We start from the raw sequence: 115,343 nt of genomic DNA on the forward strand, positions 1-115,343 counted from the left end.
TACCGAACTTGGGGCAGCTCGCCCGACGCGTGCGCGAACTCACAGATGACGCGCTGGAGGCATAGTCGTGGCCACACTGCTTATGTGCCTGGCTGGTCCCATGCAATCATGGGGGACGACCAGTCGATTCGACGAGCGTGACACGCAGCTCGAACCCTCCAAGTCAGGTGTGCTCGGTCTGGTGTGCGCCGCACTTGGCCGCGATCGGGCAGAGCCGGTCGCTGATCTTGCGGCCTTGCGGATGGGAGTCCGGGTCGATCGCGAAGGTATTCCGATGCGCGACTATCAAACCGCTACGGGAGTGATCGCCTCATCCGGCAAGGCTGACGCCAGCCGAACCGTTGTCAGCCAGCGCTACTACTTGTCGGACGCCGTTTTTCTCGTCGCGCTCGAAGGTGATCGCGAGCTGTTGGCTCATATCCACGGAGCCCTGCGTACGCCGTACTGGCCTTTGTCGCTGGGCCGCAAGAGTTTTGTGCCGTCTCGTCCGGTATTCATGCCGGATGGTTTGCTCAATGGTGGTCTTTTGGATGCGCTGGGATCGACAGCGCTACTCACTGAGCATGACACGCGCCAGAAAACGCAACAGTGCCGCGTTGTCATCGAAGATACCGATGAAGGCACCGTTCGGGTCGATCAACCGATCGCGCCATTTTCCGAGCGCCAATTTGGCCCTCGTTTCGTCAAGACGTTGCAACTGATTCCAGGGGGTGGCGATGCATCTCACTCGACTCACGCTTGACCGGCGCAATGCGAGCGTCAGGCGGGATTTGACTGATGCTTATGATATGCATCGGTCGTTAGTACGAGCTTTCGTAGACGATCCTGATGCAAAACCTCCGCGCTTTTTGTGGCGACTGGAGCCCGATTCGGGCCGACGGGATCCCACGGTTGTTGTTCAGTCGCTTGCTCAGCCCGACTGGTCAGGATTCGAGACGTCCGGCTACCTGAAAGCACAGGTAGAGTCTAAAAATGTCGATATTGATCGAATTCTGACACAAGGAGGAAGATATCGATTCAGGCTGTTTGCCAATCCCACAGTAACGCAAGCGGGAAAAAGAGTCGGGCTTGCCAGTGAAGAGCAGCAGTGTCAGTGGCTTGGGCGGCAAGCCGCCCGCTCGGGCTTTAATGTGGAGACAGCGCTAGTGATGGCCACAGAAATGCTTGATGTCCGACGAGGTGATATTCGTTTGCGTCAGGCGTGGTTTGAAGGTGTGCTGACTACTCTTGATCCCGCCTCTTTCAAGAATGCCATTGAACAGGGAGTCGGGCCTGGCAAGGCTTTTGGGCTCGGCTTGCTAAGTATCTCTCCGCGATGATGGAAGCGTCATGAGCTTTATCCCCCTAAAACCCATCCCCTTGAAGGATCGCATGTCGATGATCTTCGTCGGCATGGGCCAGATCGACGTGCGCGACGGCGCGTTCGTCGTGGTCGACGAGGTCAACGGTGAGCGCATGCATATCCCGGTGGGCTCGGTGGCGTGTTTACTGCTGGAACCCGGCACGCGCGTCTCGCATGCAGCGGTCAAGCTGGCTGCCACGGTGGGCACGCTGCTGATCTGGGTGGGCGACGCGGGGGTAAGGCTCTACAGCGCCGGCCAGCCTGGTGGTGCGCGCTCGGATAAGCTGCTTTACCAGGCGCAGCTGGCGCTGGACGAAAGCCTGCGGCTCAAGGTCGTGCGCAAGATGTTCGAGCTGCGCTTTGGCGAGGAGCCACCTTCTCGGCGCAGTGTCGAACAGCTACGCGGCATCGAAGGCGCACGGGTACGCAAGACCTACCAGGTGCTGGCCAAACAGCACGGCCTGAAATGGCAGGGGCGGCGCTACGACCCGAAGCAGTGGGACTCTGCCGATGTGGCCAACCAGTGCCTCTCGGCCGCCACCGCCTGCCTCTACGGGATTACCGAAGCGGCTATTCTGGCCGCGGGCTACGCCCCGGCCATCGGCTTTTTGCATACCGGCAAGCCGTTGAGCTTCGTCTACGACATCGCCGATATCGTCAAATTCGAAACCGTGGTACCGGCCGCCTTCCGTGTCGCTGCCAAGAATCCGCCGATGCCGGAGCGCGAGGTACGCATTGCCTGCCGCGATGCCTTCAAGCAGACCCGGCTGCTCCAGCGCATCATTCCCATGATCGAAGAGGTGCTGGCAGCGGGCGAGATCGAACCGCCACCACCCCCGGCCGATGCCGTACCGCCGGCCATCCCCGAGCCGGCATCGATAGGCGATAGCGGTCATAGGAGTCATTAGTATGGCCATGCTCGTCGTCGTTACCGAAGCCGTGCCACCCCGCCTGCGTGGGCGGCTGGCCGTCTGGCTGCTGGAGATTCGCGCCGGTGTTTACGTCGGAGACGTCAGCAAGCGCATCCGCGAAATGATTTGGGAGCAGATCGAGGTGTTGGCCGAGGAGGGCGGCAACGTCGCCATGGCCTGGGCCAGCAACCACGAATCCGGCTTCGAGTTCCAGACCTTCGGCGATAACCGCCGCGTCCCCATTGACCATGACGGACTACGCTTGGTGCGGTTTTTACCGCCCATGGATAAGTAGCTGTTTTTGATGCTCTTTAATAATATAGAGCTGTTCAAAAAATGACCAAAATCGCTGGTGGATTTTCCGCTGGCGATTTTTCTTTTTTAAAACAACTGACTACAATTAGACCGTTCCCCGCAGGCGCGGGGATGAACCGCGACGTTTGAAGTATCTCTACTGAGGCATAATCCGTTCCCCGCAGGCGCGGGGATGAACCGCGTTAGGCACGAGCTCGTAATTGATCGACTCGCCCGTTCCCCGCAGGCGCGGGGATGAACCGTTCGTAAAAGTACCAGTAGCCGCCTTGATATTCCGTTCCCCGCAGGCGCGGGGATGAACCGTTATTTGGTATCGAGTCGATGATAGAGTTTGTCCGTTCCCCGCAGGCGCGGGGATGAACCGGAGCTGCTCATGACGTTCTTAACCGCATGCGTCCGTTCCCCGCAGGCGCGGGGATGAACCGTGGGCGATCTTTGGGCACAAGATGACCCACGCCCGTTCCCCGCAGGCGCGGGGATGAACCGAACGTTGGCAAGACCACCTAGTGGCTTCAGAGCCGTTCCCCGCAGGCGCGGGGATGAACCGGACGTACAGGAAAAGAGCTAACAGCTAAAAAACCGTTCCCCGCAGGCGCGGGGATGAACCGATTTACGAATCGCATTTCTAGACTTTTAAGTGCCGTTCCCCGCAGGCGCGGGGATGAACCGCTACGGCACGATTCAAATCAACACCATCAGACCCGTTCCCCGCAGGCGCGGGGATGAACCGAGGTACGGGTGGAAGCCGACCGACATAACTGCCCGTTCCCCGCAGGCGCGGGGATGAACCGGCGGCTTCATGAGCCAGGTGCCAACGGGCAGTCCGTTCCCCGCAGGCGCGGGGATGAACCGGAGAAAGCCATGAAGGCACTGGTGACATACCACCGTTCCCCGCAGGCGCGGGGATGAACCGCCAACGATGCGAGAGTCAGTGCTACCGCCCGGCCGTTCCCCGCAGGCGCGGGGATGAACCGATCAGCGAACCACAAAATCGCAATCGGACACGCCGTTCCCCGCAGGCGCGGGGATGAACCGAGCGCGATGCAGCCCTACTACATCGTGGTTAGCCCGTTCCCCGCAGGCGCGGGGATGAACCGACAACATGACGATTAACACTGTGACGGACGACCCGTTCCCCGCAGGCGCGGGGATGAACCGCCATTATTATCGACCACGTCGGCAATTACATGCCGTTCCCCGCAGGCGCGGGGATGAACCGACGGGTATCGACTATTTGAGCGAATATGAAATCCGTTCCCCGCAGGCGCGGGGATGAACCGATACCAGCGACACCGCCAGTGCTATTCCTGTTCCGTTCCCCGCAGGCGCGGGGATGAACCGTCGACGCCGAGTACGAACGCCAGCGCCGAGCCCCGTTCCCCGCAGGCGCGGGGATGAACCGCGGCGGCTGAGGATCGATTCCTGGAGCGCGGTCCGTTCCCCGCAGGCGCGGGGATGAACCGTGTATGCAGCCGTTGTAGGCACGGGGGCAGCGACCGTTCCCCGCAGGCGCGGGGATGAACCGTAACCGGCCGAGGTTCCTACCCGCTTGGCGTACCGTTCCCCGCAGGCGCGGGGATGAACCGGCATTATCCAAATAACAAGCTGAATGACTACCCCGTTCCCCGCAGGCGCGGGGATGAACCGGGACCAGTTCGACAATAGCGGCGCTCGCAGCGCCGTTCCCCGCAGGCGCGGGGATGAACCGCAGCGCGTGCGATGGGCTTTCCTGAACAAGAACCGTTCCCCGCAGGCGCGGGGATGAACCTGCTTGAGGCTACGCCGGGCCTACTTGAGCTAGCCGTTCCCCGCAGGCGCGGGGATGAACCGCAATGCTTGGCGTGTTGCTGCCGCCAAATAATCCGTTCCCCGCAGGCGCGGGGATGAACCGCCGAGAAGATCCGCGAGCGCGAGCTAGCCGCCCCGTTCCCCGCAGGCGCGGGGATGAACCGGTATCGCGGCTCAGGTTTCAGATGTAGAGCAGCCGTTCCCCGCAGGCGCGGGGATGAACCGGTCTTGGGCACTTATCTGGACAAGAACTTCAACCGTTCCCCGCAGGCGCGGGGATGAACCGTTCAAACACTTTACGATGTTCCGTGAACTTCGCCGTTCCCCGCAGGCGCGGGGATGAACCGTTATTATCCCACGCCATGATGTTTGGAGAACCCCGTTCCCCGCAGGCGCGGGGATGAACCGATCATAATTGTCTCCTTTTTTCATCAAACCGGCCGTTCCCCGCAGGCGCGGGGATGAACCGATGAATACTTGGCCAGCATTCAGCGGGTACTGCCGTTCCCCGCAGGCGCGGGGATGAACCGGCAAAAGAACGCTCCCTTGCCGCAGACGCCAACCGTTCCCCGCAGGCGCGGGGATGAACCGGCGCACGCTCGATACGCGTACAACGCCGGCTCCCGTTCCCCGCAGGCGCGGGGATGAACCGAGTATCCATAGCGCGGGTGGGTAGTGGTTGGGCCGTTCCCCGCAGGCGCGGGGATGAACCGCCATTCTTCGCTGACCGTTGGGCGCAGCGATCCCGTTCCCCGCAGGCGCGGGGATGAACCGCTCATTTACTGTAATTTGTCCGTCGATCATTTCCGTTCCCCGCAGGCGCGGGGATGAACCGACACACGCGTAGACGTTACAATGCGCTCACAACCGTTCCCCGCAGGCGCGGGGATGAACCGCGTCTAAGAGCATTAAGAGCCGATGGTTTATCCCGTTCCCCGCAGGCGCGGGGATGAACCGGGCGTATAAACGTCGGGCAGGAGGTTCCTGTTCCGTTCCCCGCAGGCGCGGGGATGAACCGGAACTCATTACGCAGTCGCCGTCGCTTTTTTCCCGTTCCCCGCAGGCGCGGGGATGAACCGCATCTGTGCAATGCTGCCGGTCATCGGGTCTACCGTTCCCCGCAGGCGCGGGGATGAACCGTGGTGACTGGAGGGAAATTTCTTCCTATGAAACCGTTCCCCGCAGGCGCGGGGATGAACCGAACATGCGGTCCAGCTTCTCGGCATGCGCCTGCCGTTCCCCGCAGGCGCGGGGATGAACCGGCATGCGCGAGCCGTCATTGAATGACCAGAATCCGTTCCCCGCAGGCGCGGGGATGAACCGGCCACTACCTCTGGTGCTGCTACGCCATCGTTCCGTTCCCCGCAGGCGCGGGGATGAACCGGGCAAGGTAGCCCGTCAGCACCGCCAGGGTACCCGTTCCCCGCAGGCGCGGGGATGAACCGTGCGAACTCCTTGATTTCTCCTTCATTATCTTCCGTTCCCCGCAGGCGCGGGGATGAACCGTATCGCTTTACTCTGGCACAAGCTGGGTGTTTCCGTTCCCCGCAGGCGCGGGGATGAACCGGCCGAGAAGACGAACCGCCGCAACCAGATTCACCGTTCCCCGCAGGCGCGGGGATGAACCGTCTTTTACCCCTGATATGCTTTCGTTGCCGGTCCGTTCCCCGCAGGCGCGGGGATGAACCGGCCATGGCCGAGTTTGTGCGCGGTGAGTTGGACCGTTCCCCGCAGGCGCGGGGATGAACCGGCCTTGCCGTTGTCGATCTCGTCGTGACAAGACCGTTCCCCGCAGGCGCGGGGATGAACCGTCGAACTGCTATTGAGGAGTTAGGCGCCGCTGCCGTTCCCCGCAGGCGCGGGGATGAACCGATCGTGCCTTGTGGTCATGAGGTCGATGACCGCCGTTCCCCACAGGCGCGGGGATGAACCGCATATATTCATTTTGCATGGTTCTTCTATACCGCCGTTCCCCACAGGCGCGGGGATGAACCGCGAGAGGTGTTCGAGCTGGTCCGGGGCCAACTCCGTTCCCCACAGGCGCGGGGATGAACCGAGCTGAAAGAAAAGCACGACGTTGAGCTGAAACCGTTCCCCACAGGCGCGGGGATGAACCGATAGAGTGGGACAATTTAAAATTGGCGAATATCCGTTCCCCACAGGCGCGGGGATGAACCGCCGCGCGGGAGTAAATTATAATGGCTGTAATGCCGTTCCCCACAGGCGCGGGGATGAACCGGTATCGCCGTCATATACGCTCGTCACTTCGTCCCGTTCCCCACAGGCGCGGGGATGAACCGGCGATCACACCGAGAACCCTGGGGCGAGGGAGCCGTTCCCCACAGGCGCGGGGATGAACCGGAAGAAATTGAGTTTGCAGTGAAAACATCATCCCGTTCCCCACAGGCGCGGGGATGAACCGGACATGCGCCTCAACGCCCAGGCGGCAGCCATCCGTTCCCCACAGGCGCGGGGATGAACCGAATACAATTTCATCGCCATCCATTGGCCTTGACCGTTCCCCGCAGGCGCGGGGATGAACCGATGCAGAGCTAGTTTCGTGTGGTCAGTGCGGACCGTTCCCCGCAGGCGCGGGGATGAACCGCCCCTATATCCCCGGGCCTAAAACTGTAAAAACCGTTCCCCGCAGGCGCGGGGATGAACCGCCATCCGAACGGTACCGGTGGCTGTAATATCGCCGTTCCCCGCAGGCGCGGGGATGAACCGCCACGGCTCGGCGCGGCTGTATGGCTCACCGTCCGTTCCCCGCAGGCGCGGGGATGAACCGAAAAATGCAAATCCATAAGAAACTTTCATTTACCCGTTCCCCGCAGGCGCGGGGATGAACCGTGCTCTTGAATCGGCTGGAACCACTGACGGCACCGTTCCCCGCAGGCGCGGGGATGAACCGGAACGACATTGCTGTTCTCAGGCCGCCTACTGCCGTTCCCCGCAGGCGCGGGGATGAACCGATTTTCACCGGCGATGCATACGTCGACACGCTCCGTTCCCCGCAGGCGCGGGGATGAACCGTTCGAGTAACGAAGACCCCTTGATCCCCGGTGCCGTTCCCCGCAGGCGCGGGGATGAACCGCAACACTACCAGTCTGCGCTTGGTCGCGAAGCCCGTTCCCCGCAGGCGCGGGGATGAACCGGGCTATTCATGGGGCACGCCCACGGATGCCCTCCGTTCCCCGCAGGCGCGGGGATGAACCGATGCTAATATTTGGCGCGAGGCCCGTTGCAAGCCGTTCCCCGCAGGCGCGGGGATGAACCGGCGCGGGCTGGGTTCATGTCCGTTCGTCCTTTCCGTTCCCCGCAGGCGCGGGGATGAACCGAACCGGCCGTCGTGCAGATGGACTCGGCATCACCGTTCCCCGCCGGAGCGGGGGCGAATCGCTCTGAAACAAACAGCCAAACCGGGATAGCCACGTGACAGGCGACCAGGCAATGCGTTATGAAGTAGCCAGCACGTTTGAGCACTTGTCGAAAAACGTTATTCAAGACTAACCACAAACAGGAGGTGGATATGACGTTACGCACACTAAGCTGGTTGACCGCCGCGACGCTGACGGTTTCCGCCGGCTTTGCCGCCGCGCAGATGAATGAGGCCTCTTCGGCGGGCCATGAATTGCCGGAAGAGGTAGCCGCGCTGGTGGGTGAGGCCTGTGGGCCGATCGACCCCGCCCGGGGAATTGCGCCGCAGCATCACGAAATCGAGGATGATCTGGTCAGTGGCGATCTGTGGCTGGTGCCGTGCAACGCCGGTGCCTACCAGACCACTTATGAGGCGATCTATCAGGCCGAGGACGCCGACCCGCGCAAGCTGCTCTTCGCCCAGTGGCGTAACGGCAGTTGGACCGGCACCGATCAACTTTTCGACCCAACGTTCGATGCCGATACCGCGGTGCTGAGTGATCAGTACAAGGACCGCGGCGCTGGCGGCTGTGGCGGTGCACGCACCTGGCAGTGGCAGGGCGCCGATTTTCACCTCACCGAATACCGCGCCGCCGAAGCCTGCGACGAACCCGTCGAGGAGTACCCGGTTATCTTTGAGGCCGAGTAACGGTTTATCCGGCGCCTGTCGCTTGGCGCAGGCGTTGAACGTCGCACCTCAATACCCGCCTCGGCCGAAGGCGGGTTTCATTCAATTTTTTAATAACTAAAGTCGAATTAACTCGAAATGTAAGCGATTGCCTACGCGCTATGTAAGCGATCGCTTAAAAACTCTTTGTATCTTGCTTTTAAGCATCGCTCCTGTAGTTTTTGCTAATCCTGAGAGCAGGAAAATATCGCGCGGTGCGCCTGCTCTCGCTGACTCTCACTATCGCGCAGGGCGTTCGCTGCGAGCGCCATCCTGACCCGGCTTTCAAGGAATAGAAGGCGCATGCCTTTATTTATCTCGATCATTTCGACCTTCCCGACGGTGATTTTCACCATTCTGCTCAGCGTGGCCGTCATCTACTGGCTGATCTCGCTGTCTGGCATGACCGGTGACGACCTGGGCGATATGGACGGCGCCGATGGCTCCGTGGACGCCGGCGGCCTGCTGGCGACCCTGGGCCTCAAGGGCGTACCACTTCCGCTGGCCTTTACCCTGGTCGTGCTGTTTGGCTGGCTGTTTAGCTATTTCGCCGAGCTCTTGGTGGGGGAGTACGTCACTGCCGGGCTTTTATACGGGCTCTTTAGCCTGGTCGTGCTGGTCCTCGGGTTCTTCGTGGGTATCTTCATTACCTCCTGGCTGATCAAGCCACTGCGCCCGCTCTTCAAGCCCGCGCTGCATCTGCCTACCGAGCAGCGCCTGGCCGGCACGCTTTGTACGATCCGCTCCGGCAGCGTCGACAGAGCCCGCGGGCGCGCCGACGCCTATATCGACGGCGACCATCTCATCCTTCAAGTACGCAGCGACAAACCGCTGGTACGGGGGGACCGTGCGATTTTGATTAACTACCTGGCCGATGAAGACGCCTACTGGGTCATCCCGGAAGACGAGTTCAACGCCGGCTCGAACGACTGACACCCTCGTTAACAGGAGAAAATGAATGGACTTTTCGTGGCTCATGCCAACGCTTTTTTTTATTGGCATCGTGGTGGTTCTTTTGTTGGCGATTTTATCGCTCATCAAGGCGTTCTATCGCAAGATCGACCAGGGCCAGGCGCTGATCGTCAACGACCTGGCGACCACGCCGAAGGTCTATTTCACGGGGGCGATGGTACTGCCGGTGATTCACCGCGCCGAAACCATGCAGATCTCGGTCATTACCCTCGAGCTCAACCGGACGGGCAAAGAGGGCTTGATTTGCCGGGATAACCTGCGCGCCGACATCAGCGTAGCCTTCTACCTGCGCGTTAACGCGACCGCCGAAGACGTGCTGCGGGTGGCCAAGTCCGTGGGCGTGAACCGCGCCTCGGACCGCGACGCCGTCAACGAGCTTTTTAACGCCAAGTTCAGCGAGGCACTGAAGACCGTCGGTAAGAAGATGGAATTCATGCAGCTGTTCGACGAGCGCCAGCAGTTCCGCGACGCCATCGTCGAAACCATCGGTCAGGATCTTAACGGCTACGTGCTCGAAGACGTGGCGATCGACTACTTGGAGCAGACGCCCAAGAGCTCGCTCGACCCGAACAACATTCTTGATTCCGAAGGTATCAAGTGCATCACTGAGATCACCGCGAAGCACAATGTCGAGACCAATCGGCTCGAGCGCGATCAGGATCTCGAGGTGCAGCGCAAGAACGTCTCGGCGCGGGAAGCGGCGCTCGAGCTAGAGCGCACCCAGGCCGACGCCGAGGCGCGCCAGCGCCGCGAGATCGAAAGCCTACGCTCGCGCGAAGAGTCCGAAGCCGAGCAGGTCAGCCAGCAGGAGCGCTCCAAGAGCGAAGCCGCTCGCATCAAGACCGATGAAGAGCTGGCGATTGCTGACGAGAACATGCAGCGCCAGATCGAGATGGCGACCAAGGCCCGCGAGCGCGCCGTCCAGATCGAAGAAGTGCGTATTCGCCAGGCCAAGGAGCTCGAGGACGTCAACCGCGAGCGTGCGGTCGAGATCGAACGGATCGGAATGGAGAAAGCGCTGGAAGAAGAGCGCAAGGACATTGCCGAGATTACCAGCCAGCGCATCGCCGTCGAGCGCAGCGTGGCCGAAGAAGAAGAGAACATCAACGATGTTCGCAACCGCTCCGAAGCCGAGCGTAAGAAAGTCACTCGCCTGACCGCCGCCCAGGCCGAGGCCGAAGAAAGCAAACTCAAGGAAGTGCGCGCCGCCGAAGCGGTCTTCGAGCGCTCCAAGCTCGAAGCCGAAGAAACCGTCATCCGCGCTCAGGCCGAGCTGGATTCCGCCGAGAAGCGTGCCGCCGCCGAGGAGAAGCAGGCGCGTGGTCATCAGGCACTGGCCGCGGCGGATGGTCTGGCCGAAGCCCAGGTGCTGGAAGCGCGGGCCCACGCCCAGCGCAGCGAGGGCTTGGCCCAGGCGGAAGTCAAAACCGCCAATGCCAAGGCCGACGAAGATGCCGGCATGGCCGAGGTGCGCGTGCTCGAACAGCGCCTGGAAGCCGAAGCCATGGGCGAAGAGAAGCTGGGCACCGCCAAGGCCCAGGCCCGCGAGGCGATGGCCAAGGCCGAGGCCAACGGCCTGGTCGAGAAGCTGCGCGCCTACGACAACATGTCCGAAGAAGCGCGCAACTTCGAAGAGTTCCGCATGAACCTGGAGGTTCACGAGAAGGAAGTGATGGCCCAGATCGAGGCGCACCGTGTCGGTATGCTGGAAAACGGCAAGGTCATGGCCGCTGCTCTGCAAAACGCCAAGTTCGAGCTGATCGGCGGCGACGGCGACATCTTCGAGAAGTTCGCCACCGGTATCGGTTACGGCAAGTCCATTCAGGGCGTGCTCGACAAATCGCCGGCGCTGCAGGCCACCCTTGCAGGCTTGGCCGATCGCGCCCTGGGCGCGAAAAAGTCGTCCGAAACGGTTTAACCGCCGCCTTGTAGCGCCTTTGAAAGACCGCAGGTGTTCGCCACGTGCGGTCTTTTTTGTTTTGTCGTGAGCCCTTGTCTCGCGAGCACTCATTCAGGATGGACACGATGTCGAAGGACACTGGATCAAGCGATACTACGTCGAAGGACGCCGTCGAGAACCTCGTCAGGGAGAGCTCGGCCTTCGAGACCATTCAGCGCCGGCTGACCACCCAGTCAAGCGAGCTGGGCGCGTCGGTGACGCGTTTGAACGACGCGCGCGCCGAGGTTTTCGGCACCAGCAACATGGCGCTGTTGGGCCGCGCCCGGGTGCGTACCGAGAACAACGCCATCGCCCGCGACATGGTGCGTATCGGCGGCCAGATTCTGTTCGGCTTCAATGTTCAGCTAGGGCTTCGCAAGGCGCTCGAGGCAAGCGACGTCTTCGCGCTTTATCATCTCAAGGATGACGACGACGGGCTCGAACTCACCGAAAGCACGTTGGCCGAAAGCTTTCTAACCGACGAGCAGTTCGTCCGTGACTTTCGCGAGCTACAGCAGTATTACAGCAACGCCACGCTTTCGCAGATGGCCACGTTAAGCGGCAAGCTGCTGGTGGCGTTTCAGATCGGCGAAAAGCTCACCGACCTGCGGGTTTTCCGTTGGGAACTCAGTGCCCAGGGCGAGGTAAGCCGCTATATCGACAACCGCGGCGAGCGCGACCTGGTCTTTCCCGAGCGCTTCGCTTTCGCCTGGCAAAGCGCCGGGCGCGACATGCAGGAGCAGGGCCGTGCGCCGCACCTGAATATTCTCGATACGGTGTTCGTCGACAACCTGGGCGGCAACATCACGTTCAAGATCGAGAACAACACCAAAAGCGGCGAAGGGATCTTCAGTGACCCGGTCGATTCGGACTCCCAGTCGCTGGACGACGCCACCTTCGAGTACGCCGACCTGGGCGCGGTGCTGCTGGTGCGCATTCTGCCCTTCAACGAAGCCGAATGGCGTTACTACCTGTTCAATCGCGGCGAGCAGCACGTCAAACGCATCGACGCCATGGCGGGCTCGGTGGTCGAGCTTCCGGAAAACCACGGCATCATCTTTCCCACCGGGTGCTACCTCAACAATGGCGAGCTGACCACGTTCGAGGTGCCCGAAGAGGATCTGCGCTTCAAGCGCGTCGTGCGCTCGCCCAACGGCGAGGACGTGCTCTACGTGTTCTACGCCGTGAGTACCGGGCAGGTCGTGCTGTACCGCTACAACCTGATTCGCAAAGAGGTCGACACGCCCATGGTCGGCCACGGCGCCGCGGTGCTCGAAAACGGGCACCTGGCGATTTTCTACGCCGAGGACGAGCCGACCCTGGTGCACCCCATCCAAGTGTGGGCGACGCCGTTCATGTCCGAAGGCTTTCACGCCCAGGAGGCGGTGCGCAACGACACGCCCATGGGGCGGATCGGCAACCCGGAGCTGGTGCGCGGCATCGCCGAGCTCAACAGCATCGTGCAACTGGCCGGCGACGGTCAGGCCAACGAGCGCCACTTCAACGCCATCATCCGCCGGGTGGACCGCACGCTGAACCAGTTCTACTGGATGGGCGAGGAGGACTTTTCCGCCATTCACGCCGTGCTCGAACAGCTCAAGCACACCGCCGAGCTGATGCTCGACGAGTACGAGAAAGTACAGGCGATCCGCGCGCAGACCGCCGAGGCCCTGAATGAGCTCGAAAAGGCCCAGTCGGCGCTTCTGCGCGAGCTCAAGCCGAGTAGCTGGAAAACGCCGGATCTGTTCGTCACCTACCTGAAAAAGCTGCGCGATCACCGCGGGCGGCTGATGGCGCTGGGCGAGCGGCGCTATCTCGACACGGCGCGGCTGGCCGAGCTCGAACAGGCGCTGGATAAAGCCGAAGCGTCGCTGACTGAGCAGACGTTTTCGTTTCTCGCAACGCCCGAGGCGCTCGAGGGGTATCGCGCCACCCTCGACGAGATCAAAACCGCGGTCAGCGAAGCGGAAAACCGCAAGGCGCTGGCGGAGTGTGTCGAGCGCTACCGTGAGCTGACCGCCGGGCTCGACATGATCCAGGGGCTGCTCTCGTCGATGCCCGGCGGCGACGCCCAGGAGCAGACGCGCATTACCGAGAATATCTCGAGCATCTACGCCAGCATCAACCAACAGCGCTCGAAGGCCGAAATCCGCCTGCGCGAGCAGGGCAGCGCCGAGGCCCAGGCCCAGTTCGCCGCCCAGATTCGCCTGTTCGAGCAGAGCCTGGCCAACGGCGTGGGCGCCCTTCGCGAGCCGGACGACTGCGACCAGCTGATGACGCGCATCCTCGACCAGCTGCAGGAGCTTGAGAGCCAGTTCGGCGAATATGACGAATTTTTGACCACGATCCTCGAGCAGCGTGAAAGCGCCCACGAGAGCATCGAAAGCCGCCGCCAGCAGCTCCAGGACGAGCGCCAGCGCCGCGTTACCACCCTGACCGACGCCAGCCGGCGCATTCTCGACAACGTCGTCCAGCGCACCGAGCGCTTCGAAACCCTCGAGGAGCTGCACAGCTTCTTCGCCGCTGACGCCATGGTGGGCAAGGTGCGCAGCATGGTGGAGGAGCTGCGCGGCTTTGGCGCCAACCTGGAGGCCGACGACATCGGCGGGCGCCTGCGCGCCTCCCAGGACGCGGCGCTGCGCAGCGTGCGCGACCGCGCCGATATCTTCGAATCCGGCGGCAACGTGATTCGCCTGGGCCCGCGCCACCGCTTCAGCGTCAACCAGCAGCATCTGGATTTGACCCTGGTGCCGCGGGACGAGCGCATCATGCTGCACCTGACCGGCACCCAGTATTACGAGCCGCTGACGGATGAGCGCCTGAGTGCGCTTAGCGGCTACTGGACCATGTCGCTGCCTTCCGAAAGCCGCCAGGTCTACCGGGCGGAGTACCTGGCCTACCGCTTCATGGAGGAACTGGCTAAGCCCGACGCCGCGCCCATTAACGTGGAAGACACCGAGGCGCTGCAGCGCGAGATCGCCACGTTTGCCTCGCCGCGTTACCGGGAAGGCTACGAGAAGGGCATCCACGACCACGACGCCGCCTTGATCGTGCGCACGCTGTGGCCTGCCCGCCAGAGCGCCGGGCTGCTCGGCTTCGGGCCGCTGCCGCGGGGGTTGGCCATGCTGTTCTGGGCGGATCGCTTGAGTGACGACGAGGCCGCGCGCAACCTGCGCGCGCGCTGCCTGTCCGCGGGGATTTTGAGCCGCATCATGCAAAGCGAAGACCTGCTGCGCGCGCTGATCGACGAGATCGCGCCAAAGCTAAGCGCCTTTGTTGAGCACCATGCGCTCCCGGGCGGGCCCGCCGAGCGCGACAGCGCCGCGGAGTTTCTGGTGCGCCAGCTTGCCGAGGAAGGCGAAGCGTTCTCGACCACGCAATACGCCGCGGCCCTCACCAAGGGCTTTATCGAGACCATGCAGCGCCAGGGGCACTACGCCCATTTTCAGGAGGCGCTGGCGGTGGTCAAAGGCCAGCCCGGCGCGCGCTGGACGATTACGTCCCACTGGCTCCAGGCCCACGCCCGCCAGGCCGGCCAGCAAGGCGTGCTGCACTATTTGCCCGAAGCCATTGCGCTGCTCAACACCGCCCAGCGGCTGACGACGAGTGCCCACAGCGTCGAGCTCGCCTTCACCGTCGAGGGGCTGATTGGCCAGCACGAACGTTTGGATCAGCAAAGCCTTGCGCTGCAGCTCGACGACTTCCAACAGCGGCTGCGTCACCACGAGCACGTGGTGATTCGCGACTGGACACAGCTTCAGGAGCGCCGCCAGATCATTCTGCGCGAGCAGCGCGAACGCTTGAGACTCGAAGAGTACCTGCCCAAGCCGCTGAACTCTTTCGTGCGCAACAAGCTGATTACAGAGAGCTACCTGCCCATCATCGGCGACAACCTCGCCAAGCAGATGGGCACCGTCGGTGAGTCGCGCAGCACCGATAACAGCGGCCTGTTAATGATGATCTCGCCGCCGGGTTACGGCAAAACGACGCTGATGGAGTATGTGGCCAACCGGCTTGGGCTAATTTTTATGAAGATCAACTGCCCAAGCCTTGGCCACGACGTGACGTCGCTGGACCCGGAGTCCGCCACCCACTCCACTGCGCGGGCCGAATTGATCAAGCTGAACCTGGCCTTCGAGATGGGCAACAACGTCATGCTCTATCTCGATGACATTCAGCACACGCACCCGGAGTTTTTGCAGAAGTTCATCTCGCTGTGCGACGGCAGCCGGCGAGTCGACGGCATCTGGAACGGGCGCACCCAAACCTACGACATGCGCGGCAAGCGTTTCTGCATCGCCATGGCGGGTAACCCCTACACCGAAAGCGGCGACGTCTTCAAGGTGCCGGACATGCTCGCCAACCGCGCCGATGTCTACAACCTGGGCGACGTATTGAGCGGCATGGAAGAGGTGTTCGCGCTCTCCTATATCGAAAACTCGATGAGCGCCAACACGGTGCTGGCGCCGCTTTCTACCCGCGGGCTAGACGACTTCTACCGCTTCGTCGACCAGGCCCAGGGGCGCGAGGTGCCCAGCACCGACTTCGAGCACGACTACAGCGGCGCAGAGCGCGAAGAGATCCTGGCCGTGCTCAAGAACATGTTCAAGGTGCGCGAGGTGGTTCTGCGGGTCAATCAGCAGTACATTGCCTCCAGCGCCCAGGCCGATGAGTACCGCACCGAGCCGCCGTTTCGCCTCCAAGGCAGCTACCGCAACATGAACCGCCTGGCGGAGAAGATATCGCCCATCCTCAGCGACGCCGAGCTCGAGGCGATCATCGACGACCACTACGTGGGCGAAGCGCAGCTTCTCACCCAGGGCGCGGAAGAGAACCTGCTCAAACTCAAGGAGCTGCGCGGCACGCTAAGCGAGGACGAAAAAGCGCGCTGGGACGAGATCAAGCGCGAGTTCAAGCGCCGCCAGCTCACCGGCGGCGACGAAGAAACCGGCGCGTTGGTGGTGCGCCAACTGAGTTTGATCGCCGAAGGGGTGGGTCAGTGGGGCAAGACGCGCCAGGACGAAGGCTGAGTCGGCCTTCGATGACCTACCGAGTGCGACAGCCAAAAACACGCTTTTTTAAGGAGTTCGACCATGAGTGGCAAGCCAGCAGCACGTGTGACCGACGACACCGCGTGCCCGATCCCCGGGCACGGAACCAACCCGCTGGTCGAGGGCTCCCCCGACGTGTTTCACGACGGATTGTCCGCGGCACGGCTCGGCGACAAGTCGGCCTGTGGAAGCCCCATCACCGGGACCGTTTCCTCCACGGTATTCATCAACGGCAAGCCCGCCGCCGTTCTCAGTAGCGTCGGCGCCCACGGCAATACCGTGATCGAAGGCTCGGGCACGGTCATTATTGGCGATGTTTGAAGTCGGGCCGCGTTGTCGCGGCTTCGCGGGTACGCCGGCCGGCTTACCCGCGCTACGGGGTCGTGCTGTCCTGACTCCCTGGAACTCGCTTCTCTTGCTATTCGACGGCGGAAAATGGGTTCTCGGCCATCAGGAACGCCCGCAGGTCCGGCTTTTGCGGGTGCTCGTGAAGCCACTGGCGAATCGCTAGCGCCTTCTCGTAATCTTCATCGCCAAACTTCTGGCGGTAGAGGTCGGCGAAGGTGTCGCTGGTTCGCTCTTCGCGAATGCGCTGCTGCCAGTGATCGGTGAGAATGGCGTTCAGGTTGCCGGCCAGGCCTTCCGCTACCAGCATTTCCCACTCGCCCCGATTGAGCCAGACCCCGCCGACCCGCGCGCTGTAGTCCAAGCGGTGGCTGTGGTCCTTGCTGATACGAAACTTGCTCATGATGCCGCCGGTGACCGGGCAGATCATCGCGCCCACGGTGTCTTCGGCATCGATGTTTTCGATGTGGTCATCGTCGAACACGTGCTCGGGGTGGCGCTCTTTCCAGCTGATATAGTCTTCGATCAAGAGCCAGTTGCCGCCGCAATTTTCGCAGGTATGACAGCGAAAGAGCGAGTCGAGAAAACTGGGAACGAGTTTGCCTTCCTGGCAGGCTGTACACTTCATGGAGCGCTTCCTTGAATAGATAAATGTTCGACACATGCATGTCGAACCAACGGACGATGCCCGGCCATGTTTGGCGGGCTCCCAGGCACTCCGGTTAGCCTACTCCAACGGCTTCTAATATACAAAACGGCAAAGAAAGCTTTGGTCGCGAGAGGGCTCAAGGCTGTTGCTGTACAGGGTGTGAGAAGGCGTCTGGCTAATCATCCACCGCTTGGAGTTGACGTTAGTGGCTATTCGGGTAATCGTCACAGCGTCTTCACCCGGTGGGGGCGTGCTTTTTTAGGTCACTGAATGGAAAGGGACGTGTATCGCGTGGCGAGAACCCAGGATGAAATTCGGCAAACCAACGTCAAGAACATTCTCGAGGCGGCGGAGCAGCTGTTTGCGGAAAAGGGCTACGCCGGAGCCTCCATGGCCGAGATCGCCGCCCGGGCGGGGCTGCCCAAGTCCAATGTGCACTACTACTTTGCCACCAAGGAGGCGCTCTATCAGGAGGTGCTGCTGGCCCTGTTAGCGCTTTGGAAACAGGATGCGCTCTGCTTCGAGCTCTACGATGACCCCCGCGTAGTACTTTCGAGCTACATTCGCGCCAAGATGAACCACTCGCGCTATCGCCCCCAGGGCTCGAAAGTATGGGCGGCGGAGGTGATGCAGGGGGCGCCGATTCTCAAGGAGCGCCTGCGCGAGAACCTGTTCGATTGGGCCAAGCTCAAAGAGGCCAAGATCGCCGAATGGGTGGCCTCCAAGCAAATCGCGCCGGTCGACCCTTCTCACTTGCTCTATATGATTTGGGCCACCACCCAGCACTACGCCGACTTCGACTACCAGGTCGAACTGCTCAACGACGACCAGCCACTTAGCGACATGCAATTCGAGAAAGCGGTGCAGTCGGTGACCTCGATCGTGCTGCGCGGTATCGGGCTCTCGGTGTAGCCACCGCCCGGGGCGTGCTTTCCACTTCTGAAAAACGGCTTTGAAAGGTTGGCGCTACAGACCGGCAGGCGGGCCGGGTACGCTACGTCTCCTGACCCTAAAGGAGAACGACATGACGGCTTACTATCTATGCGCGCGTATCCGCGCCACCGACTTCCAGCGCCTCGATGAAACCCGGGAACGACTTCTGCAGCTGGAGGCGGCGACCCAAAATGAGCCCGCCTGCCATCAGTTTCAGGTGCTGGAAGATAGCGCGCGGGCCGGGGATTTTTTGCTCTGGGAGTGCTGGGAAGGCAAGGCGGGGCTAAAGGCCCACTACGAGGCGCCGCACACCCAAGCGCTGCTGGAAGCGAAGCTCACCGAGATCATCGAGATTACCGAGCTGGCGCCGCCAAGCGCCGGCCGCGCCGCTTAAAGCCGCAGGTTATCCTGGCGCACATCGAGCTGCGCCAGACGCTGCTTCAATAAACCGGGAAAGCGGGTATACCAGGTCTGGTTGAGCGGGGAGGGGTGGGGCAGCGGATGAAGCGTGACGCTGCGCGCCTTGCCGTTACCGTCTTCGAGGGTGACGTCGATACTGCTCTCGAAGCGGTCGTCACGTTTCCAGAACGCCTCGAGCCGGGCGCGCTCTTCCTTAGAACGATTAATCCCGAACCACAAAAACGCCTCGCGCCCCAGGGTGATCAAATCCTGGCCTTGCCAGTCTGCAACTACTACCTCGCTGATCAAGGGGTGGAAGCGGCGCTTGACCTTCATCGACCACGCCTTATTGCCGATAGGCTTATAGGGCACGGTGTTGATCCAGAAAAAGTGCTCGCCCACCGCGCGGGAGGCCTCGAAATTCGGCATTTCTTCGCCGTAAAGGCGCTGATAAAGCGCTTTTCTCACCAGTTGGCCGCCGGCGCCGATGAAGGGGTCGCCATGGCGGACCTCGTCCCGGCCCGGGTCGCGGCCGAAAAAGCCGACCCGCAGATTGGGCTCGCCCAGGCCGATGATCGGTTTAAGCGGGTCGCGCTCGAAGCGCGCGTACACCTCGAGATCGATCCCGTCGGTCTCGGCGGCCAGGGCTTCGAAGTGCTCGATTTGGCGCGGCGTGAGGGACATCGTTTACTCGAACCACTCCTGGGCGGTGCGCCACACGCACATGCCCACGAAGTAGATCGAGGATACCGCGAGCCCCACCAGCGCCCAGCCTGCGTGTTGCGGGCTTGAAAGCACCAGTGCGGTGGCGCACACGCACCATAAAAGCGTGATGGCGATATTGACCGGCATGAACCGGCGCACCCGGAAGGGGTGGAGAAACTTCATCTTGGTAACGGTGAGCACGGCCAGAAAGATGATGCCGGCAAAGGTGACCCAAGCGTGGAAGCCGAGAATATAGAAGTAGACCGCGGCGATATTCCAGGCAGCGGGAAAGCCGACGAAGTAGTTATCCTGGCTTTTCATGTCCACGTTGCAAAAGCAGAACATCGACGAGAGCAGGATGGTGAACACCGCCAGCAGCTCGAACCCGGCGGGCAGGTCGATGAAGTAGTAGATGAAAAGCGCAGGAATGAACGCCCAGGTCAGGTAATCGATGACCATGTCCAGGGTGGAGCCGTCGAAGTGCGGGAGGATCGTTTTGACCTCGTACTTGCGCGCTAGCGTGCCGTCGAAACCGTCGATCATCATCGCCGCGCCTAGCCACAAAAGGCAGGCCACCGGGTTGTCATCGACCAGCGCCAGAAGCGCCATGGTGCCCAGCAGCACACCGCTGGCCGTTAACACGTGCACGCTCCACGCCTTGTATCGTGATGCGTGTGAGGGGGCGGGTGAAGAGAGCGGTTGAACCACGTTAACCTCATGGGGAACGCCGTGTTCCCGGACTGTTGGGTGTATAGATGTGCGTTTAAAGCGCTACCCTACTACAAGACGCTACATCGGGAATACGTGACCCGATGGCGTTCTTTTGGTCGCGGGCGCTTTGAAGACGCCAGGCTGCTTTAATGAAGATAGCTGAAACATTGAAGCCGCGGGCGTTTAAGATGCCTGCCGCATTAGCCGGTGGCGCCGTTTGACGGGTCGCGCGTTACTTCGAGCCACGCCTGGCTGAGCCAGCGGCCGGCGCGGGAGAGTTCGTCCTCACTCGCTCCGGCGTAGCCCAGCACCAACCCGGCACGCTGGGGCTGGCCCATATAGTAGCGGGAAAGCGGTGACAGCGTCACCTCGGCCTTTCGCGCCCTATCGACGAGCGCGCGCTCTTGCTGCACGTTTTCAAGCTCGGAGACCAGGTGCATACCGGCATGGCCGGACGACAGGGTCAGCCCGGCTTCGACTGCCGGTGCCAGCGCCCGGCGCTGACGATAGCAGCTTCGCATTCGTCCGATATGGCGGGAAAAATCCCCCTTCGTGATGAACTCGGCCAGTGCCGCCTGCAGCGGGTAGTGCCCCTCTCGGTGAAGGCGGGCGTTGGCCAGCCGGAAGGTGTCCGCCAGCGCCTCGGGCAGCACGATATAACCCAGGCGAAGCCCGGGGTAGAGCACCTTGCTGAACGTGCCGATGTAAATGACCCGCGCCGTCTCCGACAACCCCTGAAGCGAAGGCGCCGGCGCAATATCGTAGCGAAACTCGCTGTCGTAGTCGTCCTCGACCAGCCAGGCATCCTGGGCGGCGGCCTGCTCCAAGAGCGCCAAGCGCCTGGGCACCGGCATGGTCACCCCGGTGGGGTACTGATGCGAAGGCGTGACGTAAATAAGCCGTGGCGGCTTGGAGCTTGGCGGGCAGCGCGCCGGGTTTAGGCCGTTGTCATCCACCGGCACGGGGATCAGGTCGAGCCCGGCGGCCAGAAAACTGGTTTGGGCGCCGCCGTAGCCCGGCTCCTCCATCCATACGCTGTCGCCGGGGTCGGTCAAGAGCTGGGTGATGAGTTCGAACGCCTGCTGGGCGCCCTGGGTAATCACGATCTGCGCCGGGTGGCAGCGCACCGCGCGGGAGAGCGTCAGATACTCGCACAGCGCCTCTTTTAAAGCGGGCAGGCCACCTTGCGTTTGATAGCCAAGCCACTGGCTATCGGCTTGGCGGTAGTGGCGGCGTAAAAGGCGCTGCCACTGGGCGTGGGGGAAAAGATCGAGCCCCGGAACGCCCGGGGCAAACGCCAGGTGCTCTTCGCTTAGCGTGGCGCAGCGCTTCATCAGCGCCTGGCCCCGTTGGGACGGGCTGAACGAGGCGGGCGGCGGCGGCGCATTAGGGGCAGTGAAGGCGGGCAGCTCGGCAACGTAAAGCCCCGCGCCCTTTTTCGAGACCACCAGACCCTCGGCCACCAGCCGCTCCAACGCGGCGAGTACCGTATTGCGGCCAAGCGCTAGTCCGCCTGCCAGCCGCCGCGACGAAGGCAAACGGCTGCCGGCGCCCAGCTCGCCGCGCTGTATCCAGTCGCGAAGCGTGGTGTAGAGCTGGCGGTTTAGCGGCGTGGCGGTGTGCGGGGCGACCCGCAGTGCTAGGGCATCGATGATCCAATCACTGGCGGTAGCGCGCTGGCTCACTGGTTCCCCCGATATTGCAAAAAGTGGCTCTTACCAAGGGGCCACTATAGCGCGAGACTGAATCGGCCAACAGCCAGTCAAGAGGAAAAGCCCATGACGATCAGAGCCGCCGTAATGAACGATCTCGAAGCGTTGACCGTGCTGCTGGATGCGTACCGTCAGTTCTACCAGCAGCCCGGCGATGTAAGCGCCGCCCGCCATTTTCTGGAACAGCGCTTCGGGCTGGGGGATTCGTTCATTTTGGTCAGCGAAGACGCACGCGGTGAACTCGACGGGTTCGTGCAGATGTTTCCCGGGCTCTCCACCGTCGGCCTGAACGCCCGCTGGACGCTGAACGACCTTTACGTCGCCCCAAACGCCCGCCAGCGAGGGGCCGGCCGGGCGCTAATGGAGGCTGCGGCATCGCTTGCCCACGAGCACGGCGTGGCACGGCTAGTGCTGATGACCCAGGTCGAAAACGAACCGGCCCAGCGCCTTTACGAAATACTGGGCTGGCAGCGCAACACGGCCTTCTACAGCTACCTGTTGAATACCTGATAAAGGAGCCTTTCGTGACCGACACACCTTCTTCCGCGGTGCTCGCCTTCCCGCCGGCGGCTCCTTCCGATATGGCCAAAGCGATGTACGACAAGCTCTGCTACCACACCGATGCCTGGGACTTGGCCCAGGATCTCGCCAACGACGTCGAGGAGGTCGTGGTGTTCGACACGCGAAGTGTCGAGCACTACTGCGCCGGGCACATTCCCGGAGCGGTGAGTTTTCCCCACCGGGAAATGACGCCCGAGCGACTTGCCGCGCTCGACCCCTCGAAAGTGTACGTCACCTACTGCGACGGCATTGGTTGTAACGGCTCGACCAAGGGCGCGTGGAAGCTGGCAAGTGCCGGCTTTCATGTAAAGGAGCTTTTAGGCGGGCTGGATTTCTGGCGCCGGGACGCGCACCCGGTGCAGGAAGGGGGAAGAGCGGGGGCGTCTTTTGAAAGCGCCGCTTGCGGAGTGTGGCTGTTAGGGAAGATGGCGAACCACTCTTCGCTCTTTATTAGACAGGCAGCTCCAGTAGTGTGGGCTGCCTGTGGGCGTCATCTAGGCAATTGGAATTGATAGCTTTTGTCAGCGTTTCGAACGTGCTTTTAATGAATTAATTAGTCGCTGCTTTCGAAGACATTATTTCTCTCCCAAGAAATATAAGAATGAACAAGCCTGTCGCACAGAAGATAGTTGTCGCCAGCGGTGAGTGTGTGAAAAAAGACAAAAAATTGCCATCAGAAATCAGGAGTCCCCGTCTAAGGCTTTGTTCGAATTGTGGACCAAGAACCAATCCAATTACCAATGGAGCTAGAGGGTAATCAGCTTTTCTTAAAAAGTAACCCAGAATGCCAAATAAGATGGTGACAACAGCGTCCAGAGGGTTGCCGCGAACTGTTAATGCACCAATTAGTGAAAGTACTACAACCCCTGATAAGATTATAGGTTCAGGGATTTTTAATAGACTTCCAAATATGCGAACAATAGGAGGAGCCAAGAAAATAATGAAGATATTGATGGCAATCAGGAGTATAAAAATTGAGGAAATTACCTCGGGATGCTGACTCATTAACTGTACGCCGGGAGTGATTCCATGAATTACCAATGCGCTCAATAGTATCGCTGTAACTACGTCACCAGGAATGCCCAGTGCTAGCGTGGGTATCATCGCACTTCCAGTAACTGCATTGTTTGAAGACTCAGCTGCTATAATTCCGTCAGCCTCACCCTTGCCAAAGTTTTCTCGATTTCGAGATACTTGTTGGGCAACTCCATAGCTAATGAAGGACGATGTAGCTGCGCCTGTGCCCGGTAGAGTGCCTACCAGGCAGCCGATAAAAGAGCTTCTTATAAGACCTGTTAATCTTCCTTTCCACATCCTTAAGCGAGGATAGAAGAGCTTTGCTCCTTTAGTTACGTTGCCTTCTGAATCCGGATTTTGAATTCTGGTAAACACTTCGGAAATTGCAAAAAGTCCGATCACGACACTGATAAGGTCCAGCCCACCTGTTAAAAAAGTCGTTCCAAACGTTAAGCGGTTGCTCCCGGTAATAGGGTCTGTGCCAATCAGAGATAGCATTAAGCCTACAATGCCGGCCATAATTCCTTTAATCATGGCTCCTTGAGAAACCGCTGCTATGCAAGTCAATGCCAGGGTGATGAGGGCAAAGATTTCTATCGAACCAAAGTTAACGGCAAATCTTGCTAGCTGTGGTGCCGCAAAAATTAAAACAGCGCAGGATATTAAGCCTCCAATAACCGAAGCTGCTGTCGCCCACCCTAAAGCAAGACCTGCTTTTCCTTGAAGAGCCAAGGGATATCCATCCAGCGTCGTTGCCGCGGCTTGTGGTGTCCCAGGTGAGTTTATTAAAATGGCAGAAATAGACCCTCCGAACACTGAGCCACTATAAACACCAAGTAACAAACCAAGGCTGGGCAAAAGCGACATGCCAAATGTGAAGGGAAGGCAGATAGAAAGGCCCACAACCGATCCTAAACCCGGTAGAGCACCTATGATAATACCTAGCGCAGTACCTAATAAAGTGGCTGAAATAACGTATATATTAATAAGATCAAGAATGTCGTTCATTAAAAAATGCCCCCGGGCAATATTGTTGGCAATCTGAGGGATAATAGGTGGTGAAATATAAACCAGATGGCTGGCCCAAGTATTATTGTTGCTATGGTTATCTGCCATTTACCTTTCGTGCCAATTAAAAAAAGCAGTAGTGGCAAGAAGGTGGTGATAACGATAAAAAACCCTAAAATAGGCGTTATCCAGACAATTAAGCTAATTAATGCCATAATGGTTATTAGTTTAAGAGAGACAGTGCTTTTGCTATTGTCCTCTTGATTTCTGGAAATGTTGCCAAAAATATCTTTGATGAAAATTATCGAGGCCATTGCCACCCATAAAAGAGAAAGTGGATTTGTGAGCGAGCCTGATGAACTATTCGCAATCATATTTTCCGAGCCAACGGATCCAGTGTTGAAAAAACCATTCCAGATCAGAAGGCAACCAATCACCAAAAAAGCTAAGTTAATAGTATTTTTGTTATTTATGATTATTGCTTTTTTATACATCAGCTCGCTCTCAGAAATAATTTAGCGTTCGTTTTTTAAAGATTATTGATTTAGGCCAATTTCCTGGATTATATCAGCGTTAAGTTGGAAGTTGTCTCTAACAAATTTTTCGAATTCAGATGATGATTTGTAAGAAATATTGATGTTAGCGCTTTCGGAAAACGAAATCATACTGTCTGATTCGAGAGCTTCTAGACAAGCGGATGAAAGTGCCTCTTTTCTTTCTTCCGAAATTTCCTTTGGAGCGAAAACGCCTTGCCATACGGAAAACTCCAAATCATATCCGAGTTCTTTCATTGTCGGTATGTCTGGATATTGTGTTGAGCGCTCTTGGGCGAATATCGTCAAAGGCGTCACATGATTGGCTTCGATAACAGAGGCTGTATCGGCAAATAGCTCGATTTCCCCTCCTGCCATTGCATTCATGGCTGGTCCTGTACCCGGAAATGGTAAATGTACTGAACTCACCCCAGTGGCATTGGCCAACGCAGCCATTGCCAAGTGTGGAACGGTGCCTGGACCAGAAGAGCCATACATGATTCTTCCTTCTTCCGGCGAGTTGATGATGCGCTCTAAAATATCTTCGTCGTTGTCAGAGCTTTTGAATAAGAAGACAGGATTATTTACCGTTTGACAAATATACGTCCAGCTATCCAGGCCATAAGGAGTTTGACGTAAAGAAGGTTGGATAGCTACGGGACCGATCGGCAAGTAACCAATAGTTGTGCTGCTCTCTTTAGCAGCTTCTGCCGTTCCTATCGTTCCACTTGCTCCATCAATATTACGAATAATAGTAGTGCTTCCTAAAGCATTCGAAAAGCCGGGCTCGAAAACTCTAGCGACCAGGTCTGTACCTCCGCCAGCGCTAAAGGGCACAATCATCTCGATATTGTCAGCTAAAGCAGTTTGAGTGCTGAGTAACGCTGTAGTGGCAGCAAACAGGCCCGGCAGTAGTAGGGTTTCCTTCTTCATTTTTTCACCTCTATGTATTTGTTTGGTTAGGTGCTTATACAACGCGACACATCGTCAGTGAGCGTCATTACACTTAAAATCGTAGCGCTATGATTTTTGTTGTCAAAAGAGACTAAAGTCTAAAAAATATTCGATATAAAGATATTTTATGATTAAAATCATTGCCTTATAAGTTAACTGCATTGATTTTAATTATGGCTAATTTTATTTTAATATCAATTTAATCAATAAGTTATATTTGCTTCTTTTGTGACTGGTCGACTGTTAAATAAGTGAAATTTAACGTGTCGTAGCGATACGAACGTACTGATGCACTTCGGTACGATGGTCAGGCCTTGCCCGAAAGTTGAATGCGTTCGTGAATTAGAAAAAGGCGCTCATGCAAAAACTAATTCTTACGAGATATACATTGTTAATAATTCGGCTGAAGAAGCGCCGATGTTTCCATGCAATATAGAGAGCTTTTAGTACTTTTGGAGCGCTCTACAAAGTCGGAGGGGGCTTAGGATTTTTCTTTAGCGAAATTTAAATAGTACATTTCTACCAAGAGTAGTCGACTCAAACATATATATTATATTTTTGACGATTGTGATTTTGTTAGTATCGAGTTGCAGATGTTTGATGATAACTTCAAATGACTAATAAGAAGATTGTTGTATCGATGGATACAGGAAGATTCATAAATGTACCATCGTGTACCGCGTTTTCTTTTATCCTCGAAAGGTAGTGGGTCCGGCGTTTGCCGGACCGTGGGGCGTCTCATCTATTATCTGGTTTGGCGCGCGCGGTAGAGGTTTTCCATGGTGTTAAGGCACGCACTCGCCGCTTCCTTGCCTTTGGCCAAAAAGTGCTGGAAGTAGAAATCGTGATGGGTGGCGTGTTCGTGGAAGTGGTGCGGGGTGAGCACCACCGAGATCACCGGGACTTGGGTGTCGAGCTGGACGCGCATCATGCCGTCGATCACCGCGTGGGCGACGAAGTCGTGGCGGTAGATGCCGCCATCCACCACGAAGCCTGCGCCGACGATCGCCCCATAACGGCCGCTTTCGGCCAGCACTTTCGCTTGAAGCGGAATTTCATAAGCGCCGGAAACGGTAAAGACATCGACCTGATCGGCTTTGAGGCCGTTTTGCTCGATTTCTGCGATAAACGCCTGGTATGCCTGACCGACGATGTCGCCATGCCAGTGGCCCTGAATGAAGGCGATACGCTGAGACGTGGTGTGCGAGGAAAGTTCTAACGGAAAGGTCTGATTCATGGTCATTCTCATTGAATAAAGTGCCAGAATCAGGGCATGCGGCGGCCGCCCGCCACGCCCTTGCACGCGCCCAGGGGCACGTATAAAAGCGGGTAGCGGCGCCGTTCTCTTTCATCCGGACTATCACCGTCGGCTTCGGAGTCTCACCGAATCTGCTGACCTCCAACAAAGGGCTGGAGCGCTCGCGGGCTTGAGCGTTTAGTACGCCATCACCGCCGGTGGGGACTTGCACCCCGCCCTGAGAACGTCGCTGATCGCTCGCACCTTATCGGCGCGAGCCGTTAGCCCGCTTAGTGTACGCACAAGGGCCCTGCGCCGCCAGCGGCGCAGGGCCCTTGTACTGATCGATTTAAAGCGCTTAGCGTGTGTCGTTGAGCGAGCAGACATCCACCCACTCGGCGTGCACCAGCTCGGCGAGCCTTTTTGGGGCGATGCGCACGGCGCTGTTGCCGGAACCCGCGGCGGGCAGCACTTCATCGAAGCGCTTGAGCGATTCATCGCAGTAGACGGGCACGTCGGCGGCGAGACCGAACGGGCAGACACCGCCGACCGGGTGGCTGGTCAGTTCCATCACCGTATCGGCGTCGAGCATCGTCGCTTTGCCTTCGAATCGCGCGCGAATTTTGGCGTTGTCGATGCGGGCATCCCCGGCGGCTACGATCAAAAGCGGCATCTCGTTCACCTTGAAGGCGAGCGTCTTGGCGATTTGGCCCGGCTCGACGCCGTGGGTCTGGGCCGCTTCGGCCACGGTCGCCGTGCTCTCGTTGGATTCTATGATCTCGATGTCCGGGGCGTGCTCGGCCAGAAAACTGCGCACGGTTTCAACGCTCATACATCCACCTCCTTGTTGGGAACCGTTTTAGATTAACGTGGTTTTTTCGACTCAGCCAATCCAGTTTGGGGTGACGATACGTGAGGGCTCGCGCTGCATGATGGTCTCGCCGTTTCGCACCGAGAGCAGCACGTCGCCCTGGTTGCGCAGCACGCTGTAGTCGTCCTCGCCGTCCAGTACGTTGAAGCTTGCCGGTTTGCCCACTTCGATACCGTAGCGCGCTTGAATGTTGAGCGTGCGCGCGCTGTTGTCGGTCACCAAGGAGAGCGCCTGACTGAAGTCCTTATAGCCCATCATCTGACAGATATGCAGGCCGAAATCCAGCGTGCGCAAGAGCTTGCCGTTACCCAGCGAATACCAGGGGTCAAAAATCGAGTCCTCGGCGAAGCAGACGTTGATACCCGCCTCATTGAGCTCTTTAACGCGTGTGACGCCGCGGCGTTTGGGGTAGGTGTCGAAGCGCCCCTGCAGGTGAATGCTCTCGGTCGGGCAGGAGATGAAGTTGATGCCTGACTTCTTGAGCAGCAAGAAGAGCTTCGAGCAGTAAGCGTTATCGTAGGAGTGCATGGCCACGGTGTGGCTGGCGGTTACCCGCGAGCCCAGGTCGTTAAACAGCGCCTCGGCCGCCAGCACTTCGAGAAAGCGCGAGTTGGGGTCGTCGATCTCGTCGCAGTGTACGTCGACCAGCCGGTCGTACTTCAGGGCCAACTCGATGACGCGCTTCATGGAGGCCACCCCCAGCTCCCGGGTGTACTCGAAGTGGGGTATGCCGCCGACCACGTCGGCGCCGATCTTCAGCGCCTCTTCCATGAGCTTGTCGCCGCCGGGGTAGGAGAGCAGCCCGTCCTGGGGAAACGCCACCACCTGAATCTCGATCTTGTCCTTGAGCTCGTCGCGAAGCGCACACAGCGTGCGCAGGCCCACCAGGCTCGGGTCGCTGGTGTCGGCGTGGGTGCGCACGAACTGCACGCCGTTGCCGATCAAAAGGTTTAGCGTCTTGTACACGCGCTCGCGAATATCGTTTTCCGAGAGCAGCGGCTTGCGCTCGCCCCAGCGCTCGATACCCTCGAACAGGGTGCCGCTTTCGTTCCATGCAGGCTCGCCGGCGGTCAGCGCGGCGTCCAGGTGAATATGGGGTTCGATGAAAGGCGCGCAGACCAGTTGGCCTTTGGCATCGGTTTGTTCTGGCGTTGCCTGACGGTGCGCGTTTTGGGCAGCAATGGCGCTAAACACGCCGTCCTCGATCGTAAGATGGAAAAGCTCGGAGCGGTGGCGCAGGCGGGCATTGACGATATCCATGGGGAGCTCACTTAGTGTTTAGCGGTAGCGGGTGAGGGGGCGGTTGAAGAAGCCTGGTTCAGGCGAAGCAGTACGGCGTAGCTTAGCGCAGCGGCCAGCACCCCCACCAATGGGGGCAGCAGCGGCGAAAAGTAGGCCGCGCCCGCGCCGAGCGCGTAGGCGGCCAGGCCTCGGCGGTTGAAGTCGGGAAGTCGCGCGGTGTCCAGCGCCGGGTAACGGCCTTTATGTTTCAGCCAAAAATCCGCCATGATGACCCCGCCCATCGGCGGGATGAACGTACCCAGCAACACCAGAAAGGGAATCAGCAGGTTATACATACCGCCCACCGCCAGTACGGTACCGATGCCTGCACCGGCCACCGTGACCAGCCGGCGGCGCTTAGTGCGTAGCAGGTTACAGCCAGCTACGGCAAAGTTATAGATGGTGTTGTCCTGGGTGGTCCAGATGTTGAGAAACAGCATCAGCACCGCCATGGAGACGAAGCCCTGGGCGATGAGCACGTCCACGATGTCCGCCTGCTGATAGATCATGGCGCCCAGGGCGCCGGTCAGTACCATGAGCCCGTTACCCACCAGAAAAGCCGCCAGCGTGGCCACCACCGCCGTGCGCGGGCTTTTGGCGAAGCGGCTCCAGTTGGTGGCTTGGGTGCCGCCGCTGATGAAGGTGCCGATGATCACCGTGATCGCCGCGGCCACGCTCATGCTCTCGGTCGGCGTTTGTTGGCCAAGTCCGGCCAGGCCGCCCACGTCCACCAGGCCGGTGAACAGGCTGATCACGATGAACAGCATCATCGCCGGCACGGCAAAACGCGAAAGCCAGTCCATACCGCGGTAGCCGATCATCGCCGTGATGCAAAAGCCGAAGCCAAAAAGCACCATTAAGGGGCTTTCCATCCATTCGGGCATCCCCGTGGTGCGTACCAGCACTACCGCGATGGTCGCGGTGCCCCAGGCGTACCAGCCGATCTGGGTAAAGCCGAGGATGAAATCCGACAGCTTGCTGCCTTTTTCGCCAAAGCAGAAGCGTCCCATCAATACGGCGTTCAAGCCGCTTTTGCAGGCGATATAGCCAAGGGCCGCGGCGTAGGCGCCGAGTAGCAAATTACCCGCCAGAATGATCCATAAAAGCTGGCCGATGGGAAACGCCTGGCCCAGCGAGCCGCCGGCCCACATGGTGGCGGTGAAGAAGGTGAACCCGAGCAGGACCACCGATGTGGATAAAAGCCCCTTGCGAGCGCTTTGGGGTACCTCTTTTAGGGGATAGTCGGAAGTTTGCCCGGGCGTGGCCTCATGGTTAGCAACGTAATTGTTCGCAACGTAGTACTAACAATAAGCAATAATAGTGCCAGAACAGGGGCTTAATGGTTTGGCGCCAAGTGCCGCCCAGGTTACTTCCATAAAAAAGCCCCTGCCCACCAGGTGGGAGGGGCTTGCGTACCCAAGGGGCGTTACGGCTGGGTCGCCAGTGCGCTGACCACTTCTTTGATCTGTAGCGACAGGCTCTGCAGGCCGCCGCCGGAAAGATACCAAAGTTCCGGCGAGAGCAGTGCCACCTCGGCATTGTCGGCACCGGCGTCCGCGAGCTGCTCGCGCAGTTCGTCGGCATCCAGCGGCTCCTGGCCGATGGCGGCGCTACGGTCGACGACCAGCAGGCGCTCGGGGTCGATCTCGGCAATCGTCTCGGGCGTTAGCGTGACGAAGGTGCGCTCGCCAAACGTGCGTCGTTCGGCGCTCTCGGGGATGTTCTGGGTCGCGACCCCCAGCACATCGTGGACCACCGGGTGCTCGTTGAGCGAGTAGCTGCCGTCGTTATGGGTGACGACCAGGGTGCGCGGGGCATCGCTGAGCGCCTCGCGCTGGTTTTCGATTTCGCTGTGTAGCGTTTCCAGCGAGGTTTCGGCTTGCTCTTCGACGCCGGCGTGCTCGGCCAGGATACGGACGTTGTCGTCGAAGGCGGGCAGGTAGTCGTCACCGGCAATACCGGCATCGAACAGCGGCGCGAGCTCTTCGAACTCTGCTTTCGACTCGTTTTGGCGGCCGGTGTAGACGATCAGCGTCGGTTCGCTCTGTTCGAGCGCGTCGAGATCCGGGCTTTTTAGCCCGCCCAGGTCGGTGTACTCGTCGGCGTCGAAGTGAGCAAGGTAGTCCGGCAGCACCTGCTTGGGCAGGCCCACGACCTGGTCGCTTGCGCCCAGCGCGTCCAGCGTGTCCAGGCTACCCAGATCGAAAACGGCGAAGCGCTCATCCGCGTGGGCGGACGCGCTCATGGCGGCCGCGAGCAGCGACGCCGTGATGACCGGTGTCTTCAGGGCAGCGCTGTTGAGGGGCATTTTTTTCATGACGTCTCCTTTTTGAGAAAATGTTGTATATGAGATCGATTATCATAATGGCAAATTAGTCTGAGACTGTCACGCTAATTCATTGAATTCACGAGCGCCTCGGGAAGCTCGCGGTTAATGGTTTTATTTGATATGTTATAATGTAATTAAATAAATGGCCTCGTTCGGCCATTCAATTGGCAACCGGTTTTGGGAGGGGCACGTGGCCTCACTACTTTTCGAACACATCGAGGCGCTGCAGGGCAAGCGCCCCTGGGGCCACTTTCTGGACGCCGGGACCGGCGTCAACTCGATTGGCTGGGTCAGCGCTTTGAACACCGAGAGCTGGACGGCGGTCACCGGTGCCGGCGGCATGGCGCAAAGCGTCGAGCGCGCGGTAGAAGGGCAAAAACGCGACCAGGACCGTTTGGTACTGGGCAACTGGCAAGACCCGCGCTTTCTGGAAGAGGAGCGCTTCGACACCGTGCTGGCGGATTACCTGCTCGGCGCCATCGACGGCTTCGCCCCTTACTGGCAGGACGAGCTTTTCCCGCGGCTTTGTGCGCTCACCAAAAAACGTCTTTACCTGGTCGGCCTCGAACCCTACGTGCCCTTCGATGCGACCACCGCCGCGGGCAAGCTGGTGGTGGAAATTGGCCGCCTGCGCGACGCCTGCCTGTTGCTGGCCGGCGAGCGCACCTACCGTGAGTATCCGTCGAGCTGGGTCGAGCGCCAGCTAGCGCGCGCGGATTTCGAGGTGATCGAGAGCAAGCGCTTCCCGATTCGCTACGGCAAGAAATTCGTCGAGGGGCAGATGAAGATGTGCCGCCAGCGTATGGCGACCATCGCTGATCGCAATCTGGCCCAGGCGATGCTCAAGCACGTCGACGACCTGGAGCGCCGGGCGCTTGAGCATATCGAGATCGAGGGTGGGCTCAGCCACGGGGCGGATTACGTGATGGTGGCCGAGCCCAAAAAAAGCGCCCCGCAGGGCGCTGAAGGCAGTTAGCCCGCGGCCTTGAAGGGGTTGCGCGGGTCGTGGTCCCAGGCCAGGAAGGGCTTGCCGGTGTCCTGGGGCACCATGGTGATGCAGTTCTCTACCGGGCAGGTGATCTGGCAGAGATTACAGCCCACGCACTCTTCCTCGATGATTTCGTAACGGCGCGAGCCGTCGGGCTCGGCGAGCTTGGCGATCGACTGGTGCGAGGTGTCCTCACAGGCGATATAACAGCGCCCGCACTCGATGCACAGGTCCTGGTCGATATGGGCGATGGTCTGGAAGTTGATGTCCAGGTGCTTCCAGTCGGTGGTCTGCGGGATCGCCTTGCGCGAGAACGCCTCGATGGAGTCATAGCCTTTCTCTGCCATCCAGCGCGACAGGCCATCTTTCATCTCCTCGACAATGCGAAAGCCGTTGAGCATCGCCGCGGTGCAGACCTGCACGCTGCCCGCCCCCAAGGCGATGAACTCCGCCGCATCCCGCCAGCTGGCAATACCGCCGATGCCGGAGATGGGCAGCGTGGGCGTTGCCGGGTCCCGGGCGATCTCGGCCACCATGTTCATGGCGATGGGCTTGACGGCGCTGCCGCAATAGCCGCCGTGGGTGCTTTGATGACCCACCGTGGGCTTGGCGACCATGTTGTCCAGATCAATGCTGGAGATCGAGTTGATGGTATTGATCAACGCGACCGCATCCGCCCCGCCGCGCAGCGCCGCCCGGGCACCCACGCGAATGTCGGTGATGTTGGGGGTGAGCTTCACGATCACCGGTTTGGAGTAGTACTTCTTGCACCAGGCGGTGACCTGCTCGATCAGATCCGGGTTCTGGCCCACCGCTGCGCCCATGCCGCGCTCCGGCATGCCGTGGGGGCAGCCTAGGTTTAGCTCGATACCGTCGGCGCCGGTGGCCTCGACCCGCGGCAGGATGTACGCCCAGGACTCCTCCACGCAGGGCACCATGATCGAGACGACCAGCGCCCGGTCCGGCCACTCTTTCTTCACCTGGGTGATCTCTGCCAGATTCACCTCCAGCGAGCGGTCGGTGATCAGCTCGATGTTGTTGAAGCCGATCACCTCGCGGTTCTTGCCGTAGTGGGCGGAGTAGCGCGAGGAGACGTTCACCGCCGGCGGCTCTTCGCCAAGGGTTTTCCACACTACGCCGCCCCAGCCCGCCTCGAACGCACGGGTCACGTTGTAGGCCTTGTCCGTGGGCGGGGCGGAGGCGAGCCAGAAGGGGTTGGGGGCCTTGATGCCGGCGAAGTTCACCGAAAGATCGACACCGTTGACGATGTTTTCGCGGCTTTGCTGCCTGGCGTTGGGGGTAAAGGCGAATGTGTTCATGCGGCCTCCTGCTGGGCGGTCAGGGCTTGGTGGATGGCGTGGGCGGCGAGCTTACCGTGCTGCACCGCCTGGACGGTCAGATCCTGGCCCGGGGCGATGCAGTCGCCGCCGGCGTAGACGCCCGCCAGCGAGGTTTGAAAGCGCTCGTCGACACCGATGCGCTCGCCCTCGCGACCGAGGTCGGTGACATCGGCCAGGCTTTGGCCGTCGAACCCTTGGCCGATCGCCTTGAAAATCGCGTTGGCGGCGATCTCGAAGGTCTCGCCAGTGCTCACCAGGCGCCCGTCCTCGTCCTTCGTGGCCGCAAAACGCATGCCGGCCACCCGGCCCTGCTCGTCGAGCAGCACTTCGTCGGGCTGGGCCCAGGTCACGATGCGCACGCCGTTCGCCTTGGCGATGTCCTGTTCGTGGTGGGTGGCGGACATCGCTTCGCTGCCGCGGCGGTAGACCAGCGATACCTCTTTGGCGCCCAGCCTGGCCATCTGGGTGGCCATGTCGATCGCCGTATTGCCCGCGCCGATGACGATGCAGCGATTGGCCACCGCCAACCGCTCGAGATCCGTTTCCTGACGCAGCGGTTTGATGTACTCCACCGCGGGCAGCAGCCCCGGGGCGTTTTCATCCACCAGCCCAAGCGCCCGGCTGGTGCCTAGCCCAAGACCTAGAAAGACGCTGTCGTGGCGCTCGCGCAGCGCCTCGAGCGTCAGGTTGTCACCCAGGCGCTGGCCGTACTCGATGGTGATGCCGCCCACGCCGAGCAGGAACTCGACCTCCCGGCGGGCGAAGTCGTCGGTCATCTTGTAGCGGGCGATGCCGTACTCGTTCAAGCCGCCGGGTTTTTGCTCGGCTTCGAAAATCGTCACCTGGTGGCCCAAAAGCGCCAGGCGATGCGCGCAGGAGAGCCCAGCGGGGCCGGCACCCACCACGGCGATATGCTTGCCGGTCGGCGCTTCCCGTTGGAAAGGGTGGCCGTCGAAGTCCATGTTATCCGTGGCGTGGCGCTGTAAAAGGCCGATCAGCACCGGCTGGCACTCCGCGTCGTGGTTACGCACGCAGCTTTTTTCGCAAAGTATTTCCGTCGGGCAGACCCGGGCGCAGCTACCGCCCAGAATATTGGCCTCGAGAATCGTTTGTGCTGCGCCGTTGACGTTGCCCTCGCTGATCTGGCGAATGAAGCTCGGCACGTCGATCTCCGAGGGGCACGCCTCGACGCAGGGCGCATCGAAGCAGTAGAGACAGCGCTGGCTCTCGATGATCGCCTGGCGGTCGGTGAGCGGCGGGTGAATATCGCTGAAATTGCGGGCAAGCGCCTCGGGGTCGAAGGTGCCGACCTCTTTGGCGCTGGGCAGGTGGTCGAGGGAATGGGTCACGGTCGTTTCTCCCGGGTTGTTATTAGCGTTATTAGCGGCTCACGGCCTTGGGGGCTTCACGCTCGGCGCGCTTTTTGAGCTGCTCGAAGACGCCGGGGTAGGCCGGTCGCTCAAGATAGCGCCCGGCGCCACGCTCGGCGTGAAGCTCCTCGGCGTTACGCCACACCCACTTGCCCTGGCTTACGGTATGGCGGGCGATACCGCGCACCGTCTTGCCCTCGAAGATATTGAAATCGACGTTCTGGTGGTGGGTTTTGGCGGAGATCGTCCGCGTGCCGTTGGGGTCCCAGACGACGATATCGGCATCCGACCCTACCTGGATGGCGCCCTTGCGCGGGTACAAATTGAAGATGTTGGCGGTATTGGTGGAGGTCACCGCGACGAACTCCTGGGGCGAGAGCTTGCCGGTGTTCACGCCTTCGTCCCAGAGGACGGCCAGGCGGTCCTCGACCCCGGCGGTGCCATTGGGAATCTTGGTGAAGTCCTCGCGGCCGTTAGCTTTCTGCTCTTCGCAAAAGCAGCAGTGGTCGGTGGCGGTGGTTTGTAGGTTGCCGGACTGCAGGCCGTGCCAGAGGGCTTCTTGATGGCCTTTCGGGCGAAAGGGCGGGCTCATTACGTGGGCCGCGGCGGTGGCCCAGTCCGGGTTCTGGTAGACGCTGTCGTCGATCATCAGGTGTCCGGCCAGCGCCTCTCCGTACACCGCGTGGCCCTGGCGTCGGGCGTAGGCGATTTCATCCACCGCGTCCTTGGTCGAGACGTGAACCAGGTACACTGGCGCGCCCAGCGTACTGGCGATCCGAATGGCGCGGCTGGCTGCCTCGCCCTCCACTTGCGGCGGGCGGGAAAGCGGGTGCGCCTCGGGCCCGGTAATACCCTGGGCGAGCAGTTTCTGCTGCATGTGGTAGACCAGTTCGCCGTTTTCGGCGTGCACCGTGGGCACCGCACCCAGCTCCAGGCAGCGCGAGAAGCTCTCCACCAGGATGTCGTCGGTGGCCATGATCGCGCCCTTGTAGGCCATGAAGTGCTTGAAGCTGTTCACGCCGTGCTCGCTTACCAGCGTGCCCATCTCTTCCTTGACGCTTTCATCCCACCAGGTGATCGCCACGTGAAAGGCGAAGTCGGTGGCGGCTTTCTCCGCCCAGCCCTGCCAGGTGTCGAACGCCTCCAAAAGCGATTGGCCGGGTTGAGGGATGACGAAGTCGATAATGGTGGTCGTGCCGCCGGCCATGGCGGCCGCGGTGCCGGTGTAGAAATCTTCGCTGGCCACCGCGCCCATGAAGGGCATCTGCATGTGGGTGTGCGGGTCGATACCGCCGGGCATGACCAGCTGATCCGTGGCATCGATGACCTCGCAGCCCTGGGGCGTATCCAGATCGACCCCGATCGCTTCGATCTTGCCATCCACACAGAGGACGTCGGCGCGGTAGGTGTCGGCATGGGTGACGACCGTGCCGCCCTTGATCAATAGGCTCATTGCGTTACTCCTGCTTATCCAGTCGCTTGATTACTCGCCGTCGGTCAGGCGCGTGTAGGTCTCGGGGCGGCGGTCGCGGAAGAACTGCCAGTTGTTGCGCGCCTCGCGCACCGCGTCCAGGTCGATCTCGTGGACGAGCAGCTCGTCCTCGGTGGCGCTGGCCTGAGCTTCGATCTTGCCGCGCGGGTTGACGATATAGCTCGAGCCGTAGAAGTCGCCGATGTTCCAGGGCGCCTCGGTACCCACCCGGTTGATGGCGGCGATGAAGCAGCCGTTGGCGGCGGCGGAGGCGGGTTGTTCGAGCTCCCAAAGGTATTGGGAAAGCCCGGCGACCGTGGCGGAAGGGTTGAAGATGACCTCGGCGCCGTTAAGTGCCAGCGCCCGCCAACCTTCGGGGAAGTGGCGGTCGTAGCAGATGTACACGCCAATCTTGCCGAAAGCGGTATCGAAGACCGGCCAGTTGGACTGGCCCGGTTTGAAGAAGTACTTCTCCCAAAAGCCGGCGACCTGGGGAATGTGCGTTTTGTGGTATTTGCCCAAGTAGCTGCCGTCGGCGTCGAACACTGCCGCGGTGTTGTAGTAAACGCCGGTTTCGGTCTCTTCATAGACCGGCACGATGATGACCATGTGGTGCTCGGCGGCGAGCTTTTGCATCATCTGGCAGGTGGGGCCCTCGGGCACCTTTTCGGCAGCGGCGTACCACTTTTCGTCCTGGCTGGGGCAGAAGTACGGTTGGTTGAATACCTCCTGAAAACAGAGCACCTGAACGCCTTGCTCGGCGGCCTGCTCGATCATCGGCAGGTGCGCCTCGTTCATGGCGTCGCGAATCTCTGCCGGGTCGGCATCCGTGCTCGCTTTTAGCCCCATTTGAATCAAGCCGATTTTCATTGTTTGCATGCAAGAGCCCTCTCTCGTCGTCACACACCCCGCCCCACTCAATGAGGCGGTTATCCGTTGAAAGTATTGTTGGCGTTAGTGGCGTGCTGTTAAGCCTCTTTTAATCAAAAGGCCGTTGTTGTTTTAAAAGCTGTCCGTGAAGACAGTTTTTAGATTAGTTGTATAAACCCTGCTGTTTCAAGTGTTTTTATAAGTGTCCGTAAGTTTATGATTAATCTTGGTTTTAGGGCATTTGTTGTCACCTTGGTGAATCGATGCACTTATTTCCGTCATCTTTTTACTTTATTAAAATCATGGCTTTAATGTGTTTTCTAAGAATTATTTACGTTAGTCCGCGCTTTTATGGTGCTTTTTTATTTTTAGGCGTACTCTCTTGATTGAGTGGCTTTTAATAACGCGGAATAAAATAACAACAACTGTAAAGAGGCGCTTTAACTGTCGAATAAGTCAGCTTTTTATCAATAAGTTATACGCCGCTGCGTACGGTTAGGCACACTTATTGCTCTGGTTTCAGATGACCTGGTTTTAGATGACCTGGTTTTAGCTGACTCAATAACGATAATAGACAGTGGCTCTTCGAGGAGGAACTCATGACCGTTTCAGCATCCCGGATGGTGGATCGAGAAGGATTGATCGAGCTTGAAGTGAATAACGACGTGCGCGATAGCCCGCGCTTCAATGAGGATATCGCCCCCACCACCGCCGCCGAGCGCACCTGGAGTAAATGGAACATAGCCGCGCTTTGGGTGGGCATGGCGATTTGCGTGCCCACCTATACCCTGGGCGGTGTGTTGACGGCGTATTTTGGCCTGAGTGTGGGGGAGGCGCTGTTTGCCATTTTTCTCGCCAACGTCATTTTGCTGCTGCCGTTGACGCTCAATGCCTTTCCCGGAACCAAATTCGGTATCCCGTTTCCGATCGTGCTGCGCTCTTCCTTCGGCATTTTGGGCTCCAACGTGCCGTGTCTGGTGCGCGCGCTGGTGGGGTGTGGCTGGTTCGGTATTCAGACCATGTTCGGGGGCCTGGCCATTCACCTGCTGCTGTCGGCGCTGTTTCCCGCTTGGGCGGCGCTTGGCGGGGTCGGCGAGGTGATCGGCTTTTTCGTATTCGGGGCAATGAATCTTTACGTGGTGATTCGCGGGGCGGAGTCGATCAAGTGGATGGAGACGCTTGCCGCGCCTTTGCTGTTGCTGGTGGGCATTGGCTTGATGGTGTGGGCATGGCCGAACATGTCGATGACCGCGCTTTTGGCGCAGCCACCGTCGCGGCCCGAAGGCGCCTCGGTCTACGGCTACTTCTTTGCGGGCTTGACCGCGATGGTCGGCTTTTGGGCCACGCTTTCGCTGAATATTCCCGACTTTAGCCGTTTCGCCAAAAGCCAGAAGGATCAAATCGTCGGTCAGATCATCGGCCTGCCGCTGACCATGTTTTTCTTCGCCTCCCTTGGCGTGGTGATGACGGCAGCCTCCGAGTCCCTGGTGGGGCAGACGGTGGCGGACCCGGTGCGCCTGATCGGTTTCATCGACAGCCCGTTCTGGGTGATTCTGGCGATGCTGCTGATCGTCGTGGCCACCATTTCGACCAACACCGCCTCCAACATCGTCTCGCCCACCAACGACTTTCAGAACATCGCGCCGAAGTTGATCAATCAGACCCGCGGGGTGCTGTTGACCGGGCTCGTCGGGGTTCTATTGATGGGCTACGACCTGCTGCAAAAGGCGGGGGTGATCGCTCAGGGTGTATCGCTCGAGCAGATGTACTCCAACTGGCTGCTGGGGTACTCGAGCCTGCTGGGGCCGATCGCCGGCATCATGGCGGTGGATTACTTCTTAATTAAAAAGCAGCAGTTGGATGTGCCGAGCTTGTACCAGGATGGGCGCGCTTACCCGGCGGTGAACATCACAGGCTTTATCGCCTTCGGCGTGCCCGTCGCGCTGACATTGATGGCGCTTTTGACCGATACGATGGCCTGGTTCTATGACTACGGCTGGTTTACCGGCTCGGCGCTGGGGGCGGTGGTTTACTACGTGGCCAGCACCGTGCTGGGTCATGAACGCGCGACCGGTGCCGTTGCGGCGGCGCAATCGCGTTGAGGGGCATGGCCAAAAAATGGCGGAGGAGGGTGAGAGTCGAACTCACCAGGGGCTGCATGGCAGCCCCTACACGGAGTTGAAGTCCGGTCGCCCCACCGGGGAACGATCCTCCTCCTGATCGGCTAAATGAGCCTAACGCTTTTTAATCCCACATGCCAGGGTGGCGAAGCTGGCGCTCATCGCGCACGCGCCGGGTGTAGCCAACGCGGTCGAAAAACTCCAGCTGGGCGATGGCAAGCTTACGGCCTACACCTGTACGGTCGCGGTACTCGGCGGCCGTTATCGCGCCCTGTTGGTGGCTCAGCGCCTCGACGATCTCGCCCAGCCGGCTAAGCGTTGCCGGGGGGTAGAAGTGATCCTTGCGCACCTGAAAAAGCCGGCCCAGCCGGGCGTTGGCGTATAACACCTCGCGCACCTGGGGTTCATCCAGCTGCTGGCGCTGGGCGATATCGCGCACCCGGGGCGGGTCGAATTGCTCGTCGAGAAGCGGCAGTAATGTTTGCGAAAGCGCCTCGTACGCCTCGCTTAGCCGGGCCTGGTGGCCAGGGCTTTTGATGAAAGGCCCTTGGGCGCTAACGCGACCGGCCTGGATGAGCCCATCTAGCCAGCGGCGAAACACCTCCACGTTCCACTTCGGCGCGACCCAGCGGCGCAGGCGGTCGCGCTCCATGCCGACCTCGGAAGGGGCATCGGCATGAAACGCCTCCAGCGCCTCGGTCAGCGTGCTGGCCCGCGCCTCTAGATGATGCGGGGCGAAAGCGCGGTGCTCGGCGCCGGCGCTGATCAGCGTCAACTCTTGCGCCGTGGCTTGCGCTTCGAGGGACGTCACGCCGCGATTGAGCGTGTTCGAGAGCGTGACGAGCGAGATGCCGTCCGCCGTTTGGCTGGCCAGCGCTTTCAAGGTGGGGGCAAAGCCGTCCGAGCGCTCGGCGGCGCCGGCATCTAGCGCCTCCTTCAGGGTGCGCAGGTACGCCAGGCGCTCTGGGCGCCGCGCGCCGCGCCTGGGCGGGTGGGCATCGAGTACGCGCCCGCCGCCCAGGGTTTCATCGGCGCTTTGCGAGCGAATGACGAAGCGGTCGCCGCAGCAGGCGTGCTGAGGGGCGTCGAGGGTTAGCTGCGCCAATGCCTGGCCGCCGGGGGCGAGCGTCGTCGCTTCCAAAAGCCCTAGCCGCCCGGTCAAGTGGGCCGCGCCCAGGTGAACGTGAACCGGCATCCAGTGGGTGGCGTCGCGCCCGAGTGAAGGCAGCACCTTGAGCGTCACGTCGATACGTTGGCTGCTGGCCGGCGGCTCGGGGGCCTCGATCAGCCAGTCACCGCGCTGAATGGCATCGCGCTCGGCCCCGGCCAGATTCAGCGCGCAGCGGTCGCCCCGGTGCGCGGCCTCGGCCTCGCGGTTTTGCCGGCGAAGCCCGCGCACGCGAACGCGCACGCCGCTGGGCAGCAGCCACAAGTGGCTATCCTGCTCGACTCGGCCATCGACTACCGTGCCGGTCACCACCACCCCGGCCCCTTTTTTACTGAATACCCGGTCGATGGCGTGACGAAAGCGCCCGGGCGCCGGGCGGCTTTGCCAGGCGCTGGCGCGCTCGTTCAACCAGTGGGCAAGTGCGGCGAGCCCCGTTTGCTTTCGCGCGCAGACGCTAAACACCGGCACGCCTTCGACCAGTGCTTCGGCCTCGCGCTGGCGCCCCTCGAGTAGCTCCGGGCTTGCCAGGTCGGTTTTGGTCAGCACCACGGCCATGACGGGGATCGAAAGCAGTCTGAGAATCGCCAGATGCTCTTGGGTTTGCGGCATCACGCCGTCGTCACAGGCAATGATCAAAAGCGCCCCGTCGACGCCGGCCACTCCGGAGAGCATGTTGTGAATGAAGCGCTCGTGTCCCGGCACGTCGATGAAGCCAAGCTCGGCGCCGTCGCCGGTGTCGGGGTAGACGAACCCGGGCTCGATGGTGAGCCCACGGCTTTTCTCTTCTTTTAGCGTGTCGGCGTCGATGCCGGTCAAGGCTTGTAGCAGCGTGGTCTTGCCATGGTCCACATGGCCGGCGGTGGCCAGAATCATGCCGGGGCCTCGGCCTCGGCCTCGAACAAGGCCTTTAGAATCTCTTCGGCAAGGAACTCTTCTTCACCCGGGGGCAGGCAGCGCAAATCGAGCCAAAGCGCGCCTTCCTTGATACGCCCGATGATGGGGCGCGACTGCGCGCGGCAGGCGCGCTCCAGATGACGCAGCGCCTGCTCCCGGGCTTCGCGACGCGGCGCGCTCGATTCGATGACCAGCGCGGTACTGGGCAGCCGGTCCACCGGCAGCGAGCCGCTGCCGAGCTGGCTCATGCACGGGGCAAGGCGCAGGGTGCGCCCGGCGGGCGGCGTGCCAAGGGCAGCCAGGACGCGCTCGCCGGCGGCGTGAATGGCGTCGGCATCCCGGGTCAAAAGGCGCAGGGTGGGCAGCGTCTGATTCGGGTGTTCGTCGTCGCGGTAGTGCCTGAGCGTGGCCTCTAAAGCGGCCAGCACGAGTTTGTCCAGGCGCAGCGCGCGCTTGAGCGGGTGGCGCTTGATGCGCTCGATACAGGCGCGGCTGCCCGCGATGATACCTGCCTGGGGGCCGCCCAAAAGCTTGTCGCCGCTGAAGGTGACGACATCGGCGCCGGCGGTGATGGCATCCAGGGGCTGGGTCTCGTAGGGCAGGCCATACCGGGAAAGGTCGGTCAACGCGCCGCTGCCCAGGTCCACCACCAGCGGTAGCCCGGCTTCGTGGGCGATCTCGGCCATGCCGGCCTCGTCGACTGACTGGGTAAAGCCTTCGATGGCGTAGTTGGAGGCGTGCACCTTGACCAGAAGCCCGGTGTTTTCGTTGATAGCCTCGCGGTAATCGCGCGGATGCGTGCGGTTGGTGGTGCCGACTTCGCGAAGCTGGCAACCGGCGGCGGCCATGATATCCGGCATGCGAAAGGAGCCGCCGATCTCGATTAGCTCACCGCGGGAGACGATTCCTTCTCGCCCGGCGCCCAGAGCGCCCAGGGTGAGCACCACCGCGGCGGCGTTGTTGTTGACTACCGTGGCGGCCTCGGCGCCGGTCAGCTCGCAGATCAGCGCCTCGATGAGATCATCCCGGTCGCCGCGCCCGCCGGTGGCCAGGTCGTACTCCAGCGCCACCGGCGAGCGGGCAACGCTTGCCATGGCGTCGATGGCAGGCTCCGAGAGCAGCGCACGGCCCAGGTTGGTGTGAATCACGGTGCCGGTCAGGTTGAACACGGCGCGGGCGTTGGGGCGGATAGCCTCCAGAAGCCTTGCCTGCACCTGGCGGGTAATCGCCTCGTCATCCAGCGGCTCGTGAAGAGGGGCCTGGCGCAGCGCGTTTAACGTGTCGCGGGTCATGCGCTTGCAAAGCGGCTTGCCGTACTGGGCAGCAAGCGCCAAAAGGGGCGGGTGGTTGAGCAGCCGGTCGACCGAGGGCAGCGTGCGGCGCCAGTCTTCGGTTTTGTGAGAGGGGGCGATATCCGTCATCAGGCTTGCATCCGTGTCGAGCGGTGTCCGGGAGTGATATCGCAGGCGCGAAGGCTAGCCGTCCTCGCCGCCAAAGGCGAGCAGCGGGTTGAAGCCGGCGCGGGCGTAGCCCTGCTCTTCCAGTAGCACGTCCAGGCCAAGCGTTGCGATATCGTCGGCAAAGGGGTCGGTGTCGGCTTCCCATTCGCGGTCCATTAACTTAACGCTTGCCCGGCAGGCCCCGCAAATCTCGGCGCGAATGGGCAGGGCACGCTTGCCGTCCGGCCCCTCAACACCAATATAATCGAGCTTTTCGGTGTCGAAACAGTGGCTGCAGCGCGTCCGCTCCAGGTACCACTGGGTGGCGCAAAGCCCGCACACCAGATAGCGTACCCGCGAGCGGTGACGCCCTAACTGTACGGTAGAGGCCACCGGCGGCGTACCGCAGCAGGGGCAAAGCCCCTGGGCTGCGTCCTTGGGGCGGTGGGGAAGCCGGGCAAGCGACTGCGCCAGCCGCGTCCAGGCTACCTGAAGCGCCGCGCCGACCAGCGGCGCCAGGCCGCGAAGCTCGGCGTCGATGCCTTGCTGCTCGACAATCGCCCGGGCAAGCTCTGACACCTTGCGCTCGCTGAGGCCGCCCAGCCTGGCGAGTAGCTCACGCTGGGCGGCGAACGTGGCGTTTTCGGCCTCGAGCGCCCGGTCGAGCTCTGCGAGCAGGGCGTTTAGATCCGCCTGCCAGTCCAAGGTAGTGATCAGTGCCGAGGGTGCGAGCGGCGGAAACTCGTGATCAAGTGCGACATCCCAGCTTTGTGAATCAAAGGGTTCGGCCTTACGATCCTTCAATACACGGTGCTGAGCGCGGGCCAGGTGGGCGTTGAAGGCGAGAAACGGCGCCATCTCATCGAAGCGCGTTTCGAGTTCGCTAAAGCGAGTGGCCCGCGTAGCGAAAAGGCGCGATTCCGGCAGCACCACCAATGGCGGCTCGCCGTGGCGCGGCGGCTTGGGGTCGTGCAGCGTATCGGAAATCCATTCGCTCATGCCTGCTCCTGTCACACGGGGCGCCGTTGGCGCCCCGGTTTAGTCCTGAGTGTTGAGTTGGTGCGGGTCGTCGGCCGCCGGAGGGGACGCCCGGGATTGGCGTTCGCGCTCGCCTTTAACGTGCTCATCGTACCAGAGCGGATGGTGGTGTTTGGCCCAGGCATGGGTCACCCAGCCGCGAATCATGGCGCCGAACGAGCCCTTGATCCAGATCGCCGCGTAGATGTGCACCACGATCGTCACGATCGCCCCGAAGGCGGCCACCGCGTGCAGAAGGCTTGCGATACGCACCACCGTGACCGGAAAGTAGCCGGCAAACCAGGGCCGCCACATCAGCACACCGGTGATCAGAAGTGTCGGCACGCAGAGCACCAGCAGCCAGAACACCAGTTTTTGGCCCGGGTTGTACTTGCCGATCGGCGGGACTTTCTCATCGCGGTTGCTCAGCACATCATCGAGCTGCTTCATCCAGCGCACGTCGTTTTTGATCGGCAGGTTGGAGCGAACGTGGCCCACGGCCATGAGGGCAAAGAGCAGAAAGAACACCACGCCGATGAACGGGTGCAGAATGCGCGCCCACACCGGCCCGCCCAGGGTGTGGGAGAGAAAGAAAAACGCCGGATGAAAGAACGCCAGCCCCGACAGCGCCAGCAAAATGAAGCTCAGCGCCATCGTCCAGTGGTTGACCCGGGTAGAGGGCGGGTAGCGCAGCATCATGCGCTGGCCCAACTGGTTACGTTTGTAAGAATCGCGCTTCATCGTCACTTCTCCTGCCGAGCATCGGCCTGCTCGGCGTCCGGCGCATCAGAGGGATGATCGCGCAGGTAGGCGTCTTCGCCTTCCGGGCCGAACACCTCTTCATCCAGCGGCTCGTCCTTCGGCCCCTTGGTGAGGTAGTGCATGAAGCCGGCAAACGCGGTGATGCCGATGATCGCGCTCATGATCGGCTTGGTCGGGCCTTTCCAGGCGCTGACGAAGGGCGAAATGCTTGGGTCATTAGGCAAGCCCGCGTAGATGTCCGGGGTGTCCGCGTGGTGCAGCACGTACATGACGTGGGTGCCGCCGACGCCGGCCGGGTCGTAAATGCCCGCCTCACTGAAGCCGCGCCCTTTCAGGTCGTCCACGCGCTGGGCGGCGCGGGTCAGCATGTCCGCCTTGGAGCCAAACTCGATACACCCGGTTGGGCAGGTTTTCACGCAGGCGGGCTCGAGACCCACCGAGACCCGATCCGAGCAGAGCGTGCACTTGTAGGATTTGCTGTCACGCTCGGAGATCCGCGGAATGTCGAAGGGGCAGCCGGTCACGCAGTAGCCGCAGCCGATACACTTGTCCGAGTCGAAATCGACGATGCCGTTGGCGTACTGCACGATGGCCCCCGGCGCCGGGCAAGCGGTCAAACAGCCCGGGTCGGCGCAGTGCATGCAGCCGTCCTTGCGGATCAGCCACTCGAGATCGCCTTGGGCGTTCTCGAACTCGGTGAAGCGCATCACCGTCCAGGAGTCTTCGGTCAGATCATTGGGATTGTTGTAGGTGCCGGTATTGATGCCGACCTCGTCGCGCACGTCGTTCCACTCCATGCAGGCGACCTGGCACGCCTTGCAGCCGATACAGCGGCTGACATCGATCAGCTTGGCCACGGGCTCGACCTCGTGACGCCCCTGGGGGGGCGTCGTCGTCGTTGCCGAGCGGCGCAGGATATTTTGCGGATTGCTCATGCCCTGCCTCCTGTGGTGTCTTTTTCAACGTTGACCAGAAAGGATTTGAACTCCGGGGTCTGGGTATTGGCATCGCCTACGAAGGGCGTCAGCGTATTCGCCAAAAAGCCTTTCTTGGCGATCCCCAAAAAGCCCCAGTGGATCGGAATACCGACTTGGTGCACGATGCGGTCCCCCACGGTAATCGCCTTGATCCGCTTGGTGACCACCGCCACGGCGCGAATGTAGCCGCGTTTTGATGAAACCCGTACCCAATCACCTTCCACGATGCCGAGTTCGTTACCCAGCGCCTCGCCGATCTCCACGAACTGCTCCGGCTGCACGATCGCGTTCAGATGCACGTGCTTGGTCCAGTAGTGGAAGTGCTCGGTCAGGCGGTACGTGGTCGCCGCGTAAGGGTAATCCTCCCAGGTGCCCATCATCTCCAGGTCCTCGTCGAAGACCCGGGCCGCCGGGTTGTAGCGCACCCGGTTGTTGCGCGGGAAGAGCAGGTTGCCCTCTGGCACCGGGCTCTCCAGCGGCTCGTAGTGGGTGGGGAAGGGGCCTTCCGCCATGCCCTGGCTTGCGAACAGCTTGCCCACGCCCTCCGGGTTCATGATGAAAGGCATCTGCCCGCGGGTGGGGGCGGAGTCGACCGGGAAGTCCGGCACGTCCGCACCGGTCCAGCGCCGCGTCACGCTATCCCACCACACCAGCGACTTGCGCTCGGACCAGGGGCTGCCATCGAGCTTGGCCGAGGCGCGGTTGTAAAGAATGCGCCGGTTGGCAGGCCAGGACCAGGCCCAACCCAAGGTCTGGCCGATGCCATAGGGGTCGGCGTTGTCGCGGTTGGCCATCTGGTTTCCGGCCTCGGTCCAGGAGCCCGCGAAAATCCAGCAGCCGCAGGCCGTCGAGCCGTCGTCGCGCAGCTCGCCAAAGCCCGCCAGCTGCTCACCCATGGGACGCACCAGGCGCCCGTCGACGTACACATCGCTCAGCGCGCGGCCGTTGTATTCCCGCGCAAGCTCTTCCGGTGCGGGCTCCTCGGGCTTTTTGTAGTTCCAGGCAAGGCCCAGGATTGGGTCCGGGAAGGCGCCCCCGTCGCGCTCGTAAAGCTCGCGCACGCGGGTGAACAGGGCCCCCAGAATATGGGTGTCCGCGCGCGCCTCACCGGGGCCGTCCGCGGCGGGGTAGTGCCACTGCAGCCAGCGGGCGCTGTTGACCGTGGAACCCGCGTCCTCGGCGAATGACAGCGCCGGCAGGCGGAAGACCTCGGTCTGGATCTCGCTCGGGTCGACGTCGTTGTACTCGCCGGCATTGCGCCAGAATTCGGCGGTTTCCGTATTGAGCGGGTCGATCGAGACCAGATAGCGCAGTTTCGAAAGCGAGCGGGACACCTTCGCCTTGTTGGGAATCGCCGCCAGCGGGTTGAAGCCCTGACAGAAGTAGCCGTAGATCTCGCCTTTCGACATCCGGTTAAAGGTGTCGAGGATATCGTAGAGCGGCTTGTCGAGCTTGGGCAGCCAGTCGAAGCACCACTGGGTGTCCGCGCGGGCGTTGTCGCCGTACCAGGCCTTCATCAGGCTTACGAAGAACGCGTCGGCGTTTTGCCAGTAGGAGACCTGATTGGGCTGCAGCGGAGCCCGCCGCCGGGCCTCGAGGAAGGTGTCGAGGTCTTCCTCGTCGTCCGTCGGTGCGGCGATGTAGCCGGTCAGCTGGTTCGAGAGCAGGCCAAGGTCGGTCAGCCCCTGAATGTTGGAGTGACCGCGCAGCGCGTTCACGCCGCCGCCGAGCTGGCCTATGTTGCCCAGCAGCAGTTGCACCATGCCCGCGGTACGAATGATCTGCGAACCCAGCGAGTGCTGTGTCCAGCCAAGCGCGTACAAAAGCGTGGTGGTGCGATCTGGCGTGGCGGTGCTCGCAAGCGTCTCCCACACGCGCATGATCTTGTCCACGGGCGTGCCGCAGATCGAGGAGACCATTTCCGGCGTGTAGGCGTCGAAGTGCTCGCGCAGCAGTCGGTAGACGCAGCGCGGGTGCGTCAGCGTATCGTCTCTAAGCGCGAAACCGTCTTCACCGGTTTGATAGACCCAGTTCTCCTTATCGTAGGAGCGGGTGGTTTCGTCGTAGCTGTCGAACAGCCCCTCTTCGAAGCCAAAACCTTCGTCCACCAGCAGAGCGGCGTCGGTGTAGTTGAGCACGTAGTCGCGCTGAATCTGGTCGTTGTCGATCAGATAGCGAATCAAGCCCCCGAGAAAGGCGATATCCGTGCCGGTACGAATCGGCGCGTAGAAGTCCGCCACAGAAGCCGTACGCGTAAAGCGCGGGTCCACCACCATCAGTTGGGCGTTATTGTGCTCTTTCGCTTCGGTGACCCAGCGAAAACCGACCGGATGCGCCTCGGCGGCGTTGCCACCCATGACCAGAATGACGTCAGCATTGCGAATATCGACCCAGTGGTTCGTCATCGCACCGCGACCAAATGTTGGGGCAAGACCTGCCACCGTTGGTCCGTGTCAAACGCGCGCCTGGTTGTCGAAGGCCAGCATGCCAAGGCTGGTGACAAACTTGTGGGTGAGATAGCCCGATTCGTTGGAAGAGGCCGAGGCCGCCAGAAAGCCGGTGGTCGTCCAACGGTTGACCGTACGGCCTTCGTCGTCGGTGGCGACGAAGTTCTCGTCGCGATCGGCTTTTATGTGGCGAGCGATACGGTCGTTAGCTTCCTCCCAGGAGATGCGCTTCCACTCGTTGGTGCCGGGCTCGCGCACCTCGGGGAATTTCAGGCGCGAGGGGCTTTTCACGTAGTCGAGCAGGCCCGCGCCCTTGGGGCATAGCGCGCCGCGGCTCACCGGGTGGTCCGGGTCGCCCTCGATGTGGATGATCTGTTGTTGAACGTTTCTCGCTTCATCGCCGCGGCTGTAGATCAGCACACCGCAGCCTACCGAACAGTAGGTGCAGATATTGCGCGTCTCTTTCGTGTGCGTCAGCTTGAAAGGGCGAATGGAGGAGGCGGCGGCTTCCGGGGAGAACCCCATCATCGCCATACTGGAGGTGGCAAGCCCTGCCGCCCCCAGTTTGAAAAACCCGCGTCGGGTTACTTGAATCGTCATGGTCTCACCTCGTGCATCGATCGACACGGATAGACGAGAAGCGCTTCATGAAAAGCGCTTCCCCTCACACACGAGTCGATCCGGTCGTGATGCTGATTTTTTATGCAAGTTTTAAAAACACTTTAGCAGCTAATCGAGGCCATTTGCGTCAATTTATATTCAACGATTGTAGTAAAATGTTCGCGCCTGGCCTTGCCTGCAGCGGCTAGGTATCGGCCGCCGCGGTGCTCACCAGACTCAAGAAGGCATCCACTACCCGGTTGGGGCGCCGGTCGCGGCGGGTAACCAGCACGAACGGAATACGGTAGCTGTACTGGTCGGTGCATAGCGGGCGCATTTTGTCAGCGGCGACCCATTGCGCGGCCACGTGTTCGGGTAAAAAGCCGATGTAGTGCCCGGTGAGAATGAGAAAGGCCGCGCCCTCGCGATCCGAAGCCGAGGCGCGTAGCGTCAAGGCGTCGTGGGCCTGGCGCGCTTTGGGGGGCAGCGGGTAGCGCGGCGCCACCCCCGACGCCCGGGCGATTTCGGCCGCATCCGGGGGCTGGCTTGTCGTCTCGAAAAGCGGGTGGCCGGCGCCGCAGTAAAGATAAGAAGGCTCGTCGTAAAGCCAGCGTGTCTCCAGGCTTGCCGGCAGGTTGACGCTGGGGACGACGCCCACGTGCAAGTGGCCGTCCATCACCTGGCGAATCACCGCGTCGGAGGGCTCCATATGGATATTGACGCTTACCTCACTGCTTTGTCCGGTAAGCTCGGCGAGAGCATTGGTGACGTTCATGGCGGGCAGCGTGACCAGATTATCGGTAATGCCGATATTGAGCTCGCCCTTGATGGTATGATGCAGGGCGTTGACGTCGCTGCGAAAGGCTTCCAGTGCGGCGAGCAGCGTGAGCCCGGCCTGGTAGAGTTCCTTGCCCTCTTCGGTGAGGCTAAAGCCGCCGCGCCCGCGCTGACAAAGCGACAAGCCCACGCGTTTTTCCAGGTCACTCATGTGCTGGCTGATCGCCGAGCGGCTGATTCCCAGGGTCGTTTCCGCCGCGGTAAAGCCGCCGCACTCGACCACCGTATTGAACACGCGGACCAGGCGGATCTCGTAGTCACTCATTTGCCCAAGCGATACCATGGACACCTCCTTCGCGCTGTACGAAACGGCCTTTCTTGACAAATCATTTACAATAAAAACGGTTTGTATCGAAAGTAGCACGCTGCGATTAGACAGGACCACGTTTTTTAAAGGAAAATAGCTCCTCGGGTGGCTGTTATTACAGCGGTTTGCAGGGTTTATTAAGAAAAGGCATACGCGCAATGTCCGTTGTACCGGATACTCCCCCCCCGGCCGCTATTGGGCCCGATGTAACCGCTAGCGCCAGTCGGCGCGCCGTACTGCTCTACGTGCTGGCCCTGCTCTTCATGGCAAGCATGTTCGGCTGGCTGGTCTACGAGCAGTACCAGCGGGAGATAGAAGCGGCCACGGTACGCATGGAGGCCCGCGTCGGCGTCGTGGCCCAGTGGACCCAGGGCGTTTTGGGCCAGAGCGAGCAAGCGCTTTTTAGCCTCAACGAGTTGGTTAAGCTGTTCGAGGATTCCGACGAACAGAGCCGCCAGGCGCTCGAGCAGGCCATCGACGAGCTCACTCGGTATGTGTCGTCGGTGGACGCCATGGGTGTGCTCGATACCTCGGGGCGCGTCGTACTGAGTAGCGACGAGCACTACCTGGGGTTCTCCTACCGCAACACCGACTTTTTTCAGGCGTTCCGGGATAGCGAGCTCACGCGTGAGGTGACGACCCTACAGCGCTCCCCGGGAAGCGGCGAGGTGTTTCTGTACAACGCCAAGCGGTTGGAGAATGCGCTGGGCGAGTTTGCCGGTATCGCCGTGTCTCGCATCCAGCCGCAAATCTTTGCCGATGCGCTGCAGCAATTGAGCATGAATGAAGGCGAGAGCATCACGCTGGTCGATACCGATTTCCAGTTGATAGCCCGACATTCACAGCCGCCCCTGGACGTCACGGTAGGGCAAAGATTGGAACCGCCGACTCAGTGGCGCCGTGTGGGCGGCGGTGAGGCGGCCCAGGCCATTCGCATGCGCTCGCCGGTCGACCAGCGCGAGCGCCTGTTTCGTCTCGAGCGTATCGGCGACTATCCCGTGTACGCCGTGGTCGGCGTCGACCTGCAAAGCCTGCTCAGCGATTGGCGCGACCGCACGGCATTGCTGCTCGTCATCATGGTGGTCATCGCGCTGCTGGGGGGCTGGGGGCTTCGCCATTACCTCAATCGGATAACGCTTTCGCGCCTTTTGCAAAGGCGTATCGAGGAGCGCGAGGCAGCCCGCGCCCATGCCCTCGAGCGCGAGGTCCGCCTGGACGCGCTGGTCAATTCCCTGCAGGACCTGCTCTTCGTGTTCGATGAGCAGGGGCGGTTTCGCCATATTCACGCCATCGACCAGCGGCTTCTATTGCTCGACCCGGACGCGGCGTTGGGCCAGCATTTTTCGAACATCCTGCCCGCCGACATCGCTGAAACGTTCAGCGATGTCTTCGACCGGGTCAAGCGCTTTCATCAGGTCAAAACCTTCGAATACTCGCTGGTGATCAACGGTCAGCACCACTGTTTCCATTCTACGGTGAGCCCGCTGGTCGATGTCAGCAGAACCTTCAGCGGTGTGCTGTCCGTGGTACGCGATGTGACCGAGGACAAAAGGCTCCAGGCGGAGCTCAAGATCGCCGCCGCTGCCTTTCAAACCCACCTGGGTATTTTGATCACCGACCGAAAGGGCTACATCCTAAAGACCAACGACACGTTCAAGCGCATCACCGGCTACCAGGACGCCGATATGGTGGGCAAGACCCCGCGGATGTTCAGCTCGGGCCAGCACGGCGCGGCGTTCTACCGCGAGCTTTGGCAGCGCGTCAATCAAGTGGGCAACTGGGAAGGCGAGATCTGGAACAAGCGTAAAAACGGCGAGTTTTTCCCGCAGTGGATCACCATCAGCGCCATTTACGATGACGCCGGCGCGCTCAGCCACTACGTTGCGACCATCAGCGATATCAGCGAGCGCAAGGCGGCCGAGCAAGAGATACATCAACTGGCGTTTTACGACCCGCTCACCGGGCTGATCAACCGGCGCCTGTTCATGGACCGTTTGGAAACGGCGTTGAAAGAGCTCAACCGTCATCAGCGCTACGGTGCGCTCATGCTCTTCGATATCGATAATTTCAAGGAGGTCAACGACACCCAGGGGTATCACGCCGGCGACCAGCTATTGCAGGGCGTGGCGCAGCGGCTTTCGCGGATGCTGCGCGATACCGACACCCTGGCAAGGCTCGGGGGCGACGAATTTGCCGTGCTGATCGAAGGCGTCAACAGCAACCTGGCGCAGACGCACCAGCTTGCCCAGGGCATTGCCCACAAGCTGATGGAGTCGCTGAACGAGCCTATCAAGCTCAATAATAGCCTGGCAACGATCACCGTCAGCGCCGGGGTCACGATGATGTCAAGCGACCAGCACAACATGGACGACTATCTCCAGCAGGCGGATATGGCGCTCTCCCAGGCCAAAGGCAACGGGCGTCAAACGCTACGCTTTTTCAACCCGGGCATGCAGGCCGAGCTGCTGGCCCGGGTACGGCTGGAGTCCGATCTTCGCCAGGCGGTGATCTTCAAGCAGTGGCAGCTTTACTACCAGCCCCAGGTCGACCCGCGCGGCGTCATGAGTGGTATGGAAGTGCTGCTGCGCTGGCACCACGCGGAGCGGGGGATCATTTCGCCGGGCGAGTTCATACCGCTTTTGGAAACCACCGGCCTGATCAACGAAGTCGGCGAGTGGATACTCGAGCAGGCCTGCTGGCAGCTCAACGAGTGGGCCGGGCATCCGGTGTTAGGGCGGTTGACCATCTCGGTGAATATCAGCCCGGTACAGTTTCGCGAGTCAGGCTTTGCCGAGCGCATCGAAAGTGTGTTTGCCCGCACCTGCGCGCCGCTGGAGCAGTTGAAGCTCGAAGTGACCGAGTCGCTGTTCGTCGAAGCGCCGAGCGAGGTGCGCGAGACCATGCTGCGCCTGAAAGCCCGGGGTGTACGTTTCTCGCTGGACGATTTCGGCACCGGCTACTCGTCGCTCGCCTACCTGGCCCAGTTGCCGTTGGATCAGCTCAAGATCGACCAGTCTTTCGTGCAGCAGATACCGGGCAGCACGGCCAACGCCGCCATCGTGGAAAGTACCATCGCCCTGGCGAAAAGTTTGAACCTGGATGTGATCGCTGAAGGCGTAGAAACCCGCGAGCAGTACGCCTGGCTTCTTGCCCACGGCTGCCTCTCGTATCAGGGGTATCTCTTCGGCCGGCCCATGCCGGTGGCCGCGCTCACGCGCCAAGCGCTGGGTACGAGCGGGACGTAAGAGCGTGCAGGCGATCGAGCAACTGGCGCGGGTCCAGCGCCGGGCATTCCGTGGGAAGGATGATCTCGAGGCGCGAGTCCTGGCGCCAGGCGCTTGCCTCGATGCTCAAGGTGCCCAGGCCTCGGTTGAGCCGCTTCCAGCCATCGGCAGTGTTGAAGACGCCCTTGGCCCGCGCCTTTTTGGGGAGTGTCGAAAGCACCTGGGCGAGCTGGTCAAGATCGAAGCGCTCGCTTGGGTGCCAGCGAAGCCCGGTACTTGCGTAGCCCAAGGCGTTGGCGGTTTCGACGCGCGGGGCGCCGGGCTCGGGCGGCGCATCGAAAAAAACACCTTCGACAGAAGGAGGCGCCTCGAGGGCTCGATGCGCGGCGGGCCGGGCGCGCTCTTCGGCCGCGGTGGGCTCGCTTTGAAGAAGAAGCGAAAGCGGGAGCGTGCCGCCAGCGGCCCGGTGCACCCATTTGGGGGCGGGCCAAAGCGTTTCGATAAACGCATCGCCACGTTCGATCTGTAAAGCGCTTGCCTGCTCGGTCATGGTCAGCGCCAGCGCATCGGCCACGGCGAGCTGGTCGTTGAAGGTCTCGTGCTCGCGCACGCGGGCCTCGTCCAGCCGGCGCGGGTCGAGGGTGGCGATGATATCGCGCACCTCGAGGGTCGAGGCAAAAGCCTCGCCGCGCAGCAGGTCCAAAAGCCCCGCCGGGTGGCCAAGCCCCGAGGGTTCGATGATCAGCCGGTCGGGTTGGGTGCGGGTGACCAAGCTCACCAGCGCCGCCTGCAACACGAACGCGAGCTGGCAGCACAGACAGCCCCCGGGCAGGCCTTTCACCACCACATCGTCCCGGTCTTCGAACATCGCCTGGTCGATGCCGATCTGGCCGAACTCGTTGACCAGAATCGCCCATTTCTCGTCCACAGGCTTTTGCTCGATCAGGCTGTGGATAAGCGTGGTCTTGCCACTGCCCAAAAAGCCGGTCACCACGTGGGTGGGGATGCGCGCCGTCGCCACCGCCTAGCCGCCGGTCATATTCATGAAGCGCACCACTTGGACATCGCCGTCGGTGGTGAAGTGGTGACGCTCGGGTTTTAGCGGCAGCGCATCGATGATGGCGCGTTTGAGCGCGTCCATGTCGCCGGGGTGGCGGCGCATGACCGCGCGCAGGTCCACCGAGTGCTCGTTGCCCAAACAGAGTAAAAGCCGCCCCTCGACGGTGACGCGCACGCGATTGCAGCTTTCACAGAAGTTGTGGGTGTGGGGCGAAATAAACCCGACACGGCTGTCGCTGTCGCTCATTTGGTAATAGCGCGAAGGCCCGGGGGTCGTCACCGTGCTCGGGGTCAGCGGGTAACGCGCCTCGATTAGCGCCTTGACGTCGTCGCTCGAGTAGAAGGTCTCCGCCCGGGAATGATCCGACACATCACCCAGCGGCATCTCCTCGATAAAACTGATATCGAGCCCCTCACGGCGGGCGAATTCGACCAGATCCAGCACTTCGTCGTCGTTACGCCCTTTTAAAATCACCGCGTTGAGCTTGATGCGCTCGAAGCCCGCCTCCTTGGCGGCGCGAATGCCGTCGATCACCTTGTCCAGATCGCCGGTGCGCGTCAGTGCCTTGAAGCGTTCGGGGTCGAGGGAGTCCAGGCTAACGTTGAGCCTTTTTAGCCCGCCGTCGAAAAGACGCTTTGCTTGCTTTCTGAGCCCGGCGCCGTTGGTGGTCATGGTGAAGTCGTCGAGCCCCGGCAGCGCGCCGATCTCGTCGACCAGCTCTTCGATGTTTTTACGCACCAGCGGCTCGCCGCCGGTCAGGCGGATCTTTTCGACTCCAAGCTCGGTAAATGCGCGGGCGAGGGTGGAAAGTTCTTCCAGGGTCAGCACCTTGGCCCGGGGTAGAAACGTCATCTCCTCACTCATGCAGTACACACAGCGAAAGTCGCAGCGGTCAGTGACTGAGATCCGTACGTAGTTGACCCGGCGGCCAACGCTGTCAATCAGTTGCTCGGTCATTGCCATCTCTCAAGCCTGTGAATTAGGGCAGTGTAGGCGATTGCGGCGAACGAAGCGGCTGAATAACGACTATCTCGCCTTCAGCGGCGGCCTCGAGCGCCTCGTTGAGTTCGATCAAACAGTTGGCCGCTACCATAGAGGTTAACATACCCGAGCCCTGGGCTTTGACCGCGCAAACGCGAAGCCTGCCTTGGGTATCGCAGCGGTATACCCCACGAATCAGGTCGGTGCGTGCCAGGCGTCCTTCGACCCGCGCGTCCAGCACCGCCGTCAGGCGCCGGGCCGGGCCGGGCGTTTGCCCCTCCAGGCGTGACAGCAGCGGCGCGACGAACTGATGAAACGTCACCATGGCCGCCACCGGATTGCCGGGAAGCCCGACAAAAGGGGTCTGATCATCGCCCAGATAGCCGCAGGCCAGCGGCTTGCCCGGGCGCAGCGCCACGCGCCAGAACACCAGCTTGCCCAGTTCTTCCAGCGCCGTGCGGGTGAAGTCCCGCGGCCCGGCGGACACGCCGGCGCTGGTCAACACTAAATCGCACTGCCCGGCGGCGTTACCAAGTGCGCTCGCAAGCGCCGCCGGGTCGTCGGGCAGTATGCCCAGATCGAGCGGCGTAGCGCCGTGTTCGCGCACAAGACCCATGAGCGCAAAGCGGTTGGCGTCATATATACCCGCCTCGGCCAGCGCCTCGCCGGGGGCGGTCACCTCGTTGCCGGTCGAAAAAAGCGCGACCACCGGGCGTTTGAAAACGCTGACCCTGGCAAAGCCGAGCGAGGCGATCAGCCCAAGCGCGGCGGCGTCCAAACGCGTGCCCGCGCTTAGCACGGTGGAGCCCGTGGCAATCTCTTCCCCGGCCAGGCGCACGTTCTGGCCTTTTGTTACGCGCTCGGCGGCGGTGAGCGTTACCCCCGCGCCGTGCTCATCGAGCTGCTCCTGGGCAATCACGGTGTCGGTGCCCGTGGGCAGCGGCGCGCCGGTGGTGATGCGTACGCAGGTGCCGGGCGCCACCGCGCCTTCGAGCGCCTGGCCTGCGAAGGCGCTGCCCGCTAGCGGCCAGCGGCCTTGCCCTTCGCCAGGCCAGGCAAGTGCCACGCCGTCGAGGGCGGCGTTGGTGTACCGGGGCACGTCGAGCGGGGCGATGGCCGGCGTGGCCAGCCGGCGGCCAAAGGCTTCATCGAGGGGGATTTCTTCCACCCCCACCTGGCGGGGGATCAGCGCAGCCAGCGCCTCGCGCGCCTGGTCGACACCGAGGAGCGCATCGTTTTCGAAGCAGGAGAACGTCATGGGCGCCCCTTCGACTCGGCGCGGGCAAACGCCAGGTGCTGCTTCTCCGCTTCGCTATTGAGATTGACGAATGCGTCCTTGATATCCGCCATATCGACATTGTGGGCGCCGTGGCGCTCGTACCAAAGGCCCAGCTTGCGCTCACCCGAGGCCAAAAACGCGCCCAGATCCGCCGCCAGCGACGTGGCGATCAGCGCCACGGTCGGGTGGCGGCGCTCGCCGTCGAAGGCCACGGCGATGTGGCCGTCACCGATTGCGGCGCTCAGGCGCTCGGCCAGCGTCGCCGGCAGCAGCGGCGTATCGCAGGGAACGACGAGCAGCCACGGCGTTTTCGCCGCCAAAAGCCCGCTGTAGATGCCCATGAGCGGCCCATGAAAGCCCGGCTCGACGTCCTCGATCACGCGGTGGCCGAATAGCTTATAGGCATCCAGATTGCGGTTGGCGCTGACGAGGATCTCTGCCACACGGCCCTGAAGCGGCGTCAAGGCGTGGGCAAACAGCGGCAAGCCCTCGAAGGGCTCGAGGCCCTTGTCGCGCCCGCCCATTCGCCGGCCTTCGCCGCCAGCTAAAATCATTCCGGTCAGTTCGTCTTGGGCGATCATTGAAATGCCTTGCGCGTGATGAGTGAGCCCGCCCCCGGCAAGCGGCGCTGCCAAGCGTTGAGTATAGACCCGAGCAGGGCCGGCGAGTGCCCGGGGTTTGTCATATTCGCAGCGGTGGAGGCGTTTTTAAAGCGTGTCTTTTGCTATGCTGGGAAACGTCCGACACCCGGGAGATATCATGCAAGCCTTCAACGAATTAGACCAGACGACCCAGACCGAGCTCGAAGCCGCCGCGTTTCGCAGGCTCCTCACCCACCTGGACGACAACAAGGACGTCCAGAACATCGACTTGATGATCCTGGCGGATTTTTGTCGCAACTGTCTCTCCAAGTGGCTGGTGAGCGCCGCCGAGGCGCGCGGCGAGACGCTCGATTATGAAGCCGCCCGGGAGCACGTCTACGGTATGCCCTACAGCGAGTGGAAAGAGCTCTACCAAGCCAAGGCAACGCCGGAACAGCTGGCCGCCCTGGAGGCCCGCCAGGCGACAAAAGAGCACAAGGAGTAGCGCTTTGGAAACGATGGTGGCGTTGAATATCGCAGTGCTGACCGTATCCGATACCCGTGACGAGGCGAGCGACCGCTCCGGGGCGCTTCTGGTAGAGCGCCTGAAAGAGGCCGGCCACCGGCTGGTCGAAAAGCGTATCGTGGCGGATGACACCTACCGCATTCGTGCCCAGGTGGCGCACTGGATCGCCGAGCCCGAGGTCCAAGTGGTGATTACCACCGGCGGCACCGGCTTTACCGGGCGTGACTCCACGCCGGAAGCGGTCTGTGTACTCTTCGACAAGGAAATCCAGGGCTTTGGCGAGCGTTTTCGCCAGCTAAGCGGTGACGAGATCGGAAGTTCCACCATCCAAAGCCGCTGCTTGGGCGGGCTTGCCAACGCCACCGTCATATTCTGCCTGCCGGGTTCGACCGGGGCGTGCCGTACCGGCTGGGATCATCTCTTGGCCGAACAGCTCGACAGCCGCCACAAACCCTGCAATTTCGCCAACCTGGTGATCCCCGGGCGAGGCCAGCATGGCTGAACTCGCCCCCATCGAGCAGGCCCTTAAGGCGCTGCTTAGCGACGTCACCCCGCTTGGCGCCGAACACGTCACGCTTGCAAACGCCGCCGGCCGGGTAATGGCGGTAGACGCCGTGGCCACCCAGGATGTGCCGGCCTTCGATAACAGCGCCATGGACGGCTACGCCCTGCGCGCCGCGGACGCCGGCGGCTGGCTGCCGGTGTCCCAGCGTATTGCGGCGGGCAGCCCCGCCGCGCCTTTGGCGCCGAACACCTGCGCGCGCATCTTTACCGGCGGTGAGCTTCCCGAGGGCGCCGACTGCGTGGTAATGCAGGAAGAGGTGGAGTGCGGCGGCGAGCGCGGCGACGAGCGCGCGCGCATTCCCGCCGGTATAGCCTCGGGTAATAGCGTGCGCCGCCGCGCCCGCGATGTCGCCAAGGGCGCCACGTTGATCAAAGCCGGCACGCGGCTGAACGCCGCGGCACTGGGCCACCTGGCGGGGCAGGGTATTGCGCAAGTCGAAGTGAGGCGCCGGCCCCGCGTGGCGCTTCTATCGACCGGCGACGAGGTCGTCGAGCCCGGTACCCCCTTGAAGCCAGGCCAGCTTTACAATAGCAACCGCCCGATGCTCAAGCACCTGCTGGAAACCTTCGGTGCCGAGGTCGTGCAGCTTGAAAGCGTACCGGACAGCGCCGAACGCACGCAGCAGTGTTTGAAAGAGGCCGCCGCGCTGAGTGACGTGGTGATCACCACCGGCGGGGTGAGCGTGGGCGAAGAGGATCACGTCAAAAACGCGCTGCAGATGCTGGGGCGGCTGGATCTCTGGCGGCTGGCGATTCGCCCCGGCAAGCCCCTAGCGCTGGGGCGCCTGCCGCGAGAAGATGCAAGCTTTGCGCGCTTTGTCGGCCTTCCCGGTAACCCGGTGTCGGGCTTCGTGGGCGCGTGGCTTTTTTTGCGCCCGCTGATGGGGGCGCTACTTGGCTGCCCGGCGCTTGAAGCGCTGCCCCGGCTAAGCGCCACCGCCACCTTTTCGACCACCACCGGCCCGCGCCAGCACTACATGCGCGTGAAGCTGGCCTTTACGGAGGCAGGTATCGAAGCGAGCGCCTTCCACGACCAGGACTCCTCCGTGCTCTCCTCCTGCGTGGAGGCGGACGCCCTCGCCGTGATCGATCCACACCAGGCGGTGAGTCCTGGAGAGCAGGTCACCTGTCTATGGCTTTCGCCCTGACGCAGGGAGAGAGCCGGAAGAGGCGATGATCTGGAGCAAGGGTTTTTCATAACATGCGTTATAAAACTTGTACAAGGTGACCTTTTCAAAATTGGGTAAGCGACCGCGGCTGCTGTGAAAGAGAGTTAAATCACAGAGGTTCATGAATTTACTGAATTTTAACAAATGTACACTAAGTGTAATTATTTTGACAAAAGTGATACAACTGGGTAGCTTGTAAAGGGTCAGATAGACATCCTTGCAGAGGAAGCAGTCATGTTGTCACTTTCCCACGAGACAACCTTGTGCGTTCTTCGGGCAGTCGCGGCCCAGCATCATAAGGCGAAGCATACGGACATGCTGCCCTGTGTGGGTACGCCGGAACGCGTCGGATTGGCCCATGCGCTCGAGCATCTGTTCGGCTCGCGCCAGTTAGCGCTTTCGGATACCGCCATTACGTTGAGCGAGTGGGCAACAGCGCTGGCAGGACACACCGAGATCGACGACTTGAACCTGTTTGATGCGACCACGGGCGCGTTTTGCAACCGCTTGCAGCGCCCTTTCCGCCATTCCGGGGCGGCCCTGCATCAGGAGGCCAAGGCGTTAAAGGCGCTTTTGGATCTGCCCGAGTCCAGCGAGCGCACCCTGATCAGTTGGCTTTCCTTGCAGACCGTTTCAGGCTTTATGTTGGGCGCGCTGCTCCCCCAGGAGGCGAACTGGCAGACACGCTCGTTGTTCAATAGCGCGGGGGCTCTTTGGGAGCTCAATGCCGGCGATGTCATCGCCACCGACAGCCAGCGCTGGTGTCAGCTTGTCCAGCGTTTGCCCACGCTTCCTGACGACATCACGGCCATCGCGACCACGCCGCTTGATGTGGTTACGTATCAAGCGCTCAAGGAGAAGGGAGTCGCCCATATCGTGGAGCTTTACAGCGAGCCTGCTCTGGGCGTTATCGCCGCTCGACGTTCGCAACAAGCGCCCTACGAGCTCTTGTCGCATTGGCACCCTACGGAAAGCGACGACTACCTGTTGCGCCTTTCAAGGGGAAACGCGTTGAAGGAGGTCAAACTCTGCGAGCCGCTTTGCTGGGTAGGAGCGCGCGACTTCGTACTGCCGGAAGCTGAAACGGCAGCTAAACGTCTACCGGGCTGGGCGGGTCGTTCATCCGCCCAGCGCCCGTTACAGGACGCCACGGCCGCTTAAGCTGTCGCTTTTTAAATGATCGCGTGGGGCACAAAGCAAGAGGAATCCTTGGTAATGCGCCCCACATCCTCGCGAATGCCCATTCCGCAGGCACGATCACCGATGACCCAGCTCCCCACCAGGGCGTGATACTGCCCAAAGCGCGGCATTGGGTGGTACGCCTGGCGAATCCAGGGGCTATCCACGTAGGGCCCGCTGACCTCTTCAAACTCGCCTTTATCGGTCATCATCGCGACGTTGCTACCCTCGCGGGAGAAAAACGGCTTGCGCACCCAGCCCGGCGCCAGCGGCGACTCGCCCGGCTTTTCGAAGTAGGCGGGCAACAGGTTGGGGTGGTTACGGTACTCTTCCCATAAAAGCGGCAAAATCCCCTTGTTGGAGAGTACCGCCTTCCAGGGCGGTTCGAACCAGTGGGTCGCAAGTTTGGGGATCATCTTGCCGAAGTCTTCAAGCGCCAGCTCTTCCCAGGGGTAGAGCTTGAACAGAGCGCCGATCGGCGCATCGTCCATATCCAGGAAGTAGTCGCCGCCGGGCTGGTAGCCGATATCCTCGGTATGGATGAACGGCGCCTTGAGCCCTGCCTGCACGGCGATATCCTGTAGATAGTGAACCGTGGCGCGCTCCTCGACGTTGTCCTTGATACACGAGAAGTAGAGGGTGGCGTCGTCGAGGCGCTGACCGATATGGGCCAGGGCGCCCATCAAACGCTCGTGGACCGAGTTGAACTGGTCGGCCTGGCGGGGAATGAGCCCCTGCTGGATCGCCTGCTCGAGCCACACCCACTGAAAAAGCCCAGTCTCATAGAGCGAGGTCGGCGTATCGTAATTGAGCTCCAAAAGCTTTGCCGGGCCTGCCCCGTCGTAGGCGAAATCCATACGCCCGTAGAGATGCGGCTGCCCGGCGCGCCAGGACTCAAAAATGGTGTCCCACATGAACTCAGGAATCGCCAGGCGCTGCATTAAAGCATTGGAGTGGCAGACCTTGTCCACCAGCGCCATGCACATTTCGTGAAGCTCCTCGGTGGGCGCTTCGATGTCGCGTTCCACCTGCTCCAGGGTGAACTGGTAGTAGGCGCTCTCTTTCCAGTAGGGCTCGCCGTCGATGGTATGAAAATGAAACCCCAGCTCATCGGCCAGGGTTTTCCATTGGGGGCGTTCGGCAATATCGACTCTCAACATGACGGTTTTAAGAGCCCCAGCCGCCGCGCGCCGAGGAGCGCGAGCCAAAGCCGCTGCGCTGGGTCGCCTGCCGGTTCTGCGTGGCGCTGGTGCGCATGGTTTGCTGGCGCTGATTGACGCGTTGGCTTGCCTGGTTGGTCGCCGTGTTCCAATTGCCCTGGTTTTGCCGGTTACGATAAACCGGCTCCTGGTAAAGGCCCCGGTTGGTGGCGCCGCGGCTGGTGCGCGACATCATGTTACCGACCATATAGCCCATCATGGCGGGCATGAACCAGCCGCCACCGCTACCGCCGGTGGCGGCCTGGGCCTGCTCCTCGGTCGGCGCGACGCAGGCGCCTTCGCCGTGTTCGGCTTCGCAGGCCTCGATGGATTCAAAGCGCGGCACTTCCTCGAGCGAGGCCTCGTAAGACTCCTCGCAAGCACTTTGGGTATAGACGTTCGCCGCGACGCACTCGTCGACGCTTTGGTAGCTGCGGGGGCTATCGAAGCTCACGTCGGTGACTTCCTCGGACTGGCCGCAGCCGGTGAGCGTAAAGGCGCCGGCGCCCATCAGCGCAAGCGAAAGACGCAGGCTGCGCTTGCGCTGAGGGAGGTGGGACGTTTGATCATGCTGGGTCATGAGAAGCTCCTTACCACGTCATCGAGGCGGCGTTGAGTAAACCGACCGCAATGCAAATACTGCCAACGAGAATGCCGTAGGCCATATGGCCTTCGCTGATATGCGTCGAAAGGCTCTCCCCCTGATTTTTGAGCACGACTTTCAGCCCAAAGAAGGTGGCCAGCTGCACGCCAAAAGCGATTACGCCCCACAGCAGAAAATCGATAAAGCTGATCGAGTTCGCCATGGCGCTGTAAAGCGGCAGAGTGAAACCCAAAATGGAGCCAGCGTAGGCCGTAGAGGCCGCCGCGTTGCCCTGGCGGATCAACTGCCACTCCTTGTGCGGGGTAATCCGGCTATAGCAGTACATGAAGGCGCCCAGCAAAATCAGCGCGCCGATCAAATAGCCTAAAAAGTGGGGCAAGCCCTGCAAATAATTCATGGTCGAGTCTTCCTTGTGAGCGAGTGGATCCTGGCCTTTGGATTAGAGTAAAGGCTTGGCGGTCAAATAGCATCAATATCTATCGAGGCTACGTCAATGCCCAGGTTTTCCACCAGCATGAAGCTGCCTTCTTCGTCGTTTTCGGCGCTCATGAGCACGTACTCCATACGCTCGGAGCCCTCGATCGGGCGCTCGAACAGCATGGCGTGATGCACGACCTGGCGCGTCATCACGCTCTCGATGGTCATCACCTGCTCTTCGAACTGCACCGGCGGCGACCAGTCGCTTGAAGGCTCACCCCAGAGGCGCTCGAAGCGGCGCTCGGTCTGGTCGCCGGTCGACTCGATCGTCAACTGTTTGGCGCCCAGGGGGCTTGCTGCCTTGTCCTCCGGGTTCAAAAGCGCGTCGAACTCCACATCGGAAAGGTGGCTCACGCGGTAAAAGTCGAACAGCTTATACTCGACGACGCGCTGATTCTCGACGTTGGCCTGAAGCCAGGTATCGTTTTCCAGATAAAAACGCACCAGATGCGCGCCCTGGCCAAGCTCTATGTGGCCCACGGCGGCGATATGATAGTCCTGGTCGCTTTCCCAGCTAAAGAGCGTGTCCGGGAACGCGCCCAGCTCGTTGAGATCCAGGCGCACCCGGCCGTCCAGGCGAAGCCCCGCGAAGTCGTCGGAGGACATGCCGATCGGCAAGCCCGCGCTGAAGGTGGAGCCGCTCTCGGATTCGTTGGCGTTTTCGGTGTTGCCCAACAGGTTCTTCAAGGTCTTGAACATCAGTTATCTCTCCCTAGAGCCGCCTGGAAAAGGGCGACAAGGTCGCTGTCGCTCAAGCGGTTATCCCCCATGTAGTAAAGGGTGTCCCCCGCCGCTACGGCAAAATCGGCGGGCGGATTCAGCAGCTGGTGTTCGTCGCTGGCCGGGCGCCAGACGCCCAGCAGCGTCACGTTGTTGTGGGCCTTGGCCTGGGCCATCAGATCGCCGTAGCGCACGCTCTGCTCATTCGACAAGGTCATCGGCAGGCAGGCCTGGAACTGGGTGGCGCCCTGGCCGATGGCCAGCAGCTCGTTGACTACCCGGCTGATGCCTGCATCGGTCGCCGAACGTACCAGCATTTCGATGGAAAGGCCTTGGGTGCATTCGATACCCGGCAACGTACGGCGCAGCATGTTGGCAGTCGAAGGGTTGTCGCAGTGGGCTACCATATGGCACTCCGGCGATTTTTGATCAAACACCGAAAGCGCGATGGTCGCTACGCGCTCATCCACCTTGTCGTAGATGATGATACGGCTGGCGCCCTTGATGCCCGCGCGGTCCAGCAATTCAGGGTCGGAAAAACTCTCGCCCTTGACGAACTTGATGCTGCCGGGCAAGGGGTTGTCGATATCCGTGGCGACGCAAAGCACGATATCGTCCGGAAGGTTAGGGTCCGCTTGCAGGATGCGGATGATATTGGCTGTGGGCTCGCCGTGCCAGCCGATCACGAGTGTATGACCCGTCAGGCCCGCATAGTTCGCTTTACCTTGCACCAGCGTTCTCCATGTTGAGCTGATATTGGCCGTGGCCTTGCCGATGAATGCCGCAAACAAGATGATACCGCCGGGAATGACCCAAAGCGTGGCGGTCCACTGGCCGAGAGGCGTTTGCGGGCTGAAATCGCCATATCCCACGGTGGTGGTCGTGGTGACATAGAAATACATCCATAGTCGGAAAGAGCTTGCCACCGCTTCATCGGCATAGTCCATGACGGCCCAGGAAAGCGCCGAATGGCCGACCACCATCAGAAAGAGAAAGGTCCAGCTCACGCTGATGGTCGAGGCTTGAAGCGCCTTCAAAAGGCGCACAAGAATAGGCACTGCTCGCTCCTTGAGGACAGGCCCGCCCGTAGGCGGGCGCTTTGCCGGTTATGCTTGTGGGGTATTCTTCTTGGCCTTGATGCGAGCCAGCACGTCGTCGGCCTTGCGCTCGTTGGCGCCGATACCGGCGGCTTTCAGGCGGGTATCGAGGGAGGCGCCGCTCTCTTCGTTGGAAAGCTGCTCGGCGGCTTTCATCTGCGCAGAATCAAGCGCCTGGCGCTCGCGAATTCGCTCCAGGGACTCCATGGCGCTGCCCATGGCGCTATTCTGCCCGGAATGGCGCGCAGCCACGGCGGACTGGGCGCGTTGGGCGGACTCGGTCGCCTTGACCACGCTGACCTGTTGCTTGAGCTGGCGCAGTTGGTTTTCGGTGTTACGGATCGTGCCGCGCAGGCTCTCGATGCTCGTATCGAACTCGCCCACAATGTGCTGCTCGGCGTCCAGTGCGTCCTGTAGCGCCACGATACGCTCGGCGACTTCGGTGGCGAGCTCCTCTTCGCCCTTGTCCATCGCCGCCGCGGCGCTTTGCTCGAGCTCACCGATCTTGTTTTCGAGGGTGGCGACCTTGTCACTGTTGATCTGGCGCTGGCCCATCAGCCTGGCAAGCTCGGTTTTGGAGTCTTTCAGGTGTTGTTCGGAGTCGCGAATTTCCTGGTCCAGAATGCGTAGCGCCTGGGAATCGACCACCGCCTGGCCGGTTTCGTGGGCCTTGCCGCGAAGGGCCGTCATGATCTTGTTCAGCATGGGAACTCCTTGGGTTTAACGTGCCGGGTTGGAAAAATGTAGCTGGATGAGCCTGGCCACTTCCATCGCCGCGCTCGCCGTGGCGTGAAGCTCGGCGCAGATCGAGGCGAGCCTCGAGTCACCGAACAGCTGGCCATAGGCCACGTAGTAATCGTGCCCGTCGATCTCGACGATACCGACGGAGGCCAGCGGCAGCGCCAAGCCCTGGCGTAGCAGCTCTTCGTTGAGGGCGGCGTTATCGCTTACGCTGGTGACGGGGGTGATCGGCGTCATCGCCAGCCACTCGTCGTCGTTTTTGGAAAGCGTCAGCGTCAGGTTGCCGTAGTCGAAAAGCGTCCAGATCAGCGTCTGGTTGGCATCATCGAGCTGTACGTCGGCGCGGGGCCACTCGAGCTCGCCTTCCTGATCGGCGGTGGCTATTACGCGCTCATAAAGCTCGGCTGCGGTGGCGGCGGGGGTATCGCTAAACGTCGTCAAGAGTGAGACTCCTTGTAAAAAAGCGTCCATGGAAACGTATTAAACGGTGTCAACATTCAAGATACTACCTGAACGCTTCTCCACATGCTGGGCAAATGAAGTAACCTTAAAAAAGTCCACTCAATAAGACCCGATACCCTCGCGGGAGTTCGCCGCGCGGGCCGCCTCGAGGAATTTTCATGACCCATGACGCAGAACACGCCGGGCTCTGGTCAAAACGCCTGACGGACTTTAGCGACGGCCTGGCCCACGCGCCCATGCCAGGCTGTGGCGCGGCGGCCGGCGTGACGGCGGATTTTGGCCTGGCGCTGATGCTCAAGGGCCTGCACCTGGGCCAAAAGCACCAGCCAAGCCCTGCGCGCGCCGCGCTGATCGAACAAGGCGAGGCGCTCAAGCAGGCGCTTGCGCCGTTGGCCGACAAGGATGTTGCCGCGTTCGAGGCGATGATGGCCGCGCTGCAAAAACCCAAGAACACCGACGACGAGCAGCGCGCCCGGAAGAAGGCCATTCACCAGGCCGCTAGCCGCGCCGTCGAGGTGCCGCTGGAAACCGCCCGGTGCTGCGTCGAGGCGCTGGCGCTTGGTCAAAAGATCACGGCGCAAATCGAGGCGCAGTTTGAAAGCGACGCCACCGCCGGGGCGCACCTGCTCAGCGCGGCCGTTCAAAGCGTGCTGCTCAACGTCGATGCCAATCTTGACGCGCTAGGGAGCGAGGAGGAGAAGCGCCGTGTGCAGCAGGAAGTCGATGCGTTAAAAAGCCGTTTTGCTGACGCGCGCCAGGCACTCTCGCTCACGCCGTGATGTCCTTATCGGTGGGGTAATGGTCCTTGCCGACATAACGCGCGCGGCGGACACTCTTCAGACTAATCACCTGGAGAGAACCCGCGATGCGTCATATCGCCTTGTTGGCCTACCCGGACTGCCAACTGCTGGATGTCACCGGCCCGTGGCAGGTGTTTGCCAGCGCCAATGAATTAAGTCCTGCACCGCTTTACCGCCTGACGCTGGTGGCGGATGCGCCCGGCCCGGTTATGACCAACGGCGGTTTGGCGCTGAACGCCCAGTACGCGTACCACGCCCTGACCGCACTTTTACCGCTGGATACGCTGCTCGTCGCTGGCGGCAGCGGCGTGCTTCAGGCGCGCCAGGACCCGCAAGTGCTTGCCATATTGCGTCAGCTGGCGCCCGAGCTCACCCGGTTGGGCTCGATCTGCTCGGGGGCGTTTTTGCTCGCCGCCGCCGGGCTTTTGGATGGCCAGCGCGTGACCACCCACTGGCGCCACGCACGCCAGCTCGCGAAGGAGTACCCGGCGCTTTGCGTTGAGCCCGACGCGCTTTATCTGGAAAGTGGCGGGCACTATACCAGTGCGGGCGTGACGGCCGGGCTCGACCTGGCGCTTTCGTTGGTCGAGGCGGACCACGGTGCGGCACTTGCTGGGCGCGTGGCCCGCGAGCTGGTCGTGTTTTTGCATCGCCCCGGCGGGCAGTCGCAGTTCAGTGAAATCCAGCGCTACCAGGAGCGTGCCGGGCCGCTCAAACGCTTGCTCGATCACCTGCATGCCGACCCCGGCGCCTCGCACAGCCTGGAAAGCATGGCCGCACACATGGCGGTATCGCCGCGTCACCTTACTCGGCTGTTCAAGCACTATTTGGACACCACGCCGCACACCTACCTGACCCAGCTTCGCCTCGAACAGGCGCGCATAGCACTGATTGACGATGCCCAGCCTGTGGCGCTCGAGCGCTTAGCCGCGCGTTGGCGCCTGGGCAGTGCTGAGCAATTGCGCCGCCAGTTTCAGCCCTACTACGGCGTTTCACCCTCCGTTTACCGTCAGCGGTTTCAAAGCGCCCGCGCTTAACCATTAAGGGAATCAACTATGCCGTTAACGGTGTCACTACTTTCGCTGTGTCAGGCGCTGCTGGTCAGCGGTAATATTCTGCTTATTGCCGTTTCACCCTTGATTGGCGCCTCCTTGGCGCCGAGCGCTAATTGGGCCACCGCGCCGGTGGCAAGCCAGTGGCTTGGGCTGATGTGCGCGACCATCCCTGCTTCGCTCATAATGGGCAAGCTAGGGCGCAAGCGCGGCTTCGTTTTGGGCAATGTTATTGGGCTTGCTGGCACGGCCGTGGCGGTGCAGGCGCTGATGCACCAACACTTTGCGCTGTTTATGTTGGCGACCTGGTTAATTGGTATCGGCATCGGCTTTGGCCAGCTCTACCGCTTTGCCGCAATCGAAGCCGCACCCGCTCACCAGCGCGACCGGGCGCTCGGGCTGGTCATGGGCGGCGGTGTGCTGGCGGCGTTTGTAGGCCCTTGGCTTGCCAGGGTGAGCCGGGAGCTTGGCGAGGTGCCCTTTTTGGGAAGCTTTATCGGTTTGGGGACGCTTTACGCCATCGCGCTGCTGGTGCTTTGCGTGACGCGCCTGCCGCAGGCCGAAAAGCGCCACGCCGAGGGCGCAGTGCGCCCGCTCAAAACGCTTTTACGCCAGCCGCTGTTCATTCTGGCGGTGGGCTCGGCCATGGTGGGTTACGGGGTGATGAATATTTCCATGACCGCCACGCCTATCGCGATGGCCCACGCTGGTCACTCTTTCGATCACGTTTCGAGCACGATTCAGTGGCACGTGGTGGCGATGTTCGCACCGTCGTTCTTTACCGGGCCGCTGACCGCGCGTTTTGGCGCCCGTGCGATGATCGTGGCGGGCTGCGTGCTGCTGGCCGCGAGTTCTCTGTCGGCGCAGTGGGGCCTCGGGTTCGGCGACTTCAACTTGGCGTTGATTTTGCTGGGTCTTGGTTGGAACTTTACCTTTCTGCCGGCCACGGGGCTGGTGAGCCAGGCGCACCGCCCGGCAGAGAAAGCGCGGGTGCAAGCGGCCAACGAGTTTCTGGTGTTTGGTTGTGTCGCGCTCTCGGCGCTGCTGGCGGGGCCGTTGGTGAGTACGCTCGGCTGGGCGGCGCTCAACGCGCTACTGCTGCCGGTGGCGCTGTTGCCTATCGCCTTGCTGGCGTGGCAACGATACCGGTAGGATCGCTTTTTTATGTTTGAGGCCCGCGTCACTGATGGCTCAGAAGATCGAAAGCCCCTGTATCGCCGTGTGTAAGCTTCAGGGCGAGCTCTGCATCGGCTGCGGGCGCAGTATGGAAGAGATCCGTACGTGGTCCGCCATGAAGCGCCCGGAAAAAATGGCCACCCTCGAGCGCGCCGAGCAGCGGCGCAAGAAGCTTGCTCGTCCGCGCGATGAGCGCTAATCCCTTTCCAGACACCACCCCTGGGTCAGCGTGAGCGCCACCTGCTGACCCGGGGCGAGCGCGTGCGGGTGATAGGCCATGAGCGTGCTGTCATCCGCAAGACGCAGGTGCAGCTCGAAGCGCTCGCCGCGAAAGGTCTGGTGCTCGACCCGGGCGGTTAGATCGCTGGCGGTAGGCGCGTGCGACTCGATGCGGACATGCTCCGGGCGCACCAGCACGGGCTGGGTACGTTCGGTTTCACCCGCGCTCATGCCCCGAGTAATATCGTCCGCTTGCAGGCGCTGTCCCGTGGCGCCGGCGGCCATCATCAGTTGGCTCCCCTGGCCGATAAAGCTTGCCACCCACTGGCTTCGCGGCTCGCGGTAGAGGGTTTCCGGGGTGGCCCACTGCACGAGCTTACCGTCGCGCATCACCGCGATGCGATCCGCCAGGGCCATCGCCTCGCTCTGGTCGTGGGTCACGTAGACCAGGGTGGCGCTGGTGCGGCGGTGAAATTCGGCAAAGCTCTGCTCCATGGCGGCGCGCAGGTGGCGATCCAGGTTGGCCAAGGGTTCATCGAGCAGTACCACCGCCGGGTCGGTGGCCAAGCAGCGCGCCAGGGCTACGCGCTGGCGCTGGCCGCCGCTTAATTCCTGGGGCGTGCGGGTGGCGTAATCCTCGAGCGACACCAACGCCAGGGCCTGCTCGACCTGGCGTTTATACGCCTCGCCGCGCACTTTTTTGAGCTTCAAGGGGTAGCCGACGTTGTCCGCTACGCTCATGTGCGGCCATAGCGCATAAGACTGAAACACCATCGCCATCTGGCGCTGCTCCGGCGGCACGTGGTGGCTCGGGCTTGCCAGCAGCGTATCGTTCAGGCGGATTTCGCCGCGCGTGAGCTGCTCGAAGCCGGCCAGCATCCGCAGCATGGTGGTCTTGCCGCAGCCGCTGGGGCCGAGCAGCGCCACGAATTCGCCGGGTTCGACGGCCAGCGAAAGTTCGTCCACGGCGGCGTGCGCGTCAAAATACTTGCTGACGCCTTCGATGGTTAGCGCTGCCATGGTATGACTCCTTTGGGTAAGCGGGGGGCCAGCAGGCTCAGCGACAGCATCAGCGTGGCGACCATGCCCACCACCAGCACCGATACCGCCGAGGCCAGCACGCTCTCGCCGCCTTCATCCAGGTTGAAAATCAGCACGCCCAGGGTTTCGTTACCCGCGCTCCATAAAAGCGCCGAGACGGTGAGTTCGTTGACCGCCAGTAAAAATACCAACAGCCCCCCGGCAAACAGTGCCGGCGCCACCAGCGGCAAAATGATCGTACTAAGCCGCCGCCAGGGGCCGGCGCCGGCCAGTTGGGCGGCTTCTTCAAGCGAGGAGTCGAGCTGGGCCAGGCTTGCCGCCACCGGCTTCAAACACACCACCAGAAAGCGCGCGAGATAGGCGATGAAAATCAGCCCCAGCGTGCCGTAGAGCGCCACGTTCACCACGGGAATCGGGCGCACGAACAGCAGAATGCAGGCGATGGCGAGTACCACGCCGGGCAGCGCGTAGGGCAGCTCCACCGCGCTTAGGGTCAGGTTTTGAAGCCTGGGCGGCAGGCGCTGCAGCCGGTAGGCCAGCGGCAGGCTCACCGCCATCAATACCAGCGCGGCGCCGCCGGCGAGCCACAAACTGTTGCTCACCGCCCGCCAGGTCACCCCCTGGCGGCTGAGAATTTCCACGTAGGCGCCAAGAGTCAAGGTGGTCGCGTCGAGGGGAACGCCCAGGGCGGGCACCAGGGAGCTGACCACGAGCGCTGCCAGCGGGGCGACGAGAATCACCAGCAGGACTGCGACGAGGAGCGTGGTGACGAGCGCGCGGTAGCGGCCCAGCGCGAAATCGTGGGCGCGGCCGCTATGGCCGGTCAGCCCGTAACGGCTACGGCCCATGAAGTGCTGTTGAAGCGCCACCCCCGCCAACGCCACGATGCCGATCAAAAGCGAAAGCGCCGCCATCTCGGAAAGCACGCCGGTGCCGAAGCTCGCCATGCGCTGATAGATCAACGTGGGCAGCACGTAGTAGCCCGCGGGAATCCCCAGCATGGCGGGGATACCGAAGTTACCAAGGCTCGAGATGAACGCCATGGCGGCCCCGGCGACCAGCCCACTGCGAGTGACCGGTAGCACGATATGCCCCCACACCTGGGACTGGCGCGCGCCGCTGATGCGGGCGGCCTCGACCAGCTCGCGGGGCAGCGACAAAAGCGAGGTACGCAGCGCCAGAAAGACCAGCGGCGCGCTTTGAATGCCGAGCAGCAGCGCAATGCCTTCGGCGGAGTAGAGCGGCTGGGGGCTACCCAGGGGCGGGGCCATGCCGATACTCTTGAGCAGCGGACTCGCCGGGCCAAAAAGCTGCAGCCAAGCGAGCGCCGTGACCTGAGGCGGGATCATCATGGGCAGCATGAAGCAGAACACCAGCGCCGCCTTGCCGCGAATATCGGTGAGCGTGATCACGAAGGCGAACAAACTGCCGAGCGTGAGCGCAATGAGCATGCCAAGCCCGGAGGTGTAGACGCTATGCCAAAGCGCGCGCCAGGTGGCGCCGCTTTGCACGACGCGCCAAAGCGGCGCCTCGCTGCCTTGCGTCAGATCCCCCAGCGCCTCGATGAGTAGTCGCACACTCGGCACCAAGCTTAGCAGTACCACGGTAAGCGTTAAAAGCGTTAGCAGCCCGCGCTCTTGGCCACCGGCGCGGGGGGCGAATGTTCCCCGCATCAGCCGCCGAACAGCTCGCTAAAGCGCGCTTTCAAGGCTTCTTCCTGTTCGAGGGTCTGGGCGGTGTCCACGGGCATCAGCTCGATGGTATCGCGCGCCGGGAAGCCTTCCGGCGCCTCGATATCCGTACGGGCGGGCAGGTAGCCCTGGCGGGTGACCAGTTCCTGGCCCTCTTGCGAGAGTACGAAATCGACGAACTTTTGGGCGGCGTCGACGTTCTCGGCGCCTTCCATGATGGCGACCGGCTCGGTTACCGCGCTCACACCCTCTTCGGGGAACACGAACTCGACCGGCGAGCCCTTGGCGGCTTCGCGAATCGGCAGAAAGTCCACCACGATACCGTAGGCCTTGGTGCCCGCAGCGACCGCGTTGAACACGCCGCCGTTGCCGCTTTGCGCCTCGGCACGATTGTCGCGCAGCGCTTCATAATACGCCTCACCCAGGTCGGGGTGGTCGGTTACCGCTGCCATGTGAATCAGCGCCGCCCCGGAGTAAAGCGGGCTTGGCATGGTCACCAGACCTTCGTATTCCGGGCGGGTCAAATCCTGAAAGCTGGTCGGCTGCTCCTCGGCCCCGGTGTTGTAGACGATACCGGTGGTGATCAGCTTGGTGCCGTAGTAGTAGCCTTCCGGATCAAAAAGCTCACTATCAAAAGCGTCGCGCTCGGGGCTCTCGTAGGGCTGCAGGTGGCCGTCGCGTTTCAAGGACTCCATGGTCATGCTGTCGGCAATCAAGAGCACGTCCGGGTTGCTCACCCCGGCGGAAAGCTCCGAGCGAAGGCGCGTCATCAACCGCGTGGTGCCATCGCGCACCCACTCCACCTCAATGTCGGGATTCGCTTCCATGAAGGCGTCGACGGTTTGCTGGGCGTCGCTTTGGGGCTGGCTGGTGTAGAGCGTCAGCGTGTCGTTGGCCTGGGCCGCGGCCGACAGAACCAACGTAGAGAGCGTAATGGCAGTGCAGAGTGAGCGTTCGAGCATCGAAACATCTCCAGAGGGGGGTAGGCGCTGTCCAGAGTAGGACCGTTACCTTACAACCTTGTGACATTGGACGATAGCCAGTACGTCTTCTTCTCCGGCCGCTAAAAACGCGGCCGGAGGTGACGGTTTACTCGCCCTGTTGCTTGATGGCCGCCCAATCCACGCCGGGCGCCTGGCGGCCGTGGCGACCCTTGTAAGGCGCCGGCTCGGGGGACTGCCAGTCTTTCAGCAGTGCCGGGTCGAGTTGGTAGATCTCCACGCCCAGCGGGTTACAAGTCTGCAGCGGATCCCGGGCGTTTTCGCCCCATAGATCGACGGAGAGATCACCCCCGGGGCAGCACGACAGCGCGCAGAGCAGGTCGGTCTCGGCGAAGAACTCCAGGTAGTCGCCCTGGCGGGCGGGGCAAGCTTTCATGAAGTACTTGTCATCGCGGTTGAGCCCGGTGCACTGAAAGATATTCAGCACGTCGTGGACGTCGAATTCGGTCAACCCCCAGGGTTCGACGGCGCGCACCAGGTTCGAGTGGCAGTGAAAGTCGAAGTCTTCGCCGGTGAGTAGGTGATTGACGTAGGGGTCGCAGCGCGTGCCCAGCAGGTCGTGGACGCGCCCGCCTTCGTCGTCGACACCGTACTCAATCAGGGTGTCGTCGATGATCGTCGCCATCGGCCGAAGGTAAGGCAGGGTCGACCAGAGGCGGTCGTAGGTGCTGACGTGGGCGCGCTGGAGCTGACGGGTACGCGAGGCCCACATGCGCTCGCGCGGGTTGTGCAGGTTCCACAGGTTGAAGTCCCCCACCTGGGGGCCGTCGGTGATCTTGACGCGAAATACGTGGCCGGCGGGCACTTTCCAGGCCAGGCCGTCGCGGATCGGCACCGTCAGGTCGGCGATTTGCTCGCGGGCGCCGGCACGCTCGGTGAGGCGATCATAAAACGCCGTATCGACGTCCAGAATCGAGCCTCGACTCGCCCGGTAGGCGGCGGGTACGTCGGACATGGTGATTATCTCCTCTCGATGGTGGTAGCTGTATAGCAGTGAACATCAGCGGCTATCGCAAGTAAAAGTTAAGCGATAGCGTACGCATTCTTAAACACCCCAGACCCTTGTGGGCTTTTAAAGCTGCTATGCTGCAACGAGGTTTTCTTCGGCGCATTGGGCGCCGGTTTTTTATCAACGTAATACTTCACTATAAAAAGGAATGCTCTCATGTCTCGCCAACCGTTGCTGGCCCGTGCGGCCGTACTGTTAGCGCTTGCCTCGCCGCTGGCCGCCGCCGACACCCTGGTCTTCACCGCCATTCCCGATGAGGACGAAACGCGCTTGCAGCAGCGCTTTCAGTCGGTCGCCGACTACCTTTCCGAGGCGCTCGATGTCGACGTGCGCTTCATTCCGGTGACCTCTTACGCCGCCTCGGTCACCGCGTTTCGTAACAACCAGGTGCAGCTGGCATGGTTCGGCGGCTTCACCGGCGTGCAGGCCCGCGAGCGGGTGCCAGGCTCCCAGGCGATCGCCCAGGGCGTCGAGGACCCGGAGTACAAGAGCTATTTCATCGCCAACGCCTCGACCGGCATCGAGCCGGTGGAATCCGACACCGCGCCGGAAGCGCTCGAGGGGCTGACTTTTACCTTTGGCTCGCAAAGCTCGACCTCCGGGCGGCTGATGCCGGAGTACTTTTTGACCCGGGATTTGGGTGAGTCGCCGGATGAGCTCTTCTCCCGCGTGGGTTACAGCGGCAACCACAGCCGCACGGTGTCGCTGGTGCAGTCCGGCGCGTATCAGGCGGGTGTTTTGAGCTATACCGCTTGGGAGAACGAGGTGGAGCAGGGCAACGTCGACCCGGAGCAGGTGCAGATCGTTTGGGAATCCCCCACCTACCCGGATTACCACTGGACCGTGCGCGGCGACGTGGACGAGCGCTTTGGCGAGGGCTTCACCGAGCGTCTCCAACAAGCGCTTCTGGATATGGACGACCCGGAACTGCTGGCGAGCTTCCCGCGCTCGGGCTTCATTCCCGCCTCGAACGAGGATTTCCAGCCGATTCATGACGTGGCCGTCTCGCTGGACCTGCTGTAAGGGTGAGCGATTTCGTTTTACAGGACGCCGAGGCGCACTATGGTGCCACTCGGGTGCTCGGGCCGCTGTCGATCGGCGTGGCGCAAGGCGAACACGTGGCGCTGGTGGGCAAGAGCGGGGCGGGCAAGTCCACGCTCTTGTCGTTGATGTATGACCGCTGGCAGGCCGAGCGCGTCGCGCTGATGCCCCAGGCGCTGGGGCTCGTCGATACGCTCTCGGTGTTTCACAACGTCTATATGGGCCGGCTCGACCGCCACCGGTGGTGGCGCAACCTGGCCACCCTGGCCAACCCCTTCAAGCGCGACATCGACGAGATCGTTGCGCTGCTCGAGGAGGTCGGCATCAGTGAGAAACGTTGGACGCCCTGCGGCGAGCTCTCCGGCGGGCAGCGCCAGCGGGTGGCGGCGGCGCGAGTGCTTTATCAGCAAGGGGCGCTCTTGCTCGCCGACGAGCCGGTCTCGGCGCTGGATGGCCCCCAGGCAAGCTCGGTCATGGGCAAGCTGACCATGGGCTACCCGTGCTCAATAATGGCGATGCACGACCTGGAGCTGGCGCTGCGCTTTTGCACGCGCATCGTCGGGCTCAAAAACGGCGCCGTGGTGATCGATGCGCCCAGCGAGACGCTCAGTAGCGCGTCGCTTCAGGATCTCTACTGATGCCGCTTCGCGCCACGACCCGCGTCACGCTGGGCTTTATTCTACTGGCACTTGCGTGCCTTCTGCTGGGTGATTTCGAGATCAGCGCCCACGACCCCTGGCGCTCGCTTGGTCAGCTCTTTCTCGGGCTGATCCAGCCGGATTTCACCGCCGTCGACTCGCTTGGCGAGGCGCTGTTGCGCACCGTGGCCTTTGCCTTCGTGGGCGTGGGGGTTGGCGCGCTTGCCGGTATGGGGCTGGCGCTTTTGTTCCACCACTGGTGGGTGCGCACCTTCAGCGCCTTCATTCGCGCCATCCACGAGCTCTTCTGGGCGCTGATCTTTCTACAAAGCTTTGGCCTGCACCCGATTACCGGGGTGCTGGCTATCGCCATCCCCTACGCGGGCATATTTGCCAAGGTGTACGCCGAAATACTCGACGAGACCGACCCGCTGCCGGGCGAGGTGCTGCCGCGCCAAACCGGGCGGCTCTCGAGACTCGTCTACGCCCGGGTAAGCCAGGCCTGGCCGCATCTGGTGAGCTATACGGCGTACCGGCTCGAGTGCGGGCTTCGCTCCAGCGCGGTGCTGGGGTTCGTTGGTATGCCGACCATCGGCTATCACCTGATGGCGGCGTTCGCCCAGGGCCACTACCCGACGGTCGGGGCGCTTTTGCTTACGTTTTACGTGCTGATCGGCACGCTCAGATGGTGGGTGCGCCCCCGGCTGTTGCCGGTTTATCTGCTGGCCGCGCCGTTTCTGCTGGGCACGGGGCTACCCATCATGTGGTCGAACGTTACGCGGTTTTTTACCGAGGATATCGTGCCCGCGCCGCTTAGGCGGGGCGAAGGCCTGGGGGCGCTTTGGGAGTGGCTCAGTCAGCTCTTTGTGAATCAGGCGCTGCCGGGCATCTGGAATACGCTACTACTCACCCAGATCGCGCTGGTGGCGACCGGGGCGCTGGCGCTTTTGCTGTATCCGGTGATCTCGCGCCATTTCACGAACCGCCCGGGCGGCGCGGTGGGCCACGGGGTACTGGTGGTGATGCGCTCGACGCCGGAGTACATGCTGGCGTTCATATTGCTCCAGCTCTGGGGGCCTTCCATGCTGCCCGCGGTGGTCGCACTGGCGCTGCATAATGGCGGGATCATCGCGCACCTGATCGGGCGGCGCAGCAACGAGATAACGCTCAGACAGGACGCGCCGCGGGGCGTGGACCGCTACGCCTTCGAGATGGTACCGCGCCTTTATGGCCCCTTTTTGGCGCTATTGTTCTACCGCTGGGAGATCATCCTGCGGGAAACGGCGATTCTGGGGATTCTGGGTATCGCCACGCTCGGCTTTTACGTGGACACCGCCATCCAGGAAATCCGTTTTGATCGCGCCATGGTGTTGATTTTGATCACCGCACTCATCAACATCGGCGTCGACGTGCTGGCGCGCCGCCTACGGGCCTACCTGCGCCTGCGCCACGGTATCAACCGCCAACAGTGCTGACCCCGCCTGCAGGCCTTGAGGAATGACATGCTGGAAAACGTGAACGTACTGGCCCTGGCGGGCCAGTTTTTTGGTTTGGTGGCGCTCGTACTGTGCGTGCTGGCGTTCGCCAATAAAGACGACGACAAGCTGATGGTGCTGCTCATCTCGGCCAACGTCGCCTTCATGCTGCAGTTTGGTTTTCTGGGCAGCTGGACCGCAGCGGCGCTAACGGCCATGGTGATTCTGCGTATTGCGCTGGCCCGGCGCTACCCCGGAAGCCTTGCGGTCATGGCCGGGGTGCTCGTTGCCAGCGCCGTGGCAGCGGCGCTGACCTGGCAAAGCTACGTGGATATTTTCGCCGTGGTGGCGATGTTGTTGGGCACGCTTGGCATGTTTCTGCTGCGGGGCGTCATGCTGCGGGTCTTTCTGGGGCTGGCGGCGTTTAGCTGGATGATGAACAACCTGCTGATCGGCTCGATTGGCGGCACGCTGGCGGAGGCGCTGGTGGTGATCACCAACTTCATCACCATCGCGCGTCTGATCAAGGCGAAGCGCCGCTACCCCAAAGCGTTCGACGAGATCGAGCCTTGATCAGGCGTCGTGGTCGGTGTCGGGCAGGCGTTTGAAGTAGATGTAGCGGTGCAGACGAATGAGCGGGCGAAGGAGCAACTGCACGCTGCCGATCAGAAAAAGCCAGACACCGACGGTCTGCACGGCGCCCTCGTAAAAGAAGCAGAAACTGCCGATCACGAACCAGATACCGATCAACACATCGTTGACGATACTGAGGACTTCGTAGCGCTGGTGGACCACGAGTTCTCGTTGACCGATGGTGAGTATCCAGTCCTGGTTGGCAGGGTCTTGTTGTTGACGCATCGTTTCTTCCTTTGATCAATCAGTGCGCACTGACCCGCATCAGGCGCCCATCGCCGCCCGCACGCAGGCCAGTACGTTGTAGTCGAAGCGACCCTCGAGGGCGTCGAATACTGCCCGGAGCCCTTGGCCCGCGTGCGCTCGAAACGCGCTTTCAATGCGTTCCCGATCGGCGGGATCCAGCGCCACCACGTCACTAAGCGCCAGCGCGCCGCTTTCGATCACTTCCGCCAGGTGACGGTAGACGGTGTTGACGGTGATCCCACGGCTTGTGGCGATCTCGTCGACCGATATCCCTTGGCCAAGCATCTCGGCGGATTGCCGGGCGCTGTCGCCGACGCTTGCCGCCTGGGTGCTGCCGCGATGACGCTCGATGACGGCGAGTATCCCCTCGCCGTAATCCTCGAGCTTGCGCGCGCCGATGCCCGTGACGCCGCCCAGGGCTGCCAGGTCTTGGGGCTGCTGCTCGGTCAGCTCATTAAGCGTGGCGTCATTGAAGATCACATAGGCTGGCACGCCTTGTTCGTCGGCAAGCTGTTTACGGTGGCTGCGAAGCGCCTCCCACAGCGGGCCGTGGCCTTGGGCGGGGGCGCCGCTTCTGCCGCGGCGAGTGGCTTTGGTTTTCACGGGTTTTCTCAGCGTCAGCGCCTCTTCACCGCGCAGCACCGGCTTGGCTTTGGCGGTCAGGTGAATAACGCCGTGGCCTTCGATATCCACGCTCAGGTAGCCGCTGGCGATCAGCTGGCGGTAAAGCGCCTTCCACTCGTTGGCGGAAAGCTCATTGCCGATACCGAAGGTGCTGACCCGGTCGTGGCCAAAGCGGGCGATACGCTCGTTTGACTTACCCAATAACACGTCCACCAGATAGGTCACGCCGAAGCGTTGCTCGGTGCGATATACACACGAAAGCGCCTTTTGCGCGGCCACGGTGGCCTCCCAGGTGTCCGGCGGGGTCAGGCAGTTGTCGCAGTTGCCGCAAGGTTGATCCAGCTGGTCGCCGAAGTAGCGCAGCAGCGCCTGGCGGCGGCAGGTGATGATCTCGCAAAGCCCCAGCATGGCGTCGAGTTTCTGTTGCTCGATGCGCTTTTGCTGGTCCCCTGCGCTGGAGTCCTGCTGCATCTGGCGCAGGGTGATCACATCCTGCAGCCCGTAGGACATCCAGGCATCCGCGGCCAGGCCGTCGCGCCCGGCGCGGCCGGTCTCCTGGTAGTAGGCTTCGATACTCTTGGGCAGGTTCAGGTGCGCGACGAAGCGCACGTCGGGCTTGTCGATGCCCATACCAAAGGCGATGGTCGCCACCACGACCACGCCGTCTTCGCGTAGAAAGCGGCTCTGGTGGTCCTGGCGCTGCTCCGGGGGCAGCCCCGCGTGGTAGGGCAGGGCGGTCAGCCCCTGACGCTCGAGCCAGGCTGCGGTCTCTTCCACCTTTTTGCGGGAAAGACAGTAAACGATGCCGGCCTCATTGTCGTGGGTATCGCGAATGAAGCGTAAGAGCGCCTCGCGGGCGTTACCCAGATTCTCGGCGATATGGTAGCGAATGTTGGGCCGGTCGAAGCCGTTATTGAAAAGCGCCGCGTCCTGGAGCTTGAGATGCTCGATGATATCGCCGCGGGTGGGTACGTCCGCGGTGGCGGTCAGCGCAATGCGCGGAACGTTCGGGAAACGCTCGTGAAGCTGGGAGAGCTGGCGGTACTCCGGGCGAAAATCGTGGCCCCACTGGGACACACAGTGGGCCTCGTCGATGGCGAAAAGCGCGATTGGCACCTGGTCCAGCAGCGCCTGCATGCGCGGCATCGCCAGGCGCTCCGGGGCGACGTAGAGAAGATCCAGCTCGCCTGCGCGCAGCTGGTTCTCCACCGCCATGGCGTCCTGGAAATCGAGGCTCGAGTTGAGGTACGCCGCGCGCACGCCGTTTTGAACGAGTGCGGCGACCTGGTCCTGCATCAGCGCGATCAAAGGCGAGACCACGATCGCCGTGCCCTCGCGCAGCAGCGCCGGAATCTGGTAGCAAAGCGACTTGCCGCCGCCGGTGGGCATCAGGACCAGCGCATCGCCGCCGGCGCTTACCTGGTCGATGATGGCCTGCTGCGGGCCGCGAAACTCCTCGAAGCCGAAGACTTCCTGCAGCACCTTCAGCGCCGCCGGGTTGGATTCGCCGTGCATCCTCGCTCTCTCCTCGCTCGTTGACCGTTGCCGAGAATTGTCGCACGAAAACCAGCGGCAGCGCCCGCCTAGCGAATCCCCGCGCGCAGAAACGACTGCACGAACTGGCGCTGGAAGAGCAAAAACGCGATCAAAAGCGGGGCGATGCTCAGGAGCGTGGCCGCGCTCACCGTGGCCCAGTTGACCCCGGTTTCCGGCGCCGAGAACACCCCAAGGCCCACGGTGAGCGGGCGGCTCTCCACCGAGTTGGTCACGATCAGTGGCCACAGGAAGTTGTTCCAATGGTGGCTGATCGATACCAGCCCGTAGGCGAGATACGTCGGTTTGGCCAGCGGCACGTAGACTTTCCAGAGCACGGCCAGCCAGCTGCAGCCTTCGATACGGGCGGCGTCCTCGAGCTCGCGGGGGATGGTCTTGAAGGTCTGGCGCAGCAAGAAGATACCGAAGGCGCTGGCCACGTACGGCAGGCCAATGCCGGTGATGGTATCCAGAAGCCCCAGGCCGCTGACCAGGCGGTAGTTCTCCACGATCAGCACCTCGGGAAACACGAATAGCTGAATCAGTACCAGCATGAACAGCACGTTCTTGCCCGGCACGGGAAAGCGCGCGAAGGCGAACGCCGCCAGCGTACACACCACGAACTGCGCGGCTACTACGCCGGTGACCAGCAAAAAGGTATTGAGGTAGTAGCGCCCGAACGGCGCCTGGCCCCAGGCGGTGGCGAAGTTTTCAAGCGTGAGCGGCGCGAGCAGCTCAAAACGCACCACGAACGCCGCCGGGTGAAACGCCGCCCACACCGCGTAGAGCAGCGGAAAGATCCAGATCAGCGCCAAGAGCCAGGCGGCCAGGTTTTCCAGGGAAACGGCGGCTGCAAAGCGGCGAGGGGCGGCGGCGGTCAACGTACTCATGGGGAAAAAGTGCTCATTGGTAGTGGGTCCTGCGGTCAAGAAGCGTGAACTTGAGCGTGGCCACCAGGGCGAGCACGACGAGAATCACCACCGTGATCGTGGCCGCCGTGGTGCGGTCGAAAAACGCGAAGGCGTTCTCGTACACGTAGTAGAGCAGCAGGTTGGTGGCGTTGTTGGGCCCGCCCTTGGTCAAAATGAACAGGTGATCGATCACGCGCACCGCGTTGATCAGCGCGTTGATCAGCACGAACAAGGTGGTGGGCATCAAAAGCGGAAACGTCACCCGCCAGAAGTAGCTAAAGCGGTTAGTACCTTCCAGGTCCGCGGCTTCTTTCAGCTCCGGCGGGATCGCTTGAAGGGCGGCGAGATAGAAGATCATGAAAAAGCCCGCCTCTTTCCAAACCGACATGACGATGATCGAGCCCAGTGCCAGGCTCGGGTCGCCCAGCCAGTTCGCCCCGGAAAACCCAAGCGCCCCCAGCAGCTTGTTAAAAAGCCCAATCTGCGGGGCGTAGAAGAACATCCAGATATTCGCCGCGGCGATCATCGGCAAAATGGTCGGCGTAAAGTAAGCCATGCGCACCAGGCCGCGCCCGGGCAGCCGGCCGTTGACGAACAGCGCCATGACGAGGGCCAGCGCGATGGAGGTGGGAATGGTGCCCAGCGCATATATCAGGTTGTTGCGCGCCACCTTCCAGAAGGTGGGGTCGTCGAACAGGTACTGGTAGTTCTCCAGCCCCACGAACGCGGCCGGCTCATTGCGAAAGCCGGGCATGAACAGGCTCTGGATCACCGTGGTGATCGTGGGCAGGTAGGCGAATAAGCCCAGCAACACGGCGGCGGGCAGTAGCAACAGCGCGCCATAGAGCTGCATTTTACGGTGAGCGGTGAGCGTCATGAGAAAGACCGCCAAGGGGTGAAAGCCGGGCATTGGCCCGGCTTATGGATAACGACTCATTAAGCGGTATTTAACGCGCGTAGCGGCGCAGAATGCCGTCGGCTTCGCGCTGGGCCTGCGCGAGCGCCTCGGCGGGTTCCATCTGGCCGGTGAGCGCCGCTTGAACCGCGTTATCCAGCGTGCGGCGAATACGCCCGCCCTGGTAGGTGGAGAGCTCGGCGGTGCCGTGCTCCAACTGGTCGCGGGCGACCGCCGCCGGCGGGAACTCCTCGACGTAGGCCTGGAGTGCCTCGGTTTCGTAAGCGGCGGGGCTCACGCCCATATAGCCGGTCTCGATCGACCAGTCCGCGGCGCGCTCTGGCGAGGTCATCCAGCGAACGAAGGTCATCGCGGCGCGCTGCTCTTCTTCGCTTGCGTCCTTGAAGATGTAGAAGTTGCCGCCGCCGGTGGGGCTACCGCGCTGCTCCTTCATGGGCAGCATGGCCACGCCGAAGTCGAAATCCGCCTCGTTACGCGCGGCGGTCAGGTTGCCGGTGGTGTGCCACATCATGGCGGTGGTCTGCTCGATGAAGTTCTGGCGAAGCGTACCCCACTCGATGATGCCCTCGGGCATGGCGTCGTGCTCTTCTGAAAGCGAAACCCAGTACTCCAGCGCCTCGATGGCGGCGGGGTCGTCGAAGTAGACCTCGGTGCCCGCTTCGTTCATCAGCCGGTGGCCGTTTTGATAGGCGAACGCCTGGAACATCCAGTAGGCGTAGCCGGTGGAGGGCACCATCATGCCCCACTGATCATTATTGGAGGCTTCGCGAATGGTGGTGGCCATCTCGGCCATTTCGTCCCAGTTCTCCGGCGGCGTTTGTGGGTCCAGCCCGGCGGCCTCGAAGGCGTCCTTGTTCCAGAAAAGCACGATGGTGGAGCGCTGGAAGGGAATGCCGTAGGTCTGGCCATCGAGCTGGCCGTTCTCCATCAGCCCCGGGTAGAAGCTATCCAGCCACTCGCGCTCTTCGTCGGTCTCGACCAGCTCATCGAAGGCGACGATGGCGTCCTGCTCGACGAGCTCGAACAGATCGATGGAGAACATCACCGAAAGCGCCGGGGCGTCACCGGCTTCCAGAGCAGAGGTGGCGCGCACCCGGGTATCGTCGTAGTTGCCCGCGTAGATCGCCTCCACGGAGATATCCGGGTGTTCGCTCTCGAACTCCTCGACCAGGTTGTCGACCACGCCGGTCAGGGCGCCGCCCACCGAGACGGGGTAGTACAGGGTGAGGTTGACGTCGGCATTGGCGTAAGAAGCGCTCAACAGGCCCACGGCCAGGGCCGTTTTGGCGAAGGGAAGGGGAAAACGCATGGAAGACTCCTGGGATTCAGTGTTGAAACGAACCCACCTGGGGCGGGCGAGACACGCGGCGCAGTGTGCCGGGTAACGCGCTTGGCGAAAGCTGCGTTTGGCGCAGGCCGTCCTCGGCGAAAAGGTGGGCGCTTTCCGGCGTCCAGAAAAGTCGGCAGGCCTCGCCCGTCAGCGCGGGTTTGCCGTTGACGCGCACGCGCAGGCGCTGCTCGCCCACCGCCACGTAGACGATGGTGTCCGCGCCCAGGTACTCCTCGCTCACTATTCTTGCCGGGATGCCGGGGGCATCCGCCGGGCGCAGTTCGATATCTTCCGGGCGAATGCCCAGCTGGCCACCCGCCGCTTGCAGCGGGGCGACGAGGGTCGTGTCGCCGTCGATCACGGCGCCGGTGTCACCGGCCACCAAAGGCAGTAGATTCATCGCGGGGCTTCCTATGAAACTGGCGGCGAAGGCGCTCGCCGGGTGGTTGTAGAGCGCATCCGGCGTGGCGTCCTGAACGATGCGCCCGTGCTGCATCAGGATGACCCGGTCGCCCATGCTCATCGCCTCGACCTGGTCGTGGGTGACGTAGATCACCGTCATGTTCAGGCGGCTCTGCAGCGCCTTGATCTCCCGGCGCATGTCGCTACGCAGGCGGGCGTCCAGGTTAGAGAGCGGCTCGTCCATCAAACAAATCGGGTGCTCGGAGATGATCGCCCGGGCCAGCGCCACCCGTTGGCGCTGGCCACCAGAGAGCTTTGCCGGTTTGCGGTCGAGATAAGCGGTCAAATCGACGAGCTCTGCGACCTGCTCGAGCCGGGCCTGGCGCTCGGCTTTAGCGACGCGGCGACTCTTGAGGCCGAAGACGATGTTCTCCGCCACGCTCAGGTGGGGAAACAGTGCGTAGGACTGAAACACCATGGACAGGCCGCGATCCCCCGGCGGCAATCGCGTCACGTCGCGCTCGCCGATATGAATCTCGCCCTGGGAGGCGTCCTCTAGCCCGGCGATCATGCGAAGCGTGGTGGATTTTCCGCAGCCGGAAGGGCCGAGCAGAATGACGAACTGGCCCGGGGTGACGTCAAAGGAGACGTTGTCGACGGCGGTGGTCGCGTCCCAACGTTTGGTAACACCTTCCAAGCGGATACGCGATTGGCTCATGACTCGATACTCGTTCGAAACGGTATGACGATGGTCAATCACTCTGCGTCAAAGGTGTTGCGGTTGTGTGACACTCCCGGGGTGGCCGTAGGTCAGCCGTTGGCCGCAAGGCCGTAGCGCTTTAGTTTGCGCACCACGCTCGATTGGCTGATGCCTAGACGTTTGGCGATGGCGTAGGTGCTGGTGTGGGTTTTGCAAAGTCCTTCGAGAAGCTCGCCTTCGAGGCGCGCCAGATAGTCCGGCAGGGTTTCACCGACCTCCAGCGGCGCGCTTTGCGCCGCCAAGGGTGAGGGGGCGTCCTGGGCGGCGGTGGGTTGAGGCGAAAGCCCGACCCGATCGATCTGATCAGAGGCGCTCGAAAGCCAGGCACGCTCCAGCCAATTTTCGAGCTCGCGCACGTTGCCCGGCCAGTCGCTTCCCATCAGCGTCGACCAGACGTAATTGCCCAGAAATTTCTGCCGCCCGTAGTGGGCGTTCAGCCGCGCCAGGCACGCTTCGGCAAGGCCGGGGATATCCTCGCGGCGTTCGCGAAGCGGGGGCAATGTCACGGGAATGACGTTGAGGCGGTAGTAAAGATCCAGCCGGAAAGCGCCTTCCTGCACCCGGCGCGCCAGGTCCTGATTAGTGGCCACCACCAGGCGAAAATCCACCCGGCGCGAGCGGGTGTCGCCCAGCCGGGTGAGCTTACCGTCCTGAATTACTTTCAAAAGCTTGGTCTGCATCAACAGCGGAAGCTCCCCGATCTCATCAAGAAACAGCGTGCCGCCCTCGGCCTGCTCCAAAAGCCCGGCCTTGCCCTGGCGGGCGGCGCCGCTGAACGCCCCAGGCTGGTAGCCAAACATCTCGGACTCGAACAGGTTTTCCGGAATGGCGGCGCAGTTGACCTCGATGAACGCGCCTTCGCCCCGTGCGCTCCAGCGGTGGAGCTGCCTGGCGAAAGCGGTCTTGCCCACGCCGGACTCGCCCAGCATCAGCACGTTGGCGCTAGAGGGCGCAACGCGTTTGAGCAGACGCGCCACCTCGCGCATCGCGGGGCTTCGCACCTGTAGGTGCTCCAGGGCGCTATCCAGCGCGCGGTCGTCGGGGGTCGCGCCGTTGCGGTCGCGCTTGATGTGTTCGTTGAAGCGCTTTTGCAGCAGCGCGTACTCGTCCTGAAGAAGCTGTAGGTCGGTTAAATCCCGGGAGCGGCTGATGATGCGCTCGAGCTTGCCGTTCACCAGCACCGGATGCGCCTCGGCGATCACCCGCCGCCCGGTGCCGGTGGTTTGCATCAGCTGAGCAGCGCGGTGAGTACGCATGACCTCCAGGCTGATCGAGGGCTTGAGGGTGCCGTTTTGTTCGAGGGTTTTGACGTTGCTGCCGAGCAGTTCATCCCGCGACATGCCGTACACCGCCTCGACCCCGGGGCTGATATCCAGTACCTGGCCGCTTGCGCTGACGATGAAGAAGTGGTCGTTGGCGGTTTCCACGATGGTGTTGAGCACGTGCCGATCGATATCTTCCACCCGGCCTCCTTGTTTGAACCGAATATGACTTGGTCAATGCATATATGACTCAATGCTACGCCTTTATAAGTCATTTTTGCATCGATTGAGCTCGAAAAGCCCCGTTCAAGGGATTCCAGCGTTTGGCACGTTAAATGCAGTATCAAGGTAACGCTTAGCCAAAGAGGGCTTTTGAAAGCCCGTCTCGATAACGACAGGAGGTTTTAATGTCCGAGTTCAACCAGCCGCTGGGCGGTAACAGCGTGCCGCGCTTTGGCGCCCCGGCCACCATGATGCGCCTGCCCACCCAGGAAAGTGCCCAGGGGCTCGACGCGGCCTTCATCGGTATTCCCATGGATATCGGGACCTCCAACCGCCCCGGCACGCGCATGGGCCCGCGCCAGATCCGCGATGAATCACGCATGCTGCGCCCCTACAACATGGCGACCCGCGCCGCGCCTTTTGAGTACCTGCAGGTGGCGGATATCGGCGACGTGCCGATCAACACCTTCCACCTGCCCAAGAGCGTCGACATCATCACGGCGTTTTTCGACGACGTGTTGCGCCACGACTGCGTGCCGCTGACCCTCGGTGGCGATCACACCATGACGCTGCCGATTCTGCGCGCCATGGCCAAAAAGCACGGCCCGGTGGGGCTGATTCATATCGACGCCCACGCGGACGTCAACGAGCACATGTTTGGCGAAGAGATCGCCCACGGCACGACCTTTCGCCGCGCTCAGGAAGAGGGGCTTCTGGCGAAAGAGAAGGTGGTGCAGATCGGCCTGCGCGGCACCGGTTACTCCGCCGAAGACTTCGACTGGTGCCGGGATCAGGGCTTTCGCGTCGTGCAGGCCGAAGAGTGCTGGTACCAGTCGCTGGCACCCTTGATGGAGGAAGTACGCGCGCAGATGGGCGATACGCCGGTGTATATCAGCTTCGATATCGACGGGCTCGACCCCTCCGTGGCACCGGGCACCGGCACCGTGGAGATGGGCGGGCTCACCTCCCATCAGGGCCTGGAGATCGTGCGCGGGGCGGCGGGGCTCAATATCGTCGGCGGCGATCTGGTGGAAGTTTCACCACCCTACGACACCAGCGGCAATACCGCGCTGATGGGGGCCACGCTCTTGTACGAGATGCTCTGTGTGCTGCCGGGGGTCAAGCGGGGCGAGTAAGTTCCCGGCGCCGATGACGCTCGATTAAAACAATAGATAACAAAGGGAGGCTAAGCCTCCCACGCCGCCAGCCCACCTCCAATAAGCACTCTCAACAGGTGAACTCTATGTCTGAATCTCAAACGACACGCGACGAGGCTGCGTCAAACGGGCCCATCCCTCGAAGCCATTTGCTCAAGTTTCTGATTCCCTCAGTCATCGGCGTCTTGCTGTTTCTGGTGCCGTTTCAAACCGGGGAGTCGGTCAATATCGGCATGGGCATGATGGCCGATGGCCTGCAGGCGCTGCTTGGTCAGGCGCTTCCCTTGATAGCCATGCTGGTGTTGTGCGTATCGGTGGTGGTGACTCTGTACGTGAAGACGGCCAACCCGGCCTGGGCGCGTGGCGGCCACTTCGGCGATATGTTCAACGTCGGCCCGATCTGGGTGGCGCTGCGTATTCTGGGCGCCGTTTTCGTGGTGATGACCTACTTTCAGGTGGGCCCGGAGTTCGTCACCGCCTCGTTCACCGGCGGGGTGATGCTCGACGATCTGGCGCCGGTGCTGCTGACGTTTTTCTTCTTCGCCGCGATCTTGCTGCCGTTTCTGGTCGAGTTCGGCTTCATGGAGTTTATCGGAAGCCTGGTGCGCAAGCCGTTTCGGATCATCTTCAACCTGCCCGGGCGCAGCGCCATCGACGCCACCGCCTCTTGGATGGGCTCCGGCACCGTGGGCGTGCTGATTACGTCCCAGCAGTACGAGCAGGGCTTTTATAACGGCCGCGAGGCCTCGGTGATCGCCACCAATTTCTCCGTGGCCTCCATTGCGTTCAGCCTGCTGGTGGCCAACTTCGTGGGTATCAACCACCTGTTCGTGCCGTTCTACTTCACCGTGGTGGTGTCCGGGCTAGTCGCCGCGATCATCGTCTCGCGCATTCCGCCGCTTTCGTTGAAAGCCAACGACTACTACGCGCCGGTGGGCTGCCAAATCAGTGAGGAGAATACCGGCAAGGCGGGGCTTTTTCGCTATAGCCTTTTACAGGCCACCCGCCGCGCCGCCGGTGCCCCGGGGCCTGTCGCGCTTGCCAGGCTGGCGCTGATCAACGTGATCGATATCTTCCTCACTCTGTTGCCGCTGGTGTTCGCCATCGGGACCGTGGCGCTGATTCTTGCCGAGTTCACGCCGCTCTTTACCTGGCTCTCCTACCCGATGGTGCCGGTGCTCGAGCTGCTGCGCATTCCCGAAGCCCAGGCCGCGGCCCCGGCCACGCTGGTCGGCTTTGCGGATATGTTCCTGCCTGCGGTACTGGCCACCAATATCGACAGCGAACTCACGCGCTTCGTGATCGCGTGTCTTTCCATGACGCAGTTGGTGTACATGTCCGAGATCGGCGCGTTGCTGCTGAAGTCGAAAATCCCCATCGCGCTGTGGGAACTGGCGGTGGTGTTTTTGCTGCGCACCGCGATCACGCTCCCCATTATCGCCTTCATGGCGCATACGTTTTTCTTTTGAGGCATAGCTCATGAAGGATTTTCAAACGATGACCTGCGCCGAGCTTTTGATTCGCCTTTTACGCGATACCTACGGGGTCGAGTCGCTCTTCGGCATTCCCGGCGTACACACGGTGGAGCTTTACCGGGGCCTTGAAGGCGCAGGCGTGGCGCACGTGACGCCACGCCACGAGCAGGGCGCGGGCTTCATGGCCGACGGTTACGCCAGGGCAAGCGGCAAGCCCGGCGTGTGCTTGATCATTACCGGCCCCGGTATGACCAATATTGCCACCGCCATGGGCCAAGCCCTGGCGGACTCCATCCCCATGCTGGTGATCTCGAGCGTCAGCCGCCGCGATACCCTGGGAATGGGGCAAGGGCGGCTTCACGAGCTGCCAAGCCAACAGCAGTTGGTCAGCGGCGTGGCGCGCTTTAGTCATACGCTGATGGACGCCTCGACGCTGCCCGAGGTACTCGCCCGCGCTTTCGCCGTCTTTAACGGCGCCCGCCCGGGCCCGGTGCATATCGAGATCCCCATCGACTTGTTCGATACGCCGGTGACGGTCCCAAAACATGGCCGGGCGCCAACGCTCTACCGCGCCGCGCCGGACCCGGAAGGGTTGGGTGAGGCGGCGCGCCTGCTAAACGCGGCAAAAAAACCGCTGGTGCTGCTGGGGGGCGGCTGTGCGGCCGCCCCGGATGCGGCCCGCGTCTTGGTCGAGCGGCTCGACGCGCCGACGGTGACCACCATCAACGCCAAGGGGCTTTTAGGGCGCGACCACCCGCTGGACCTGGGCGCCAACGCCGCGCTGCCGCCGGTGCGCACGCTTGCCGCCGAGGCGGACGTGATTCTGGCCGTCGGCACCGAGCTTGGCGAAACCGATTTTGATGTGGTGTTCGACGACGGTTTTCACCTTGACGGCACGCTGATTCGTATCGACCTGGACCCGGAGCAGCTCGTGCGCAACCAGGCAACCGCGCTGGGCCTGGTGGGCGATGCCGGGCGTAGCCTGGCGCTGCTTTTGGAACACTTCCCCGAGGCGCACGAGCGCGGGGGCGTCCCGCGAACCGCCGCCGCATGGGCCGCGCTCGATCTTGCCAATGACCCGGCGTTCAGCGATTTCGTGCCGCTTTATCAAACCCTTGCCGAGCACCTGCCCGAGGCGGTGCTGGTGGGGGATTCCACCGCGCCGGTGTACGCGGGCAATCACCTGGTGAGCCAGCCCGCGCCGCGGCGCTACTTCAACGCCTCGACCGGCTACGGCACCCTGGGGTATGGGCTGCCCGCAGCGCTGGGCGCTCAACTTGCCCGGCCGGATTTGCCGGTAGTCGCGCTGGTGGGCGACGGCGGGGTGATGTTCACACTTTCGGAAATCGCCACTGCTGTGGAGGCGAAGCTGCCGGTCGTCATCGTGCTCTGGCACAACGCCGGTTATGAAGAAATTCGCCGCTACATGGACGCCCACGGCGTGGCGCGCCTCGGCGTGGATCTTCAGGCGCCGGATTTTCTGACATTGGCCGACGGGTTTGGCTGTGCAAGCGTCCGGGTCGAGTCGCCCGAGGCGCTCGCCCACGCCCTGATTAAGCGCAACCCTGCCGGCCCGCTACTCATCGAAATCGACGCTGCCGCCTGGCATCACGCCTGCACCCAGTAAAGGATACTTATGAAGACGCTCGATCAGCAGTTCATCAATAACCAGTGGGTGACTTCTCTTGGCAGTCGTCTACTCGAGGTATTCAACCCCTACCGTGAAGAGGTGATCGGTCAGGTAACGGCAGGGGCAGCCGAGGATGTGGACGCCGCCGTGGTGGCGGCCCGAAACGCCCAGCCCGCCTGGCAGGCGCTGGGCGGCGCCGGGCGGGCACCGTATCTCGAAGGCTTCGCCGAGGCACTGCAAGCGCGGCGCGCGGAACTCATCGAACTCAGCGCCACCAACAACGGCAAGCCCTTTATGGAAGCCGGCATCGACCTGGACGACGCGATCGCTTGTTACCGCTACTACGCCGGGCAAGCCCGCGCGCTGGACGCCCGCCAGGGCGAGCGGGTGGCGGTCGAAATGGACGGCGTCGAGGCGCGCACCTATTTTGATCCGGCTGGCGTGGTCGGGCTGATCACACCCTGGAATTTTCCGTTGGTGACCAGTGCCTGGAAGCTGGCGCCGGCACTGGCGGCCGGCTGCACCGCCGTGCTGAAACCTTCGGAAATCGTACCGCTGCCCGAACAGGCGCTGGCGGAGATCGCCCTGGAAATCGGCCTGCCCGAAGGCGTCTTGAATTTGTTGAACGGTGATGGCGAAGGCATCGGCGCGCCGCTTGCAAGCCACCCGGACGTGGACAAGGTCTCGTTCACCGGCAGCAACCGCGTGGGCGAGGCGGTGATGAAGGCGGCCAGCGCACGCGCCGCCGGGGTCTCGCTGGAGCTGGGCGGCAAATCGCCCATTCTGGTGATGGACGACGCCGACCCCGCTCAGGCCGCCGACTGGGTGATGGCGGGCATCTATTTCAACGCCGGGCAGATCTGCTCGGCCACCTCGCGCCTGTTGGTGCACGAACGTGTGGCCGAGGCGCTTTACGGCGAACTCGCCACGCGCATGGACGCGCTGACCCTGGGCGACCCGCGCGTGGAAGATACTGACCTGGGGCCGCTCACCAGCGCCCAACAGCGGGAGGCCGTCAACGCCTACCTGGACGTGGCCGCCCAGGAAGGCCTGAGGGTAGTGCGCGATAAAACCCATTACACGCTGCCGGAGCAAGGCTACTTCGTCGCGCCTACGCTCTATCGCGACGTGCCGCCCACAAGCCGGCTCTGGAAGGAGGAAATCTTCGGCCCCGTGCTCTGCGCGCGCAGCGTGGCAAGCGAGGCCCAGGCCATCGAACTGGCCAACGACAGCACCTTTGGACTCGCGGCCACGGTGATCAGCGGCGACGTCGAGCGCGCCAAACGCATCGGCCGCGCGCTCAAGGCCGGCAGCATCTGGTACAACACCGAGCAACTGGTGCTGCCCGAAACCGCCTGGGGCGGCTTCAAGCAAAGCGGCATCGGCCGCGAGCTGGGGCCCTGGGGGTTGAGTGCTTATCTGGAGGTGAAGCACGTGGTGGGGCCGGGGGCTTGATCTTTAACGTGGTTATAGAGGAGTACTAGACGCCTGGCCTTGGGTCTATCACTCCAGTAGCGTCAGCTCATAAATATGACGAATGCGCTCGCCATCCCAGTCGTAGCCGAGGTGGCGTCCCTGGTGTGCGGCAGACAGCACCGGTGGGCGCAATACAGCGGCGCACTCACCGCCGGGGGCTCGAACGCTGGGATAAACGATTCCATCAGCGCGTGTTTCCCAGGCACTTCTTCCCATGGTTTGGCTCACGGTCCAGCTGTCCGGTGCAAGAAGTGTTTGGGTATGAGGCTGTTCGCGCAGGTCGATTAGATGTCCCCTCAAATTCGACAGGTAAACGCGTTGCTGGAGCATCATGGGCGGCTCGCGGGATTCTGCTAAAAACCTCTCCGCGTGATAGACCGTTTCAGCGATTGCCGTGGCCTCTGTAAGGGCGCAGTAGTACACCCCAAACGTGCCATCACTAAAACGTGATCCGGTGGCAGGGAAATGGCAAAAGGCGGCCATGACTGGTGTAAAGCCCGGCCCGTAACGACGGTCTTCATCGCGAACCAGATGGATAGCGCCTGCCTGTTCGCGTAGCCGCGCCGAGGTTTCACCTTCCAACTCATTGAGTAAATCCCAATCGCTGGCACTGGCGTTCACGTTTTCGAACAGGTGAATGGGCGGAAAGCGTGAGGGAATAACGCGATAGCTGGGTCGCCATACAACGCTGTTTGAAGGAAACCTCATGCGTGACCACCACCACGTGCAGCATCAAGGTGCTGGCGCACGACGTACAGGTCCGACACTTGGCCGTTGAGCAAACGCTCCATGGGCGTGTGGCCTGAAAAAAGTGGATTGCTGTTGGGTCTGCGAAGCCACCCATCCGCGGCCTCCTGATTGGGCAGCAGAATATGCAGTGCCTTGTAGATCCCAAGTATCAACGACATTCGCTCAAGATGGTTGGCATCGAGGTTTGCGCTTTCTGGCGTTTTTTTCCATCGCCGATAAGTGGAGCCCGGTACGCCTAACAGTAGGGCTGCCTCGCTTTCGCGCATTTTCCAAGCGTGTGAGATGCCGGGATAGGTTCGCATCGCGGCGGCTGCCATCGCTTGGCGTTTAGCCACAGATCGTTGCTGTATTCCCATAATACTCTCCCCTAGCGTTTGTAGAGTTTACGCCAGATGAGCGATATGAGGAAATAGTGCTCATTTGAGCATATAGTTTTAAATCACGGGCCGACTTGTTAGAAAGCTAACAGCGACTCGAAGTTATTGATTGTCAGTGCGGGACTGGATAACGCCGGTCCCACTTGCCCGCCTTGGCCACCTGCCCGGGCACGTCGTGGCCGACGAGTTCAGGCAGGGTGGCGGCGATCTCGAGCAGGGCGTCCAGGTCGACGCCGGTGGCCACGCCCATCGCCTCGAACATGTGCACCAGGTCTTCGGTGCAGACGTTGCCCGTGGCACCCGGGGCAAAGGGGCAGCCACCAGCAGCTTGGTGGCAAAGGGACCGGCGATCAGTTGGCCTAATTCGAGTACTTTCAATCCTTGAAGCGGCAGTTCGCGCGCTTGATCAGCCATGGGATTACCTTTCCAGTGCCGGTGGGTGTCATTGTTGCGCGAAAGCATGGGCTACTCGCCAGAGCCCGACAATTAGCCAATAGGTAACCAAAGGTTCGTCACCGGCGAAGGACGATGGCGTGCTCAGCGAAGAAACTCGCCCTGCGCCACGACCCTCAATGCCTAAAACGTTACTGGCACGCGCAAATGGCCATGCCGATAGCCTGCGACGTATTGCCGAGGAGGGACCCCCAATTACAACGTGACCTAAGGCGCATTAGTGAATAGAGTATGAAGAGAAAAGGCAAAACGCGCAGGCACGCGAATGCTGCCAATATGGCTGTAGGCAAGGCTAAGGCCATAAAAAACAATGCTTTGTTTTTTATGGTGAGCTGCATAACTACCAATATATGTGCTGGCGCGTTTATTGAGGTTATGTAATTGGAGATATAATCACTGTTATAAAACTGGAGATACCTGTGCTTCGTAGCCAAGAAGTTGCAAGACTTACCAATCTGGTCAAAGATTCCTTTCGTATTAGGCCAAACCACAACCCAGACTACGTCGACGTGTCTGGTCATCTGGATAGGTTCCGGTCTAATCAACACCAGATAGTATTTGGCCGCAGGGGGTCTGGGAAATCGTGTCTTTTTGTTCATTTTTTAAACGACGAGAACGCTAGCAATGGGATACTGCCAATCTATATCGAGGGTGATGAGTTTAAGCGGCTTACGTATCCAGATCTCTTGGTCAGGCTATTGCTTCGAATATTTGAGAATATGCCCACGGCTAGTAAGTCTTGGAGAAGATTGTTAAGAAAGCCGAATTCGGTGCAGAAAAATATTGACGATTTACGAAAAGTCCTTGCGCAAGCCGATGAAGCCCAAGTCAGGCAAACTAATGGAAGTAATTATGAACATGGTGGTGGTATTGATAAAGGACCCGCCAAAGTCCATGGCAAACACTCAGATAGTCAAGAGAAACAAAGTGAATACAAAGAGCAGAAGCTTGATCATTTGGAGCGTTATCTCAGTGATTACAAAAAATCACTTTCGGATTCCTTAAATGGATCCAAGTATGACTCAGCGTTTATATTACTTGACGACTTTTATCTGATACCAAGAAGTCGTCAGCCAGATGTCATAGACTACCTTCATCGGTTACTTCGCGGGACAAACTTTTACCTAAAAATAGGAACGGTTCGACACCGGACATCTATAATAAGAAACGGTGAACAAACAGTAGGTGTAGAACTGCATCAGGACGTAGAGGAGATTAATCTTGATAGAACGCTAGAAGATTTAGAGTCCACCAGCGAATACCTCGGCGAGATGCTTGCCGCGCTATCGTACACAGCTGAAGTTGATAACCCAAAGGACACTCTTTTCAATCCCGAAGCCTTTCACTCGTTGGTACTAGCGTCTGGAGGGGTTCCAAGAGATTTTCTAAATATATTTGTTGAGGCAGTTTCGGCTGCTAACGCAGATGGCCAAGATAAATGGCTGACACCAACCTATATTTGGAAGGGCGCAAGTAGACTCTCGTACAGGACGAAGTTAAATAACCTGAAGGAAGAAGCGAGCTCAGATTCTTCTCCATTAGAAAAAGTGTATCAAGATATCATCTCTTTCTGTTTAAAAGAAAAGAAGAAGACGGCATTTTTGGTCTCTCAGGAACAAGCGCAGAAGATGTTTAGTGTTCACGAACTAATCCTCCAGCTTATGGATTTTAAGCTTATCCATGTGGTTGAGCCAGATACATCGGCGGCTTCCGGACGAAAAGGTAGGTTTGAAGCATATACGCTGGATTTTTCGTTATTTATGGAGCCTCGACTGAGGAATATAGAACACGTTGAGTTCTGGAAAGTGGATTCGGAGCGACGAAGGGTCGGGGTAAGGGAGGCTCCGAATTATGATCTAGCTCGGGCTCAAGAGGCTATAGATAATGATTTACAGTCCGGTGGTATTGAAAATACGATACGGGAAGCGAACTCGTGAATGTATAACAAATGCAGGCAAGTAATGCTCCTGACGTCACGTATCTGCTGCAAGCGATATTTTTACAGGAGGTTATAGTGACACCCTTTTTTGCTATCTCAAGTCTTGGTGGCTATAGCTATCGGATTTGACCTGATGTCATTCCAGTTTAAAGAACGGAAAAAGATTTTGGCTTGTCTATTTTTTGCTGGCACGTCGATTTCGGCCCACTTTATTTAGCTGGAGCAGTGGACGGCGGCAAGCTTGATGATTGTCGCCACTGTTCGCCATTTGGCGAGTGTGTTTTCTACGTCCTCAACGCTTAAATATCTATTTTGTACGGTGTCAGTTTTTCTACTGTTGTTACTTACTCTGGAGTGGTGAGTATGCTGGTAGCGTTGCCAGCCCTTTTTATGGGGATGAACTGGTCATCGGCAGCGCTGCTACGCAACGCTGCCCGCCACCGTCCGCCATTGGGTAGATCAACTGACCGCGTCATCATCGGCAGCAGCGAGCTAAGTGGCAGCTCAGGCACCCTACAAACGAAACTAGCCCGGCAGGGTAACTCCCTGCCGGGCTAGATGTCAGACGTGTGTTACCTCAACCGCGGTAGCGCTTAGTGGCGTTTGCCGTCGACCAAGCGCGTCACGTTGAGCGGGTTGTCATCGCGTAGCGCTTCGGGCAGCAGCTCGCCGGGCAGGTCCTGATAGCAGACCGGGCGCAGGAAGCGGAAGATGGCGGCGCTGCCCACCGAGGTGGTACGGCTGTCGGACGTGGCCGGGTAGGGGCCGCCGTGGACCATGGCGTGGCCGACTTCTACGCCGGTGGGCCAGCCATTGACCAGGATGCGTCCGGCGCGCCGCTCAAGGGTCGGCAGCAGGCGCTTGGCCGCCTGCAGGTCAGCGTCTTCCATTTGCAGGGTGATGGTCAGCTGGCCTTCCACCTGTTTGGCGACCTGTAGCATCTCATCGGCGTCGGCACACTCAATGATCAGCGACGTGGCGCCGAAAATTTCTCCCTGCAGCGCCTCATCGGTCAAGAAATCCTGGGCGCTTGCCACATAGAGACCTGGCTGGCTGGTATGAGGGCCGTCGCCGGTTTTCCCGCGGGCGACTTCCTTCACACTGGCTTGTTTGGAGAGTGCCGCCACACCGCTTTGGTAAGCGTCATGGATACCCGGTGTCAGCATGGTGAGGCCGGTGGTTTCCTTGACCGTCTCGCCGGCGGCGTTGATGAAGGTATCAAGCTCAGCGCCTTTAAGGCCGATCACGAGCCCCGGATTGGTACAGAACTGACCGGCGCCCATGTTGAGCGAGCCGACAAAGGCTTCGGCGATTTGCTTGCCGCGTGCTTTGAGCGCCTCCGGGAGCAGGAAGACGGGATTGACGCTGCTCATTTCGGCGTAGACCGGGATCGGCTCGGGGCGCGCCTGGGCGGTCGCCATCAGGGCTTTACCCCCGCTGCGCGAGCCGGTGAAGCCAACGGCTTTGATGTGCGGGTCAGCCACCAGTGCCTGGCCGATCTCTTTACCCGAGCCGAAAAGAAGCGAAAAGACGCCTTCCGGCAGCTTGCATTTCGCTACCGCACGCTGAATGGCGCGGCCCACCAGCTCCGAGGTACCGGGGTGTGCCGAGTGGCCTTTCACGACGACCGGGCAGCCAGCGGCCAGGGCCGAGGCGGTGTCACCCCCCGCCACACTGAAGGCGAGCGGAAAGTTGCTGGCGCCGAAGACGGCTACCGGGCCGAGCGGAATGTGACGCTGGCGCAGGTCACCCCGCGGCATCGGCTGGCGATCCGGAAGGGCCGGATCGTGGCGAATATCGAGCCACTCGCCGGCGCGTACCACGCTTGCGAACAGGCGCAGCTGACCGCAGGTGCGGCCGCGTTCGCCTTCAAGACGCGCTTCGGGCAGGCCCGTTTCCGCGACGCCGCGCTGGGTGAGGTCCGCGCCAATGGCTTCGATCTCGTCAGCAATGGCTTCCAAAAAGCGTGCGCGCTCCTCCAGCGAGGTGTCGCGATAGTGGTCGAAAGCCTGTTCGGCAAGTGCGCAGGCCTTTTCAACGTCGCTGCGCGTGCCGCCTGGGTACGTGGGGTCGAGCTGTTCGCCGGTGGCCGGGTTGATGGCGTTGATGCCGGCGGCCGTGCCGGTAACGGCCTGTTGGCCAATGAGTAGGGTACCTTCCAGATTCATCGTGCCTCCTTTACGCATAAATCGATGTCGTTACTTGATTACTGGTCGTCGCGGGAGTGTACTTTTGATCAAAGCGGCTGAATGTCGCCGGTCTCCCTGGTTGGCGTCGGGCGCAGCGTATTGCGCAGCGGGCGGCCAAAGTCGTTGAGCGCTATCTCGAAACGGTCGCCTTCGCGGGTTTGGATCCCATCGGCAAAGCTGAGCGTTGCCGTGCCGAAGAAATGCACGTGCACATCGCCTGGGCGGCGAAAGCCTGGGTACTTGAAGTGGTGGTGCTCGAGGTTGGCAAGGCTATGCGCCATGTTGGCTTCGCCGGTGAGAAAGGGCTTTTCCCACAGCGTTTCGCCGTCGCGTACGATACGGCTGGTGCCTTCCAGGTGCGCGGGCAGTTCGCCCACCAGCAGCTCCGGCCCCATGCTGCAGGCGCGCAGCTTGGAGTGGGCCAGCCACAGGTAGTTGAAGCGCTCGGTCACGTGATCCGAAAATTCGTTGCCTACGGCGTAGCCCAGCCGGAAAGGGGTGCCATCGCCGCTGACGATATAGAGTCCGGCAAGCTCTGGCTCTTCACCTGCGTCTTCGGCGAAGCCTGGCGAGGGCATGTCCGCTTCGGGCGCCACGATGCAGTCGCCGTCGCCCTTGTAAAACCACTCGGGCTGGGCACCGACGCTGCCGGCCGCGGGTTTGCCTCCCTCGACGCCGAGCTTGAACATGCGCATGGAATCGGTCAGCTCATCGTCGCTCACTTGGGTCTTGGCATGCATGGCCGAGCGGGTGTCGGCGCTGCCCAGATGGGTCAGGCCCGTTCCTGTCACCAGGCAGTGAGCGGGGTCCGGGTGGGTGAGCGGGGGGAGCAAGCGGCGTTCATCGATCAACGTTTGGTAGTCGATCAGCTCGTCGCTTTGGTGGGCCGTTGCCACTGCTTGCAAGGAGCGCCCTTCTGCCATTGCCGCCTGGGCAAGGCCATAGGTACCGCCTTCGATCTCGATAGGCCTGACCTGGTCATGGTTTTCGACGCAGGCGACCCGCAGGTCGTTGGCGTCCAGGTATTGAATAAGTCGCATCGTTATTTGTCCTTGTATGAGCTATTGCGTCTTGCTGCGTGCGGCGGGGCGTTGAGTCATTCTTTTAAATGTCTTACTTTATTTCTTTATGTTCAACATAGACTTTTGTATGTTTCTGGTAAAGCGAAAAGGCTGCTAACCGCCGAGTGACCGCTCGGCCGTCGAAGCCGCGGTTTTTCAAACGCGTGTCACAACCGTGGAGTATCGTTGTTGAAGCAGGGTGGATGAGGCGCTGTTGGCGAGTCGCTGTGATGGCGCCCGGGTAATTACGTTATGATGGATATGAATTGAAACAGGATCGATTTTAGTGACGTCATCTCTGAACAAGCCCACGGCTCGTCCCAGCATTGCGGAGCATTTGGTCAGCGAGATTCTGACCGGACAGTACCAGCCGGGTGACTTCGTGCCTCGCGAGCTGGATCTTTGTGAGCGGTTTGGGATTAACCGCTCGGCGGTTCGTAGCGACCTGCGCCAACTGGTCGACGTGGGCATTATCGAGCGCATTTCCGGCCACGGATCGAAAGTGCGCGAATACTCGGAATGGCACATTTTGGACCCGCAGGTGACCGATTGGCTAACCCGATACGCGGTGCCCAACCCGGATATTCAGCGCCAGATTCTCGCTTTCCGTTTGGATGTAGAACCCTACGTGGCCATGACCGCCGCAAAATGTGCCAAGGCACGGGATTTGGTCGCGATCGAAGAGGCTTTCGAGGGGCTGGGGCAAAACCTGCGCAATGCGACCTGCGCCGAAGAGCGCCGCCTGCACAGCGAGTACGACGTGGCCTTTCACGAAGCGATCTTCAAGGCCACCCACAATATCGTTTGGGCGCAGCTTTCGCATATTCTCCGGCCCTCCATCTACATGCTGATCTCCATGTCCAACGATAGCGCCTCCAGCCCCGATGAAGCGCTGGAGCGCCATCGCGTACTGATGGAGAGCATTCGTATGCGCCGCCCCAGGGAGGCGTTCAACGCCGCCCTGGCGGTGCTGGCAGGAACCGCCGAAGCGTTAGGGCTCGAACACGGGGCCAGTTCCCTGGGGCGCAGCGTCGACCATCACTGACACAACGATTCATTTCTTTTCAAAAACAAGGCGAACGTATGTCGAAACTGAACATTGGGCTTGTTGGCGTCGGGAAAATTGCCCGCGACCAGCATTTACCTGCTATAGCGGCCACGTCAGCCTGCCAACTGGCGGCGACGGCAGATCCCCACGCATCCTTGGAGGGTGTTCCAGGCTTTGAATCGCTTGAAGCGATGCTGGATAACCAGCCGGATATTGAGGCCGTGGCGATCTGCACGCCGACCCACCTGCGCTATACCACGGCGCGAGCGGCGCTTTTACGCGGCAAGCATGTACTGCTGGAAAAACCGCCGGGCGCCACGCTTAGCGAAGTCGAGGAGTTGATAACCCTGGCCAACGCGCAGGGCGTTACGCTGTTTGCCGCCTGGCACTCACGCTTTGCCCCGGGGGTGGCGCGTGCTCGTGAGTGGCTTAGCCAACGCGATGTACGCCGCGTCGAGATCGAGTGGAAAGAGGATGTGCGTGTCTGGCACCCCGGTCAGGCGTGGATCTGGCAGCCCGGCGGAATGGGCGTGTTCGATCCGGGTATCAACGCGCTTTCGATTGCGACGGCCATCCTGGCACAGCCGTTTTTCCTGCGCGGTGCCACGCTACAGGTGCCCAGCAACTGCCAGACCCCCATTGCCGCTGAGCTGAGTTTTACCGACGCGCGTGAAGCCGTCATCGAGGCGCATTTCGACTTTCGCCAGACCGGGCCGCAAACCTGGGATATTCATGTGGAAACCGACGAAGGGCCGCTAAGCCTGACCCAGGGGGGCTGTCGTTTGACGATTAACGGTGAGGTTATCGTCGATGCCGAGGAGCGCGAGTACGCGGGGCTTTATGAGCACTTCGCCGAGCTGGTCGGTCGTCATGAAAGCGATGTCGACGTAGCACCGCTTCGCCAGGTTGCCGATGCTTTTCTTTATGGCCACCGCGAAACCGTCGATGCGTTCATCGAGTAGGGACTTCGTCGACCGGCTTTCATGCAGGCGTGAATTAAAAAAGCCCGGCGTTGGCCGGGCTTTTGGTTGGGTCGATGCCGCTTTAAAAGCGACGCTTCTATCACTCTACTGAGCCGATCTCGGTGCCCCAGTTGCTGATGATCTCTTTGACCAGGGTGCCGGAATCGGTCAGCTCGGATGCGTCCCACTGGCCCGTAGGACTAGCGCCCGGCCTGATAATGGAGGCACCTTCATCCTTGTCGCTCACCGCCCAATTGAGGTGCGTGATAGCGTTGTCGGCGAGAAAGTCCATCCATTCGCGAGTACTTTCCTCGGCCACGGCCCCGCCGCCATCGGCGTTGACGGCGCCCCACTCGGTCACCATCAAGGCGACACCGTTATTCAAGGCGGTTTCGGCCTTATCGCGTAGGGATTGACCGTGGGTGCCTGCGTAGAAATGCAGGGTATAGGCGATATTGTCGCCCTCGATCGGGTCGACAGAGGCGGCATCGACGTCTTGCGACCAGGTGGGGGTGCCCACCACGATCAAATTGTCAGGGTCGATGTCACGGATAGCCGCGATCACATCTTCCGCGTAAGGCTTGACGACATCGCTCCAGCTCACCTGTAACGGCTCGTTATAGATTTCGTAGATGACGTTGTTGTAATCGCCATACTGCTGCGCCATTTGTTGGAAAAAGCGAATGGCATCCTCTTTTTTATCCTCACCGTGATGGGTGTGAAAATCGATGATGACATACATGTCATTGTCGATCGCCGCGTCGACGATCGTTTCCACCCGTTCCACGTTGGCTTGAGGATCCTGCTGGTACGAGCCGCCTTCATCGGCGCCCATTGCCGCTCTGACGATCGTGGTGTTCCAATCCTCTTTTAACCACTGCACCACCTGGGCGTTATACATTTTTTCCTGGTCCCAGCCCGTATTGCTCCAGAAAAAGCTGTTACCGGCAAAGCTTTTGGCTTCTCCGCCGCTCAGAATCTGGTTGCCTTCGACGCTTAACGGCGGGACGTCGGCGACGGCAGAGGTACTTGCACTGATTGCTAAAGTGATGAGTGCGGGCTTTAACCAGACAGGCTTGACCCCGGAATTGAGTAGAAATTTCATTAAGCGCTCCTTTACCAACAGGTAGGTGGCCTTCAGTGAAACGGTGGATGCTGAAGTAGCATCAAAAAAAGCTTAGCTCATTACTGTAAATATATACAGTATTTTTGTGCCAATAATATTGGTGCCTCGATACGTTTCAAACGATCTGGCGAGGTATTGCTTTCAGGCTACAAGCACCGGGCAGACGAACGCGATCTTCGGTCAGCTTATTCGATCAGCTCGCGCAGCGTGCTCATCAGCACCGCCGCCCCCGGAGAGAGCCGCTGTTGGCGCAAACTGACAAGCCCGTAGGGCTGCACGCTAAGGGTTTCCACGAAAGGCAGCCGATGAAAGCGCTCGGGCGGGCAGAGCAGGTCGGCGGTTTCGCGCGTGGCCACGGTAATCGTGTCGGATTTCAAAACCAGCGAAAGCGAGACCAGCAGGTCGGTGGTGTCCACGACCTGGCGGGGTGGCGCGACCTGATGGTGGAGAAACAGGCTGTCCACCCGCTGGCGCATGAGCGCGCCGGGCGGCTGAAGCGACCATGGGTAAACGGCCATGTCGGCAAGGCCCAGGGTGGGTTCGTCGGCCAGCGGGTGCGCCTTTCGGCAAACAAAACAGAGCTCCTCCTCACCAATCTCTTCGAATACGAAGTGCTCGATGTTGTAGCCCGCGGGAATACGCGTGATGGCAAAATCGAGCTCACCCTCCAATAGGCGCGGCACGAGCACCTTACTGACATCGACCTCGACGCTAATTTTGAGCTCGGGGCGGTCGCGGTGGACGCGCTCGATGGCGCTGGTCAGCAGCGTGACGGCGGGGGCCATGACGGTGCCGACCGCGACGGTTCCCAGATGGCCACGTTGTAAAGCGTTCAGCTCTTCGCCGGTGTGACGAAGCGTCGACAGTATGCTGTGCGCCTGACGAACCATCACCTCCCCATACCAGTTGGGCGTCAAGCCGCGGGAGTGGCGATCGAACAGGCGCACGCCCAGGTTGGACTCCACATCGCTGAGTAGCTTCGAAGCGGCGGGTTGGCTGATATGGAGCTGACGCGCCGCCCGGTGCAGGTTGCGCTGCTCTTCGAGCGCTAAAAATAACTGAAAATGGCGCAACTTTAGTCGAGCGTCGAGAAACCAGTCATCCTCCAGAACACCCATGGGATAAGCCTTTTGTCGTTATCGATAACTAAATGTATATGGATTTTAGCCTACTTATGTATTGGTTGGTTATGCCCGAATTGTCTAGGGTTAGCGATGACCAGGCGGGGTCCATACCGCCTTGATAACAACAACCATAAAAGGGGGGAGTATCATGCCTCTAACGCACGCCACGCCGGGCCGTTTTGTCCCTGCTTTATTCATCGCAGTGGGTAGCGCGCTGCTGGTGATGAGCACCGCCCATGCGCAGAATGAGACGTCTACCATGGAGCAACAGCGCCCGACACACACCGCTGAAAGCATCGAAAAAGCCACCTTCGGCCAACTGCCCGATGGTCGTGAGGTGGCGAGTTACCTGCTCACCAATGCCAACGGTGTCGAACTCAAGGTCATTACCTACGGTGGCACCATCGTGTCGCTTAAAGTGCCGGACAGCGCCGGTGATTTCGACGATGTCGTGCTGGGCTTCGACTCGATCGACGGCTATCTCTCGGACACCTACCAGCAGGTCAATCCTTACTTTGGTGCGCTGATCGGGCGTTATGGTAACCGTATTGCCAACGGCCAATTTTCGCTTGAAGGCGAGACCTATACGCTCTCCATCAACGATGGCGACAACCACTTGCACGGCGGCGCGCAAGGCTTCGACCGCGTACTTTGGCAAGCCGAGCCGTTCGAGAACGAAAGTGGCGCGGGCCTGGTGCTGCGCTACACCAGCGCGGAGGGGGAAGAGGGCTACCCCGGCGAGCTGAGCGTCGAAGTGACGTATACGCTCACCGACCAGAATGAATTGATCATCGACTACCAGGCCGAGACCGACAGGGCCACCCCGGTCAATTTGACCCAGCACAGCTACTTCAACCTCAAAGGCGAGGGCAGCGATACCATCCTCGATCACCAACTAATGCTCAACGCCGATGCCTTTACGCCGGTTAGTGAGTCGCTGATCCCAACGGGGGAGCTTCGCGACGTGGCGGGCACGCCGTTCGACTTTACCGAGCCAACGGCCATTGGCGAGCGTATCGAGCAGGACGACGAGCAGCTCGGTTTTGGCCAGGGGTACGATCACAACTTCGTACTCGAGCGCGATGAAAGCCAAGAAGGCGAGCTGGTGCTGGCGGCGCGGGTATGGGCGCCGGAAAGCGGCCGGTTGCTTGAAATCGAGACGACCGAGCCGGGCATTCAGTTTTACTCGGGTAACTTTTTGGGTGGCGAGCTCACCGGTAAAAGCGGCCAGGCGTATCAGCAGCGCTCGGGGCTGGCGCTGGAAACCCAGCACTTTCCCGACTCGCCCAACCAGGCCGACTTCCCCAGCACTATCCTGGCGCCCGGTGAGCATTATCACTCGCGCACCGTGATGCGTTTCTCCACCCGGCAGAGCAGTGATACCCCGTAATACTCGCGGTCGAGCCGACATTGCCCGTCCGACGACAAGCAACCAGCCGCCATTAAAATAGCCAATAAAACAATGACGATAAAAGGAGCTTCACCATGCGACTAGCCACCTCTTTTGCACGCCTGGCACTATGCAGCGCCATCATGACCGCCCCACTGAGCGTTCAGGCCCAGAGCGACGAAGACGTAACAATCGGCTTTATCGTGAAAAAGCCGGAGCAGGCGTGGTTCATCAACGAGCAGCGCGCGGCGACCGAGGTGGGCGAAGAGCTCGGTTTCGAAGTCGTGCGCCTCGGCGGTGAGGATGGCCAGCAAGTGCTTAGCGCCATCGATAACCTCTACGCCCAGGGAGCCCAGGGGTTCGTCATCTGCCCGCCGGACGTGCGCCTGGGCCCGGCCATCATGAACCGCGCCAACCAGTACGACATGAAAGTCATCACCGTGGATGATCAGTTCGTGAATTCCAGCGGCGAGCCCATGGCCGATGTGCCTCATTTGGGCATGTCGGGCACCAAAATTGGCCGCCAGGTGGGCGAGGCGATTGCCGCGGAGATGCAGGCGCGGGGTTGGGACAGCGAACAGGTGGCCGCGCTGCGCATCACCAATAACGAATTGCCCACGGCGGTGGAGCGCACCGATGGCGCTACCCAGGCGCTGCTCGAGGCCGGCTTCCCCGAAGAGAACATTTTCGACGCGCCCCAGCAAAGCACCGATACCAACGGCGCCTTTTCCGCCGCCTCGCCGGTACTTTCTCAGCGCGGCGGTTACGAGCACTGGGTGATCTACGCGCTCAACGAGGAGAGCGTGCTGGGCGGCGTGCGCGCGACCGAGCAGTACGGCCTGGCCGCCGAGGACGTGATTGGCGTGGGCATCAACGGCTCCGGCGCCGCCTTTGCCGAATTCTCGCGTAACAACCCCACCGGCTTTCACGGCACGGTGGCCGTCAGTTCGACCATGCACGGCCGCCAGACCGCCGAAGATCTCTACTACTGGGTCAGCGAGGACCGCGAGCCCGAGGCCAATACGGAGACCACCGGCACCCTGATGACCCGGGATAACTGGGAAGAAGTGCGTGAGGAACTGGGACTTTAATGCGCTCTGTTGAGGGAGGGGGTGGTTATGTCTGAACCGTATCTTCGTTTCGACGGCATTAGCGTGGTATTTCCTGGTGTGCGCGCGCTGGACGATGTGAGCTTCTCGGCCCACACCGGCCAGGTGCATGCGCTGATGGGCGAAAACGGCGCTGGCAAATCCACGCTGCTAAAGTTGCTTAGCGGCGTGAACCGGGCCGCCGAAGGCGCGCTTTGGATCGATGGGCAGCGTCACGTCTTCGGCAATGCCCGGGAGGCGCTGCGCGAAGGCATCGCGATCATCTATCAAGAGCTCACCCTCTCGCCGAACATGTCGGTGGCGGAAAACCTGTTGTTGGGGCAGCTACCCACTCGCAGTGGGTTCGTGGACCGCCGCCGGTTGAAAGAGCGGGCGCTGGCGATTCTGAAAGATCTGGGCGAGGGCGCGATTCACCCCTCCACGAAAGTGCGCGATCTATCGATCGGCCAGCAGCAGATGATCGAGATCGGCCGCGCGCTACTGCGCGATGCGCGGGTCATCGCCTTCGATGAGCCGACCAGCAGCCTCTCGGTACAGGAGACGCGCCAGCTCAAGCGTATCGTCCAGCGCCTGCGCGATGAAGGCCGGGTAGTGCTCTACGTGACCCACCGCATGGAAGAAGTGTTCGAGATGTGCGATGCGGTGACCATCTTCCGCGACGGGAAGCACATTCGCACCCACGAGGACATGAGTACGCTCACCCACGACCTGCTGGTCAGTGAAATGGTCGGCCGCGATATCAACGATGTGTACGGCTACCGCTTTCGTGAAGCCGGCGAGACGGTGCTCAGCGTGGACGACATCGAAGGCCGGGGGATCAAAGGCCCGGTGAGCTTCTCGGTGAAAAAGGGGGAAGTATTCGGGCTATTCGGCCTGGTGGGTGCCGGGCGCAGCGAACTTTTGCGCCTGGTGTGCGGGGTCGAGACACCCAAAGCGGGCAGCGTCACCTTCAAGGGCACCACACGGCGCTTCAAAAGCCCCGGGGAGGCGATTCGCGCCGGGATCGCCATGTGCCCGGAAGACCGCAAGTCCCAGGGCATTTTTCCCGTGGCAAGCGTCGCCGACAACCTGAACATCAGCTGCCGGCGCTTTTTCAAGCGCTGGGGCGTGTTCCGCCACCCCGGGCGCGAGCGGCGTAATGCCGAAGACTACATCCGGAAGCTGAGCATCAAGACGCCGGGCCCGCGGGCGCCGATCGGCAAGCTCTCCGGCGGCAACCAGCAGAAGGTGATTCTTGCCCGCTGGCTCTCTGAAGAGATCGATCTGTTCGTGATGGACGAACCCACCCGGGGCATCGACGTGGGCGCTCGGCGCGATATTTACAGCCTGCTTTACGATTTGGCCGAGCAGGGCAAGAGCGTGCTGGTGATCTCGAGCGACCTTGCCGAGGTGAGCTCGATCTGTGACCGCATTGCCGTAATGCGGGATGGCGAACTGGTGGAGGTGGTCCCGCGGGACGCCGCTACCCCCGAACGCCTGCTGGGGCTGGCGCTGCCGGCGTAAACCGTCTCTTGGCTCAGGCTTTCTTTTAGGATTAACACAATGACAACCAATAAATTGACTCAGGATAGCGCAGCGCCGGAACGGCCTGCCGGGCGCCAGGGGCTGATCAAGCCGCTGCGCACACTGCTCGATACCTCGGGCCTCATCGCCATTTTTCTGCTGCTGTTCGTGGCATTGGCGGTCTTCATTCCCGACTTTCTCACCGGGCGCAACATGGTCGGGCTGCTCTTGTCGATCACGCTGATCGGGAGTCTCGCCACCACCATGATGCTGGTGCTGGCGCTGGGGGAAGTCGATCTTTCGGTGGCCTCCACGGTGGCGTTTGCCGGGGTCGTCGCGGCGGTGGTGACCTCGAGCACCGGCAGCGTGTTGACCGGTGTGCTCGGCGGCATCGTGGCCGGCGGCGCGGTCGGGGTCTTTAACGGCCTGGTGATTGCCCGGTTCGGTATCAACTCGCTCATCGCCACGCTGGCCGCCATGGAGTTCGTGCGCGGGCTTGCCTACATCACCTCTGGCGGCGATGCGGTGATGATTACCGTACCGGGCTTTTTCGACCTGGGGAGCGCCGCGCTTCTGGGTTTGACGCTACCGGTCTGGACGATGCTTGCCTGCTTCGTGATTTTTGGCGTGGTGCTCAATATGACGGCGTTTGGCCGCAATGTGCTCGCCACCGGGGGAAACTCGGAAGCGGCGTCGCTTGCCGGGGTGAACGTGCGGCGTTTGAAAATCATCGTGTTCGGTCTTCAGGGCGTGGTCGCCGGGGTCGTTGGGGTGCTGCTCGCCTCGCGCATGGGGCTTGGCGACCCTAACACCTCCATGGGGCTGGAGCTTGCCGTCATCTCCGCGTGTGTGCTGGGCGGGGTCGCGCTTTCCGGCGGGGTAGCCACGATTACCGGCGTGGTGGTCGGGGTGTTGATCATGGGCTGTGTGCAAAACGCCATGGGGCTTTTGAACGTGCCGACCTTCTACCAGTACCTGGTACGCGGGGCGATTCTTCTGCTGGCGGTGATGTTCGACCGCTGGAAGCAGACTCGCCGACAGCGCGCTTAACGCTTACCCACTCTCTTTTTAGTCACCCAATTTTGTCACCGGCATCGATAGGGAGAGACTTCCATGTCCGATCAAAAAACGCCTCTACGCTCCGCCCAGTGGTTCGGCACCGCTGATAAGAACGGCTTCATGTACCGCAGTTGGATGAAAAACCAGGGAATTCCCGACCACGAGTTTCAAGGCAAGCCGATCATTGGTATCTGCAATACCTGGTCGGAGCTGACGCCTTGCAACGCCCACTTTCGCAAGCTCGCCGAGCACGTCAAAAAGGGTGTACTGGAAGCGGGGGGCTATCCGGTCGAGTTCCCGGTGTTCTCCAGCGGCGAATCCAACCTGCGGCCCACCGCCATGTTCACCCGCAACCTGGCGAGTATGGATGTCGAGGAGGCGATTCGCGGCAACCCCATCGATGCGGTGGTGCTGCTGGTGGGGTGTGACAAGACGACCCCGGCACTGCTGATGGGCGCGGCTAGCTGTGATATACCCGCCATCGTGGTGACCGGTGGGCCGATGCTCAACGGCAAGCATAAAGGCAAGGATATTGGTTCCGGCACCGTGGTCTGGCAGCTCTCCGAGCAGGTTAAGGCCGGCGAGATCTCGCTTCACGATTTCATGGCCGCCGAGGCGGGTATGTCGCGCTCGGCGGGCACCTGCAACACCATGGGCACCGCCTCGACCATGGCCTGCATGGCGGAATCATTGGGCGTGTCGCTACCTCATAACGCCGCCATTCCCGCGGTGGATTCGCGGCGTTACGTGCTGGCGCATCTCTCCGGTAATCGTATCGTCGAGATGGTCCACGAGGATCTCAAGCTGTCCAAAATCCTCACCCAACAAGCTTTCGATAACGCTATTCGCACCAACGCCGCGATCGGCGGCTCCACCAATGCGGTGATTCACCTTCAGGCGATTGCCGGGCGTATCGGTGTCGACCTGGCGCTGGATGACTGGAGCCGCGTCGGCCGGGGCACGCCTACGCTGGTCGATCTGCAACCCTCGGGGCGCTTTTTGATGGAGGAGTTCTACTACGCCGGGGGGCTGCCTGCGGTGCTCAAACGCTTGGGCGAGGCGGACCGGCTGCCGTTCAAGGACGCGCTGACGGTGAACGGGAAAACGCTTTGGGAGAACGTCCAGGACGCGCCGCTCTATAACGACGAGGTGATCCGTTCGCTGGATAATCCGCTCACCGCGGACGGCGGGATCTGCATACTGCGCGGCAACCTGGCGCCCAACGGCGCGGTGCTCAAACCCTCGGCGGCGACGCCTGCGCTAATGCGCCACCGCGGCCGGGCGGTGGTATTCGAAGATTTCGACGACTACAAAGCGCGCATCAACGACCCGGACCTGGACGTCAACGCCGACGATATTCTGGTCATGAAGCACTGCGGCCCCCGGGGATATCACGGCATGGCGGAGGTGGGCAACATGGGGCTTCCGCCCAAGATTCTTGCCCAGGGCGTGACCGATATGGTGCGCATTTCGGATGCACGCATGAGCGGCACCGCCTACGGCACGGTGGTGCTGCACGTAGCGCCGGAGGCCGCGGCGGGTGGGCCGCTTGCCGCAGTACACAACGGCGACTGGATCGAGCTCGACTGCCAAAGCGGGCGACTGCACTTGGATATCAGCGATGAAGAACTGGCCGAGCGGCTGAGCGCTGACGATGCCACGGCGGCCTCCACGATGATTGCAAGCCAGGGTGGCTACCGCCAGCTCTATATCGAACGGGTGCTGCAAGCCGACCAGGGGTGCGACTTCGACTTTCTGGTGGGCTGTCGCGGCGCCGAGGTGCCCCGTCATTCGCATTGAAAGATAGCCAATGCCTTGTGAGGATCCCCTGGGCCGATTAACTGCAATTGACATGACCAACGCGGCCCATGTGCCAACCTTAAACAATAAAATACGTATTAAATGCAGGTTTTATAACGGGTTGGCATACGCTTTTATATTTTTAAGTTTTTGATTTTATGTTATTTTTTATTTTTAATTGAAAACCTGGTACGCCCGCTGCAATGGTTTAGCCAAGAGCGCAGCGTCAGGATGGCACGGTGCTCTTGTTTAAACTCAACGTACGATTTTTTTACCGGGTACGCTTTTATTGATACCCGTGTTGAAAAGCTGGAAAGTAAAGCCAATCAGGAGGCACGATCATGAAGAAGGAATCTCTCAAGAAACTAGGCATCCTTGGTGTATCTTTCGGCCTAATGGTCAGCCCGCTAGCCTTTGCTGGCATGGAAGAAGACACGGCGCCGCAAGAGCCGGTACCGCAGGAAGACACCATGCAGGATGAGCAGGGCACGTACAACTCGTTTGACACCGAGCAAGAGCAAGGTGCGACCACCGAGTACGAAGAGGAAGAGCAAGAATTCACTTACGAAGAAGAGGAGGAGGAGCAAGAAGATTGGGATACCGATACTGACACGGATACCGACTCCGACAGCAATTGGTAAACCCCGCTTGCTAAAGGACTAACCGCTTCCCTGGCTCAAGGATGAGCCACGAAATGCCCCGCCGAATGCGGGGCATTTTTGCGTTTAAACGTCCGCTACCCCTGTTACGGGCGATAAGCTAAGGTTGAAGCACTCTCACTATAGCTTGGGTGATCGACATCGAATCGACGCCGTTTACAGGGATGTACGCCACGTGCTGAGCTTAAAACCGAGCTTAAAAACGAGCTTAAAACCGAGCTTAAAAGAAGTACCTGTTCTCCCCAGGGCACAAGGGCGGATCGAGGCAATCGATTTGGCTCGGGGTATAGCCATCGGCTTGATGATCATAAGCCATACCGTCAGTGGCCTGGTGGGTATTCCCAACGTGCCCGAGTGGGGCATGGTGCCCGTGCACCTCATTACCAAGTTCTCCTCCTCGCTTTTTATCATGGTGTTCGGCATGGCGCTGGCGGTGGCATTTTTACCGCGTACCCAAAGTGACGATTGGCCCAGGCGGCGTTTGAAGCTGTGGCTGCGCGCCCTTGAAGTGTGGTTTTGGTACAAGGCGCTCACCATCGTCGAAATGCTCCCATTCAACGCGCCAGCGGATATCGTCGATACGCTGCTCTATGGCAACTTTGCCATCTGGGTCGAAATCCTCGGCTTCTACGCCATCGCGCTTTTGTGGGTGCCGCTGATACTTCCGCTCTGGGCCCGGGCGCCGCTATGGTCGCGCCTGGCGGCTATCGCAGTGCTCACCGCACTTTCGGCCTGGCTGCAGGGGTTCGATTTTGGCGGCAACCCCCTTTTGAAAGCGCTGCTGGTCGATCACGAAGCGTATTACACCTGGGGGCAGCTAAGTCGCGCGCCGCTGATTCTTGCCGGGCTTTTGATGGGCGAGGCCACGCTTCGCTGCGTTTTCGAGCGTGCCACGCGTCTTCGCCTGGTCGCGATATTGCTCGCGCTGGGCGGCGCGATGATCGGCGCCTTTTATGGCCTGGCGGCCCTAGGGGATGGCCCCTATGCGGCCATGGTGGCGGTGGCGAACAATGCCGGTAAGCACCCGCCACAGCTTGCCTTCATGCTGTTCAGTGTGGGTGGGGCGCTGGTTGTTCTAGGGCTTGCGTTGGCCGGTGGCGCGGCGGCGGCCAAGGCACTTTTGCCGCTGACCATTGTCGGAAGCGACGCGCTCAAGGCGTTCATTTTCCATATCGTGCTGATTTTTTTAGTGCTTCGTTTTCTGCTGGAGCTTAACGGCACCTATACCTACACGCAGGCGCTGGGCGTCGGTGGGCTTTTGATTCTCGGGGCCGCGCTGTGGATTTGGGTAACACGCTGGATAGCGGCGCACCGATAACCACAGGACAAACGATCGAGGTGACGATTTGCGATGGTTTAAATGTACGCTGATTGTCGCGGCGCTTTGTATAGCGCTGCCGGTACAGGCGGATTGGTACTACGAGACCGACAAGCAGAGCTATTGGCAGGGGAGCCTGAGCACTCGTCTGGCCGCTATCGAGGACGCCTTTGGCGGAGCGCTCGGCGTTTACGTTCAAAACCTGCAAAGCGGCGAAGCCTTCTCCTGGCAAGCCGACACCCCGTGGTATCTGGCCTCGCTGATCAAGGTGCCGGTAGCCGCTGAGGTCTTCGCACGGCGCCAGGTCGGTGGGCTGACGCTCGACGAGCGCATCACGCTCAACCAGAGCGACTACGTGGATGGCGCCGGGCCGGTGAATTGGCACGACCCCGGCACGCCGATCTCGATTACGTATCTGCTGGAGCAGATGATCACTGTCAGCGACAACACCGCCTCGGACATGCTGATCGACCGGGTCGGGCTCGAGGCGGTCAATGCGCGCGCCAGGCAAATGGTGGCGGCCAGTGGCGGTGACCCCAATGAGCTGGGCCCGATTACCCGGCTGGTGGGGGTGCGCCAGGGGGTGTATGGCGCGCTGCATCCACAAGCAAAAGCGCTGGGCGGCAGCGATTTCATGGCGCTTCGCCAAAACGGTATCGGTCAGCGTCCGGCGGCGCTTGCGCGCCTTTTAGGCGTTGCCAGTAGCGATTTACGCGAGCCCGATTACGATCGTGCGTTCGATGCCTACGAGCAAACCGGTGAAAACACCGGTACGCTCAAAGCCTACGGCGACCTGCTCGCCGCGCTCCACCAGGGGGGAGTGAGCGACCTGGCGACCGACCAGCGCCAGGCGCTGATCGCCCTGATGACGCGTACCCAGTCCGGCGAGGCGCGCTTGAAGCGAGGCATGGGGGAGGCCATCACGTTCGCCCATAAAACCGGCACCCAGCACCGGCGTAGTTGCGATGCCGGGCTGGCCTCGCGGGGCTCTTTGGACTCGGCCGAGCAGGGCCCCTGGGTGGTCGTTGCCTGCGCCCGTGGGCCGCTTTCGCGCAGCCAGCACGAACAGGCCCTGGCCGGCGTGGGCGAGGCGCTGACGGTGACCGGCGCGCTAGGTACGCCTTAGGCTCTGTCTGAAAAGTGCCTGCGCTCGACAATACGGCGTTAAAAATTGGCTCAAAATACTCATTTACACATGTAAACTCCGTTTTTTCGCCAATTTTTGCCTTGTCTTGTCTTCGCTCGTCGACTTTTCAGACAGACCCTAGCGATCTGTAACGTGCTCGAAGCGGGGGTCGAGCCCAGCGCGAACAACCGGGTTAACGCCCCCCACCCAAGCACAGCCGTGATAAACTAGTGACCCCTTAAAACCGATGTTCAGGAGGCTTATATGGCCAGTGCCAGCGCCCGTCATATTCTGGTAAATAGCGAAGAGCAGTGCCTTGCCCTCAAACAAGAGATCGAAAACGGCCGCGATTTTGCTGAGGTTGCCAAGGAGCATTCGAGCTGCCCGTCCGGTCGCCAGGGCGGCGACCTGGGCACGTTCGGCCCGGGTCAAATGGTGCCGGAGTTCGATAAGGTCGTTTTCAGCGGCGAGCTCAATCAAGTCCATGGTCCGGTTCAAACCCAGTTTGGCTACCATCTGCTCGAAGTCACCAGCCGCAGTTAATCTGCCCTTGGGCGCTGGCGGTTCTCTTCCTCGTGCTTGCCAGTCGCCCTTGGCAGTCAAGCACCGCGGCCCGGCCGCGGTGTGAGGAGCACGCCTTGAACGACCCCATTATCTCTATCGAGGGCTTGAACAAAACCTACAGCGGTGGCTTTCAAGCGCTCAAGCACGTGGATCTCACTATCCAACGTGGCGAAATTTTTGCTCTGCTCGGCCCCAATGGCGCGGGCAAGACTACGCTCATTAGCCTGGTGTGCGGGCTGGTCAATCCAAGTGAAGGCCACGTGACCGTCGACGGTTTCGATAACGTCAAGCAGTACCGCCAGGCGCGTCAGCGCATCGGGTTGGTGCCTCAGGAACTCACCAACGAGGCTTTCGAGACGGTGTGGAACACGGTCAGTTTCAGCCGCGGCCTGTTCGGTAAGCCGCCAAGCCCGGCGCATATCGAAAAAGTGCTCAAGTCGCTAGCGCTATGGGACAAGCGCAACAACCGCTTGATTACCCTTTCCGGCGGTATGAAGCGCCGCGTACTCATCGCCAAGGCGCTCTCTCACGAGCCGCGCATTCTGTTTCTCGATGAACCCACCGCCGGTGTGGATGTCGAGCTTCGCCGCGACATGTGGGAGGTGGTGCGCGGGCTGCGCGATAACGGCGTGACCATCATTCTCACCACCCACTACATCGAAGAAGCCGAAGAGATGGCCGATCGCATCGGCGTGATTAATCATGGCGAAGTGGTGCTGGTGGAAGAGAAAGCGGCACTGATGAAAAAGCTCGGCAGCAAGCAGCTTACTTTAGAGCTGCACACCCCACTGGATACGCTGCCGCCCAGACTCGAGGGCGATACGCTGAGTTTGACCGACGCCGGCCAGACGCTGGTGTATACCTACGATGGGCATCAGGAAGAAGAAGGCCGCGGCGTGTCCGGCTTGTTGGCCGCCCTGAGCGAAGAGGGTATTCGTGTGAAGGACCTGCACACCCGGCAGAGTTCGCTTGAAGATATTTTCGTCGATTTGGTCAAGGAGCGCTCATGAATCTCTACCCCGTCCGTTCGATCTACATGGCGGAGATGGCGCGCACCCGGCGCACGCTTTTGCAAAGTATCGTCTCACCGGTCATTTCCACTTCGCTCTACTTTGTGGTGTTTGGCGCGGCGATCGGCTCGCGCATTAATGAAATCAACGGGGTCAGCTACGGCGCCTTCATCGTGCCCGGGTTGATCATGTTGATGCTGCTGACGCAAAGCGTTTCCAATGCGTCCTTCGGCATCTTCTTTCCCAAGTTCTCCGGCAGTATTTACGAGATTCTTTCCGCGCCCATTTCGTACCTGGAAGTGGTGGTGGGCTACGTGGGGGCCGCGGCGTCCAAGTCGATACTGCTGGGGCTGATCATTTTGGGCACCTCGAGCTTTTTCGTGCCGCTTCAGATCGCCCACCCGTTCTGGATGCTGACCTTTTTGGTGCTCACCGCCGTCACCTTCAGCCTGCTGGGGTTCATCATCGGCATCTGGGCCGATGGGTTCGACAAGCTCCAGCTGGTGCCGCTTTTGGTGATCACCCCGCTGACCTTTTTGGGCGGAAGTTTTTACTCTATCGACATGCTGCCGCCGTTTTGGCAAAGCGTGACGCTGGCAAACCCGGTGGTCTATCTGGTTAGCGGCTTTCGCTGGAGCTTTTACGGCATCAGCGACGTAAGTCTTGGGGCAAGCGTGGGTATGATTACGCTCTTTCTCGCCGCAAGCCTGGCCATGATCGGCTGGATTTTCCATACCGGCTACCGGCTGAAACCCTAAGCGTCTCAATTTTTGATCATTTAAAAGGCAAGATTCCCCTATGCCGCTTTTGCAAAGCATCGTGCACCGCCTGGAACCCACCCTGGACGGCGAGCGCCTGACCGTGACCACCGCGCCGGCCGTTGGCGAAAGTGACGACCCGGTGATGGCAAACCTGGTGGGTAAATTGAATGATACCTAC

Annotated in this window: 99 protein-coding genes, 1 tRNA gene, 2 pseudogenes, 1 CRISPR repeat array and 1 riboswitch (2 of these 104 cut by a window edge); of the genes and pseudogenes, 49 read left to right on the forward strand and 53 right to left on the reverse strand. The window is 61.1% G+C overall.

Annotation, left to right across the window (positions count from 1 at the left end; translation table 11 throughout):
• From cas7e to ACWFVE_RS01985, 10 genes are all read left to right on the forward strand, one after another.
• A protein-coding gene (cas7e, locus tag ACWFVE_RS01940) for a type I-E CRISPR-associated protein Cas7/Cse4/CasC (RefSeq protein WP_447527614.1) crosses the window boundary here: on the forward strand, positions 1-65 show its 3' end. 1,078 nt of this gene lie to the left of the window's left edge; 65 of the gene's 1,143 nt are visible here — the last part of the coding sequence; its start codon lies beyond the left edge, outside the window; the stop codon is at positions 63-65.
• A gap of 2 nt (positions 66-67) precedes the next feature.
• On the forward strand, positions 68-742 hold the full coding sequence (gene cas5e / locus ACWFVE_RS01945; RefSeq protein WP_447527615.1) for a type I-E CRISPR-associated protein Cas5/CasD: 675 nt from the start codon (positions 68-70) through the stop codon (positions 740-742).
• Positions 743-770: 28 nt separating this feature from the next.
• Positions 771-1,319, forward strand: a complete 549-nt coding sequence (gene cas6e / locus ACWFVE_RS01950; RefSeq protein WP_447527616.1) for a type I-E CRISPR-associated protein Cas6/Cse3/CasE — start codon at positions 771-773, stop codon at positions 1,317-1,319.
• Positions 1,320-1,329: 10 nt separating this feature from the next.
• Entirely contained in the window at positions 1,330-2,250 is a 921-nt protein-coding gene (gene cas1e / locus ACWFVE_RS01955; protein ID WP_447527617.1) for a type I-E CRISPR-associated endonuclease Cas1e, read from the forward strand.
• A 1-nt stretch (position 2,251) separates the two neighbouring features.
• Positions 2,252-2,548 carry a type I-E CRISPR-associated endoribonuclease Cas2e gene (gene cas2e, locus ACWFVE_RS01960; RefSeq protein ID WP_106375122.1) on the forward strand — a complete coding sequence of 99 codons (297 nt, stop codon included), beginning with the start codon at positions 2,252-2,254 and terminating at the stop codon, positions 2,546-2,548.
• A gap of 110 nt (positions 2,549-2,658) precedes the next feature.
• A CRISPR array of direct repeats spans positions 2,659-7,755; the repeat unit is 29 nt; unit sequence CCGTTCCCCGCAGGCGCGGGGATGAACCG.
• Between the two features lie 130 nt (positions 7,756-7,885).
• Complete coding sequence (locus ACWFVE_RS01965; protein WP_447527618.1) at positions 7,886-8,422, forward strand: DUF1176 domain-containing protein; 537 nt, start codon at positions 7,886-7,888, stop codon at positions 8,420-8,422.
• Positions 8,423-8,743: 321 nt separating this feature from the next.
• A complete protein-coding gene (locus ACWFVE_RS01970) occupies positions 8,744-9,373 on the forward strand; it encodes a hypothetical protein (RefSeq protein WP_447527619.1) in 630 nt (209 codons plus the stop codon).
• Positions 9,374-9,398: 25 nt separating this feature from the next.
• Positions 9,399-11,330 carry an SPFH domain-containing protein gene (locus ACWFVE_RS01975; RefSeq protein ID WP_447527620.1) on the forward strand — a complete coding sequence of 644 codons (1,932 nt, stop codon included), beginning with the start codon at positions 9,399-9,401 and terminating at the stop codon, positions 11,328-11,330.
• A 107-nt stretch (positions 11,331-11,437) separates the two neighbouring features.
• Positions 11,438-16,381, forward strand: coding sequence for a DNA repair ATPase (locus tag ACWFVE_RS01980; RefSeq protein ID WP_447527621.1), 4,944 nt, complete (start codon positions 11,438-11,440; stop codon positions 16,379-16,381).
• 63 nt (positions 16,382-16,444) lie between these two features.
• Positions 16,445-16,723, forward strand: coding sequence for a PAAR domain-containing protein (locus tag ACWFVE_RS01985; RefSeq protein ID WP_447527622.1), 279 nt, complete (start codon positions 16,445-16,447; stop codon positions 16,721-16,723).
• Between the two features lie 97 nt (positions 16,724-16,820).
• Here the strand turns inward: ACWFVE_RS01985 and ACWFVE_RS01990 are convergent, their stop codons facing one another.
• Positions 16,821-17,375: a zf-TFIIB domain-containing protein gene (locus ACWFVE_RS01990; RefSeq protein WP_447527623.1), complete on the reverse strand. Its 555-nt coding sequence runs from the start codon at positions 17,373-17,375 to the stop codon at positions 16,821-16,823.
• 312 nt (positions 17,376-17,687) lie between these two features.
• Between ACWFVE_RS01990 and ACWFVE_RS01995 the strand changes: the two genes are divergently transcribed.
• The gene (locus ACWFVE_RS01995; protein ID WP_447527624.1) at positions 17,688-18,308 is read left to right on the forward strand and encodes a TetR family transcriptional regulator C-terminal domain-containing protein; all 621 of its coding nucleotides are present in this window, start codon (positions 17,688-17,690) and stop codon (positions 18,306-18,308) included.
• A gap of 112 nt (positions 18,309-18,420) precedes the next feature.
• Complete coding sequence (locus tag ACWFVE_RS02000) at positions 18,421-18,723, forward strand: putative quinol monooxygenase (protein ID WP_447527625.1); 303 nt, start codon at positions 18,421-18,423, stop codon at positions 18,721-18,723.
• Here ACWFVE_RS02000 and ACWFVE_RS02005 read toward each other — a convergent pair.
• From ACWFVE_RS02005 to pdxR, 3 genes are all read right to left on the reverse strand, one after another.
• Positions 18,720-19,412, reverse strand: a complete 693-nt coding sequence (locus ACWFVE_RS02005) for a uracil-DNA glycosylase family protein (protein ID WP_447527626.1) — start codon at positions 19,410-19,412, stop codon at positions 18,720-18,722. The genes ACWFVE_RS02000 and ACWFVE_RS02005 overlap by 4 nt on opposite strands.
• A gap of 3 nt (positions 19,413-19,415) precedes the next feature.
• Positions 19,416-20,141: a phosphatidylcholine synthase gene (gene pcsA / locus ACWFVE_RS02010; protein ID WP_447527627.1), complete on the reverse strand. Its 726-nt coding sequence runs from the start codon at positions 20,139-20,141 to the stop codon at positions 19,416-19,418.
• Positions 20,142-20,344: 203 nt separating this feature from the next.
• Entirely contained in the window at positions 20,345-21,829 is a 1,485-nt protein-coding gene (pdxR, locus tag ACWFVE_RS02015; protein WP_447527628.1) for a MocR-like pyridoxine biosynthesis transcription factor PdxR, read from the reverse strand.
• 93 nt (positions 21,830-21,922) lie between these two features.
• On the opposite strand from pdxR, the gene ACWFVE_RS02020 reads away from it, so the two are divergent.
• Both ACWFVE_RS02020 and ACWFVE_RS02025 read left to right on the forward strand, forming a co-directional pair.
• Positions 21,923-22,366: an N-acetyltransferase family protein gene (locus ACWFVE_RS02020; protein WP_447527629.1), complete on the forward strand. Its 444-nt coding sequence runs from the start codon at positions 21,923-21,925 to the stop codon at positions 22,364-22,366.
• Positions 22,367-22,380: 14 nt separating this feature from the next.
• On the forward strand, positions 22,381-22,929 hold the full coding sequence (locus ACWFVE_RS02025; protein ID WP_447527630.1) for a rhodanese-like domain-containing protein: 549 nt from the start codon (positions 22,381-22,383) through the stop codon (positions 22,927-22,929).
• A 37-nt stretch (positions 22,930-22,966) separates the two neighbouring features.
• Here the strand turns inward: ACWFVE_RS02025 and ACWFVE_RS02030 are convergent, their stop codons facing one another.
• From ACWFVE_RS02030 to ACWFVE_RS02065, 8 genes and pseudogenes are all read right to left on the reverse strand, one after another.
• Entirely contained in the window at positions 22,967-24,550 is a 1,584-nt protein-coding gene (locus tag ACWFVE_RS02030) for a tripartite tricarboxylate transporter permease (RefSeq protein WP_447527631.1), read from the reverse strand.
• Positions 24,442-24,936 (reverse strand): tripartite tricarboxylate transporter TctB family protein, encoded by a 495-nt coding sequence (locus ACWFVE_RS02035; RefSeq protein WP_447527632.1) that lies wholly within the window; start codon positions 24,934-24,936, stop codon positions 24,442-24,444. The genes ACWFVE_RS02030 and ACWFVE_RS02035 overlap by 109 nt, the downstream gene beginning before the upstream one ends.
• Positions 24,937-24,978: 42 nt before the next feature.
• On the reverse strand, positions 24,979-25,908 hold the full coding sequence (locus ACWFVE_RS02040; protein WP_447527633.1) for a Bug family tripartite tricarboxylate transporter substrate binding protein: 930 nt from the start codon (positions 25,906-25,908) through the stop codon (positions 24,979-24,981).
• A 766-nt stretch (positions 25,909-26,674) separates the two neighbouring features.
• Positions 26,675-27,166, reverse strand: a complete 492-nt coding sequence (locus ACWFVE_RS02045; RefSeq protein ID WP_447527634.1) for a 6,7-dimethyl-8-ribityllumazine synthase — start codon at positions 27,164-27,166, stop codon at positions 26,675-26,677.
• A 99-nt stretch (positions 27,167-27,265) separates the two neighbouring features.
• Positions 27,266-27,416: riboswitch (FMN riboswitch) on the reverse strand.
• A gap of 108 nt (positions 27,417-27,524) precedes the next feature.
• Positions 27,525-27,998, reverse strand: a complete 474-nt coding sequence (locus ACWFVE_RS02050; RefSeq protein ID WP_447527635.1) for a YbaK/EbsC family protein — start codon at positions 27,996-27,998, stop codon at positions 27,525-27,527.
• Positions 27,999-28,049: 51 nt separating this feature from the next.
• Complete coding sequence (codA, locus tag ACWFVE_RS02055) at positions 28,050-29,297, reverse strand: cytosine deaminase (RefSeq protein ID WP_447527636.1); 1,248 nt, start codon at positions 29,295-29,297, stop codon at positions 28,050-28,052.
• 11 nt (positions 29,298-29,308) lie between these two features.
• A pseudogene (gene codB / locus ACWFVE_RS02060) lies at positions 29,309-30,565 on the reverse strand (cytosine permease); the annotation flags it as partial.
• 179 nt (positions 30,566-30,744) lie between these two features.
• The gene (locus ACWFVE_RS02065; protein ID WP_447527637.1) at positions 30,745-31,635 is read right to left on the reverse strand and encodes an ABC transporter substrate-binding protein; all 891 of its coding nucleotides are present in this window, start codon (positions 31,633-31,635) and stop codon (positions 30,745-30,747) included.
• Positions 31,636-31,837: 202 nt separating this feature from the next.
• On the opposite strand from ACWFVE_RS02065, the gene ACWFVE_RS02070 reads away from it, so the two are divergent.
• Complete coding sequence (locus ACWFVE_RS02070) at positions 31,838-32,623, forward strand: class I SAM-dependent methyltransferase (protein ID WP_447527638.1); 786 nt, start codon at positions 31,838-31,840, stop codon at positions 32,621-32,623.
• Here ACWFVE_RS02070 and preA read toward each other — a convergent pair.
• Genes preA through ACWFVE_RS02090 form a run of 4 tightly spaced genes read right to left on the reverse strand, consistent with a single transcriptional unit; the run spans position 32,620 to position 37,695 of the window.
• On the reverse strand, positions 32,620-33,954 hold the full coding sequence (gene preA, locus ACWFVE_RS02075; RefSeq protein ID WP_447527639.1) for an NAD-dependent dihydropyrimidine dehydrogenase subunit PreA: 1,335 nt from the start codon (positions 33,952-33,954) through the stop codon (positions 32,620-32,622). The genes ACWFVE_RS02070 and preA overlap by 4 nt on opposite strands.
• Entirely contained in the window at positions 33,951-35,324 is a 1,374-nt protein-coding gene (locus ACWFVE_RS02080) for an NAD(P)-dependent oxidoreductase (RefSeq protein ID WP_447527640.1), read from the reverse strand. The genes preA and ACWFVE_RS02080 overlap by 4 nt, the downstream gene beginning before the upstream one ends.
• 31 nt (positions 35,325-35,355) lie before the next feature.
• A complete protein-coding gene (gene hydA, locus ACWFVE_RS02085; protein WP_447527641.1) occupies positions 35,356-36,798 on the reverse strand; it encodes a dihydropyrimidinase in 1,443 nt (480 codons plus the stop codon).
• A gap of 30 nt (positions 36,799-36,828) precedes the next feature.
• Positions 36,829-37,695, reverse strand: coding sequence for a nitrilase-related carbon-nitrogen hydrolase (locus ACWFVE_RS02090; RefSeq protein WP_447527642.1), 867 nt, complete (start codon positions 37,693-37,695; stop codon positions 36,829-36,831).
• 590 nt (positions 37,696-38,285) lie between these two features.
• Here ACWFVE_RS02090 and ACWFVE_RS02095 point away from each other — a divergent pair.
• Positions 38,286-39,788: an NCS1 family nucleobase:cation symporter-1 gene (locus tag ACWFVE_RS02095; protein WP_447527643.1), complete on the forward strand. Its 1,503-nt coding sequence runs from the start codon at positions 38,286-38,288 to the stop codon at positions 39,786-39,788.
• 17 nt (positions 39,789-39,805) lie between these two features.
• Here the strand turns inward: ACWFVE_RS02095 and ACWFVE_RS02100 are convergent.
• From ACWFVE_RS02100 to ACWFVE_RS02135, 8 genes are all read right to left on the reverse strand, one after another.
• Positions 39,806-39,903 (reverse strand) — tRNA-Sec (locus ACWFVE_RS02100).
• A 27-nt stretch (positions 39,904-39,930) separates the two neighbouring features.
• Positions 39,931-41,847: a selenocysteine-specific translation elongation factor gene (selB, locus tag ACWFVE_RS02105; RefSeq protein WP_447527644.1), complete on the reverse strand. Its 1,917-nt coding sequence runs from the start codon at positions 41,845-41,847 to the stop codon at positions 39,931-39,933.
• Complete coding sequence (gene selA / locus ACWFVE_RS02110) at positions 41,844-43,289, reverse strand: L-seryl-tRNA(Sec) selenium transferase (protein WP_447527645.1); 1,446 nt, start codon at positions 43,287-43,289, stop codon at positions 41,844-41,846. The genes selB and selA overlap by 4 nt, the downstream gene beginning before the upstream one ends.
• Before the next feature lie 54 nt (positions 43,290-43,343).
• Positions 43,344-44,306, reverse strand: coding sequence for a formate dehydrogenase accessory protein FdhE (fdhE, locus tag ACWFVE_RS02115; RefSeq protein ID WP_447527646.1), 963 nt, complete (start codon positions 44,304-44,306; stop codon positions 43,344-43,346).
• Between the two features lie 39 nt (positions 44,307-44,345).
• Entirely contained in the window at positions 44,346-45,065 is a 720-nt protein-coding gene (locus ACWFVE_RS02120) for a formate dehydrogenase subunit gamma (RefSeq protein WP_447527647.1), read from the reverse strand.
• Positions 45,066-45,067: 2 nt separating this feature from the next.
• Positions 45,068-46,021: a formate dehydrogenase subunit beta gene (fdxH, locus tag ACWFVE_RS02125; RefSeq protein WP_447527648.1), complete on the reverse strand. Its 954-nt coding sequence runs from the start codon at positions 46,019-46,021 to the stop codon at positions 45,068-45,070.
• On the reverse strand, positions 46,018-49,104 hold the full coding sequence (gene fdnG, locus ACWFVE_RS02130; RefSeq protein ID WP_447530488.1) for a formate dehydrogenase-N subunit alpha: 3,087 nt from the start codon (positions 49,102-49,104) through the stop codon (positions 46,018-46,020). Before fdnG ends, fdxH begins: the two co-directional genes overlap by 4 nt.
• A gap of 211 nt (positions 49,105-49,315) precedes the next feature.
• Positions 49,316-50,230 carry a LysR family transcriptional regulator gene (locus ACWFVE_RS02135; RefSeq protein WP_447527649.1) on the reverse strand — a complete coding sequence of 305 codons (915 nt, stop codon included), beginning with the start codon at positions 50,228-50,230 and terminating at the stop codon, positions 49,316-49,318.
• A 182-nt stretch (positions 50,231-50,412) separates the two neighbouring features.
• On the opposite strand from ACWFVE_RS02135, the gene ACWFVE_RS02140 reads away from it, so the two are divergent.
• On the forward strand, positions 50,413-53,499 hold the full coding sequence (locus tag ACWFVE_RS02140; protein WP_447527650.1) for a bifunctional diguanylate cyclase/phosphodiesterase: 3,087 nt from the start codon (positions 50,413-50,415) through the stop codon (positions 53,497-53,499).
• Here ACWFVE_RS02140 and ACWFVE_RS02145 read toward each other — a convergent pair.
• The 4 genes from ACWFVE_RS02145 to mobA are packed head-to-tail and all read right to left on the reverse strand — an operon-like array spanning position 53,465 to position 57,379.
• Positions 53,465-54,499, reverse strand: a complete 1,035-nt coding sequence (locus ACWFVE_RS02145; RefSeq protein ID WP_447527651.1) for a CobW family GTP-binding protein — start codon at positions 54,497-54,499, stop codon at positions 53,465-53,467. The genes ACWFVE_RS02140 and ACWFVE_RS02145 overlap by 35 nt on opposite strands.
• Before the next feature lie 3 nt (positions 54,500-54,502).
• A complete protein-coding gene (gene moaA, locus ACWFVE_RS02150; RefSeq protein ID WP_447527652.1) occupies positions 54,503-55,495 on the reverse strand; it encodes a GTP 3',8-cyclase MoaA in 993 nt (330 codons plus the stop codon).
• A gap of 22 nt (positions 55,496-55,517) precedes the next feature.
• Positions 55,518-56,777 carry a molybdopterin molybdotransferase MoeA gene (locus tag ACWFVE_RS02155; RefSeq protein ID WP_447527653.1) on the reverse strand — a complete coding sequence of 420 codons (1,260 nt, stop codon included), beginning with the start codon at positions 56,775-56,777 and terminating at the stop codon, positions 55,518-55,520.
• Positions 56,774-57,379, reverse strand: a complete 606-nt coding sequence (mobA, locus tag ACWFVE_RS02160; RefSeq protein ID WP_447527654.1) for a molybdenum cofactor guanylyltransferase MobA — start codon at positions 57,377-57,379, stop codon at positions 56,774-56,776. Before mobA ends, ACWFVE_RS02155 begins: the two co-directional genes overlap by 4 nt.
• A 178-nt stretch (positions 57,380-57,557) precedes the next feature.
• Here mobA and ACWFVE_RS02165 point away from each other — a divergent pair, with 178 nt between their 5' ends.
• The 4 genes from ACWFVE_RS02165 (at position 57,558) to ACWFVE_RS02180 (ending at position 60,799) form a co-directional block, all read left to right on the forward strand.
• Entirely contained in the window at positions 57,558-57,884 is a 327-nt protein-coding gene (locus tag ACWFVE_RS02165; protein ID WP_447527655.1) for a DUF1244 domain-containing protein, read from the forward strand.
• Positions 57,885-57,897: 13 nt separating this feature from the next.
• Positions 57,898-58,407 carry a molybdenum cofactor biosynthesis protein B gene (gene moaB, locus ACWFVE_RS02170; protein ID WP_447530489.1) on the forward strand — a complete coding sequence of 170 codons (510 nt, stop codon included), beginning with the start codon at positions 57,898-57,900 and terminating at the stop codon, positions 58,405-58,407.
• Positions 58,400-59,617 carry a molybdopterin molybdotransferase MoeA gene (locus tag ACWFVE_RS02175; RefSeq protein ID WP_447527656.1) on the forward strand — a complete coding sequence of 406 codons (1,218 nt, stop codon included), beginning with the start codon at positions 58,400-58,402 and terminating at the stop codon, positions 59,615-59,617. The genes moaB and ACWFVE_RS02175 overlap by 8 nt, the downstream gene beginning before the upstream one ends.
• Positions 59,618-59,953: 336 nt before the next feature.
• The gene (locus ACWFVE_RS02180) at positions 59,954-60,799 is read left to right on the forward strand and encodes a hypothetical protein (RefSeq protein ID WP_447527657.1); all 846 of its coding nucleotides are present in this window, start codon (positions 59,954-59,956) and stop codon (positions 60,797-60,799) included.
• Between the two features lie 11 nt (positions 60,800-60,810).
• On the opposite strand, the gene ACWFVE_RS02185 is transcribed toward ACWFVE_RS02180, so the two are convergent.
• From ACWFVE_RS02185 to ACWFVE_RS02215, 7 genes are all read right to left on the reverse strand, one after another.
• Positions 60,811-61,977: a glutathionylspermidine synthase family protein gene (locus tag ACWFVE_RS02185; protein WP_447527658.1), complete on the reverse strand. Its 1,167-nt coding sequence runs from the start codon at positions 61,975-61,977 to the stop codon at positions 60,811-60,813.
• A gap of 7 nt (positions 61,978-61,984) precedes the next feature.
• Complete coding sequence (locus ACWFVE_RS02190; protein WP_447527659.1) at positions 61,985-62,596, reverse strand: DUF1190 domain-containing protein; 612 nt, start codon at positions 62,594-62,596, stop codon at positions 61,985-61,987.
• A gap of 10 nt (positions 62,597-62,606) precedes the next feature.
• The gene (locus ACWFVE_RS02195; RefSeq protein ID WP_447527660.1) at positions 62,607-63,017 is read right to left on the reverse strand and encodes a DUF350 domain-containing protein; all 411 of its coding nucleotides are present in this window, start codon (positions 63,015-63,017) and stop codon (positions 62,607-62,609) included.
• 62 nt (positions 63,018-63,079) lie between these two features.
• Positions 63,080-63,796 (reverse strand): DUF2491 family protein, encoded by a 717-nt coding sequence (locus ACWFVE_RS02200; protein ID WP_447527661.1) that lies wholly within the window; start codon positions 63,794-63,796, stop codon positions 63,080-63,082.
• The gene (locus ACWFVE_RS02205; RefSeq protein ID WP_447527662.1) at positions 63,796-64,875 is read right to left on the reverse strand and encodes an ion channel; all 1,080 of its coding nucleotides are present in this window, start codon (positions 64,873-64,875) and stop codon (positions 63,796-63,798) included. The genes ACWFVE_RS02200 and ACWFVE_RS02205 overlap by 1 nt, the downstream gene beginning before the upstream one ends.
• 48 nt (positions 64,876-64,923) lie before the next feature.
• Positions 64,924-65,619 carry a PspA/IM30 family protein gene (locus ACWFVE_RS02210; protein WP_447527663.1) on the reverse strand — a complete coding sequence of 232 codons (696 nt, stop codon included), beginning with the start codon at positions 65,617-65,619 and terminating at the stop codon, positions 64,924-64,926.
• Between the two features lie 15 nt (positions 65,620-65,634).
• A complete protein-coding gene (locus ACWFVE_RS02215; protein ID WP_447527664.1) occupies positions 65,635-66,096 on the reverse strand; it encodes a DUF2170 family protein in 462 nt (153 codons plus the stop codon).
• A 179-nt stretch (positions 66,097-66,275) separates the two neighbouring features.
• On the opposite strand from ACWFVE_RS02215, the gene ACWFVE_RS02220 reads away from it, so the two are divergent.
• From ACWFVE_RS02220 to ACWFVE_RS02235, 4 genes are all read left to right on the forward strand, one after another.
• The gene (locus tag ACWFVE_RS02220; RefSeq protein ID WP_447527665.1) at positions 66,276-66,896 is read left to right on the forward strand and encodes a cyclodeaminase/cyclohydrolase family protein; all 621 of its coding nucleotides are present in this window, start codon (positions 66,276-66,278) and stop codon (positions 66,894-66,896) included.
• Between the two features lie 86 nt (positions 66,897-66,982).
• Entirely contained in the window at positions 66,983-67,954 is a 972-nt protein-coding gene (locus ACWFVE_RS02225; protein ID WP_447527666.1) for a GlxA family transcriptional regulator, read from the forward strand.
• A gap of 18 nt (positions 67,955-67,972) precedes the next feature.
• Positions 67,973-69,121 (forward strand): MFS transporter, encoded by a 1,149-nt coding sequence (locus ACWFVE_RS02230; RefSeq protein ID WP_447527667.1) that lies wholly within the window; start codon positions 67,973-67,975, stop codon positions 69,119-69,121.
• 34 nt (positions 69,122-69,155) lie between these two features.
• The gene (locus tag ACWFVE_RS02235; protein WP_447527668.1) at positions 69,156-69,344 is read left to right on the forward strand and encodes a DUF1289 domain-containing protein; all 189 of its coding nucleotides are present in this window, start codon (positions 69,156-69,158) and stop codon (positions 69,342-69,344) included.
• Here the strand turns inward: ACWFVE_RS02235 and ACWFVE_RS02240 are convergent.
• The 4 genes from ACWFVE_RS02240 to ACWFVE_RS02255 form a co-directional block, all read right to left on the reverse strand.
• Positions 69,341-70,384 (reverse strand): ABC transporter ATP-binding protein, encoded by a 1,044-nt coding sequence (locus ACWFVE_RS02240; protein ID WP_447527669.1) that lies wholly within the window; start codon positions 70,382-70,384, stop codon positions 69,341-69,343. The genes ACWFVE_RS02235 and ACWFVE_RS02240 overlap by 4 nt on opposite strands.
• Positions 70,372-72,078, reverse strand: a complete 1,707-nt coding sequence (locus ACWFVE_RS02245) for an ABC transporter permease (RefSeq protein ID WP_447527670.1) — start codon at positions 72,076-72,078, stop codon at positions 70,372-70,374. The genes ACWFVE_RS02240 and ACWFVE_RS02245 overlap by 13 nt, the downstream gene beginning before the upstream one ends.
• Positions 72,078-73,058, reverse strand: coding sequence for an ABC transporter substrate-binding protein (locus ACWFVE_RS02250; protein ID WP_447527671.1), 981 nt, complete (start codon positions 73,056-73,058; stop codon positions 72,078-72,080). Before ACWFVE_RS02250 ends, ACWFVE_RS02245 begins: the two co-directional genes overlap by 1 nt.
• Before the next feature lie 127 nt (positions 73,059-73,185).
• The gene (locus ACWFVE_RS02255) at positions 73,186-74,052 is read right to left on the reverse strand and encodes an urea carboxylase-associated family protein (RefSeq protein WP_447527672.1); all 867 of its coding nucleotides are present in this window, start codon (positions 74,050-74,052) and stop codon (positions 73,186-73,188) included.
• Between the two features lie 210 nt (positions 74,053-74,262).
• Here ACWFVE_RS02255 and ACWFVE_RS02260 point away from each other — a divergent pair, with 210 nt between their 5' ends.
• The 4 genes from ACWFVE_RS02260 to ACWFVE_RS02275 are packed head-to-tail and all read left to right on the forward strand — an operon-like array spanning position 74,263 to position 77,833.
• Entirely contained in the window at positions 74,263-75,129 is an 867-nt protein-coding gene (locus tag ACWFVE_RS02260; protein ID WP_447527673.1) for a putative selenate ABC transporter substrate-binding protein, read from the forward strand.
• A gap of 2 nt (positions 75,130-75,131) precedes the next feature.
• Positions 75,132-75,785, forward strand: a complete 654-nt coding sequence (locus tag ACWFVE_RS02265; RefSeq protein ID WP_447527674.1) for an ATP-binding cassette domain-containing protein — start codon at positions 75,132-75,134, stop codon at positions 75,783-75,785.
• Positions 75,785-77,260: a PhnE/PtxC family ABC transporter permease gene (locus ACWFVE_RS02270; protein ID WP_447527675.1), complete on the forward strand. Its 1,476-nt coding sequence runs from the start codon at positions 75,785-75,787 to the stop codon at positions 77,258-77,260. The genes ACWFVE_RS02265 and ACWFVE_RS02270 overlap by 1 nt, the downstream gene beginning before the upstream one ends.
• Positions 77,261-77,287: 27 nt before the next feature.
• Complete coding sequence (locus ACWFVE_RS02275; RefSeq protein WP_447527676.1) at positions 77,288-77,833, forward strand: YgjV family protein; 546 nt, start codon at positions 77,288-77,290, stop codon at positions 77,831-77,833.
• On the opposite strand, the gene ACWFVE_RS02280 is transcribed toward ACWFVE_RS02275, so the two are convergent.
• From ACWFVE_RS02280 to ACWFVE_RS02310, 7 genes are all read right to left on the reverse strand, one after another.
• On the reverse strand, positions 77,834-78,118 hold the full coding sequence (locus ACWFVE_RS02280; protein ID WP_447527677.1) for a YrhK family protein: 285 nt from the start codon (positions 78,116-78,118) through the stop codon (positions 77,834-77,836).
• A 39-nt stretch (positions 78,119-78,157) separates the two neighbouring features.
• Positions 78,158-80,278 (reverse strand): DNA helicase RecQ, encoded by a 2,121-nt coding sequence (recQ, locus tag ACWFVE_RS02285; protein ID WP_447527678.1) that lies wholly within the window; start codon positions 80,276-80,278, stop codon positions 78,158-78,160.
• A 68-nt stretch (positions 80,279-80,346) separates the two neighbouring features.
• Positions 80,347-81,186, reverse strand: a complete 840-nt coding sequence (locus ACWFVE_RS02290; protein ID WP_447527679.1) for a carbohydrate ABC transporter permease — start codon at positions 81,184-81,186, stop codon at positions 80,347-80,349.
• Between the two features lie 13 nt (positions 81,187-81,199).
• On the reverse strand, positions 81,200-82,084 hold the full coding sequence (locus ACWFVE_RS02295; protein ID WP_447527680.1) for a carbohydrate ABC transporter permease: 885 nt from the start codon (positions 82,082-82,084) through the stop codon (positions 81,200-81,202).
• 70 nt (positions 82,085-82,154) lie between these two features.
• On the reverse strand, positions 82,155-83,432 hold the full coding sequence (locus ACWFVE_RS02300; protein ID WP_447527681.1) for an ABC transporter substrate-binding protein: 1,278 nt from the start codon (positions 83,430-83,432) through the stop codon (positions 82,155-82,157).
• A 16-nt stretch (positions 83,433-83,448) separates the two neighbouring features.
• Positions 83,449-84,573, reverse strand: coding sequence for an ABC transporter ATP-binding protein (locus ACWFVE_RS02305; RefSeq protein ID WP_447527682.1), 1,125 nt, complete (start codon positions 84,571-84,573; stop codon positions 83,449-83,451).
• A gap of 92 nt (positions 84,574-84,665) precedes the next feature.
• Positions 84,666-86,078 (reverse strand): sigma-54 interaction domain-containing protein, encoded by a 1,413-nt coding sequence (locus ACWFVE_RS02310; protein WP_447527683.1) that lies wholly within the window; start codon positions 86,076-86,078, stop codon positions 84,666-84,668.
• Positions 86,079-86,284: 206 nt separating this feature from the next.
• Here ACWFVE_RS02310 and speB point away from each other — a divergent pair, with 206 nt between their 5' ends.
• The 4 genes from speB to ACWFVE_RS02330 all read left to right on the forward strand — a co-directional run bounded on the left by speB (position 86,285) and on the right by ACWFVE_RS02330 (position 91,816).
• The gene (speB, locus tag ACWFVE_RS02315; RefSeq protein ID WP_447527684.1) at positions 86,285-87,235 is read left to right on the forward strand and encodes an agmatinase; all 951 of its coding nucleotides are present in this window, start codon (positions 86,285-86,287) and stop codon (positions 87,233-87,235) included.
• Positions 87,236-87,342: 107 nt separating this feature from the next.
• Positions 87,343-88,725: a YjiH family protein gene (locus ACWFVE_RS02320; RefSeq protein WP_447527685.1), complete on the forward strand. Its 1,383-nt coding sequence runs from the start codon at positions 87,343-87,345 to the stop codon at positions 88,723-88,725.
• Positions 88,726-88,735: 10 nt separating this feature from the next.
• A complete protein-coding gene (locus ACWFVE_RS02325) occupies positions 88,736-90,358 on the forward strand; it encodes a 5-guanidino-2-oxopentanoate decarboxylase (RefSeq protein WP_447527686.1) in 1,623 nt (540 codons plus the stop codon).
• A 9-nt stretch (positions 90,359-90,367) separates the two neighbouring features.
• Entirely contained in the window at positions 90,368-91,816 is a 1,449-nt protein-coding gene (locus tag ACWFVE_RS02330) for an aldehyde dehydrogenase family protein (RefSeq protein WP_447527687.1), read from the forward strand.
• A gap of 48 nt (positions 91,817-91,864) precedes the next feature.
• Here the strand turns inward: ACWFVE_RS02330 and ACWFVE_RS02335 are convergent, their stop codons facing one another.
• The 3 genes and pseudogenes from ACWFVE_RS02335 to ACWFVE_RS02345 all read right to left on the reverse strand — a co-directional run.
• A complete protein-coding gene (locus ACWFVE_RS02335; RefSeq protein WP_447527688.1) occupies positions 91,865-92,545 on the reverse strand; it encodes an RES family NAD+ phosphorylase in 681 nt (226 codons plus the stop codon).
• Positions 92,542-92,943: an MbcA/ParS/Xre antitoxin family protein gene (locus ACWFVE_RS02340; RefSeq protein WP_447527689.1), complete on the reverse strand. Its 402-nt coding sequence runs from the start codon at positions 92,941-92,943 to the stop codon at positions 92,542-92,544. Before ACWFVE_RS02340 ends, ACWFVE_RS02335 begins: the two co-directional genes overlap by 4 nt.
• Positions 92,944-93,076: 133 nt before the next feature.
• Positions 93,077-93,286 (reverse strand): annotated as a pseudogene (locus tag ACWFVE_RS02345) (hydroxymethylglutaryl-CoA lyase); the annotation flags it as partial.
• A 901-nt stretch (positions 93,287-94,187) separates the two neighbouring features.
• On the opposite strand from ACWFVE_RS02345, the gene ACWFVE_RS02350 reads away from it, so the two are divergent.
• Together ACWFVE_RS02350 and ACWFVE_RS02355 are read left to right on the forward strand one after the other, a co-directional pair.
• Complete coding sequence (locus ACWFVE_RS02350) at positions 94,188-95,354, forward strand: hypothetical protein (RefSeq protein ID WP_447527690.1); 1,167 nt, start codon at positions 94,188-94,190, stop codon at positions 95,352-95,354.
• Between the two features lie 105 nt (positions 95,355-95,459).
• Positions 95,460-95,573 (forward strand): YgjV family protein, encoded by a 114-nt coding sequence (locus ACWFVE_RS02355; RefSeq protein WP_447530490.1) that lies wholly within the window; start codon positions 95,460-95,462, stop codon positions 95,571-95,573.
• A 376-nt stretch (positions 95,574-95,949) separates the two neighbouring features.
• Here ACWFVE_RS02355 and ACWFVE_RS02360 read toward each other — a convergent pair whose 3' ends face one another.
• The gene (locus ACWFVE_RS02360; RefSeq protein WP_447527691.1) at positions 95,950-97,524 is read right to left on the reverse strand and encodes an aldehyde dehydrogenase (NADP(+)); all 1,575 of its coding nucleotides are present in this window, start codon (positions 97,522-97,524) and stop codon (positions 95,950-95,952) included.
• A gap of 68 nt (positions 97,525-97,592) precedes the next feature.
• Complete coding sequence (gene araD1 / locus ACWFVE_RS02365; protein WP_447527692.1) at positions 97,593-98,585, reverse strand: AraD1 family protein; 993 nt, start codon at positions 98,583-98,585, stop codon at positions 97,593-97,595.
• Between the two features lie 307 nt (positions 98,586-98,892).
• Between araD1 and ACWFVE_RS02370 the strand changes: the two genes are divergently transcribed.
• Positions 98,893-99,651 (forward strand): FadR/GntR family transcriptional regulator, encoded by a 759-nt coding sequence (locus ACWFVE_RS02370; protein ID WP_447527693.1) that lies wholly within the window; start codon positions 98,893-98,895, stop codon positions 99,649-99,651.
• Positions 99,652-99,689: 38 nt separating this feature from the next.
• A complete protein-coding gene (locus ACWFVE_RS02375; RefSeq protein ID WP_447527694.1) occupies positions 99,690-100,616 on the forward strand; it encodes a Gfo/Idh/MocA family protein in 927 nt (308 codons plus the stop codon).
• A gap of 100 nt (positions 100,617-100,716) precedes the next feature.
• Here ACWFVE_RS02375 and ACWFVE_RS02380 read toward each other — a convergent pair whose 3' ends face one another.
• Together ACWFVE_RS02380 and ACWFVE_RS02385 are read right to left on the reverse strand one after the other, a co-directional pair.
• On the reverse strand, positions 100,717-101,721 hold the full coding sequence (locus ACWFVE_RS02380) for a glycoside hydrolase family 5 protein (RefSeq protein ID WP_447527695.1): 1,005 nt from the start codon (positions 101,719-101,721) through the stop codon (positions 100,717-100,719).
• 206 nt (positions 101,722-101,927) lie between these two features.
• A complete protein-coding gene (locus ACWFVE_RS02385) occupies positions 101,928-102,860 on the reverse strand; it encodes a LysR substrate-binding domain-containing protein (RefSeq protein WP_447527696.1) in 933 nt (310 codons plus the stop codon).
• A 154-nt stretch (positions 102,861-103,014) separates the two neighbouring features.
• On the opposite strand from ACWFVE_RS02385, the gene ACWFVE_RS02390 reads away from it, so the two are divergent.
• The 12 genes from ACWFVE_RS02390 to ACWFVE_RS02445 form a co-directional block, all read left to right on the forward strand.
• Positions 103,015-104,256, forward strand: a complete 1,242-nt coding sequence (locus ACWFVE_RS02390; RefSeq protein ID WP_447527697.1) for an aldose epimerase family protein — start codon at positions 103,015-103,017, stop codon at positions 104,254-104,256.
• A 95-nt stretch (positions 104,257-104,351) separates the two neighbouring features.
• Entirely contained in the window at positions 104,352-105,347 is a 996-nt protein-coding gene (locus ACWFVE_RS02395; RefSeq protein WP_447527698.1) for an arabinose ABC transporter substrate-binding protein, read from the forward strand.
• Positions 105,348-105,374: 27 nt separating this feature from the next.
• On the forward strand, positions 105,375-106,868 hold the full coding sequence (gene araG / locus ACWFVE_RS02400; protein ID WP_447527699.1) for an L-arabinose ABC transporter ATP-binding protein AraG: 1,494 nt from the start codon (positions 105,375-105,377) through the stop codon (positions 106,866-106,868).
• A 39-nt stretch (positions 106,869-106,907) separates the two neighbouring features.
• Positions 106,908-107,918: an L-arabinose ABC transporter permease AraH gene (gene araH / locus ACWFVE_RS02405; RefSeq protein WP_447527700.1), complete on the forward strand. Its 1,011-nt coding sequence runs from the start codon at positions 106,908-106,910 to the stop codon at positions 107,916-107,918.
• 63 nt (positions 107,919-107,981) lie between these two features.
• Positions 107,982-109,727, forward strand: coding sequence for an IlvD/Edd family dehydratase (locus ACWFVE_RS02410; protein ID WP_447527701.1), 1,746 nt, complete (start codon positions 107,982-107,984; stop codon positions 109,725-109,727).
• A 341-nt stretch (positions 109,728-110,068) separates the two neighbouring features.
• Positions 110,069-110,368 (forward strand): hypothetical protein, encoded by a 300-nt coding sequence (locus ACWFVE_RS02415; RefSeq protein WP_447527702.1) that lies wholly within the window; start codon positions 110,069-110,071, stop codon positions 110,366-110,368.
• 196 nt (positions 110,369-110,564) lie between these two features.
• Positions 110,565-111,704, forward strand: coding sequence for an acyltransferase family protein (locus ACWFVE_RS02420; protein WP_447530491.1), 1,140 nt, complete (start codon positions 110,565-110,567; stop codon positions 111,702-111,704).
• Between the two features lie 28 nt (positions 111,705-111,732).
• Positions 111,733-112,830 carry a serine hydrolase gene (locus ACWFVE_RS02425; RefSeq protein ID WP_447527703.1) on the forward strand — a complete coding sequence of 366 codons (1,098 nt, stop codon included), beginning with the start codon at positions 111,733-111,735 and terminating at the stop codon, positions 112,828-112,830.
• Between the two features lie 264 nt (positions 112,831-113,094).
• Positions 113,095-113,373, forward strand: a complete 279-nt coding sequence (locus tag ACWFVE_RS02430) for a peptidylprolyl isomerase (RefSeq protein WP_447527704.1) — start codon at positions 113,095-113,097, stop codon at positions 113,371-113,373.
• Positions 113,374-113,468: 95 nt separating this feature from the next.
• A complete protein-coding gene (locus ACWFVE_RS02435) occupies positions 113,469-114,404 on the forward strand; it encodes an ABC transporter ATP-binding protein (protein ID WP_447527705.1) in 936 nt (311 codons plus the stop codon).
• Positions 114,401-115,162: an ABC transporter permease gene (locus ACWFVE_RS02440; RefSeq protein WP_447527706.1), complete on the forward strand. Its 762-nt coding sequence runs from the start codon at positions 114,401-114,403 to the stop codon at positions 115,160-115,162. Before ACWFVE_RS02435 ends, ACWFVE_RS02440 begins: the two co-directional genes overlap by 4 nt.
• A 40-nt stretch (positions 115,163-115,202) precedes the next feature.
• A protein-coding gene (locus tag ACWFVE_RS02445; protein WP_447527707.1) for a nucleoid-associated protein crosses the window boundary here: on the forward strand, positions 115,203-115,343 show its start. Its footprint extends 870 nt past the window's final position; only the first 141 of its 1,011 coding nucleotides appear in the window; the start codon lies at positions 115,203-115,205; the stop codon falls past the right edge of the window.

Source organism: Vreelandella mediterranea (assembly GCF_970647075.1).

Excerpts from the sequence above, each read along its gene's own strand:
- ACWFVE_RS02120 (WP_447527647.1), bottom strand. The coding sequence starts at position 45,065 with ATGAAGCGCGATTCTTACAAACGTAACCAGTTGGGCCAGCGCATGATG.
- ACWFVE_RS02220 (WP_447527665.1), top strand. The coding sequence starts at position 66,276 with ATGACCCATGACGCAGAACACGCCGGGCTCTGGTCAAAACGCCTGACG.
- ACWFVE_RS02050 (WP_447527635.1), bottom strand. The coding sequence starts at position 27,998 with ATGAGCGTTGAAACCGTGCGCAGTTTTCTGGCCGAGCACGCCCCGGAC.
- ACWFVE_RS01965 (WP_447527618.1), top strand. The coding sequence starts at position 7,886 with ATGACGTTACGCACACTAAGCTGGTTGACCGCCGCGACGCTGACGGTT.
- araD1 (WP_447527692.1), bottom strand. The coding sequence starts at position 98,585 with ATGCGACTTATTCAATACCTGGACGCCAACGACCTGCGGGTCGCCTGC.
- hydA (WP_447527641.1), bottom strand. The coding sequence starts at position 36,798 with ATGAGCCTATTGATCAAGGGCGGCACGGTCGTCACCCATGCCGACACC.
- ACWFVE_RS02230 (WP_447527667.1), top strand. The coding sequence starts at position 67,973 with ATGCCGTTAACGGTGTCACTACTTTCGCTGTGTCAGGCGCTGCTGGTC.
- ACWFVE_RS02005 (WP_447527626.1), bottom strand. The coding sequence starts at position 19,412 with ATGTCCCTCACGCCGCGCCAAATCGAGCACTTCGAAGCCCTGGCCGCC.
- selB (WP_447527644.1), bottom strand. The coding sequence starts at position 41,847 with ATGATTCTGGCCACCGCCGGCCATGTGGACCATGGCAAGACCACGCTG.
- ACWFVE_RS02235 (WP_447527668.1), top strand. The coding sequence starts at position 69,156 with ATGGCTCAGAAGATCGAAAGCCCCTGTATCGCCGTGTGTAAGCTTCAG.
- ACWFVE_RS02385 (WP_447527696.1), bottom strand. The coding sequence starts at position 102,860 with ATGGGTGTTCTGGAGGATGACTGGTTTCTCGACGCTCGACTAAAGTTG.
- ACWFVE_RS02415 (WP_447527702.1), top strand. The coding sequence starts at position 110,069 with ATGAAGAAGGAATCTCTCAAGAAACTAGGCATCCTTGGTGTATCTTTC.
- mobA (WP_447527654.1), bottom strand. The coding sequence starts at position 57,379 with ATGATCGCCCAAGACGAACTGACCGGAATGATTTTAGCTGGCGGCGAA.
- ACWFVE_RS01980 (WP_447527621.1), top strand. The coding sequence starts at position 11,438 with ATGTCGAAGGACACTGGATCAAGCGATACTACGTCGAAGGACGCCGTC.
- ACWFVE_RS02175 (WP_447527656.1), top strand. The coding sequence starts at position 58,400 with ATGGCTGAACTCGCCCCCATCGAGCAGGCCCTTAAGGCGCTGCTTAGC.
- fdxH (WP_447527648.1), bottom strand. The coding sequence starts at position 46,021 with ATGAGCAATCCGCAAAATATCCTGCGCCGCTCGGCAACGACGACGACG.
- ACWFVE_RS01990 (WP_447527623.1), bottom strand. The coding sequence starts at position 17,375 with ATGAAGTGTACAGCCTGCCAGGAAGGCAAACTCGTTCCCAGTTTTCTC.
- ACWFVE_RS02165 (WP_447527655.1), top strand. The coding sequence starts at position 57,558 with ATGCAAGCCTTCAACGAATTAGACCAGACGACCCAGACCGAGCTCGAA.
- ACWFVE_RS02095 (WP_447527643.1), top strand. The coding sequence starts at position 38,286 with ATGACCGTTTCAGCATCCCGGATGGTGGATCGAGAAGGATTGATCGAG.
- ACWFVE_RS02295 (WP_447527680.1), bottom strand. The coding sequence starts at position 82,084 with ATGACGCTCACCGCTCACCGTAAAATGCAGCTCTATGGCGCGCTGTTG.
- ACWFVE_RS02185 (WP_447527658.1), bottom strand. The coding sequence starts at position 61,977 with ATGTTGAGAGTCGATATTGCCGAACGCCCCCAATGGAAAACCCTGGCC.
- ACWFVE_RS02375 (WP_447527694.1), top strand. The coding sequence starts at position 99,690 with ATGTCGAAACTGAACATTGGGCTTGTTGGCGTCGGGAAAATTGCCCGC.
- ACWFVE_RS02250 (WP_447527671.1), bottom strand. The coding sequence starts at position 73,058 with ATGCTCGAACGCTCACTCTGCACTGCCATTACGCTCTCTACGTTGGTT.
- ACWFVE_RS02135 (WP_447527649.1), bottom strand. The coding sequence starts at position 50,230 with ATGGTATCGCTTGGGCAAATGAGTGACTACGAGATCCGCCTGGTCCGC.
- ACWFVE_RS02440 (WP_447527706.1), top strand. The coding sequence starts at position 114,401 with ATGAATCTCTACCCCGTCCGTTCGATCTACATGGCGGAGATGGCGCGC.
- moaB (WP_447530489.1), top strand. The coding sequence starts at position 57,898 with ATGGTGGCGTTGAATATCGCAGTGCTGACCGTATCCGATACCCGTGAC.
- ACWFVE_RS02275 (WP_447527676.1), top strand. The coding sequence starts at position 77,288 with ATGCTGGAAAACGTGAACGTACTGGCCCTGGCGGGCCAGTTTTTTGGT.
- cas2e (WP_106375122.1), top strand. The coding sequence starts at position 2,252 with ATGGCCATGCTCGTCGTCGTTACCGAAGCCGTGCCACCCCGCCTGCGT.
- ACWFVE_RS02240 (WP_447527669.1), bottom strand. The coding sequence starts at position 70,384 with ATGGCAGCGCTAACCATCGAAGGCGTCAGCAAGTATTTTGACGCGCAC.
- ACWFVE_RS02155 (WP_447527653.1), bottom strand. The coding sequence starts at position 56,777 with ATGACGTTCTCCTGCTTCGAAAACGATGCGCTCCTCGGTGTCGACCAG.
- ACWFVE_RS02180 (WP_447527657.1), top strand. The coding sequence starts at position 59,954 with ATGCTGCCCTGTGTGGGTACGCCGGAACGCGTCGGATTGGCCCATGCG.
- ACWFVE_RS01985 (WP_447527622.1), top strand. The coding sequence starts at position 16,445 with ATGAGTGGCAAGCCAGCAGCACGTGTGACCGACGACACCGCGTGCCCG.
- ACWFVE_RS02335 (WP_447527688.1), bottom strand. The coding sequence starts at position 92,545 with ATGAGGTTTCCTTCAAACAGCGTTGTATGGCGACCCAGCTATCGCGTT.
- codA (WP_447527636.1), bottom strand. The coding sequence starts at position 29,297 with ATGGATATCGTCAATGCCCGCCTGCGCCACCGCTCCGAGCTTTTCCAT.
- ACWFVE_RS02020 (WP_447527629.1), top strand. The coding sequence starts at position 21,923 with ATGACGATCAGAGCCGCCGTAATGAACGATCTCGAAGCGTTGACCGTG.
- ACWFVE_RS02090 (WP_447527642.1), bottom strand. The coding sequence starts at position 37,695 with ATGCAAACAATGAAAATCGGCTTGATTCAAATGGGGCTAAAAGCGAGC.
- ACWFVE_RS02395 (WP_447527698.1), top strand. The coding sequence starts at position 104,352 with ATGCGACTAGCCACCTCTTTTGCACGCCTGGCACTATGCAGCGCCATC.
- ACWFVE_RS02360 (WP_447527691.1), bottom strand. The coding sequence starts at position 97,524 with ATGAATCTGGAAGGTACCCTACTCATTGGCCAACAGGCCGTTACCGGC.
- ACWFVE_RS02330 (WP_447527687.1), top strand. The coding sequence starts at position 90,368 with ATGAAGACGCTCGATCAGCAGTTCATCAATAACCAGTGGGTGACTTCT.
- cas1e (WP_447527617.1), top strand. The coding sequence starts at position 1,330 with ATGAGCTTTATCCCCCTAAAACCCATCCCCTTGAAGGATCGCATGTCG.
- selA (WP_447527645.1), bottom strand. The coding sequence starts at position 43,289 with ATGACGGATATCGCCCCCTCTCACAAAACCGAAGACTGGCGCCGCACG.
- ACWFVE_RS01970 (WP_447527619.1), top strand. The coding sequence starts at position 8,744 with ATGCCTTTATTTATCTCGATCATTTCGACCTTCCCGACGGTGATTTTC.
- ACWFVE_RS02410 (WP_447527701.1), top strand. The coding sequence starts at position 107,982 with ATGTCCGATCAAAAAACGCCTCTACGCTCCGCCCAGTGGTTCGGCACC.
- preA (WP_447527639.1), bottom strand. The coding sequence starts at position 33,954 with ATGAACACATTCGCCTTTACCCCCAACGCCAGGCAGCAAAGCCGCGAA.
- ACWFVE_RS02320 (WP_447527685.1), top strand. The coding sequence starts at position 87,343 with ATGTCTGAATCTCAAACGACACGCGACGAGGCTGCGTCAAACGGGCCC.
- speB (WP_447527684.1), top strand. The coding sequence starts at position 86,285 with ATGTCCGAGTTCAACCAGCCGCTGGGCGGTAACAGCGTGCCGCGCTTT.
- ACWFVE_RS02280 (WP_447527677.1), bottom strand. The coding sequence starts at position 78,118 with ATGCGTCAACAACAAGACCCTGCCAACCAGGACTGGATACTCACCATC.
- ACWFVE_RS02195 (WP_447527660.1), bottom strand. The coding sequence starts at position 63,017 with ATGAATTATTTGCAGGGCTTGCCCCACTTTTTAGGCTATTTGATCGGC.
- ACWFVE_RS02040 (WP_447527633.1), bottom strand. The coding sequence starts at position 25,908 with ATGAAGAAGGAAACCCTACTACTGCCGGGCCTGTTTGCTGCCACTACA.
- ACWFVE_RS02290 (WP_447527679.1), bottom strand. The coding sequence starts at position 81,186 with ATGAGTACGTTGACCGCCGCCGCCCCTCGCCGCTTTGCAGCCGCCGTT.
- ACWFVE_RS02065 (WP_447527637.1), bottom strand. The coding sequence starts at position 31,635 with ATGAAAAAAATGCCCCTCAACAGCGCTGCCCTGAAGACACCGGTCATC.
- recQ (WP_447527678.1), bottom strand. The coding sequence starts at position 80,278 with ATGCACGGCGAATCCAACCCGGCGGCGCTGAAGGTGCTGCAGGAAGTC.
- ACWFVE_RS02190 (WP_447527659.1), bottom strand. The coding sequence starts at position 62,596 with ATGACCCAGCATGATCAAACGTCCCACCTCCCTCAGCGCAAGCGCAGC.
- ACWFVE_RS02380 (WP_447527695.1), bottom strand. The coding sequence starts at position 101,721 with ATGAAATTTCTACTCAATTCCGGGGTCAAGCCTGTCTGGTTAAAGCCC.
- ACWFVE_RS02030 (WP_447527631.1), bottom strand. The coding sequence starts at position 24,550 with ATGGCAGATAACCATAGCAACAATAATACTTGGGCCAGCCATCTGGTT.
- moaA (WP_447527652.1), bottom strand. The coding sequence starts at position 55,495 with ATGACCGAGCAACTGATTGACAGCGTTGGCCGCCGGGTCAACTACGTA.
- ACWFVE_RS02225 (WP_447527666.1), top strand. The coding sequence starts at position 66,983 with ATGCGTCATATCGCCTTGTTGGCCTACCCGGACTGCCAACTGCTGGAT.
- araG (WP_447527699.1), top strand. The coding sequence starts at position 105,375 with ATGTCTGAACCGTATCTTCGTTTCGACGGCATTAGCGTGGTATTTCCT.
- ACWFVE_RS02270 (WP_447527675.1), top strand. The coding sequence starts at position 75,785 with ATGCCGCTTCGCGCCACGACCCGCGTCACGCTGGGCTTTATTCTACTG.
- ACWFVE_RS02305 (WP_447527682.1), bottom strand. The coding sequence starts at position 84,573 with ATGAGCCAATCGCGTATCCGCTTGGAAGGTGTTACCAAACGTTGGGAC.
- ACWFVE_RS02430 (WP_447527704.1), top strand. The coding sequence starts at position 113,095 with ATGGCCAGTGCCAGCGCCCGTCATATTCTGGTAAATAGCGAAGAGCAG.
- ACWFVE_RS02210 (WP_447527663.1), bottom strand. The coding sequence starts at position 65,619 with ATGCTGAACAAGATCATGACGGCCCTTCGCGGCAAGGCCCACGAAACC.
- ACWFVE_RS02255 (WP_447527672.1), bottom strand. The coding sequence starts at position 74,052 with ATGTCCGACGTACCCGCCGCCTACCGGGCGAGTCGAGGCTCGATTCTG.
- ACWFVE_RS02200 (WP_447527661.1), bottom strand. The coding sequence starts at position 63,796 with ATGTTCAAGACCTTGAAGAACCTGTTGGGCAACACCGAAAACGCCAAC.
- ACWFVE_RS02340 (WP_447527689.1), bottom strand. The coding sequence starts at position 92,943 with ATGGGAATACAGCAACGATCTGTGGCTAAACGCCAAGCGATGGCAGCC.
- fdhE (WP_447527646.1), bottom strand. The coding sequence starts at position 44,306 with ATGAGCGAATGGATTTCCGATACGCTGCACGACCCCAAGCCGCCGCGC.
- ACWFVE_RS02045 (WP_447527634.1), bottom strand. The coding sequence starts at position 27,166 with ATGAATCAGACCTTTCCGTTAGAACTTTCCTCGCACACCACGTCTCAG.
- ACWFVE_RS02140 (WP_447527650.1), top strand. The coding sequence starts at position 50,413 with ATGTCCGTTGTACCGGATACTCCCCCCCCGGCCGCTATTGGGCCCGAT.
- ACWFVE_RS02325 (WP_447527686.1), top strand. The coding sequence starts at position 88,736 with ATGAAGGATTTTCAAACGATGACCTGCGCCGAGCTTTTGATTCGCCTT.
- ACWFVE_RS02260 (WP_447527673.1), top strand. The coding sequence starts at position 74,263 with ATGTCTCGCCAACCGTTGCTGGCCCGTGCGGCCGTACTGTTAGCGCTT.
- ACWFVE_RS01975 (WP_447527620.1), top strand. The coding sequence starts at position 9,399 with ATGGACTTTTCGTGGCTCATGCCAACGCTTTTTTTTATTGGCATCGTG.
- ACWFVE_RS02300 (WP_447527681.1), bottom strand. The coding sequence starts at position 83,432 with ATGCGTTTTCCCCTTCCCTTCGCCAAAACGGCCCTGGCCGTGGGCCTG.
- araH (WP_447527700.1), top strand. The coding sequence starts at position 106,908 with ATGACAACCAATAAATTGACTCAGGATAGCGCAGCGCCGGAACGGCCT.
- ACWFVE_RS02245 (WP_447527670.1), bottom strand. The coding sequence starts at position 72,078 with ATGCGGGGAACATTCGCCCCCCGCGCCGGTGGCCAAGAGCGCGGGCTG.
- ACWFVE_RS02000 (WP_447527625.1), top strand. The coding sequence starts at position 18,421 with ATGACGGCTTACTATCTATGCGCGCGTATCCGCGCCACCGACTTCCAG.
- ACWFVE_RS02390 (WP_447527697.1), top strand. The coding sequence starts at position 103,015 with ATGCCTCTAACGCACGCCACGCCGGGCCGTTTTGTCCCTGCTTTATTC.
- ACWFVE_RS02035 (WP_447527632.1), bottom strand. The coding sequence starts at position 24,936 with ATGTATAAAAAAGCAATAATCATAAATAACAAAAATACTATTAACTTA.